We start from the raw sequence: 115,343 nt of genomic DNA, 5'->3' as shown, positions 1-115,343 counted from the left end.
TCTTCGCCAGGCGTCGCATGGACAGGGCTTCCAGGCCCTCCCCGTCGGCCAGCGCAAGAGCGGCGTCGAGAACCTTCTCCCTGTTCAACGGCTCGCGCCGTGCCATCCAGCCCTCCCTTCCTCGTTGGTCGTTTGACAAAGCTTACAGTGTATGTGTTCTACTTACGATGTACACATACGCCGTAAGTAAGGAGTCGGGATGACCGACGTGATCATCGTGGGCGGCGGGCCCGTGGGCCTGCTACTGGCCTGCGAGCTGACGCTGTCCGGGGCCGACGTGCTGGTCCTGGAGGCTGCCTCGGGCGCAGAACGCAGAACGCGCAGCCTCGGCCTTCGCTCGCTCAACGCGCGCACCGTGCAATCGCTGGCCCTGCGCGGCCTGACCGGCCCGTTGGCCGAGGCGCAGCAGGCGATGTTCGACGAGCTGAGCGAGGGTCGCGAGCACGGCGACGACATGACAGCCCCTCCGCCCGCCCAGGTCGACGTCGTCGCCCTCATGGTCGAGGTGGTCCAGAAGGGCATGATCAAGGGGCATTTCAGCGGGCTGCCGCTGCTGGAGCCCGGCGGGGGCGCCGAATACCTCATGCTCAAGCAGCACCAGCTCGAAAGTGTGCTGGCCGCGCGGGCCGCCGAGCTGGGGGTCACGGTCCGCCAGGGCTGCCAGGTGACGGACGTGACGCAAGACGAGACGGGCGTCGCCGCCACGCTTGCCGACGGGCGGGTGGTTCGCGGGGCATACCTGGTCGGGTGTGATGGCGGGCGGAGCGTGGTGCGCAAGCGGTCCGGGTTCGCCTTCTCCGGCACGCCCGCGACCATGACCGGGCGGACCGCAGTGGCCGAGCTGGCCGACGTCGGCGCGATCACTTCGTCGTTGCGCGGCCCCGGCGGGTTGGTGAACCTGTCGATGGTGCCGGGTGAGATCGCCACCATCGAGTTCGACGGCGGGCCGGGCGAGCGAGACGCGCCGATGACGGCCGAGGAGCTGCAGGAGAGCCTGCGGCGCGTGACCGGCAGGGACGTGGTCGTCACCCGGCTGGAGACCGGGATCCGCTACAGCGACAACACCCGGCACACCGACACCTACCGGAAGGGGAGGATCCTGCTGGCGGGAGACGCGGCGCACGTCCACTCGCCCATCGGTGGGCAAGGGCTCAATCTCGGCCTGCAGGACGCGGTCAACCTGGGATGGAAACTCGGGCTGGTGACGCGGGGGCTGGCTCCCGAGAGCTTCCTCGACACCTACACCGCCGAGCGGCACCCAGTGGCCGCCCGGGTGCTGCGCAATACACGGGCACAGGTGGCGCTCATGCGGCCGGGGGCACAGGTGGACGCTCTGCGGGAGGTGCTGACGGAGGTGCTGGAGCTGCCGGACGCCAGGCGGTACTTCTCGGCGATGGTCGAGGGCACGGGCGTGGACTACGCCCCCGAAGCCGCCGATTCCCTGGTCGGCCGCTTCTTTCCGCCGCTGGGGGAAGTCATGCCGGTGGAGCCGCCGGGAGGGCGGGCGGTCGTCGCCGCGTGTCCGGCGGGCGGGCTTTTGGCGGACGGCCGAGGGCTGGTCGTCGGGCCGTCCGGTGAGGGCCGGCCCGGCGAGATCGCAGCGGGGCATCGGGACCGAGTGAGGGTGGCCTCCGAGGCGGCGCCGGGCGCGGACATCCTGCTGGTGCGACCCGACGGGTACGTGGCCTGGGAGGGCGGGCGCGACGGCCTCAGCGAGGCGCTGGCCACCTGGTTCGGCCCCGCGAGGTGATGCCGGGGGCCGGGTGTCAGCGTGTCGGCGGTTCGTCGCGGTTGCGGAGCAGGTTCTGCGCCTTCCTGGCCGCCCGGCGCAGGATGGTCAGATCCCGCTCGCGCCGTAGCCGTACCGCCTCGACCCGCCACTGCTCCGCCTTGGCCCGCCAGCGCGCGGTGTCCCCCTTGCCCTTCGCGGCTTCCTTCCGCAGCTTGGCGACCTCCTTTTCGAGGGCCGTCAGACGCGACTTCAACCGCCCGCCGTCGATCTTGCGCTGGACGGCCAGGGCCTTCCAGTAGGCGGCCTCGGTGTTGCGGCTACTCCGGGGAAGCCGGGCCGCCGGGTCGAGCCGGGTGAAGCCCCAGGTCTCCCCGTCGAGCCATTCGGACCCGAAGGTCTCGTGGATGAGGTCGTCGAGGTTCTCGCCGTCCTTGACCAGGCGCATCGCCCGCGCGACGGACGCCGTCCGCTCCAGGCGGGCGCACAGTACGCCGTCGGCGTCCTCGTCCAGCGCCACGTACAGCAGCCCGAGGTCACCTTCCTCGGCGTGCTTGACCAGGCGGTCCAGGGTGTCGGCCGCGACGCCCCAGCCGGGCGGGCAGATCAGCCGGAAGGGCGCGGGGGCCGCCGTGGACGGCGCGGACACCGCGAAGCGGACCCGCCCATCGTTCGCGTACCGGCCCTGGACGAGCCGGAGGTCGAGCCGCGGGTCGTCCAGCGGCGCCCGACGTTCGTTCTCCAGGGTGTCCCACGGGCCGGTCAGGGTCACCTGGACGTCGGGGAGGGTGCTGACGAGCGCCGTGTCGACGGTCCCCGACACGCTCTCGTAGCCCGCCGCCGACGCGTCCACGAGCACCTCGACGTACGGCACGAGCCACTGCCGCCCGCCCTCGACGCGGAGGAACCGCCGATAGGGGATGCGGTCCGCGATGAACGGCGAGTTGTACCGCCGGACCTCGTCGCCGCGCAGCATGGCGGTCGGCTTGCCGAGATGCCAGCTCCGGGCGGCCCGGTCGGGCACGAACACGGCCCCGGTCTGGGTGAGCCGGTATCCCAGGTCGGTGTCCTCGGCGAGGACCAGCGACGTGTCCAGCCCGCCCGCCGTACGCAGCAGGTCCGCAGGGAGCGACACCGTCGCCCCGACGTGGATGCGGTGCAGGACCGCGCTGGGGGCCTTCCTGAAGCCGTCGTGCTCGTCGACGAGCTCCTCCCACCAGTCGTGCGCCGCGCTGGACGGCAGGTCGAACAGCGCGTCCTCGTCCCGCGTGTCCACCGCGGCCCGTACGTCCGCGGGGGAGGGCAGCCCGCCGGTCACGTCGGCGAACCGCAGCGTCCCGAGGACGACCAGGTAATCGGCCAGGTGGTGCCACCGCATGTGCGACTCGACATGATCGCGGTAAGGGAGGATGTCCGCGTCGACACGATGGACGACGTCGCCCTCGGCGAGAGCCGTCCCTGTCTGGAGGGCCCAGGCGATGCCCCAGCCACCGGGACGGGCCGGCACGATGCGGGTACGGCTCGGCGCGATCCGCGGCAGCCGCAGCGGGGGGCCGCTGCCGTCGTCGACGGCGATCACTTCGAGAAGGTGGTCCGGGTAGCTCTGCGCCGCCAGCGCCGCCAGCGTGAGATCCAGCTCCTCCTGGCAGTTCCGCGCCGGGATGACCACGCTGACCGACAGGCGGGGCTCCCACGCGCCCGGAGAGGGAACGTCGAGGACCGCGTAGTCGTTGCGCCGGATCCGCGGAGCGGCGGAACCGGTGAACGGGGCCGACGGGGTCATGACGTGCCCTCCGGCGACTCCATGAGGGCGCTCGGCCGGAACCCGCGCCACTGCCGCCTGTTCTTCTGCAGGAAGGTGCCGATCGGCTCGCGCCAGGTGTGCTGGGACGCGGGGCCGCGCCGCAGGACGTAGCCCAGGCCGTGGGTGCGGTAGACCTGCCCGCCCGCGCTCTGCACGGCGTGCTGGAACTGGGTGTCCACCGCGCGGGGGAGCGGGCGGAAGCCGCCGACCGCGTCGAACGCCGTACGTTCGGTGAAGATCGTTCCGCCCGCGATGAAGTTGGTGATCTGCTCGGTGACCTGCTCGCGGTGCACGGTGACGTCGATCGACGACAGGTAGACGAACTCCAGGGCCGTGCCCAGCACGTTCGCGCCGGAGTAGGAGTGCGCGAGCAGCAGATCGGCCAGGAAGTCCGGGCCGTACCAGTCGTCGTCGTCCATCTTGAGCAGGAACGAGCCCGACGCGTGCGCCGCCGCCCGGTTGAGCAGCGCGCCGAACGCGAGCGACGCCTCGCCCTCCACGACCGTGATCGGCCGCTCGAACGCGGCGACGGCCGGGGCCACGTCCGGATGGTCACGCGGGATCCCGTGCAGGGCGAGGATCACCTCCAGGTCCGCGTCCCGCTGGCGGGCCGCCTGGCCGAGCGCGAAGGGCACCATCTCCGGACGGCGGGTGGTCAGCAGCACGGACGTGAGCGGGCGAGGCCGGGCGGGCGTGCCGAGCTGCGCCCATCTGGCCTCGACGCCGTGGTCGCGGAGCGCTCTCCTGCGGAGCCGGATGCTGTGCTCCTCGCGCCGCAGGTCGTCGTCCAGGTCGTCCGGCGTCGCCGCGCGGAGCAGGCCGATGAGCCCGTCACCGAGCGCGCCGGCCCACGGAGGCAGCTCATCGGTGATCATGGGGACGCCCGCGGCGGCCAGCGACGCGACCACGCGTACGGCGGCCAGCGGCCCCGTGTGGCCGTTCCGCCAGTCGAGCCGCAGGCCGCGCAGCTGCCTGAGCCGCGCGACGTCCGTGACGGTGACGCATCCCGAGTCCGCGAAGCGGGTCAGGACCTTCCCGGCGTGCACGACGCTCCACCGGCCGTCGGTCAACTCCAGATGGCCGAGGCCGAGCGTGGGGGTCGTGACGAAACCCATCGGGTTCACCGAACGGTCGTCCACCGGGGGCACCAGCCGCATGTCGTTCACGTCCACGGCCGAGCCCATGGTCAGGCTCACCGCTCCTCCCGGCTCCCCGAGGCGTTCCCAGCTCAGCTCGCCAGGCGCGGGGAGGTCCACGGGGATCTCGTCCCCTGACCAGTCGGGAAGGCCGTCCGCGAGGGACGTGCGCAGCACGAGATCCCCTCCCGGCGCGCCGACGCGGATGGGCAGCGGGCCGCCCGGCGCCACCAGGGACGCGTTCGGGTCCCCGGGCCGCCAGTGCGCGGCGCCCGGCCCGGTCAGCGCCGCCACGGGCGCCGCGATGCCGTCGACGCGGTTGCCCGCGAACGCGCGGGCGGCCGCGGCGACGGTACGGCCGGCGGGCGTCGCGGCGGAGAACCGGACGTCGACCGCCCAGGCGCCGCTCGCCGGCCGGTACACGCGCAACTCCGCGAGCGTGCGCCAGCGGTGGGCCGGAGTGAGTGACGGCGCGGGCGCCGGATACCAGTGCGGGGTCTCGGCCGTGACCACGACGACCCGCTCGGCGCGGGGCAGCAGCGCGTGCATGGTGGCCGCGCGGCGCAGGTCCGTGGGGGTGCGCGCCAACACGAGCACCTCCGTCACCTGGTCGTCCGGTGACGGCGCGCCGCCGATGACGCCGGTGTCATCGCTGCCCATGTCGCCGTCGAGGTCGACGAGGTGACGTACGCCGTCGGCGGCGAGCTTCTCCGGCGACTCGACGCCCGCGCAGTACACGGCGATCCGCTTGCCGGGGCCGCGCCCAAGGGCCTCCCCGATGATCCGCTCGAACATCACCGCCGCCTGAACTCGCGAAGAAGCCTGCCCCTGCGCGGCGGATCGCCCGCGGCACCGGCCGTGCCGGCGGTGCGGTCGCGCCGGAGTTCGGCCTCCAGCCTGGCCACCTCCGCCCGCAGTTTCGTGGCCTCGGACCGCCACTTGTTCGCGCTCGCCCGCCACTTCGCCGGGTCGCCGCCCACCGGTTCCGCCTGGTCGTCGGGGACGACGCCGTATTCGGCCGCCGCCACCCAGATGGACCCGTACATCTCGTCCACCAGCGTGTCCAGGGACGCGGCGCCATCCGGCCCGCCCTCGGCCACCAGCGTGTTCAGAGACGCGGCGCCACCCGGCTCGCCCTCGGCCACCAGCGCGGCCCGCGCGAACGCGGCGGTCCGTTCCAGCCTGAGCGCCGTGACGCCCGCCGGGGTCTCCTCCAGGGCCACCGACACCAGCCCGTACCCGTCGCGCTGGGCCAGCTCGACGAGCCGGGCGAGGGAGTCGGGGCCGAGAACCCACCCGGCGGGGAAGATCACCCGGAACGGCGTCGGCGCGCAGCTCCGCGCCGCCGCCTCGGCGAAGCGCACCCTCGGCTCGTGCGCGTACAGGTTGTACGCCAGCCGCGTGTCGAGCATCGGCTCGTCGAGCGACGCGCGCCGCCCGGAGGGCAACCGGTTCCACGGCCCGAGGAGCACCACCGAGGTGTCCGCCACGGTCCCCGCCAGCGCGGCGTCCACGCTCGCCCGGACCCGCTCGTACGACGCGCCGTACGCGTCGATCACCATCTCGGCGTACGGCACCGCCCACTGGCGGCGGGGGTGGCGGCGCAGCCACCGCAGGTCGGGGATCAGATCGCCGAGGAACGACCAGTTGTGCCGGTGGACGTCCTCCTCGCGCCGCATGACGGTGGACGTGCCGAGATGCCAGGCCCGCGCCTCGGAGTCGGGGACGAACACGGCGCCGGACTGCGCGAGCCGGTACCCGAGGTCGGTGTCCTCGGCCATGTTCAGCGACGTGTCGACACCGCCCGCCGCCTTCAGCAGCCGGGCCGGGACCGACGTGGTCGCCCCCGAATGCAGTCGGTACGCCCCGCTGACCTCGTCGCGCAACTCCCGGGTCTTCTGGAGCACCTCGGTGGTCCAGTGGTGCTCTCTCGCCTCCTCGAAGGCCGCCGTCCCTTCGTACTCCGCGGCGAAGACGGCCTCGGGCGAGGGAGCGGGCACGTCGTCGGCGACGAAACGGACCCTGCCATGGACCACGACGTAGCTCGCCAGGTGGTGCCATCGCATGTGCGCCTCGACGTGGTCGCGCGCCAGGATCATGTCGGAGTCGACCCAGTGGACGACGTCGCCGGTCGCGGCCGCCGCGCCGATCTGCCTGGCCCAGCCGCGCCCCCAGCACCCGTCGGGTACGCGGACGATCCGGGTGGCCTCCGGGGCGATGGAGGGGACGCGGAGCGCGGGACTGCTGCCGTCGTCGGCGATCACGACGTCCATCAGGTGACGCGGGTAGGTCTGCGCGGCCAGCCCGGCGAGCGTCCGGTCCAGCGCCTCCTGGCACTCGTACGCGGGGATGACGACGCTGACCGACAGCCGGGGCTCCCAGCGGCCCGGCGCGGGCGGTCGCAGTCGGCCGTAGTCGTTGTGCCGGATACGCGGAACGGTCATGGCGCGGCGAGCGTGAGGGTCACGAGACCCTTCTCGGCCCTGTGGTCGGCGGCGTGGTCGGCGGCTTCCAGCGGGAACTCCTCCAGCCACCGCCTGATCACCGCCCGTTCGTCGGACCGCGCGGCGTCGTCGACGAGGATGTGGACGTCCTTGGCGCACCGCTCCAGCAGCGCGGGGACCGCCGGATAGCGTGCCTGTGGCCCGGTCGCCGTGGGAGGCCCGTCGACCAGGAGCAGCCCGATCCCGTCGAGGTCCCGAGTGGCCTCCTCGTCGTACCAGTCCCAGGACTCGTCCCCGCGGCGCCAGGGGCGGAGCGGGGCGTGCCGTACCTCGACGATGTGGCTCAGCCCGTGCGCCCGCACGAGGTCGCGGGAGAGGGCCAGATAGCGCTCGTCATGCTCCAGCGAGACGACCCTGCCCCGTCCGAAACGTTCCACGGCGTACCCGAGCCAGACGCTCGACGAGCCGCTGCCGCACTCGACGATGAGCCCGGGCCGGTGCTCGCAGACGTGCGTCACGAGCCGTCGCATGATGTCGGGAGAGGCCGCCCACCCTCTCAGCTCGGGCATGGGCGCCCTGGGCTCGATCAGCGACCGGAGATCGACGAACGCCTCGATCTGGCGGTAGTCCTGCTTGAGCTCCCTGGTCAGAGCCGACTGGACACCGTCGAGGCGGGTGTCCACCAGCGCCCCGAGGTCCCTGATGGCCCCCTCGATCTCCTGGCGGACCAGCATCGTGTTGACGCGGTCCTCCCCGAGCGAGGCGAGGATCGCGCGCAGGTCCTCCTCACGCCGCGAGCCGTGCGCCTCGGTCGCCTCCGCGACCTGGTCCAGCCTCCCGGCGACGCGGGTCAGCGCGTCCGTGACCTTGGTGAGGACGACCTCCTGGCGCTTGACCCGGCCGTCGATCCGGAGGGCCTTGCCGTCGAGCCGCCGTACGGCGACGGTGACGAGGAGTATCAGGCCGAGCGCGCAGGTGAGGAGGCCGAGCGTCAGCCCGGCCAGCAGTTCGAGGACCTCCAACAGGATCAGCGCGGTCAACGCCGTCAGCGTCAACGCACCGACCGCCGCGGCGGCCACGACGAGCCGACGGGTGGTGGGCATGCGGGTGTCTACCTCCGTGGTACGCCGCCATAGCTCGTCTGCGAGCGCCGGACCATGCCCCTCGGATCCGCTTCCCCCTCGCGGCGAATCCAGCGGGATCGCCGCCCCGTGAGGCAGATCCGCGGAACAGTGCCCGATTGATCTACGGGACTGTTGTGGTCACAACTTTAGTGGAATTCTTTGATGCCGAGCGTACGGAATCATCCGATCTTCGGCGAATACGTATGTTCTAGCGGTGCTTTGTAGGTAAATCATGGGTGATACCTGAAAGTTTGCTGATAGGACGGTCCATGACGAGCCCTCAGGGGTTCCTGAGCTGCGCAGACGCCGAATTGGCGGCCGCCACCTGGGACGGGAGTCGGTGGCTCATCGCCGGAACTCCCTTTCCCGACGGCCCGATCGGAGAGGCCGTGACGCGGCTGCGCGGGTTCAGGGGCGTCCGCGTCTCCTGGCCGGAACGCGCCCCGCACGGCGGCGAGGCCGACCTCTCCGGCGCCGCCCGCGCCGAGCCGTATGACATCGGATCCCTTGACGCCGTGACGCGGCTCGCGGCGGCGGGCGTGCCGCTGCACGCGGAGGCGGTGCCGGGGTGGCTCGCCGCCGAGGACCCCGCGCTGGCCGGACTGCTCACCTCGTCCGGCTGGCTGGAACCGGAAACCGACACCGCCGGTGTCTCCGTCGCCGACCTCCGCCGGGAGGAGCACAGCGTACGGCTCCGCCGCCACGCCCTCGCCGCGAACCGTAGGACGGGGACGGTCAGCGTGATCCTGGCCAGCAGGAGGCCGTCGATGGCGGCGTGGGCCCTGGCCCAGATCGCCGGGCAGCGGCACGTGGACGTCGAGGTCGTCTTCGCCGCCCACGGCTACCCCGCCGATGTCGTACGGCGGGCGGCCCAGGGTCTGTCCTTCCCCGTCGAGGTGATCGAGGCGGACGGAGGGGTCGTGTTCGGAGACGTGCTCAACGAGGCGGCCCGCCGCGCGAGCGGAGACTTCCTCGCCAAATGGGACGACGACGACTGGTACGGCCCCGAGCATCTCGCCGACCTGCTGCTCGCCCGGTCCTATTCGGGCGCGGACATCGTCGGTACGACGGCCGAATTCTTCTACCTCGAACCGTTGAACCTCACTGTCAGGCGCACCGACTACAAGAGCGAGGTCTGGCACCGGCACGTCGCGGGCGGCACCATCCTGCTCGACCGCGCCGCCTTCACCGGGTTCCCGCCCGTGCCGCGCGCGGTCGACGAGGGGATGCTCAAGGCAGCCGAGGCCGCGGGCGCCCGCATCTACCGGACGCACGGCCTCGGCTACATGCTCAGGCGGTCGACGGCGGCCCAGCACACCTGGCGGCTGCCGCTCGCGCACTTCCTGAAGGTCGCGACCAACCAATGGCGGGGCCGCACGCCCAGCCGCATCCTGGAGCGGGCCCATTGATCGACGAGAGTGCCGGTACGGGGGCCCGCCCCCGGATCAGAGGGAACGACTACTCGATCCTCACGCCCCCCGAGCTGGGGTCCTGGACGCCGCGGCTGCGGGTGAGCGTCGTCATCCCCGCCTACGGCGGGCAGGACAAGCTCGACCTCGTGCTGGCCGGGCTCGCCGTCCAGACCTATCCCGCGGAGCTCACCGAGGTCGTGGTCGTGGACAACGGCAGCACCCCGGCGCTGCGCCTTCCCGAGCTGAGACCCGCAGGCACCCGCCTGATCAGGTGCGAGACGCCCGGCCGGGCGGACGCCAGGAACGCGGGACTGGCCGCGTCCGGCGGCGACGTCGTCCACTGGCTGGACTCCGACGTCGTGCTGGAGCGGGACGCCGTCGAGGCGCAGATGCGCTGGCACCACCTCGCCCCCTACCTCTCCGTGACGGGATACCTGCGGTTCACCACGGTGCCGCCGCCCCGCCCCGCCGACATCGCGGCCGCCGACGGGCTGGCCGCGATCTTCGAACCCGCCGATCCGCACGGCTGGATCGTCGACCTCGTGGAGCGCACGGGTGGACTGCGTGACGCGCGCCGCGCGTACAGCCTGCATGTCGGGGGATCGACCTCCGTCAGCCGGCGGCTGATCGAGATGGCCGGCCCGATGGACACCGACCTGATGCTCGGCCAGGACACCGAGATGGGATACCGGCTGGCCCAGGCGGGCGCGGTGTTCATCCCGGAACCGCGGTCCCGGGCCTACCACCTCGGCCCGACGATGCGGATGCGGAACATGGACCCGGTCACCCGGGTCAGCCACGCCTTCGTCGCCGACCGTGTCGCGCAGTACCGCTGGCTCCGTTCCCACCCGTCACGGCAGTGGCTCGTGCCGTACGTCGAGGTGGTGGTGGACGGCGGGAACGCCACCTACGAGGACGTTCGGGCCACGGTGGACACCGCGCTCGCGGGCACCGTCCCCGACGTGGCGGTGGTCGTGACCGGAGTGCCCGAGCCGGAGGTGCGGGAACGGCGGGCGCCGTTGACCGATCCGTGCCTCGACCGCACGCTCGTCCGCGGCCACTACGCCCACGAGGCGCGCGTACGGTTCACCGAGTCGGGGGCTCCGGCGCCGTTCCGGTTGCGCGTCCCCGCCGGGTGGGCACTCGGAGAGGACTCCCTGGCGCGGCTACTCGACGTCATGGAGGAGCGGGCGCTCGGCCTGGTCAGCGTCCTCCTGGCAGAGGAAGGCGCCGGTCCGGAGCCTGACCGAGAGGAAGAGGGCGGCACGGCCGAGCCCGGCACAACGGTTCCCCGCGCGAGAAACTCAGACGACGGCGTTTCAGGGGCGCGGGTTCCAGCTGCCCAGGTCGCCGGTGCGGACGTTGTCGGTGCGCAGGTTGTGAGTTCGCGTGGCTCCGGCGCGGTGACGGTGGCGCGGTTGGAGCGCACGGCGGCGTTCAGCCGGGCGGCCTTCCTCGTGGACCCCGCCCAGAACGTCGCCCACGCTGCCGCGCGGGACGTCATGCACGACGATGCCCACGGTGCCCACGGTGCCCACGGTGCCCACGGTGCCCACGATGCCCACGATGCCCATGGTGCCCACGGTGCCCACGGTGCCGCCCACCGCATCCCGGACGTCTCCGCTGTCGCCGTGTCGGCGGAGGCGACGTCGCAGGAGGCGCTGGACGACGCCGTGGCGGACACGTTCGGCGCGGTGTGGCTCGACGGACGCCCTCTCGGCATCCTCCCGGCGGAGGAGGCGCCCGCTCCCGTCGGCAGGCGCAGCGCCTACCGGGCCCGGGTGGAGGCGGAGGCCGAGGTGGCCAAGCTCACCAAGGAGGTCGAGCGGTTACGCGGCCAGGTCGGGAAATGGCGCGACGAAGCGGCCAAATGGCGGAAATCCGCAGTGGAACTGCGCCGCGAGGTCGGCTCCCTGCGCAAGGAGATCGGCTCGCTTCGCCGGAAACGGAGCATCAAGGCCATCGTCCGCCGCGTGATCTATCGATAGCTCCTGTGAGAGCCCGCGTGGCGAGGTGAGAGCCCGCGCGGCAAGGCGGCGAGAACCCATGAGGCAGGGGAGAGCCTCTCCCGGCGCTTTCCGGCGGCCGTCATGCGCGGTCGCCGGTGTTCTGTACGGCCTTGACGGGTGAAAACGGCGGCGGCCGAACCCGGAAAGCGGCCGGGGCGGTGGAGAAGGGAAGTCCGTCGATGTGAAGCACAACTTTTCGCGTCCGCGTCGTATCTGATCGGATAGCGAGAGGAATATCCGATGAGTCGCAACTGCTCTGTGCGCGGTATCGCCGCGCTGTTTCTGACCGTCACCACCGTCACCACCGCCTCCGGCGCGATCACTCCCCAGGCGCAGGCGTACACGGGAGTCCCGTCGGCCCCGGACACCGTCCGGTATGCCCGGCTCACGGAATGCCCCGAGAAGCCCGGCACGGGCACAGCCTCCTGCGACACATGGATGCTGGTCATGCGCAGCGGCAAGGCCATCAAACTGATCAAGGGAAATACGGGCGAGACGACGTTGCTCGGGATCAGCGCCGACGGCCGTGTCGCGCACTACGTCAAGGACGGCAGGCTTGTGGTCCACGACGTCGGCAGTGGCCGGATCCGTCCGTTGCCGGGCACGGCCGCCACCGCGCCCAGGGGCCTGACCCTGGACGACGTCGGCACCACGCTGTCTCCCGACGGTTCGATCGTCGAGGTCACCTACCTTGATGGCGGCGACGAGGACAAGGCCGTCATGCTCCCGAGCGTGGTCGCCAACGTCGAGACCGGCAAGGTGTTCCCGGTCTCCGAAAGCGACTCGGTGCTGAGCTTCAGCCCTGGTGGCGAACACGTACTCGTCGATCGGAGCATCGGTACCGACACCGGTCCCACGACGTTCGCCGTCCTCGATGCCGACGGCCGCACGACAGCGAGCCGGATCGTGCCGAAGGCGGTGTCCGACGCCTATCCGGTCGCCCTGGCCGCCGACGGCAGGACGGTGGTACTGATCGCCACCGTCGGGTCGGACGTGTGGCGTCTGCGCACCTATGACCTGGCGTCCGGCACCCTCGCCAAGGGAATCCGCCTCGGAGTCTTCCCGAAGGAGAAAGCGCAGAGCCTGTTCTGGGATTCCACCGGCGCACTCACGTTCTGGAGCGTCCGCGCGGACAAGGGAGGTCGGCTGGGTGCGGTGAAGCGGACCGTCGACATCCGGACCGGCGCCATGCGCGCAGTGGACTCCTTCGGGTTCACGAAGGGCTCGTGGTGGGAGCTCCCGGGCGGGGCGTCGATGCCGGTGGGTCACTGATCGTTCAAGCCGCGTATCCGCACGATCATGGCGCCCCGTACGCCGGAGAGGGCGGCGTCAGAGGTAGCGGCTTCGGAGAGCCGTGCGCACCCGCTGGATCCAGGAACGCTCCCGACGGGCTCCTCCAGGTGTCCACGCCTGGGTGAGCCCGGTCATCGCGGACCGCGTCTCCGCCGACAACGCCGTGCCCGCCCGCGGCTCGGACCCTGATCCAGGCCGTGACTCAGGCTGTGAGCCAGGCCGTGACTCTGCGGGCTGTGATCCTCCGGTCTCGGAGGGAGACGCCGCCGACGATCGGCCGTCGAGCGGACGGCCCTCACCGGATGGAGCCTGCGAAGGGGCAGGTGTGACGGCGGGTCGTCCCGCGGGCGAGGGCCAGAAGTCCCCGGCCGGGCTGTGCCGTACGCCGTGGGTCTGGTGGATGACGTCCGCGAGCGGCTCGCCGGGTGCGGCCAGCAGGCGGGCCCGGCCGACGGCTTCGGTACGTTCCAGAGTCGCGGTGCGACCGTCGGGGAAATCGACCACGAGCAGGCCGAGCCGTTCGTCGAGCAGCGCCTTGACCATCCGCTCCAGCGTCGCCGGTGCCGGTGGCACGTCCACGGGACCCGAGTAGCGGAACGGCACGGGCGCCGCGCTCGGCGTCACGTCCTCGGCCAGCCGTACGCGCGGGTCGTCGTGGAATCCCTCCCGAATCATGCGCAACTCGAAGCCCGGGGCCTCCAGCACGGAATGGCGTCCGGTGGGCAGCGCGGACCACGGCGCGACCAGCGTGACCGCGACGTCGGGCAGCGTCCCGTCCAGCGCCGCGTTCACCGCCGCGCGTGTCTTCCGCTCGCCGGCCTCGGCCACGCGCAGGACCACCTCGACGTACGGCACCCGCCAGCGCCGGCCCCGCTCCTTGCGCAGGTCACGGCGCAGCGGCACGCGATGGGCCAGGTAGGGCTCGACGGCCCGGACGGTCGCTCCGCGGTCGCGCCGCTGCGCGGGCAGGCCGAGATGGACGGCCCGCGCCTCGAGGTCCGGCACGAAGACCGCCCCCGCCTGGGCCAGCCGGTATCCCAGCTCCGTGTCCTCGCCCCGCTGGACCTCCTGATCGAATCCACCTATCTCGCGAAAAAGCGTGCGATAGAGGGAAAGGGTGGGGCCGGTGCAGACGTGGTAGGGATTCTTGCTGCTCCGTAGGCCGTCCAGGCGGAGGATGGTCATCTCCGTCGTGCTGGGAATCGCCTTGTCGGGGTCGAAGAGCCGCTTCAGCGTGCCCCCGGCGACGGCCTGGTGGACCTCCGCGGCGGTGACGGGAGGCTCCTCGATGAACCGCTTGGCGCCGATCGTGACCAGATAGTCGGTCAGGTGGTGCCAGCGCAGCAGCGCCTCCAGGTGCTCGCGATGGACGACCATGTCGGCGTCCAGGCGCTGCACGACCGTCCCTTCCGTCGCGGCGACGCCGGTGTTGAAGGCGCGCCCCGGGCCCCAGCCGTCCGTGGTGGCGATCATCCGGGTGTTCTCCGGGCGGATCTCCGGTAATCGCAGGGGCGGCGAGCTGCCGTCGTCGACGATGACGACCTCTGTCAGATGGGCCGGATAGGTCTGCGCCGCGAGGGAGGCGAGGGCGAGGTCGAGCCGGTGCTGGCCACCGTGCGCCGGGATGATCACGCTGACCGGCAGCTCGGGACGCCACCGGCCGATCGGCGCGGGGGTCAGGGGAGAATAGTCGTTGTGCCGAATCCTCGGCCGGGTCTCGTCGCCCGTCACGACCCCCTCCTCGCTTGTCACTGGTCGAGTCAAGTTAGGGATCGACCCTAGCGAAGCTGACTTGTAGTTCGCTGATAGCTGGAACATTCACTAATCCCGGTATCTCGTCAGCATGTCCATAAATCTGTCCATAAGCTGGACAGCGGATCCCGCAGGTAGAGCGGTTGGCCGTAAACTCGATGGCTGATACCGCAGGTGGGCCCGTGTGACGGAGCCCGCGTAGAAGGAGCGATCATGACCAGGGCTTGGCGTGGCCTCATCGAGGAGTACCGTGACCGGCTTCCGGTGACCACTACGACGCCCGTGGTCACCCTGCTCGAAGGCGGCACGCCGCTCGTGCCCGCCAGGCGCGTCTCCGAGCTGACCGGCTGCGACGTCTATCTCAAGGTCGAGGGACTCAACCCGACCGGCAGCTTCAAGGACCGTGGCATGACCATGGCCATCAGCAAGGCCGTGGAGGACGGCGCCCAGGCGGTGATCTGCGCCTCCACGGGAAACACCAGCGCCTCCGCCGCCGCCTACGCCGTACGCGCCGGGCTGACCTGCGCGGTGCTCGTCCCGCGCGGCAAGATCGCCATGGGCAAGCTGGCCCAGGCGCTCGTCCACGGGGCCCGGCTGCTCCAGGTCGAGGGCTCGTTCGACGACTGCCTCGAGATGACCAGGAAGCTCGCCGAGAACTACCCCATCGCGCTGGTCAACTCGGTCAACCCGTACCGCCTGCAGGGCCAGAAGACGGCCGCGTTCGAGATCGTCGACACTCTCGGCGACGCGCCCGACGTCCACTGCATCCCCGTCGGCAACGCCGGCAACATCTCGGCGTACTGGATGGGCTACAAGGAGTACGCCGCGGACGGCATCGCGACCAGGACGCCGCGGATGCTCGGCTTCCAGGCGAGCGGCGCCGCGCCCATCGTCGGCGGCGCGCCGGTGACCCACCCGCACACCATCGCGACCGCGATCAGGATCGGCAACCCCGCCTCCTGGAAGCTCGCCGAGGCCGCGCGGGACGAGTCCGGCGGCGACATCCAGGCGGTGACCGACCGCCAGATCGCCTCGGCGTACAAGCTGCTCGCGCAGAGCGAGGGCGTCTTCGTCGAACTCGCGTCGGCGGCGAGCGTCGCGGGCCTGCTGCAGGCCCACGAGCAGGGGCTGCTCACCCCGGGCCAGCGCGTCGTCTGCACGGTGACCGGCAACGGCCTCAAGGACCCCGACTGGGCGATCTCCGGCGCTCCCGCTCCGGTGACGATCCCCGTCGACGCCTACGCCGCGGCCACCGCGCTCGAACTCGCCTGACTCCGCGCGACCACCGGAACGGCGCCGGCTCTCCGGCCCGCGCCGTTCCCCGTCGCGCACCCGGTGCCGGTACGGCCGCCCGGCCGGCGCCGATCCCGTCCTGATCATGTAGTGGATTCTGGTGATGAATGACCGCTAGCAACAGCGTCCTCGTCCGGGTTCCGGCGACGAGCGCCAACCTCGGGCCCGGATTCGACACCCTCGGCATCGCGCTCGACCTGTACGACGAGGTCGAGGCCGCGCTCACCGGCGACGGCGTGACCATCGAGGTCGAGGGCCAGGGCGAGGGAGAGCTGGACGCGGGCGAGGGCCATCTGATCATCAGGACCATGCGGGCCACGTTCGACCGCATCGGCGTCCCGCAGCCCGCCGGCATCGCGCTCCGCTGCCGCAACCGCATCCCGCACGCGCGCGGGCTCGGCTCGTCCTCCGCCGCCATCTGCGCCGGCATCCTCGCCGCGCGTGCGCTCGCACCCGCCGTCGCCGGTACGGCCGGAGCCCCGGCGGAGCCGCCGACCATGTCGGACGACGAGGCGTTCGAGCTGGCCACGGAGCTGGAAGGCCATCCGGACAACGTGGCGCCGTGCCTCGCGGGCGGGCTGACCATCGCGTGGACCGAGCAGTCCGGCACAGCACATATGGTGAAGCTCGCCCCGCACGGCGACATCCGGCCGGTCGTGTTGATCCCGGCCTTCCGGTTGTCGACGGAGGAGGCGCGCGGACTCCTGCCGAAGGACGTCCCGCACGCCGACGCCGCCGTCAACGCGGGGCGGGCGGCGCTGCTCATCGCGGCGCTGACCCGGATGCCGGAATCCGGCCTGCTTCTCGCCGCCACCGAAGACCGCCTCCACCAGGACTATCGCGCGCCCGCCATGCCGCGGACCGCCGACCTGGTACGACGGCTGCGCGCCGCGGGAGTTCCCGCGGTCGTCTCGGGAGCGGGTCCGACGGTCCTTGCGTTTTCCACATCGGACACCGAGGATTTGATCGCACCAGAAGTGGGTACGGACTGGCTCATCCAGCCGTTGAACGTCGACCTGAATGGTGCGGGCGTTCAGTTTCCCGAGACACGCTGATGCCTCTTCGACCTCCAGGGAATAGCTGTGTGCGCTGGTGATGTTAGGCTGATAGCCGCACCAGGTGCCCCCGTGTTGGGTGCGTGCTTGTCATTCGCACATCGCTGCACTTCGCTCCGCGTCCTTCGACGCGGGCAGGGCGATTTTCCCGAAACCGTTTCCTCCCGTTGCCCCGTTCGGCGTGACGAGAGGTGGGGTTCTCGGAGGCATGCGCGTTCGAACCACTTCGACATCTGGCAGCTCGCGAGTCCGGAGCGTCATCAACACCTGAGATTCGCGAAGCCCGACCCGGTCTGTCCCGCCGGGTCGCACCACCGGGACACCAGGACGCACGAGTCCGGTGCCCGACCCCTGGGAAGGACCCTTAGTTGAGCGACACCACCGAACTCCTCTCCGACGGCCAGGCCGCCGGCGACACCCCCACCACTGCTCCGGCTCGACCGCGTCGTCGCTCCGGCACCGGCCTGGCCGGCATGGTGCTGCCCGAGCTGCAGGCCATGGCCACCGGTCTCGGCATCAGCGGGATCGGGCGGATGCGCAAGAGCCAGCTCATCGCGGCCATCCAGGAGAAGCAGGGAGTGACGGGAGAGGCGCAGGCGGAGCCGAAGCCGGCCGCCGAGGCGCCGGTCGCCGTCGCGGAACGCCCCGCTCGTGGCCGCAGGGAACGTTCCCGCGCCGCCGCCGCGCCCGCCGAGCCCGTCGCACCCGCCGCTCCCGTTGTGGAGACCCGCGAGGAGCAGCCCGCCGTCGAGCGCGTGGACAGCGCTCCCGCCGCCGCTCCCGCCACCAACTCGACCGGCGCCTCCGCCGGAGCCGACGTCCTCGCCACCACCGAGCCCCAGGGCGACGCCCAGGGTGAGACCCGTGGCGACGCCCGTGGCGAGCGGTCCGACCGCCGTGAGCGGCGCGGCCGCGGTGACCGGCGCGAGCGCTCCGGCGACCGCGACCGCTCGGGCGAGCGTTCCGGCGACCGCGACAGCCGTACGGACCAGCGGGCCGCGGACGCGGGCGATGGTCAGTCGCGTGGCCGCGACCAGCAGGGCCGCGACGGACGTGATGGCCGCGACGGCCGGGGCGACAGCCGCGACAGCCGCGACAGCCGTGGTGACCGTGGTGAGAGCCGTGGTGACCGTGGTGAGAGCCGTGGTGACCGTGGTGAGAGCCGTGGCGACCGTGGTGACCGTGGTGACAGCCGCGGTGACCGTGGTGACAGCCGTGGCGACCGTGGTGACAGCCGCGGCGGCGACCAGGGCGACGACGCTCGTGGGCGTCGCGGCCGGTTCCGCGAGCGCAACCGCCGTGGCCGCGACCGCTTCGACAGCAACGAGCCCGTGATCAGCGAGGACGACGTCCTCATCCCGATCGCCGGCATCCTGGACATCCTCGACAACTACGCGTTCGTGCGCACCAGCGGCTACCTGCCCGGCTCGAACGACGTGTACGTGTCGCTGGCGCAGATCCGCCGCAACGGCCTGCGCAAGGGCGACGTCGTCACCGGCGCCGTCCGGCAGCCGCGCGAGGGCGAGCGGCGCGAGAAGTTCAACGCGCTCGTCCGCCTCGACACGGTCAACGGCATGGAGCCGGAGCAGGCCCGTCAGCGGCCCGACTTCAACAAGCTCACGCCGCTCTACCCGCAGGAGCGCCTGCGTCTGGAGACCGAGCCGAACGTCCTCACCACGCGGATCATCGACCTGGTCTCGCCGATCGGCAAGGGCCAGCGTGGTCTGATCGTCTCACCGCCGAAGGCCGGTAAGACGATGGTGCTGCAGTCGATCGCCAACGCGATCACGCGCAACAACCCCGAGTGCCACCTGATGGTCGTCCTCGTCGACGAGCGTCCGGAAGAGGTCACCGACATGCAGCGGTCGGTCAAGGGCGAGGTCATCCACTCGACCTTCGACCGTCCCGCCGAGGACCACACCACGGTCGCCGAGCTCGCCATCGAGCGGGCCAAGCGTCTGGTGGAGCTCGGCCACGACGTCGTCGTGCTGCTGGACTCGATCACCCGTCTGGGCCGCGCCTACAACCTGGCCGCGCCCGCGTCGGGCCGCATCCTGTCCGGTGGTGTGGACTCCACCGCGCTGTACCCGCCGAAGCGCTTCTTCGGCGCCGCCCGCAACATCGAGAACGGCGGCTCCCTGACGATCCTCGCCACGGCGCTGGTCGAGACCGGCTCCAAGATGGACGAGGTCATCTTCGAGGAGTTCAAGGGCACCGGAAACATGGAGCTCAAGCTCAACCGGTCCCTCGCCGACAAGCGGATCTTCCCCGCGGTGGACGTCGACGCGTCCGGCACCCGCAAGGAGGAGATCCTCATGTCGAAGGACGAGCTCCAGATCGTCTGGAAGCTGCGGCGCGTGCTCCACGCCCTCGACATGCAGCAGGCTCTCGAACTCCTCCTGGAGAAGATGCGGGAGACCAAGTCCAACGCCGAGTTCCTGCTCCAGGTGCAGAAGACGACGGTCAGCAACGACCGCGACTGAGTTCCTGTACGGCGAAACGCCCCGGGTGGTTCACCACCCGGGGCGTTTCCCTGCGCGCGCCCGGTACGGACGGCGCCGCGCCCGACGTCTCGCGTACGGGCGGGGCATGCGGGTCTGTCGCGGTTGTGGGGACGCGTCAGGACACGCGCGGACATCCCGGCCGCCGGACATGAAAAAGGCCCGCACGGTGCGTTCCGTGCGGGCCCTTCCTGGTGCTGTACGAATTGCGCCAGGGGTTGGTGACGCGAGACGTGCAGGAACCCCTGGGTGTTACTTGACCGTCACCAGCTTGTAGTTGGAGTAGGAGCCGTAGGTCTTGCTGGTACCCGTGGCCGCCAGACGCCAGTAGCCGGTGTACTTCGGCTTGACGGTCTTGGAGAACTTACCGGTCGAGGTGGAGCCGACGTAGCCGACGAACGACCACTTCGAGGAGCCCTTCTTCTTGAAGTAGAGCTTCATGATCTTCTTGCCCCAGCCGGCGGAGCCGCGGTAGGCCTTGCCGTACAGCTTGACGGTCTTGCCCTTCTTCACCTTGGACGGCGAGACGGACAGCTTGACCTTCGACTTGGCCTTCGACGAGCCGCTCTTCGAGACCTCGAAGCCCTTGACGAAGCTGTAGGTCTTCGAACCACGGGTGACCGTGATCTTCAGCTGCCAGGCGCCGGACGAGGTGCTGTAGTCGAAGGCGGCCGAGTCGTGGTACGACTTGCCGTCCGACTCCATGCCGGTGCCGAGCGAGTAGTAGTCGTCGTAGCTCTTGCTCTCGAGCCGGACGTCGGTGACCTTCTCGTCACCGGCCTTCTCCAGCTCGAACGCCACGAAGACGTCGACTTCCGAACCCGACTTCAGCTTGACGGGGTTCGGAGAGACGCTCGCCCCGTTGACACGGGTCGCGGCCTTGACGTCGAGGGCGATCGAGTCCTTCCACGCCGCATTGTCAGTCGGAGCAGACGTCACGCTGTCGTCCGTCTGAGCAACCTGGAGTTGCCATTTGTCCCCTGGCTTGTCGCTGGAAGAGACGGAGATCGAGCCCGTCATCTTGACAGCACCGGTGGGAATCGGGTTGGCGGTGGACTTGGTCAGCTGGGTGACGTCGCCCGTCTTCCATACCACCGGGTTGGCCGAGGAATCAGTGGTGTACCTGGCCCAGACCTTGTACTTCACCTCGCCCTTTTTGGCGTCTGTGGTGTCGTAAGGGTCGTCGATGGTGAAGCTGAAGCCGATCTTGTCGCTACCGGTCGGCGGGATGAACAGGTCGCCGGTGGATGCGAGTGCCTTGATGTCGCCGGCCGCTCGAAGGGCAACAGCGGACACGGCGTTTGCGGGGGAGGCTACGGTGATGGCCGCACCGGTAGCGAAGAGTGCTGCCCCCGTTGCGGCCGCTACTGCAAGCCGCAGGCTCTTCCTCATGGATACCCCTTACATTGGTAAAATTGAGGGAAAAGTCGGGTTTGAACACCGGAGCCTAGTGGGGCCTGTGTGACTCGTCCACCCGGATGGAGAAGTAGCTCCCCATTTACCGGACGCTTTCCGCGATGTTCCGGATTGTTGTGTTATGTGCTGTGAGCTGGGAAGTCGGTCGTTGATCCACATCCCCGGACGGCCTGTCGCGGCATTCCGGGAAGGGCATGAGAAACCGATCTTCAGTCGCCAAGAGTGGCATAGGACACATCCGTCCCCTCGGGGTACGGGCCCGGCATTCCGGCGACAGCCGAGGCCGTGTGACGAGACGAGAAGGGTGGCCCGCGCAGTGCGCCGAGGCGCTTCGGGCCGGCACGCGGATACGCCGGGAATAGGCGGCGGCCTTGAGGGGTTTCTCGATCTGGCACACTGGTAGCCGAACCGCAGCGGTACCGGTTCCCGCGCGCGCGTCCCGAGTGTGCCCGACGCGCGTAAGCCTGCACGGGCGATCCTGCACGGTGAACAAGCGACCCGGCGACCGCGCCTAGCGTTAGGACTGAACAATGAAGGCCGAGATTCACCCGGACTACGTCGTCACCCAGGTGACCTGCACCTGCGGGAACAGCTTCACCACCCGCAGCACCGCCAAGAACGGTGTCATCCACGCCGACGTCTGCTCCGCCTGCCACCCGTTCTACACGGGCAAGCAGAAGATCCTCGACACGGGCGGCCGGGTGGCGCGCTTCGAGGCGCGCTTCGGGAAGAAGGCCCAGAAGAGCCAGTAGCTCTGCACGGACGCCGGCTCGGACGCGCCTCTGTCGAATTCGACCGAGGCGTGCCCGGGTCGGCGTTCTTCGTGATGGAGGCCATGTCCCGATAGCCGCCCCAAGGAAAGGAGCGCGCGGTGAATCTCGACGAGATCATCAGTGAGTACGCGGATCTGGAGTTGAAGCTCGCCGATCCCTCCGTGCACGCCGACCAGGCGAAGGCGCGGACGTACGGCAAGCGCTACGCGACGCTCACCCCCATCGTCACGACGTACCGCGAGCTTGAGGGCGTCCGTGAGGACCTCGCGGCGGCGCGGGAACTGGCGGCCGAAGACGCGGCGTTCGCCGATGAGGCGTCGGAGCTGGAAGGCCGCATCCCGGGCCTGGAGGAGCGGCTGACGCACCTCCTCGTCCCGCGCGACCCGAACGACGACAAGGACATCATCATGGAGATCAAGGCGGGTGAGGGCGGCCAGGAGTCGGCCCTGTTCGCCGGCGACCTCCTCCGGATGTACCTGCGATACGCCGAGCGCGCCGGATACAAGACCGAGATCATCGACTCCCAGCACTCCGATCTCGGCGGCTACAAGGACGTCACGGTCGCGATCAAGGGCAAGGAGGGCGTCTGGGCCCGCCTCAAGTTCGAGGGCGGCGTCCACCGCGTCCAGCGCGTCCCGGTGACCGAGTCCCAGGGCCGCATCCACACCTCGGCGGCCGGCGTGCTCGTCTATCCCGAGGCCGAGGACGTGGACGTCCAGATCGACCCGAACGACCTGCGGATCGACGTGTTCCGGTCGAGCGGTCCCGGAGGGCAGAGCGTCAACACGACCGACTCCGCCGTCCGGATCACCCACCTCCCGACGGGTGTGGTCGTCTCCTGCCAGAACGAGAAGAGCCAGCTCCAGAACAAGGAGTCGGCGATGCGCATCCTGCGGGCCCGGCTGCTCGCGATGGCCCAGGAAGAGGCCGAGGCGGCGGCCATGGCCGAGCGGAAATCCCAGGTGCGTACGGTCGACCGTTCCGAGCGGGTCCGCACGTACAACTTCCCTGAGAATCGCATTTCCGACCATCGGGTGGGCTTCAAGGCCTATAACCTCGACCAAGTCCTGGACGGGGATCTGGACGCGGTGATACAGGCATTGCTCGACGCCGAACTGGCGGAAAAGCTCGCTGCCCATTCGTAAGTGGACCCATGACCTTCCTGCTTGACGAGATCGCACTCGCCACCGCCCGGCTCGCCGAGGCGGGCGTGCCGTCACCGCGTACCGACGCCGAGGAGATCGCGGCCTTTGTGCACGGCGTGTCGCGCGGCAAGCTGCACACCGTCAAGGACGCGGACTTCGACGCCCTCTTCTGGGAGGGCATCGCGCGCAGGGAGGCCCGTGAGCCGCTGCAGCACATCACCGGCCGGGCCTACTTCCGCTATCTCTCCCTCGAAGTGGGTCCGGGAGTGTTCGTGCCGCGCCCGGAGACCGAGGTCGTGGCCGGTTGGGCGATCGACAGGCTGCGCGAGATGGACGTCGCGTCCCCCGTCGTGGTCGACCTCGGCACCGGATCCGGCGCCATCGCGCTGTCGATCGCCCAGGAGGTGGCCCTCGCCCAGGTGCACGCCGTCGAGATCGACCCCGTGGCGTACGGCTGGGCCAGGCGGAACATCCTGGAGCACGGCCAGGGCAGGACCATGCTCCATCCGGAGGACCTCACCGACTGCCTGCGGGAGCTGAACGGCAAGGTCGATCTGGTGATCTCCAATCCGCCGTACATCCCGCCGGGGGCCATCCCGCGCGACCCCGAGGTCCGTGACTACGACCCCTCCCGCGCCCTGTACGGTTCGGGAGAGGACGGCCTGGACGAGGTCAGAGCGGTCGAGCGCACGGCACGGCGGCTGCTGCGGCCGGGCGGGTTCGTCGCCGTGGAGCACGCCGACCAGCAGGGAAACCCGGTGTACTGGCTGTTCTCCGAGGACAACGGCTGGCGTGACGTGCGGCTGCGGCAGGACCTCACGGGACGGGACCGCTTCGTCACCGCGCGCCTCGGGCAGGACTGAGAGCCGTGCCGTACGTGGAAGGATGGGACGCATGAGCAGGCGCTATGACTGCGCGAACCAGGGTGAGCGCACCTCTGGGCTGATCGACGCCGCGTCGGTCGTACGGCGAGGCGAACTGGTGGTCCTGCCGACGGACACGGTCTACGGCATCGGCGCCGACGCCTTCACCCCCTCGGCGGTGGCCGCGCTGCTTGAGGCCAAGGGACGCGGCCGTGACATGCCGGTCCCCGTGCTCGTCGGCACCGTACGCGCGGCGACCGCGCTGGTGGAGGACCTCGGCCCCTACGGTCAGGACCTGGTGGACGCCTTCTGGCCCGGTCCGCTGACGCTGATCTGCCGGGCCAACCGCTCGTTGTCGTGGGATCTCGGCGACACCAAGGGAACCGTCGCCGTCCGGATGCCGCTGCACGCGGTGGCGCTGGACCTGCTCAAGGACACGGGTCCCATGGCGGTGTCGAGCGCCAACCGCTCCGGCGCCGCGCCCGCGACGACCGCGGAGGAGGCCGAGGCGCAGCTCGGCGAGTCCGTCGCCGTCTACCTCGACGGTGGCAAGTGCGCCGACGACGTGCCCTCCACGATCGTGGACCTGACCAGCGCGGTGCCCCGGGTGCTGCGCAAGGGCGCGATCCCCGCTGACAAATTGCGGGGCGTCGTCAGTTACATCGCCACCGGCGACTGACTCAAGGCCAGCAAACCGGGTCAATCATGCCGTCTGGCTATCAAGGCCATGTCGGACTAACGTCACGGTTACGGTAAGTGCGCCGATGTCTTCGTGGAGGCGTGCCCATGGCCAAGCTGGACGGGATGGATCCGAAGCTGGTACGCGAACTGCTCGCCCACGTCGGGCAGGCCGCGAAGCAGATGGACGCCATCGATGCCCAGGTCACCCGGCTCACCCGCGCGGCAGGCGTCGCCGTACAGACGACGCACCGGCCCGCCCAGGTTGCGGACGCCTGCGGGACCATGGTGAAGGACGTGACCTCCCGCCTCGTCCTCCTGGAGAAGAAGGAGAAGCAGTCGGCCGGGGCGAGTAAGCCCCCGTCGTCGTCGCCCTCCGGTGGTGAGCGCGACACCACGAAGCCGGCCGACGACCCGGCGAAGGACGACAAGCCCAAGGAATCGCATTCGGGCAAGGGCGCGCACGGCACGACCGACGACGCGGACCAGAAAGCGGACCAGAAGAAGGCCAAGTCCTCGGACCAGGGCGGAGCCAAGGGCTCCGGCGATGAGCGCGACACCACGAGACCGGCCGACGACCCGGCGAAGGACGACAAGCCCAAGGCGTCCGGTGGCAAGGCGTCCGGTGACGGAACGAACGTCAAGGAGACGGACGGCAGGGGCGGCGCGGACAACCCCGGCAAGGACGGCGAGAAGTCCAAGGACCACACGCCGAAGACCAGCGGTTCCTCCGGCGACGACAAGGGGTCCGGAGGCAAGCCCGTCGACGAGCCCGTCCGGGTGGACGTGGCGTCCAATGATCTCCACCGGGACACCTCCGCGGGGACGACGCCGAAGTCGGCGGTCGACAACCCGCATCCGGACGCGGTCTACGACACATGGAACGGCGCCGAGGGAAGCCAGATCTCCACCGACACCTCAACCGGCACATCCGGCAGCACGCCTGGCGGCTCAGATGGCACATCCGGCAGCACGCCCGGCGGCGTGTCCGGTGGTGCTTCTGGTGGTGCTTCCGGTGGTGCCGTCAACGGAACGACCACCGTTTCAACGGGGACGGCGTCCACCGGCACGACCGATGGTGCGTCTACGGTCGCGTCCACCGGTACGACCGGCGGAGCCACAGGTGGTGTGAGCACGGCCTCCTACGGTGGGACGGCGGCGGCCACGGGTCCGGTGCCTTCCGGTGACCTGTCCGGTGCGGCAAGCGGCTCGGCCTCTGTCGCGCCAGGTGACGCGTGGGGGAGTTCGATCGTCGGCACGACCGGCGACGCCACGTCGGGTGCTGCGACGGGTGCCGTATCGACTGGTGACGCCACGTCGGGTGCTGGTGGTGGTGGGGGGCATGTGTCGGCAGGTGGTGTGTCGGGCGGTTCGGTTGCTGGGGTGGCTGGAGACGTTACGGGTGGTGCCTCCACCGGGTCGACTGCGGCCGGTGCTGCGGCGGGTGTCGCAACGACTGGTGACGCCACGTCAGGTACTGCGACGGGTCCCGTAACGACTGGTGACGCCACGACCGGCGCTGGTGCGACGGGCGCTGGTGGCGGTCAGGTGACCTCGGGGGCGGGCAACCCGGGCCTTCCGACGGACGATTCCCAGATCATCGACACCCCTCGGAAGGATCATCCCGACGACATAGACCAGACGGTCGGGCGTCAGGTGATCGTGGTGGACGGTGTGAAGGTCGTCTCCACTCCGATGAACCACGTCGGCGACGTGTCCCTCACTTCGGTGGACGGAAGCGCGGTGCAGGTGCAGCCCACCACCGGGCATGCCGCAACGGGTACCACGGGCGCCGGTACCGCGGGAACGTCCGGGGCATCGGCGGGCATCGGAGGAACGGGTGGGACCGCGGCTCAAGGCGCGTCCAGTACGGCGCCCGGACCGCATCCTGACGGACCGCCGGGATTCGTCGAACCGTTGGAGCCGATCAAGCAGACCGTACGCCAGGAAGGGCTCGCTCCCGGAGATCCTCTCGGCGACTACGTGGGAACGGCGGAGGACAACGTCACGGAGGATCCGTTCGCCACGGGTGGCGGAGACGCCGTACCCGGCACGCCGGAGTCCGTGCGCGCGGCGAGTGCCGACACCAGTGGAGGCAAGACGTGATCTATGGGGATCCGCCCGCGCCGGTTCCGCTCCAGCCGGGCGAGACGCCGCCGGCACCGTCGAGCACCGACCTGCTGACACCGGGCGGGCAGCAGACGACGTGGGTGTTCAACCCCGAGTACCAGCGGCTCGTCGATCTCTGGCTCCAGGTCCTGCCGATGATGGAGCAGCTCACCCGGTCCCTCGACAAGCCGTACGAGATGGCGCGGAGCAACGACGTCTGGGACGCTCCGGTGGCGAAACGCTACGTGGACGATGTGGGGGAGTGGCGCAACCGCCTGGCGATGTACCGCCAGGCCGTGCTGACCGCGATCAGCGACCAGGCGGCCGACACGCCACGGTGGATACCGGGCGGTGTCAAAACGCCGCGCGCGTTCTCCTGATACGGCCCCAGGTCAGAACCGCCCTGGACGCACCCATCGCACATCCGCGGATCGGATTCGGGGGATCGTTCCGGAAACTCCGCGGGCCGCTTTGAGGTGCGGACCGTACTGCGCGTGCCCGCGCGTGGCCGCCGTCCCGACCGTGGGTCACTTCGCTGACACGAGGTGCGCGTAAACGATCACGTTGTCGAGATAGTGGCCGCTTCCGCGGTCGAACGTCCCACCGCAGGTGATCAGTCGCAGCGCCGGGAAGTCGGTCATTCCGTACACCCGGGATGTCGGGAAGTGATCCTTTGGCACACTTTCCAGGGAATCCACCTGGAATGTCGCGAGAGTCCCGTCCTGTCGTGACACTTTCACCCTGTCGCCCGGCCGTAGGTCACCGAGCCGGAAGAAGACCCCCGGGCCCTGCTTCGAGTCGACGTGTCCCACGATCACGGCCGGACCGGTCGCTCCCGGAGAAGGGCCGAGCCGATACCAGCCCGCCTCGTCCACACGGGAGAGCGGCGGAACCTCCAGGGTGCCGTCCGGATTCTTCCCGAGCGTCATGAGACCCGTACGCACGCCGATCCTGGGAATCTCCAGCAGCACAGGGGACGCGGGCGCCATCGCGCGGGCGGTCGAGGGCGTGGGTTCCGCGTCCGGTATGGCCGCGCTCGCGGGTGGAGCAGGAGGCACCGGCGCGGCGCCGGAGGACCGGTCGAGCGCGAACACGGTGACGGTGGCGACCGTGAGCAGGCCCAGGACGGCGACGACCACGGCGAGCGGCCGACCCACCCCACTTCGTCGGTTTTGATCATTTTTCATTGGCTTCACGCCAGATTCACCACCCGTCCCATATACCCCAAATCTACCTTTGATACCGTATGGACCGATCTAAATCGTTTGTTCAGGACGGTCAGTGATGGTTCGGGCGGGAATCCGGCGTGCGCCCCATGAGATGCGACGCCTGCGGAGCCGCGAGGCCGGGCCGCGCGCGCATGCCCGCCCGGGTGGACGTCATCGGTCCTCCGACGGGACGGACGGACGACGGGACCTTCCCTCGCTGGCGCCCTCGTCGATACGGGTCACCGTGCTCGTCCCCGCGCACAACGAGGAGGGGCAGATCGGCGAGACGATCCAGTCGCTCCACCGCCAGCGGCGCAGGCCCGACAGGATCATCGTGATCGCCGACAACTGCACCGACGCGACGGAGGAGATCGCGAGGTCGCACGGCGCCGAGGTGATCAGGACGGTGGGCAACCGCCACAAGAAGGCCGGCGCGCTCAACCAGGTTCTGGAGGTGCTGCTGCCGCGTCTCGGCGGCGCGCACGCGGTACTGGTCATGGACGCGGACTCGGCGCTGCACCCCGGATTCATCCACCACGCGGTGGCGAGGCTGGCGACGGGGAAGCTGGCCGCGATCGGCGGTACGTTCACCGGCAAGCCCGGCGGTGGCGTCGTGGGGATGTTCCAGCGGAACGAGTACGCGCGCTACGCCAGAGACGTCAGGAGGCTCCAGGGCAAGGCCCTCGTACTGACCGGAACGGCGACGCTGTTCCGCGCCCTCGCGCTCAAGGAGGTCGTCAGGGCCCGGCGCACCGGCCGCCTCCCCGGCCGCGACCAGGTGTACGACGTGCGCGTCCTCACCGAGGACAACGAGTTGACCCTGGCCCTGTTGCATCTGAGGTTCCGGATCCTCTGCCCGGCGGAGTGCACGCTCACCACCGAGGTCATGGAGACCTGGCAGGACCTCTTCAAGCAGCGCCTCAGGTGGAAGCGCGGCGCGCTGGAGAACCTCACGGACTACGGCTGGACGCGGGTGACCCTGCCCTACTGGGGGCGGCAGTTGCTGTCGCTCGTCGGCCTCATCGTGATCTTCGCGTATCTCGGTGCGACGGCCTGGTCGATCGCCGTCGCCGGTGGGCTGGTGATTCATCCCCTGTGGCTGGGAATCACCGTCATCTTCATGATCGAGCGGATCGTGACGGTGAAGAGCAGGGGCGTCGCGCAGATGGCGATCGCGAGCCTCCTGCTCGTGGAGATGGTTTTCGACGTGTTTCTTCAGGTCGCCCAGGCGAAAGCCTTCTGGGACGCCGCATGGCGTAGAGAAAGGAAATGGTAAATGTACAACAATCCCCCCATCGGCGGTGTCGCGGCGGGTTTCGGGGGCGCCGCGCTGTCCGCTCCGTTCCTCGGATGGAACGCTTTCTGGGTCGCTCTGGGCGCGTTCACGCTGGTCTCCGCGGCGGTCGCCGTCAAGCGGATCATCCCGAAGCGGCAGGCATGATCGGCATTCGGTAATACGCGTTCGCGTGCCGCGAATCGGTCTCCTCGCGGGAATCCTCGATACTCCGCCGAACATTTCGGTGATATTTGGTACAGCTTGCGTAAAGCCCGATGGAGACACTGGTGGCGCGCATTGCCGGGCTTACATTGGGAGAACGGTCACCCCTGGGATGTGAGCCCGGTTTATGAATGAGACACAACCGTTCTACGGCCCCGACTTCTCCCGGCTGGAGCGGCAGGATCCGGAGGTCGCCCAACTGCTTCTGGACGAGGTCGCCCGGCTGCGCGGCGGGCTCCAGCTCATCGCGGGCGAGAACTTCACCTCGCCCGCCGTGATGGCGGCCCTCGGCTCGACGCTCACCAACAAATACGCCGAGGGCTACCCCGGCCACCGGTACTACGGCGGCTGCGAGGTGGTCGACCAGGCCGAACGGCTCGCGATCGACCGGGCGAAGAAGCTGTTCCGCGCCGACCACGCCAACGTCCAGCCGCACACCGGGGCGTCGGCGAACTTCGCGGCCTACGCGGCCCTGCTGCGGCCGGGGGACACCGTGCTCGCGATGGCGCTCCCGCACGGCGGCCACCTGACCCACGGGTCCAAGGTCAACTTCTCCGGCAGGTGGTTCGACGTCGTCGCGTACGGCGTGCGCAGGGACAACGAGCTCATCGACTACGACGAGGTGCGCGACCTCGCGCTCATGCACCGGCCGAAAATGATCATCTGTGGCGCGGCGACCTACTCCAGGCTGATCGACTACGCGGCGTTCCGCGGGATCGCCGACGAGACCGGCGCCTGGCTGCTCGTGGACGCCGCGCACACGATCGGGCTGATGGCGGGGGAGGCCGTTCCGTCCGCCGTGCCGTACGCCGACGTGGTGACGTTCACGACGCACAAGACGCTGCGCGGGCCGCGCGGCGGCGCGATCCTCTGCACCGCCGAGCTGGCGGCCAGGATCGACCGCGCGGTGTTCCCGTTCTCGCAGAGCGGCCCGCTGATGCACTCCGTGGCGGCGAAGGCGGTCGCGTTCGGCGAGGCGCTGCGGCCGGAGTTCCGCACGTACGCCGCGGCGGTGGTGGAGAACGCCGCGGCCTTCGCCGAGGCGGTCGCCACCGAGGGGTTGCGCCCGGTGTCGGGCGGCACGGACACCCACCTGGTGCTGCTCGACGTGCGCGGGGCCGGCGTCACCGGCGCGGAGGCGGAGGGCCGCTGTGAGGAGGCGGCGATCACGCTCAACCGCAACGCCATCCCTTACGACCCGGAACCGCCCACGATCACCTCCGGCATCAGAGTGGGCACCGCATGCGTGACGACCCAGGGGATGGGGCCGGGGGAGATGAAAGAGATCGCTTCCGCTGTCGTGCAAGCCGTGTGCAACCCTGGTGCTATAACGTCAGTGATCGAACGGGTAAGGGCGCTGACCGCCACGCATCCGGCTTATCCCGGCGAATGAGGCGTTTCGCGACGTTTTCCCGTCACAACTGGTCCGCCCAAGCGAGAAACTAGGTCCGTGCGCGAATATCTGCTCCTGGCGCTCGTCACGGCCGCGGTCACCTACCTGCTGGTGCCTCCGGTCCGGGTGTTCGCACTGCGCATCGGCGCGGCCCCGGAGGTGCGGGAGCGGGACGTGCACAAGGTGCCGATCCCGAGACTGGGCGGCCTGGCGATGTTCGGCGGGATGGCCGCCGGACTGTTACTCGCGACACATCTGCCCTACGTCGGGGGCGCGCTCGCCACCGAACAGGCGGGGCAGACGGTGACGGCCCTGCTCGTCGCGGGCGGGGTGATCGTGCTGACCGGGTTCCTGGACGACTGGCTCGGCATGGACGCCCTGGTCAAGCTCGGTGGGCAGGTCGCGGCGGGTGGCCTGCTCGTCTACTTCGGGATGTACCTGCCCTGGCTGCCGCTGCCCAAGGACATGGGCGGTTCGACCGGGCTCGACCCCAACCTGCGCACGATCATCACGATCATGATCGTGGTGGTCGTGATCAACGCGGTCAACTTCGTGGACGGCCTGGACGGCCTCGCCGCGGGCATCGTGGGGATCGCCGCGCTCGCGACCTTCGCCTACTCCATCGCGCTCTCCCAGGACAGCAGCGGATCCCGCATCAACGTGACGGCGGCCATCGCGGCGATCCTGATCGGGATGTGCCTGGGCTTCCTGCCCCACAACTTCAACCCGGCCAAGATCTTCATGGGTGACACCGGGGCGATGCTGATCGGGATGCTCCTCGCCACCTCGCTGATCACCATCATCTCGTCGGTCGACTCCGGCGCCATCGACCGGATGAACAAGTTCCCGGTCGTGCTGCCGCTCCTGCTGCCGATCGCGGTCATGATCCTTCCGCTGCTCGATCTGGTCATGGCGGTGGTCCGCAGGACGTCCGCCGGCCTGTCGCCGTTCGCGCCCGACCGCGGCCATCTGCACCATCGCCTGCTCGACATCGGCCACTCGCAGCGCCGCAGCGTTCTGATCATGTACGGCTGGACGTTCCTGTTCTCGTTCACACTGGTAGGACTGTCGATCGGCGGCGTTCCGCTGATCGTGTTCCCGCTGACCGTGGTGCTGGCGATCGCCGTACTGATCATGATGGCCTCGCCGCGATGGAGGTCGCGCAAGGGCGGGCGGCGTGACAAGCGCGCACGTGACAAGGGCGAACCGGGGCAGGGGGGCGCGCACCTTCCGGGCGGTCACGCCTCCGGGATCGGAACCACGGATCCGTCCGACCCGGGTACGGCGGCCGCGAGCGCCACGACACGCGCGCGGGCGACGACACTGTGAACACCTGCCGACGAACAGGCAGGTAAAGGCAGCCCCCGCCGAGCTTGTGATAGCTTTCACTAGCAGGGGTTTCATATGCTGGAATCCCCTAGGAAGCAATCGCTCGCTTGATAACCGGTTGATGGAGTTCCGATGCAGGCCAACGACGTGCGCGTGCTCAAGGGCGCCGCCATCCCCACCCTCGCGGTGGGCCTGGTCGCCGTGGTCGTCGCGGTGATCTTCGCCGGACTTCAGGGCGCGTTCGGCGCGCTCATCGGCATCGCGCTGGTCGGTGTCTTCTTCACCGTCGGCCTGGCCGCGGTCTCCTGGGCGGGGCGGATCTCGCCCGCGATGATGATGATGGCCGCGGTCGCGACCTATGCCGTGAAGGTCCTGCTCATCATCGCCCTGCTGAAGGCATTCGAGAGCGCCACCGCTTTCCACCCGCGCGCGTTCGCGCTGACCGTCGTCGCCTGCACCGTCGCGTGGACCGTGGGTGAGATGCGCGGCTTCATGAAGCTGAAACTGCTCTACGTCGAGCCCGAGGCCCGGATCTCCGGGCAGGGACACCCGTGACCATGCTCCCCGTGACCATGCTCATGGAGCAGTCCGATATGACTAGTCCGCTCCTCGCCTGCTATCGTCGTGCCCGCGATGAGCGAAATGGAGCGCAGCCCCGAACAGGACGGCCGCGACTTCGCCAACGCCGCCTGGTCGATTCCCAGCTATCTGATCTCGGGAATGATTATCTGGGGCGGCTCCGGCTGGTTGCTGAGCCGCTGGACTGGCGTGCATGCCTTCATTCCCATAGGCATCCTCACCGGGGTAGTGCTCGCGATCTACCTCGTCTACGTGAAGTACGGTCGCTGAACTCAGCTGACGGTCACCCCTCTGGGCAAGCCATTCTGATCCATCACCACGTTGAAGGGAACGCCGCGTGAGCGCGCTGACGGTTCTCGCCGCCGACGAGTTCAAGGCCCCGGGGCTTGAACTGTTCGAATTCCCCCCGCTCTGGGACGGGGCTCCCTTCTGGCTGACGAAGCCGGTGCTGCTCGCTCTCCTGAGCTCGGTGGTCGTCATCGGTTTCTGCTGGTCGGCCTTCGCCAACCCCAAGCTGGTGCCGCGGGGCGTGCAGAACATCGGCGAGTACGGCTACATGTTCGTGCGGGACCAGGTGGCACGCCCGTTCCTGGGCAAGGACGCCGATCGCTACATGGGCCTGCTGCTCAGCCTTTTCTTCCTGGTCTGGATCTGGAACCTGATGGGCGTCGTCCCCGTCATGCAGTTCCCGGTCGCCTCGCACATCGCGTTCCCCATCGTGCTGGCGCTGGTGGTCTACGGCATGAAGATCTTCCTGGGCATGAAGCACCAGGGTGCGCTCGGCTACTTCAAGAACATGATGTTCCCGCCCGGGCTGCCCAAGCCGATCTACTTCCTGCTGGCTCCGATCGAGTTCCTCTCGAACATGATCGTCGCCCCCTTCACGCACGCGGTGCGACTGTTCGCGAACATGTTCGCCGGTCACATCATCCTCGCGTTCTTCAGCATGGTCGGCTTCTGGTTCCTCTTCGAGAAGCTGACCCCGCTCGGAGCGCCGGTGGGAGTGCTGGGTGTTCTCTTCACGATCGCCATGACCGGCTTCGAGTTGTTCATCCAGTTCCTGCAGGCCTTCCTGTTCGCGCTGCTCGCCGCCATGTACATCGGCGGCTCCCTGCACGCCGAGCACTAAGACCCCTTCCCGCCTAGTCCAGACCGGTGACACCCTGCACCGGCCGTCCAGTAAAGGAAAAGCAATGAGCGTTCTCGCTGAGGTCACTGGCCACATCGGTTCCATCGGTTACGGGCTTGCCACCCTCGGCCCCGGCATCGGCGTCGGTCTCATCTTCGGCAACGGCCTTCAGGCCATCGCGCGCCAGCCCGAGGCGTACGGCCTGATCCGGCAGAACATGCTCCTCGGCTTCGTTCTCGTCGAGGCCCTCGCACTGATCGGCCTCGTTGCGCCGTTCATCTACTGACGGAAGACCCCTGACGGAAGGCTGCATCCATGAAAGCGGCAGCTACGCTTCTCGCGGCTGAGGGCAACAGCCCGATCATGCCGCACCTGTACGAGCTCGTCGTCGGCGTCTTCTCGTTCCTTCTCGTCCTCGTCGTCGTCGGGAAGATCCTGACGCCGCGCATCCAGAAGACGCTGAACGAGCGTACGGAGGCGATCGAGGGCGGCATCAAGAAGGCCGAGGACGCCCAGGCCGAGGCCCAGCGCACGCTGGAGCAGTACCGCGCCCAGCTTGCCGAGGCCCGTCAGGAGGCGGCCCGGCTGCGGGAAGAGGCGCGCGAGCAGGGCGCCCAGATCAAGGCCGAGCTGCGCGAGGAGGCCCAGGAGGAGGCTCGCCGCCTCATCCAGGCCGCCCACGCCCAGATCGAGGCCGACCGGCAGCAGGCATTCGCCCAGCTGCGCGGCGAGATCGGCCGCCTCTCCACCGACCTCGCCGGTCGCATCGTGGGCGAGTCCCTTGAGGACGAGGCCCGCCAGCGGCGCGTCGTCGACAGGTTCCTTGAGGAGCTCGAGGGAACGTCGCAGGCGGTCCGCTGATGCGCGGCCTGAGCAGGGCCTCGCTGGCAGAGGTCGAAGAGCGGTTCAACAGCGTGGCCGGGTCAGCCGACCTGGGCACGCTGGCCGATGAGCTCAGCGCGGTGGCCGACCTGTTCGACCGCGAGCACGGGCTGCGCCGCGGCTTCTCCGACGCTTCGCGACCCGCCGAGCAGAAGGCCCAGGCCGTACGGGCGCTGCTGGCCGGCAAGGTGAGCGAGCCCGCGCTGGAGACGACGGTCGCGGCCGTCGAGGCCAAGTGGTCGCGGAGCGGTGACCTCGCCGACGCCCTGGAGCGGCTGTCGGTGGTGGCCAGCGCGGCCGAGGCCGAGAGCCAGAGTCGGCTCGACGACGTCGAGGACGAGCTGTTCCGGTTCGGCCGCATCCTCGCGGCGAACCCGGATCTGCGGCGCGTGCTGAGCGACGCCGCCGTTCCGGGGGAGCGTAAGCGGGAGCTGCTCGCCGGCCTGCTGGCGGACAAGGTCGCGCCCTCCACCCTGCGCCTGGTCACGCAGCTTTCCGCACACCCGCGAGGACGTAGCCTGGAGGCAGGCCTCGACGAGTACGGCTGGATCGTCGCCCAGCAGCGGCAGCGTCTGGTCGGGCTGGTGCGTTGTGCCGTACCGCTCGGCGATGGCCAGAAGCAGCGCCTCGCCGCCTGGCTGAGCAACACGTACGGCCGTGACGTCCACCTGAACGTCGAGGTGGATCCCAAGGTGCTCGGTGGGTTCTCGGTCCAGATCGGTGACGATCTGATCGACAGCACCATCGCTGGACGTATCGAAGAAGTCCGCCGCCGGTTGGCCGGCTAGGCGAATAGGGAGACAGAAGAGAGATGGCGGAGCTTACGATCCGGCCGGACGAGATCCGGGACGCGCTTGAGCGCTTCGTCCAGGCGTACGAGCCGGAAGGTGCCGCGCGCGAGGAGATCGGGACCGTCGTCGACTGTGGCGACGGCATCGCCCATGTTTCCGGCCTGCCCTCGACGATGGCGAACGAGCTGCTCGAGTTCGAGGACGGCACGCGTGGCCTGGCACTGAACCTGGACGTCCGGGAGATCGGTGTCGTTATCCTGGGCGACTTCAGCAAGATCGAGGAAGGGCAGCAGGTTCGCCGCACCGGCGAGGTCCTTTCCGTTCCCGTCGGTGACAACTTCCTCGGCCGCGTCGTCGACCCGCTGGGCAACCCGCTGGACGGCAAGGGCGCGATCGAGTCCGAGGGCGTCCGCGCCCTGGAGCTGCAGGCCCCGTCGGTCGTGCAGCGCCAGCCGGTCAAGGAGTCCCTCGCCACCGGCATCAAGGCGATCGACGCCATGACCGCGATCGGCCGTGGCCAGCGCCAGCTGATCATCGGTGACCGTGGCACCGGCAAGACCGCGATCGCCGTGGACACCATCCTGAACCAGAAGGAGAACTGGCTCTCCGGCGACCCGACCCGGCAGGTCCGCTGCGTCTACGTCGCCGTCGGCCAGAAGGGCTCCACGATCGCCCAGGTGAAGGGCCGCCTCGAGGAGGCGGGCGCGATGGAGTACACCACCATCGTCGCCGCTCCGGCGTCCGACCCCGCGGGTTACAAGTACCTCGCCCCCTACACCGGCTCGGCCATCGGCCAGCACTGGATGTACCAGGGCAAGCACGTCCTGATCGTCTTCGACGACCTGACCAAGCAGGCCGACGCCTACCGCGCCGTGTCGCTGCTGCTGCGTCGTCCGCCGGGCCGTGAGGCGTACCCCGGTGACGTCTTCTACCTGCACTCGCGTCTGCTGGAGCGCTGCGCCAAGCTCTCCGATGCCATGGGCGCCGGGTCGATGACCGGTCTCCCGGTCATCGAGACCAAGGGCAACGACGTCTCGGCGTTCATCCCGACCAACGTCATCTCCATCACCGACGGCCAGGTCTTCCTCGAGACCGACCTGTTCAACGCCGGTGTCCGCCCCGCCATCAACGTCGGCGTGTCGGTCTCCCGAGTCGGTGGCTCGGCGCAGAGCAAGGCGATGAGGAAGGTCGCCGGCACGCTCCGTCTGGCGCTCTCCCAGTACCGCGACCTGGAGGCCTTCGCCGCCTTCGCGTCCGACCTCGACGCCGCGTCCAAGGCGCAGCTCGAGCGCGGCCAGCGCCTGGTCGAGCTGCTCAAGCAGGCGCAGTACAGCCCCTTCCCGGTCGAGAAGGAGGTCGTCTCCATCTGGGCCGGCACCACCGGTGAGCTGGACGACGTCCCGGTCGAGGACATCCGCCGCTTCGAGGGCGAGTTCCTGGACTACCTGTCCAGCCAGGCCAAGGGTGTGTTCGACAGCATCCGCGAGACCAAGGACCTCTCGGACGACACGATCACCGTCCTCAAGGACGCGATCACGGAGTTCAAGAAGGGCTTCACCACCTCGTCGGGTGAGCTGCTGGTCAGGGACGTCCCGGTCGAGGCCCTGGAGGCCGAAGAGGTCGGCCAGGAGAAGATCGTCAAGCACGTCCGCAAGACCGAGAAGAAGTAGCCCATGGGTGCCCAGCTGAGATTGCTGCGGCGGCGGATCAAGTCGGTCAAGTCCACGGCGAAGATCACCCGCGCGCAGGAGCTGATCGCGTCGTCGCGCATCGTCAAGGCGCAGCAGCGCATGCAGGCGGCGGTGCCGTACGAGCAGGAGATCACGCGGGCGGTGTCCGGCGTCGTCAGCAACACGGCGAGCGTCGATCACCCGCTGACCGTCGAGAAGGAGAAGCCGTCCAGCGCGGGCGTGCTGATCGTCACCAGCGACAGCGGGTTCTGCGGCGGCTTCAACGCCAACATCCTCCGTGAGGCGGAGGCCCTGCGCGGCCTCCTGGAGGAGCGCGGCATCCGCGCCGTGCCGTTCGTCGTCGGCCGCAAGGGTGTCACCTGGCACACCTTCCGCAGTCGCAAGATGGGCGGCCGCTGGGAGGGCTTCTCGCGCAGGCCGTCGTACGCCGACGCCAAGGCGATCGCCGACACGCTGATCGAGTCGTTCAAGGAGGAGAACGGGATCGACGAGATCCACATCGTCTCCACCGAGTTCGTCTCGATGCTCACGCAGAACGTCGTGGTCAGGCGCATCCTGCCGCTGGAGGTCGTCGAGTCGGAGGCCGAGTCCACCGACACGATCCCGCCGTACTTCGAGTTCGAGCCGAACGCCGCAGAGGTGCTCGACTCGCTGCTGCCGCGGTACGTGGAGTCGCGCATCTTCAACGCGCTGCTCCAGTCCGCGGCGTCGGAAGAGGCCTCGCGTCGCCGGGCCATGAAGTCGGCGACCGACAACGCCAACGAGCTCATCCGCGTGTTCACCATGCAGATGAACCAGGCGAGGCAGGCCGAGATCACCCAGGAAATCAGCGAGATCGTCGGTGGCGCCAACGCGCTCGCTGACGCCGCAGCGGGGAAAGAGTGAGTAACCACAATGACTGTTGAGACCGCCGTGGCCACCGTTGGTCGCGTGGCGCGCGTCACGGGTCCCGTCGTCGACGTGGAGTTCCCCGTCGAGGCGATGCCGGACATCTACAACGCTCTGAACGTCGACGTCACCGTCGGCGACGAGACCAAGACCCTGACCATGGAGGTCGCCCAGCACCTGGGTGACAACCTGGTCCGGGCCATCTCCATGCAGCCCACCGACGGCCTCGTGCGCGGCGCCGCGGTGACCGACTCTGGTAAGCCGATCTCGGTGCCGGTCGGCGACGTCGTCAAGGGCCACGTCTGGAACGCCCTCGGCGAGGCGCTGGACGTGCCGACCGCGTCGCTCCAGGTCACCGAGAAGTGGGGCATCCACCGTCCGTCCCCGGCGTTCGACCAGCTCGAGTCGCGCACCGAGATGCTGCCCACCGGCATCAAGGTCATCGACCTGCTCACGCCGTACGTCAAGGGCGGCAAGATCGGTCTGTTCGGCGGCGCGGGCGTCGGCAAGACCGTTCTGATCCAGGAGATGATCCGCCGCGTCGCGCTGAAGTTCTCGGGCACCTCGGTGTTCGCGGGCGTCGGCGAGCGCACTCGTGAGGGCAACGACCTCTGGCTGGAGATGGAGGAGGCCAACGTCCTCAAGGACACGGCGCTCGTCTTCGGCCAGATGGACGAGCCGCCGGGCACCCGTCTCCGGGTCGCCCTGTCCGCTCTGACCATGGCGGAGTACTTCCGCGACGTGCAGAAGCAGGACGTGCTGCTCTTCATCGACAACATCTTCCGGTTCACCCAGGCCGGCTCCGAGGTGTCTACCCTGCTCGGCCGTATGCCGTCCGCGGTGGGTTACCAGCCGACCCTGGCCGACGAGATGGGTGTGCTCCAGGAGCGCATCACCTCGACCCGCGGTCACTCGATCACCTCCATGCAGGCGATCTACGTCCCCGCGGACGACATCACCGACCCGGCGCCGCACAACGCGTTCGCGCACCTCGACGCCCAGACGGTGCTCTCGCGTCCGATCTCGGAGAAGGGCATCTACCCCGCGGTGGACCCGCTCGACTCCTCCTCGCGGATCCTCGACCCGCAGGTCGTCGGCGACGAGCACTACGCGGTGGCCCAGGAGACCAAGCGGATCCTGCAGAAGTACAAGGAACTGCAGGACATCATCGCCATCCTGGGCATCGACGAGCTCTCCGAGGAGGACCGGGTCACGGTCAACCGGGCCCGCCGTATCGAGCGGTTCCTCTCGCACCCGATGTACGCCGCCGAGGCGTTCACCGGCCAGCCGGGCGAGTTCGTGCCGCTGGACGAGACCATCGCCTCCTTCAAGGGCCTCTGCGCCGGTGAGTACGACCACCTGCCCGAGCAGGCGTTCTTCATGGTGGGCGGCATCGACCAGGCCATCGCGAAGGCGAAGGAACTCGAGCGCTAAGACGCCTCCGACGCCTGTACGGCTCCGCGTGAGCCGTACAGGCGTCTATCGAAAGGGAGCCAGAAGTGGCAAAGCTTCGCGTTGGCGTCGTGTCGCCGGAACGTGAGATCTGGTCGGGCGAAGCCGACATGGTGATTGCGAAGACCGTGGACGGCGAGATCGGTATTATGCCGGAACACGCTCCTGTGCTCGGCGTTCTCGTCGAGGGCGGTGTGCTGCGCGTCAAGCGCGGCGGCGAGAGTGACCTGGTGGCCGCCGTCCACGGCGGGTTCATCTCGGTCGCGAACAACGATGTGTCGATCCTGGCCGAGGCCGCCGAACTCGGCTCCGAGGTCGACGTCGCCGCCGCCCGGGACGCGCTGCAGCGGGCGCAGGCCTCGATCGAGGCCGGCCAGGAGGACGCGGACATCCGTCTCGCGGCCAAGCGTGCCAGGGCCCGGCTGCGCGCAGCCGGGGAAGAGGTTTGATTCTTTTGTGAAGGAGGGCGGCGATGACGGCGCTCGACGTTCTCGCAGGCGTATCTCTTGTCGCTGCCCTCCTCGTCGTACGCGGTATCGCCCTGGCCCGGAGCCGGGGCACTGTCGTCTGTCGGGTACGCACGGGCAACCAGGGCTGGAAAGCCGGCGTAGCCCGCTACGCCGGGGGAGAGCTGCACTGGATCCCGTTCTTCGGACTCCGCCTGAGGCCGCGCCACGCAATCGCGAGGCGCGGCCTCACGGTTTCCCGGCGCAGGAGGCTCGGCACCGGTGAGGGGCCCGAGGGCTACTGGACCGTCGAGTGCTCGGCCGAGCGCGGCGCGCTCGCCCTCGCCATGAGCGAGGACGCCCTCACCGGTTTCCTCGCCTGGCTCGAATCCGCCCCACCCAGCGCCCACCTCGACGCCGCGTAGCCGCGTTTACGGCGCTCGCTTCGCTCGCGCGGGCTCGGGGCGCCCGAAGTCGGCTCGTGCCCTCCTCGCTCGGGACTCGTTCCTCGCCCACTCGCTCGTCGGTTACTTCCCCGCCGCGCCCCGAGCGTGATGGTTGCGCACCGTAAGCGTTCATGGCAGCGGAGCGAGCGCTGTTCAACGCCGAGTCGATCCCGGGACCCAGAGGATCTCGTCGCCGGCGGCCGCGACACGGCACAGGATGAACATCAGGTCCGACAACCGGTTGAGGTATTTCGCCGTCAGCGGGTTCATGTCCTCGTGGACCTCCAGCGCGGCCCAGGTGGACCGCTCGGCCCGGCGTACCGTCGTGCGGGCGAGGTGCAGGAGCGCGACCCCGGGGGTTCCACCGGGCAGGATGAAGCTGCGCAGCGGCTTCAACTCCTCGTTGAACCGGTCGCACTGCTCTTCCAGCCAGGTGATGTAGGACGCCTCCACCCGCAGCGGGGGATACTCGGGGTTCTCCGTGACCGGGGTGCACAGGTCCGCCCCCAGATCGAAGAGCTCGTTCTGCACCCGGGTCAGCGTGGTGGTGATGTCCTCGGGGAGCGGACCGAGCGCCAGCGCGGCTCCGATGGCGGCGTTGGCCTCCTCCACGTCGGCGTAGGCGGCCAGCCTGGGGTCGGTCTTGGTCGTACGGCTCATGTCCCCGAGAGCGGTGGTGCCGTCGTCGCCTGTCTTGGTATAGATCTTCGACAGGACGACCGGCTTGTCGTTGTCAGCACGCGTCATACGGATCAGCGTAGCGACACGGCCGGTGCCGTCCTGATCGCTGACATCGACCGTTGCCGGGTGGCGACCCCCGACCCGGCTCCGGACGTTTCCTGCGCTAGCGGGCCCGCGGCTCGGGGCCGGAGCAGCGATCGCGTGTGACCAGCGTCGTCGAATTATCGGTATCGCTTACCGATGGCGATACGGATGTCCACGCGGTGGAGCGGGGCTTAGCGTCTGGCGGCAGTGAACGAAAGCCTTCGTTCACTGACATGTCATGTTCTTTCACCCCCCCAATTCCCCGTCTCGTCGCCTGATGGTCCTCAACGCGCCGGTCGTGCGCGCCCACCGGCGGTCGGGTCCGGGAAACCGCCGAAAGGAGCACGACAGCGTGAAGCGCCTACTCGCGGCCGCTGTCGGCGTGGCCACCGCCGCGTCGATGGTCATGCTGGCCGCACCGGCCAGCGCCGCCCCACCGGGCCCCTCGAAAGACCGGTACAAGGCCCCCGTGCGCATCACCGCGGACCCCGCGTCGATCGCCAAGGCGGACCCAGCGTCCGCCGCTGCGGCAGTAGCGGACAAGGCCGTCGCCGATGGCCTCGACAAGCTGCGCAAGGGACCCGACGAGGCATACCGCCGTACGGCGGTGACGCCGGGCGCGGGCGACATGCACTTCGTCGCCTACGAGCGCACGTACAAGGGGCTGCCGACGGTCGGCGGCGACGCGGTCGTCGTCACCGACGCCGCCGGACACGTCCGCGACACCGTGGCGGCGACGGGAACCATCACGGCCGACGTCCCGACCACCCCCAAGATCGGCGTCGCGCGGGCCGGCGCGGTGGCGAAGTCCCGGCTGTCCCGCGTGGACGACTCCACCGAGCCCCGCCTGGTCGTGCTGGCCTGGGGCGAGATGCCGCGGCTCGCGTGGGAGGCGACCGTCTCAGGCCTGGCCAACGGCAAGCCCAGCGTCCAGCGCGTCTACGTGGACGCCCAGACCGGCAAGGTCGCCGACGCCGTCGACCTGGTCCGCGAGGGTACGGGCAACGGCTACTACTACGGCCAGGTCACCGTCGGCACGAGCGGCTCGGGCAACTCGTACTCGATGACCGACACGAGCAGGCCCGGCATCAAGTGCGGCGGTCAGAACGGTTCGGCCTACACCGGTACGGACGACTCCTGGGGTAACGGCTCGGGCACCAACCTGGAGACGGCCTGTGTGGACGCCCTCTACAGCGTCCAGCGCGAGTGGGACATGCTGCGCGACTGGCTCGGCCGCAACGGCATCGACGGCTCGGGCAACGGCTTCCCCGTCAGGGTGGGGCTGAGTGACGTCAACGCGTACTGGGACGGCAGCACCACCAACTTCGGCCACAGCCAGGACAACGCCCGACAGGCCACGAACATCGACGTCGTGGCGCACGAGTTCGGTCACGCGATCTTCCAGACGACCTCGGGCGGCGCGGGATCGAGCAACGAGAACGGCGGGCTCAACGAGGCCACCGGCGACATCTTCGGTGTGCTGACCGAGCACTATGCCAACAACCCGAACGATCCGCCGGACTATCTGGTCGGCGAGGAGGTCGATCTCGTCGGCGACGGACCGATCCGCAACATGTACAACCCGAGCGCGCTCGGCGACCCGAACTGCTACTCGTCCTCGATCCCGAACACCGAGGTCCACTCGGCGGCCGGGCCGCTGAACCACTGGTTCTACCTGCTCGCCGAGGGCAGCAACCCCGGCGGCGGCAAGCCGTCCAGCCCGGTCTGCTCCGGCGGGCCGTCGTCGGTGACCGGCGTCGGCATCCAGAACGCCGGCAAGATCTACATGGGGGCGCTGGGCCGTAAGACATCGACGTGGCGCTACACCAACGTCCGCGCCGCGTCCGTGGCGGCGGCCATCGAGCTGTTCGGCGCCAACAGTGCCGAGTGCAACACCACCAAGGCGGCGTGGAACGCGGTCAGCGTGGCGGCGGAGTCGAACGAGCCCGCCTGCGGCACCGCGAGCAACGACTTCTCGCTATCGCTCAACCCGTCCTCCGGCAGCGGGCAGCCGGGCGGGCAGGCGACGGTCACGGTCAACACGCAGACGACCTCGGGCTCCGCCCAGACGGTCGCCCTCACCGCGACGAACCTGCCCAGCGGCGTCACGGCCTCCTTCAACCCGTCATCGGTGACCTCGGGCAGCTCCTCGACGCTGACGCTGTCCGTCGCCTCCTCCACCGCGACGGGCTCGTACTCGATCACGGTGACGGGAACCGGCTCGACCTCGCACAGCGCCACCTACACCCTGCAGGTGGGGTCGGTCAGCGGCAGCGAGCCGCCTGACGTCAGCCTCACCAACGTCAAGAGCCACCTGACGCAGTTCCAGAGCATCGCCACGAGCAACGGCGGCACCCGCAGGTCCACCGGCAACGGCTACCTGCAGTCGGTGACGTACATCGAGGACAGGCTGAAGGCCGCGGGTTACACCGTGACCAGGCAGAGCTGCACCTCGGGATGCACCAGCGGAGCCGGTCCGAACCTGATCGCGGACTGGCCCGGCGGTGACGAGAACCAGGTCATCATGTCCGGCGCGCACCTCGACAGCGTCTCGGCCGGCCCTGGCATCAACGACAACGGCTCGGGCTCGGCCGCCCTCCTCGAGGTCGCGCTGACCATGGCGAGCAAGAACCCCACCCTGGCCAAGCACGTGCGGTTCGGCTGGTGGACCGACGAGGAGCAGGGTCTGAACGGCTCGGCCTTCTACGTCAACTCACTAAACTCCACCGACCGGTCGAAGATCAAGGTCTACTACAACTACGACATGGTGGGCTCGACCAACGGCGGCTACTTCATCAACAACATCTCCACCACCGCCGCGCAGTACCTGAAGGAGTTCTACGACGCGCTGAGCCTGCAGCCCGAGGAGGACACTGAGGGCGTGGGCCGCTCCGACGACGCCTCCTTCAGCAACGCGGGCATTGCCAGCTCCGGCGTGGCGGCCGGCGCGAGCTACACCAAGACGTCGGCCCAGGCGACCAAGTGGGGCGGCACCGCGGGCCGGGCGTACGACTCCTGCTACCACTCCTCGTGCGACACAACGAGCAACATCAACGACACCATCCTCGACCGGGCGGCCGACGCGGCCATGTACGCGGTCTGGAAGCAGTCGGTCGGCACCACCACGCCGAGCCGCGACTTCTCGATGAGCGCCAACCCGGTGTCCGGGACGGTCCAGGCGGGCGCGCAGGCCACGACCACGATCGGCACCACCACCACGGCGGGCACCGCGCAGACGGTGAACCTGTCCGCGAGCGGCCTGCCGACCGGGGCCTCGGCCTCCTTCACCCCGCAGTCCGTGACGTCGGGCGCCTCGTCCACCCTGACGATCTCGACCTCGGCCACCACACCGGCCGACACGTACACCGTGACGGTGACGGGCACCGGTGAGACCGGTACCCACACCGCCACGTACACACTGACCGTCCAGGGCACCTCGGGCGGCAGGACGTTCACCAACAACACGGACGTCCAGATCTACGACTGGGACAACGCCCAGAGCACGATCACCTCGACGGCGTCGGGCTCGGCGGTGTCGCCGGTCAAGCTGTCCATCACCATCAGTCACCAGTGTGGTGAGGACCTGGACATCTGGCTCAGGGGCCCGAATGGCACCTGGTACATAGTGGACGCGTACGGTGGCACGACCTGCGTCCCCTACGGCACCAAGACCTTCTCGATCCCCGTGAACCAGCAGGCGTCCGGCAAATGGGTGCTCGACATCGAGGACGTCTACCTCGGTGCGGAGGGCTACCTCGACTCCTGGAGCATCACCGTCTGATTCCGGCTAGTAGTCGGGCCCCGGCCGGTCGTCCGGCCGGGGCTCGCGCACGTCGTTGCGGGTGCGCACGCCGAGCTTCTGCAGCACCCGGGCGACGTGGGTGTCCACGGTGCGGCGGGACAGGAACAGCACCTCGGCGATCTCCCTGTTGGTGCGGCCCTGCGCCACCAGCCTGGCCACCTCGGCCTCTCGGGGGGACAGGACGCCGCCCGTCTTCCTCGGTCTGCGCGCCGGTCCGGCCGCGCCGATCTCCCGCAGCAGGCGGCGGCAGCGGGCCGCGTCGCGGGTGGCGCCGAGGGCCGTGTACCGCTCGACGGCCTTGGCGATGAGCCTGCCGGTCTCCTCACGCTCGCCGAAGCCGAGGCGGGCACCCGCCTCCATTTCCGCCGCCCGCGCGGCCGCGTGCGGGCGGGGCATCCCCTCATAGGCCGTGTTCGCCCGCGCGTAGTGTCCCGCAGCCTCCTCGCCCCGGCCCTCGTGCTCGGCCAGCGCGCCGCGCGCCAGGTCGAGCGCCGCGAACGCGGACGGCGCGCTCGTGCCTTCGATGCCCGCTCCGAACTCCGCCACCAGGTCGGCCGCCTCGCCCCCACGTCCGGCCCTGAGCAGCGCCGCCACCGCCGGTGGGACGACCTGGTCGCCCCACACCCACACGCCCTTGCGCCGCAGCCGGCCCAGCGCCCATTCGGTCTCGGACAGCGCGGTGTCCAGCGCGTCGCGGGCCAGATGCAGCTCGATCAGGCCGGCGGACGCCGGCGCGGTCGCGGGCATGAACTCCCCGTCCCGGTCACGCAGGCCCGTCGCTTCGAGCTGCTCTCCGGCCTCCTGCCACTCGCCCCTGGCCAGCGCGAGCATACCCAGCACCAGCCGCGCCTCCACGGCGAGCAGCGGCGCCTCCACCGCTACCTCCACCGCCGCGGCCGCGCGCTCCCGCAGCCCCCTCCACCGTCCGGTGAGCCAGTCGAACCTGATCGCCGACATATCCAGCATGTACATCGTGTAGAACGCGCCGCTCTCGTCGGAGATCCTCCTGCTGTCGGCCGCGAACTTCTCGGCCGCGCGATAGTGGCCGAGCGCCATCGCCGCGTCGCACAGGTTCGAGTACGCCCGCGCCGCCTGCCTGCGCACCGCCGCCGACGGATGGCTCTCCGGCAGCGCGGAGGCGAGCGTGAACGCGGCGGGCGAGCCCACCAGCATGGCCATGCTGACCTTGTTGGCCTGGACGGCGGCCGCCAGCTCGGGGTCCTGGTTCTCGACGGACGCGAGCAGCCTCTCCGCCTCGTCCATCCACGCCTCGTGGGCGGCCAGCGGCTCGCCGCCGAACGCGGGCAGCCCCAGCAGGGCCAGGCCGCGGGCGGCCAGATCGGGCCGGTCGCGCAGGTCGGGCAGCGCGGCGAGGATCTCCTGCCGTCCCGCCGCGTTCGCGCCCGCCTGGTTCGCCAGCAGCACGCCCAGGTTGAGCCGCGCCTCACCGCGGACGTGGCGGGACAGGAAGTCGTCCGACAGCAGGTGCCGCAGCAGCCGCACGACACGCCGGTACGACAGGCCGATCACGGCGACCCTGCTCAGCCGCAGCGCGAGCGGACCGCGGGCGTCGCGCGGCAGCTTCGGGTCGGCCAGCATCCCTTCGAGCACCTCGACCGCGAGCGGCGCGTCCCCGACGGCGGCGGCGTGGTCGGCGGCCGCCTCACCGTGGCGCCGCCAGGCGTCCAGGTCGCCCGCCCGCCTGGCGTGGTAGGCGAGCTGGACCAGTGGTGGCGGGTCGAGCGCGGCGAGCGCGGCCATCGCCCGCCGGTGGATGAGCCGCCGATCCGGCCCCCGGATCGCGTCGTAGGCGGCCTGCTGGGCGAGGGTGTGCCGGAAGCCGTACTGGCCGTCGGGGTGTTCAAGCAGGACGCCCGCTTTCAGCGCCTCCGACAGGCCGCTTTCGTGCGCGCCCGCGTCCGGTGTGTCGGAGTCGGGGCGACCGCCGAAGTGGGCGCCGTCCTGGGCGCCGGACACCGCGGCGAGCAGCGGTTCGTCGGCGGGCATCCGGAGTACGGCCGCCGCGTGGACGACGCGCAGGGCGGCGGGGGACAACCCGTCGAGCCGCTCGGTCATCGCCTCGCGCAGCAGCAGTGGCACGGGGGTGCGGTCGAGGACCCCGGGTGCTTCCTCGCCGCCGGGTAGCCGGCCCTCGCCGTCGAGCAAGGAGCGCACCACCTCCTCGATCACGAACGGCACTCCGGCGGTGCGCTCGTGCAGTCTGGTGGCGAAGGCTTGCGGCACCGGGGCGCCGCCGAGGAGCGCGCTGGTCAGGCTTCGTACGGCGTGGACGTCGAGCGGGGCCAGCGAGATCACCTCGCTGCGCACACCGGGCTGGCGGCGGTAGGCGTGGCCGAACGGCAGGTCGGGCACGGGCAGGTCCTCCCTGCGGAACGTCACCACGAGCGTCAGGTCCTCCGGCGGTTGGTCGGTGAGGAAGCGCAGCAGGTCGCGGGTGCCGTCGTCGGCCCAGTGGAGGTCCTCGACGACGAGCGTGGCGGGCGCGGCGGCGGTGAGCAGCGTGTGCACGGCGCGGAACAGGCGGTGCCGCTCGGCACGTACGTCGTTGAGCGGCGGCGAGGGGACGGGCGGCAGGTGCTCGACCAACTCGGGCAGGTAGCCGCGCAGTGCCCCGGTCACAGGATTGAGCCGGCCGCCGGAGGGGAGCACGGCGGCCGCGTGGCGCAGCGCGTCGAACACCGGGCCGTACGGGAACGGCTCCCTGAGCTGGTGGCAATGACCGAGCAGCACCATACGGCGGTCGGCGCGCAGCCGCTCGATCGCCGCCCGCACCAGGCGCGTCTTGCCGATGCCCGTCTCGCCCTGCACCAGGATCACCGCGGGTGGGCTGTCGATGGCGTCGAGGAGGGCGCGCAACTGAGCGTCGCGGCCCACCAGGGCCGGAGAGGCAGGGCCGGTCATGGGCGGCTCCGTGAAAGTACGGGTAGATTATGGGTTCTCCTGATCGGAACTCAGTTTTCGTGGACCGGTTAAGCCGGTCAACCCTCTCGTAATCCCCCTCCCGCGGTTTCTCGCCTGACCACTGTCCCGGCATCGTCCTGAGATGACAGATGTCATCCGTAAGCGCTGATATCGACGTCTTCTGGTCAGCGGGCCGGGCGGGACATCATCGATCACATGGTGGAGACAGAAGAACTGCGCAAGACGTTCGGGACGGGCAAGGTGGCCCTCGACCGGGTGAGCTTCGCCGTACGGCCGGGCGAGATGTTCGGGTTCGTCGGCGCGAACGGCGCGGGGAAGACCACGACGATGCGCATCGTGATGGGGGTTCTCCAGGCCGACGCCGGCGAGGTCCGCTGGAGGGGCGGCCCGCTGGGGTTCGCCGAACGGCGGCGGTTCGGGTACATGCCGGAGGAGCGCGGCCTGTACCAGAAGATGAGGGTCGCCGAGCAGATCGACTACTTCGGGCGGCTGCACGGGCTGTCGCCCGCGGCCTCCCGGAAGGCGACCGCCGAGCTGGTCGAGCGGCTGGGGCTCACCGAGCGGGCGAAGGACGCGGTCGAGTCGCTGTCCCTGGGCAACCAGCAGCGGGTGCAGCTGGCCGTCGCACTGGTCCACGATCCTGACGTCCTCATCCTGGACGAGCCGTTCTCCGGGCTCGACCCGATCGCGGTGGACGCCCTGGCGGAGGCGCTGCGTGAGCGCGCCAGGGGCGGCGTACCGGTGATCTTCTCCAGCCACCAGCTCGATCTGGTGGAGCGGCTGTGCGACTCGGTCGGCATCATCTCCGCCGGGCGGATGGTGGCGAGCGGCACGGTGGACGAGCTGCGGGCGGCCGAGGGGCGCAAGCTGCGGGTGGTCGTCGCCGACCCCACGCCGGGATGGGCGGACGGCTTGCCCGGCGAGCTCACCGTCGAAGGCGGCCGTGACGTGCTGGTCACGGCGGAGGACGACGACCAGCGGGTCCTGCGCGCCGCGATGAGCGGGGGGCGGGTCGAACACTTCGGGGTCGAGCGGTCGACGCTCACCGAGATCTTCAAGGAGGCCGTGGCGTGAACGGGCTGTTGTTGGTGGCCGGGCGCGAGATCCGGACCCAGGTGCGGTCGAAGGGATTCGTCGTCGGCCTCGTCATCATGGTGCTGCTGGTGGGGGCGATCTCGTTCGCGCCCAAGCTCCTGGGCGGCCCGGACTCGTACCGGGTGGGTGTCGTCTCCTCCCAGAAGTTGCCGGTCTGGGGTGACACGCCGATCGAGTGGAAGGACTACGCCGACGAGGCCGGGGCCCGCCGGGCGGTGCTCGACGGCGACGTGGACGCCGCCCTCGTCGGCGGTACCAGGGTGCTGACCGACGGCGAGATCGACGACCAGCTCGGTCTGCTGCTGCAGAGCGCCAACCGTGAGGCCCAGATCGGCTCGGCCGGAGTGAAGATCACCCCGCTCGCCATGGAGTCGGTCGGCGCGGACACGCGGTACCAGAAGACCCGGTCCGGTATCGCGGTCGTGCTGGTGATCGTGCTCTTCATGCTGATCATCGGTACGCCCATGATGGTCGCGATGGGCGTGGTCGAGGAGAAGGGCAGCCGGATCGTCGAGATCCTGCTCACCTCGGTACGGCCCTGGCAGCTCCTCGGCGGCAAGATTCTCGGCCTGGGCGCGGTGGGCCTGATCAACCTGGTCGCGGTGCTGGTGGCGGGCCTGGGCGGCGCGCTGGCCTCCGGGCTGGCGGTCGACTTCCCGCCGGGGATGGCCGGGATCGTGGCCGGCGTGGTCGTGTGGTTCGTGCTCGGCTACACGTTCTTCGCCGCGTTCGCCGCCGCGCTGGGGTCGCTCGTCTCCCGGCAGGAGGAGGTCGGCAACGTCCTGACCCCGATGACCATGACGATGATGGCGTCCTACGGTGTGGCCTTCTATTCCGTCACGGAGCCCACGAGCGTGGTGGCCACGATCGCCTCGTACGTCCCGCCGTTCTCGTCGATGGTGATGCCGGTGCGGTCGGCCGCCGCGGAGATCCCCTTCTGGCAGGTGCTGGTCTCCGCCGGGCTGATGGTCCTGGCCGTCGTGGGCGTCGTGCTGCTGGCCGCCCGGATCTACGAGCGGGCTGTGCTCCGTACGGGGGCGCGGGTCCGGCTCCGCGATGTGGTCACGTCTCGATAAAGTGGAGTAAATGGTGGCTGATGGGCTCGGACGCGCACGCAAGATCGTCCGATGGACGCTGAACGTGACGTTGGTCGCCGTCTGGTTCGTCGTGGGCGTCGCCGTGCTCGCCGGGTTCGCCACCGACACGACCGGCTGGCACCGCGTCCTGCCCGCCGTCGTCGGCTTGGCCGTGTTCAGCTGGCTCTTCTTCCGGATCACGGGCGCGGTCCTGGACCACCGCTACGCGCGACGCGAGATCGTGGCGTCCGGTCCCCTCTCCCTGTTCGTCATGGTCGTGGGCGGATCCCAGATGCTGGGCTGGGGGTTCGTGCCGCTGGCGTGGCTGTCGATCGCCGCGGTCGGGCTGTCCAAGAAGGCCGCGGTGGCACTCGGGGCGGGTACGGCCGTGGTGGTGATCCCTCTGGCCGTGATCTCGACGCTGGCCGGGGGAGACCCCACCTTCCCGACGGACGAGGCGAGCGTCGCCGGTGTGATCGCCGGCGTGGCTTTCTACTACGTGGTGATGTGCGCCCTCTTCCCCTGGACCAACCGGCTCTGGGTGTGGATCTGGCGGCTCGCCGAGGAGGCGCACGCGGGTCGCGAGGCGCAGGCCCGGCTGGCCGTGGCCGAGGAGCGGCTGCGGTTCGCCCGCGACCTGCACGACCTGGTCGGCCACCAGCTCTCCGCCATAGCGGTCAAGAGCGAGCTCGCCGTACGGCTGTCCGCCGCCGAGGACGCGGCAGCGGCCAGGGACGAGATGGCCGAGGTACGCGGCCTGGCCCGTACGGCGTTGCGCGAGCTGCGGGAGACGGTACGCGGCTACCGGACGCTCGACCTGGGCGCCGAACTGGCGGCGATACGCGGAGTGCTGGAGGCGGCGGGGGTGAGCTGCCACCTCCACCTGCCCTACCGTGGGGTGCCGGACGACGTGGCCGCGGTGTTCGCGTGGGTGGTCCGTGAGGCGGCGACCAACATCCTGCGGCACAGTTCGGCGTCTCGGTGTGACATCACCGTGCGTCACTCGGAGGAGGAGGCGGTGCTCGAGGTGCGCAACGACGGGGTCGCGCGGCGGGCGGTCGAGGATGTCGGGAGCGGACTGGCTGGCCTGGGTGAGCGCCTGGCGGCGGTCGGCGGCACGCTGAACGCCCGGCCCACGGGGTCGGGCGAGTTCGTCCTTCGGGCCGTCGCCCCGGTTCCCGCGAAGGTCGGCGCGTGATCCGCGTCCTGCTCGCCGACGACGAGCGGCTCATCCGGCAGGCGGTCGCGATGCTGCTCGGCCTGGAGCCCGACATCGAGGTCGTCGCCCAGGTGGGCCGGGGCGACGCGGTGGCCCAAGCCGTACGCGAGCACGAGCCGGATGTGCTCGTGCTGGACGTCGAGATGCCGGGCATGGACGGGTTGTCCGTCGCGGAGAGCCTCCCCGGCAGGGCGATGCTGATCCTTACCAGCTTCGGGCGGCCCGGATATCTGCGCCGGGCGCTCGCGGCCGGGGTGCGCGGGTTCGTGCCCAAGGACGCGTCGGCCGACGAGCTGGCGGGCGCCATCCGTAAGGTGCACGCGGGCGGCCGCTACCTGGATCCGGAGATGGCGGCCGCCGCGATGACCGCGGGGGAGAGCCCGCTGACGGAGCGGGAGCGCGACGCCCTCGCCCTGGCGGCGAAGGGCGCGTCGGTGGCGCAGATCGCCGCCTCGCTGCACCTCACCGAGGGGACCGTACGGAACTACCTGTCCAACGCCATCAGCAAGTTGGGGGCCGGTAACCGCATCACCGCGATCCGCGCCGCCCAGGACATGGGGTGGATCTGATCCCGGTCCCGCCGTCCCGAGGTCACGTCTCGAACGAGCTGCGGAAGATGTGGATGGCCGTGGCGACGAGCCGGTCCACGGGCGGTGCGGGGTCGGTCAGCACCCATTCGATGAGCAGCTCCGTGATGGCCCCGATCAGGCCGAGCGAGAGCAGGTGCGGCTCCAGCGTCGGCCGGTGCCGTACGTCGTGGACGGCTCGCTCGATCACACCGGTGAACTTGTGCACCGAGCGCTGCCGTGCGACGCTCAGGACGTCCCCCGCGCGGCGGACCTCCAGGTGCATCACGCGCGCCCGCCGGACGTCCTTGGTCACGAACCGGACGTACTCCCCGATGCCCGCCACGATGCGGTCGTCCAGCGTGGGCGGTGCCTGCTCGATGGCCGCCGAGACGGACGCGAGCGTCTCGTCGACGCAGCGGTCGTAGACCGCGCGCATGAGATCGTCCCGGCCCGAGAAGCACTCGTAGAACGCCCGGTTCGAGATGCGGGCGGTCGCGCAGAGCCGCTCGATCGTCGTGCCGTGAAAGCCTGGATTGGCGAACAACGTATATGCGGCAGTGATCAACCGCTCTCTTCGGTCGGCCAGCCGTTGCTCGGCTGACATCCCCCGGTATTCCCGTCCCACCACTACTTCACCTCGCGCCGTCATGGCCCCCCAGGAGCAACCATTATGGACGCAAGATCCTTTATGCGAAAGTATCTATAAATTAGCGCTTTCGGGCGCCCGAAAGGAAGATCTTTTCCTTGACAAAGCGGTCAAGTCGGCCCTCTATTCGATCTTGATTGGCCGTTTTCACGGGCCTCCGGACGGCTCACAGAAAACCGCGGCCGAGCGCGGTCGTGACCGCCGCCGTGCGGTCGGAGACGCCGAGCTTGGCGAAGACCCGGAGCAGATGGGTCTTCACGGTGGCCTCGCTGATGAAGAGCACCGTCCCGATCTCCGCGTTCGTGAGTCCCCGGGCGACGAGCGAGAGCACCTCGGTCTCGCGCTTGGACAGGGACTCGGCGACGGGCGCGCGCATCCGCGTGACGAGCCTGGTGGCGACGGAAGGGGCCAGCACGGTCTCGCCCCGCAGCGCCGACGCGACGGCGGCGAGCAGGTCGGCCCGGGAGATGTCCTTGAGCAGGTACCCCGCCGCCCCGGCCTCGACCGCGCGCACGATGTCCTGGTCCGTCTCGTACGTGGTCAGGACGATCACCCGGCTCTCCGGGCGGTCCGCCAGGATCCGGCTGGTCGCGCTGACGCCGTCGCCCGACGGCATGCGCAGGTCCATCAGGATGACGTCCGGCCGCAGCTCGCGGGCGCGGGCGACCGCCTCGTCGCCCGATCCGGCCTCGCCGACGACGTCGACGCCGGGGTCGGACTCCAACATGCCGCGCAGCCCTTCGCGCACGACGGGATGATCGTCCACGATCATCAGGCGAATCACGGGAGGATCACTCTCCATCTCGGGTACCTGGCGCCGACGGGGCCGCGGGCAGGGTGACGGTCAGGGTCGTGCCGGGTGCGGACACGGCGTCGGCCGCGGACACGGCCCCGGTGATGGACACGGCCCCGGTGATGGACACGGCCCCGGGGGTAGACGCGGCGTCGGCTACGACCGACGCGGCTCCGGGTGGGGACGGGGTGTCGGTTACGGACATGGCGTCGGTTACGGACACGGAGCCGCCCTCCTGCTCGACGCGGGTGCGCATGGCGCGCAGGCCGTACCCCGGGCGCGGGTTCTCGCCCAGCCCCCGCCCGTCGTCGCGGACGACCAGTGCCACGGCGGTCGCGCCGTACTCGACGCGGACCCGGACGGACGACGCGGCGGCGTGCTTGCGCACGTTGGCCAGCGCCTCCTGCGCCGCCCTGACCAGCACCACCTCGGTGTTGGCCGGCAGCGCGCGCGAGACGCCCTTGACCGCGAAGGACGCGTGGAGTCCGAGATCCTCGCCCAGCCGGGCGGTGAGCCGCCGCAGCGCCTCATCCAGGGTGGAGCCGTCCAACGGGGCCGGGCTGAGCGCCGCGACGAGGGCGCGCGCCTCCGCCAGGTTCTCCCTGGCGGTCTGTACGGCAAGCGCCAGATGCCGTGATCCCGGCGCCGTCCCCGGCTGCGCCTCAGCGGCCTGGATGAGCATGATGATGCTGGTGAACCCTTGGGCGAGGGTGTCGTGGATCTCATGGGCCAGCCGCTCGCGCTCGGCCAGCGCGCCACGCTCGGCGGACAGGCGGGCGACCTCGGCGCGGCTGGCGGACAGCTCCTCGATGAGCCGCGCGCGTTCGGTGCTTTGGGTGATGATGCGGCTGATCCACGACCCGAGGACGGCGGCGAACGCGACGCCGATCAAGACGATGGAGACGAACCCGAGCTGCCCGGTCGCGCCGTACGCCGCCAGGAACATGGTCACGGGGCCGACGTTCAGCGCCAGCAGTACCGCGACGGCGTATCGGTCACGCAGGAGCATGAACACCTGCGGGCAGAGCGCGAACAGCCCGATGGCCGCCGAAGTCGTGATGATGGTGGCCGGGACGAAGGTCGCGATCATCACGCCCACATAGAGCAGGCCGCGGCGGTCGCGGGCGCCGCCATCCCCGAGCGCTGGGCGGCCGAGGAGCAGATACCCGGCCGCGCAGCAGCCGAGCAGCGCGAGCGCGATCGTCCTGGTGGCCGGGGTCAGGTCGTCGTCCGCGAACACGAGCGCGATCGTGACGGCCAAGACCACGGAGTACAGCGTCTCCCAGCCGCGGAACGCCTTCCACGCGTGGCCGGCGCCGGGCTCGCCGTCCTCGCCGGGAGCGGCGACGCCCTCGGCGAGGGAGCGCCGGTTCCGGCGCCAGGCCGTGCTCATCCGTCCCGGCGGCCCTTCCAGCGGAAGGTCGTCAGGCACAACACGAGGCCCCCGACCACCCATGCGGCCAGGACCAGGGCCACCCGGTCCAGCTCGTACGACTTCGTCAGCTCCAGCGTGACGCCGCCGTCACCGAGGAACACGGCCCGGAACCCCTGGCACATCCACTTCAACGGGAACACCGAGGCGATGTTGGTCAGCCACTCGGGCATCTGGGTGAACGGGATGAAGACCCCCGAGATGAACTGCAGCACCACGAAGGGCATGCTGATGACCGCAGCCGCGCTCTTGGCCGAGCGGGGCAGGCTGCTCGCGGCGGTGCCCAGCAACGCCGCGGCCGTGACGCCGAGCACGAACACCCAGGCGAACGTCACCCAGCTCGACACCTGCGAGGGCAGGTCGAGGTCGTACAGCAGGACGCCGATGGCGAGCAGGATCACCACTTCGAGAAACGCGATCACCAGCACGTTGACGATCTTGCCGATGAAGTAGGCGCTGCGCGGCATCGGCGTACCGGCCAGCCGCTTGAGCGTGCCGTCGTCTCTGTCGGCCGCGATGCCGATGCCCAGGTTCTGGAAACCGGCGCCCATCACACCGGCGCCGATCAGCCCGGCGGTGTAGAGCTGGGAGACGGTGACCCCGGTCCCCTCCAGGCTGCCGGCGAAGATCGAGCCGAACAGTACGAGCATGATGATCGGGAAGGCGAAGGTGAAGATGACGGCGTCCTTCTCGCGGAAGAACATCTTCGTCTCCACCGCGCCGCGGGACAGGCCCAGCTTCAGCGTGGAGGGCAGCGCGCGTGCGGTAACCGTACGGGGGGCGGAGCCGGTGGCGGTCTCAGTCACGGGGGGCCTCGATCAGCGTGAGGTAGATGTCTTCGAGCGTGGGACGGGCGACGATGAGGCCGGGGACCTCTCCGTCGAATCGGCGGCTGAGCTCCAGGACGGTCTTGGTCGGGGTGTCGGTCTCGACGGAGCCGTCCGCCCAGCTCACCGTGGCCTTCGCGGTGGCCCGGCCGCCGAGCGTTCCCGGCTCGCCCTCGGCGACGATCGTGCCGCCCGCGATGACCGCGACCCGGTCGGCGAGCGCCTCGGCCTCGTCCAGGTAGTGCGTGGTCAGCACGATCGTGCTGCCGTCGTGCGCCAGCCCTTCGATCAGCTCCCAGAACTGCCGCCGGGCTTCGGGGTCGAAACCGGTGGTGGGCTCGTCCAGGAAGACCAGCTCCGGCCGGCCCAGGACGCCGAGGGCGACGTCGACCCGCCGCCGCTGCCCGCCGGAGAGCTGGCGGACCCGCTTGTTCGCGCTCTCCGTGAGTCCGACGGCGGCGATCACCTCGTCGGGGTCCCTGGGGTTCGGGTAGTAGCCCGCGAAATGACGTACGGTCTCGCGCACGCTCAGCTCGGCGGCGTCGTTGGCGGTCTGCAGGACGATGCCGATGCGTGACCGCCATTCCCGGGTCGGCCGGGCCGGGTCGACGCCGAGCACGGAGACCTCGCCCGAGTCGCGCTTGCGGTACCCCTCGAGGATCTCCACCGTCGTGGACTTGCCCGCCCCGTTCGGGCCGAGGATGGCGAACACCTCGCCCTGCCGGATGTCGAGGTCGATGCCCTTGACCGCCTGTACGTCCCCGTACCGCTTCGTCAGTCCACGGACCTGAATGGCGTTTGTCATGCCATAAGGATCTACCTGGACTTTGTCCTGGGACACCCCCACCCGGATGAATCCGTGTGTCCATCGATCGGTGGACACACGACCCGGCGGGCTCCTCAGAAGAGCGTCGGGTTCTCCGGCTCGATGCCGCGCAGCGCGTCGTAGTCGAGGGTGACACAGTCGATGCCGCGGTCGGTGGCCAGCACCCGGGCCTGGGGCTTGATCTCCTGGGCCGCGAAGACACCCTTGACCGGGGCGAGCAGCGGATCGCGGTTGAGCAGCTCCAGGTAGCGGGTGAGCTGCTCGACGCCGTCGATCTCACCGCGGCGCTTGATCTCCACGGCGACCGTGCCGCCGCGCTGGTCGCGGCAGAGGATGTCCACCGGGCCGATGGCCGTCATGTACTCGCGGCGGACCAGCGTCCAGCCGTCGCCGAGCGTGGTGATGTGCTCGGCGAGCAGTTCCTGGAGATGCGCCTCGACGCCGTCCTTCTGGAGCCCGGGATCGATGCCCAGCTCATGGCTGGTGTCGTGCAGCACGTCCTCGATCGTGAGGATGAGCTTCTCGCCGGTCTTGCCGTGGGTCACGGTCCAGGTGCCCTCGTCCTCGCGCAGCTTGCACGGAGGGTTCATCCAGTTGAGCGGTTTGAACGCCCGGTCGTCGGCGTGGATCGAGACGCTGCCGTCCGCCTTGATCAAGATGAGGCGGGGCGCCATGGGCAGATGGGCCGTCAGCCTCCCCACGTAATCCACGCTGCACCGCGCGATGACCAGCCGCATAGCCGCCAACCCTACCGGTCGGGCCGCCTGCTCTCTGCCGGATCGGGCACCTCTGCGAGACTGACCCCATGGCGCAGACGTTTGAGACTGTCGGTGTGGTGGGACTGGGCACGATGGGAGCGGGGATCGCCGAGGTCTTCGCCCGCGCGGGCCTCCAGGTGATCGGGGTCGAGGCCGACGACGCGGCCCTGGACCGGGGGCGCGGGCACCTGGACCGTTCGACCGGCAGGGCCGTGACGAAGGGCAAGCTCACCGAGGACGACCGGAGCGTGATCCTCGGCCGGATCACCCTCACCACGTCGCGGGAGGACCTGGCGGACGCCGACCTGGTGATCGAGGCGATTCCCGAGATCATGGAGTTCAAGCGCGGCCTGTTCGCGGACCTGGACCGCATCTGCAAGCCGTCGGCGGTGCTCGCCACCAACACCTCGTCGCTCTCCGTAACCGCGATCGCCGCGAGCACGTCGCGGCCCGGACGGGTCATCGGCATGCACTTCTTCAACCCCGCCCCGGTGATGAAGCTCGTCGAGGTCGTGCACACGGTCGTCACCGACGACGGTCTGGCCGGCGACATCGCCGCGCTCGCCCGGCGGCTGGGCAAGACGCCGATCACGGCCGGTGACCGGGCCGGGTTCGTGGTCAACCGGCTGCTGCTCGGCTATCTCAACCACGCCTGCGCCCTGCTGGAGTCCGGCCTGGCCGGCCGGGACGACATCGACGCCGCCATGAAGCTGGGCGTCGGCCTGCCGATGGGGCCGTTCACGCTGCTCGACCTGATCGGCCTGGACACCTCCTACGAGGTGTGCGAGGTGCTGTTCCGCGAGACCCGGGACCGGCGGCACGCGCCCGCGCCCGTACTGCGCGAGCTGGTCACCGCCGGGCTGCTCGGCCGCAAGACCGGCCGCGGGTTCTACTCCGACGCGGAAGGCGCCCCCGCTGCCGAGGGAGACAGGCGGGCGGCGTCCGTCTCCACCGTCGGGATCGTCGGCGCCGGGCCGGAGGCGGCCGCGCTCGTCGCGGCCCTCGACGGCGCGGGGTTCAAGGCCGTGGTCGCGGAGAACTCCGACCTGGCGCCGGTGGGGGACGCCGACGTGATCGTCGCGCTGTCCGACCGCCCCATCGTCGAGCTCGCCGTACGGATCCCGCACCCCGACCGGCTGGCCGGGCTGCACCTCGTGGGCGACGACGTGGCCGAGGTCGCCTCCACCGTGCTGACCTCCGAGGAGACCGCCGGCGCCGTACGCGACCTGATGAGGATCCTCGGACGGACGCCGGTGATGTGCGGGGACCGGGCGGAGTTCGTCGTCAACGCCCTGCTGTACGCGTATCTCAACGACGCCGTCCGCATGCTGGAGTCGGGGTACGCCTCGGCGGGCGACATCGACACCGGGATGAGGCTCGGCTGCGGATACCCCGCCGGGCCGCTGGAGATGCTCGACGCCATCGGCCTGGAGACGGTCAGGGACGGGCTCCGCGCCCTCTACGCGGAGTACCGTGAGCCGTCCTTCGCGCCCGTGCCGCTGCTCGACCAGCTCGTCACGGCCGGAGTGCCGAGCATCCGGGAATACGCCGGCTGACCGTCCGTTCTGTCTGACATGACCCCCGTCTCGCCGTCCATGCCCCCTGTCACGCCGTCCATGCCCCCTGTCACGCCGGCCGCGTTCCCTGCCACGCCCCCTGCGACGCCCACCGTCAGACCGGTCCGTCGTACGCGTGACGAGGCCGCGACGCGCTCGCGCCGTACGCGCGAGGAGGTCCGGTGAGCCCGCGACGCGCCCGCCGCTCGGACGGGGCCTCGCGCCGCTCGCGGCGTCCGGCCTCCGGCGGAGGCGACGACGAGGGGCTCGGTTTCGCCGGGCGGTTCGGCATCGGCCAGGTCGAGGAGTGGCCGGACGGCGAGTGGCAGGTACGGCGCATCGTGGGCGGAGCGGCGGACAAGGTCTACCGCTGTCCCGGTTGCGACCAGGAGATCCGGGTCGGCCTCGCGCACGTCGTGTCCTGGCCGAACTGGACCGGCGGCGAGAACGAGCGGCGCCACTGGCACACCGCCTGCTGGCGCAACCGGGTCAACCGCGGGCCCGGCCGCACCCGCTACTGACGGCGCTGTCGAACCGTGCCGCTGAACCGTGCCGCTGAACCGTGCCGCCGAATGGCGCAGCTGAACGGCGTTGCTGAACGGGCGGCACGGACAGTGGTGCTGAATGGTGGTGCTGTACGGGATGCCGTACCCGGCGGTGCCGTACGGGCGGTCCGCACGGCGGGCGGGGCAGTCGAGCCCGCGCGGAATACTGGGGCGAGCTTCACATAACGGGCATTCATCTGATCGTGCAGGAGGTTTCGGGATGGTGGCGGAGATCCGGGCGTCGACGGTGTTGCCCGCGCGGCGCGAGAACATCGAGCTGCACACGGCCGACGGGCTGACGCTGGTCGGGGAGCTCGCGCTGCCCGAGAACCGGCCGCCGGTCGCCACACTGGTCTGCCTGCACCCGCTGCCCACGCACGGCGGCATGATGGACAGCCACGTGATGCGCAAGGCGTCCTACCGCCTGCCGGCGCTCGCCGACCTCGCGGTGCTGCGTTTCAACACCCGTGGCACGACCTCCGAGCGTGGGACGTCCCAGGGCGCCTTCGGCGACGGCGAGGACGAGCGGTTCGACGTGGCGGCGGCCCTGGAGTACGCCGAGTTCCACGACCTGCCGCAGCCGTGGCTCGTCGGCTGGTCGTTCGGCACCGAGCTCGCCCTCAAGTGGGGCCGCGATCCCCTCGTCGCGGGCGCGATCCTGCTCTCGCCGCCGCTGCGCCGCGCGTCGGACGCCGATCTCGACGCCTGGGCGGAGTTCGGCAGGCCGCTGGTCGCGCTCGTACCCGAGCTGGACGACTACCTGCGGCCGGAGGAGGCGCGTACGCGGTTCGCCCGCGTGCCGCAGGCCGAGGTCGTCGGGGTGGACGGCGCCAAGCACCTGTGGGTCGGCGAGCCGTCCGTGCGCATCGTGCTCGACGAGATCGTCAAGCGGGTGAACCCTGCGGCGGGCCCGCTGCCCACGCAGGTCTGAGCTTCCGGGGGACCGGGTGCGGTGCTTCCAGGGGAGCGGGTGCGGTGCTTCCGGGGGACCGGGTGCGGTGCGGGATGCCGAAGCGGTATAAAACAGGAACAGTAGAGCTATGTTCTGTTCCAGGGAGGCACCGTGCAGGCGTTCGATCTCTCCGGTAAGAAGGCGTTCGTCACGGGGGCGTCCCGAGGCATCGGCAGGGCCATCGCCCTCACGTACGCGGAGGCGGGAGCCGACGTCGCTCTGGTGTCCCGGTCCGCGGAGAGCCTCGCCCAGGTGGCCAAGGAGGTCGAGGACTTCGGCCGCCGGGCCCACGTCATCCCCTGCGACGTGACCGATCGTGATGCCGTCGCGACGGCCGTCCAGGCCGCGATCGAGGCGCTGGGTCACGTGGACATCGTCGTCAACAACGCCGGGGGTTCGAGCTTCCTGGTCGAGTTCAAGGACCTGCGGCTCCCCGGCTGGGACAAGCTCATGCGGCTCAACCTGGACTCGGCGATGGCCGTCCTGCACGCGCTCGCCCCTCACCTGCTCGAACGCGGCGGCGGGTCGGTCATCAACGTCGCGTCCGTCGCCGCCAAGGGCGCCCCGTTCCTCGCCCCGTACGCGGCGGCCAAGGCCGGTCTGGTGGCCCTGACCAAGACCCTCGCGCTGGAGTGGGCGTCCCGCGGCGTACGGGTGAACGCGCTGTGCCCGGGATGGACCGCGACCGAGCTCAACCGCAACCTGTGGGAGGACGAGAACGCCAGCAGGGCCACCATCAGCGGGGTCCCGATGGGACGCTGGGGAACCCCCGACGAGATGGCCTATCCCGCGCTCTTCCTCGCCAGCCCCGCCTCCGCGTACATGACCGGGCAGGTCATGTACGTCGACGGAGGCCAGACCGCCACGGCCTGAGGCCACCCCGCCATGCCTGAGGCCGCCCCGTCACGACCCGTCGCGACCCCGCCACCGATCGGGGCCGGACCGGGCGGGGCCGGGCCGGACGGAGCGGGTGAGCGGATCCGGGGCCGAGGGGGATGGCAGGGGGACGATCGCGGGTTACGGTGACCTGATGCAGCTGTACTCGCGATCGGCCGGCTCCGGGACGCCCCTGGTCCTGCTCCATGCCTTCCCGCTCTCCTCGGCGATGTGGCTGGCGCAGCGTGAGGGGCTGGCACCGGCCTGCCAGGTGATCACCCCGGACATGCGCGGCTTCGGCGGCTCGCCGCTGGGAGACGACGCGCCCTCGCTCGACGTCATGGCCGACGACGTGGCGCGGCTCCTCGACCGCGAAGGCGTCGAGCGGGCGGTGGTCGGCGGTCAGTCGATGGGCGGTTACGTCACGTTGGCCTTCTGCCGGCGCCACCCCGACCGCCTGCTCGGCGTGGTCCTCGCCGACACGAAGGCGGCGGCCGACCCGGAGCCCGCCAGGCACAACCGGGAGCGGATCGCGGAGGCCGTGCTCCGTGACGGGTCGGCGATCCTCGTGGAGGAGGTCCTGCCGCCGCAGCTCGGCGCGACCACGAAGCGCAGCAGACCCATGGTGACCGGACGGGTCCGCGGCCTCGTCCAGAGCGCGCCGCCCGCGGCCGTGGCGTGGGCACAGCGCGCGATGGCGGCCCGCCCGGACTCCTTCGACACGCTCCGCGGTCTGAAGGTGCCCGCTCTGGTCATCGTGGGGGACGAGGACGAGCTGTCGCCGCCTTCCGAGGCCGAGGCGATGGCCGGGGCGGTGCCCGACAGCAGACTCGTCGTCATCGAGGCGGCGGGCCATCTGTCCGCCATGGAACAGCCCGAGGCGTTCAACCGCGCCGTGGCGGACTTCGTCCGGTCCGTCGCCTGACATCCAGCCCCGGTCGGCGCGCAGGATCCGGAGAAGCGGAGCGCAGGATCCGGAGACCGCGAACGCGAGACGGGGATGACGAGCGAAGTGCGGAGATGACGAGCGAGGTGCCGGAGACGAGCGGCGGAGCCGATGAGCGAGGGGCGGACGCGGCAGACGGGGTCACCGTCCAGGCCTGCGTCCCCTCCCTCTGCTTCCTCCCTCGGGAGCGCACGAAGCCCGGCTCCGTGTGCGCCCCATGCCGCTACCTTTGCGGAGCGACACCCCGATTGTGGTACAAACTGGTGACCTGATCCGGCCATTGACCGGAACATGCCACGGAGGTGCACGTGTGGGACGCCATCGGTCTTGACGTCCTCGAGGAACGGATCTACCGCCTGCTGCTCCGTGACCCCCGCTGTTCGGTGGAAGAGTGCGCACGGCGGCTGGAGGCGTCGCCGGACGCCGTGCAGGCCTCGGTCGACCGGCTCACGGAGCTCGGGCTGCTGGAGTCGTCCGGTGACAGGTACGGCCTGCGCGCCGCCGACCCGAGGATCGGCCTCGGCGGGGCGATCCGCCGCCGCAGGGCCGAGCTCGACCGGCTGACGCTTGAGGCCGACGAACTGGCGGCCTCCTTCCAGGAGGGGTTGCTGCGCGCCGATCCGGAACGCGTCATCGAGGTCGTCGAGGGCTCGGCCGCGGCGGGCAGGCGGGTGGGCGAGCTCCTGGCAGGCGCGTCCAAGGAGGTGCTCGCGCTGGACGCCCCGCCGTACGCCGCCTCGGGGACGTCGATCAGCGCCGAGGGGTCGGCTCTGGCGCGCGGGGTGCGCTGCCGGGCGATCTACTCGTCGGCCGTGCTCGACCTGCCCGCCAAGCTCGACGAGATCCGGCAGATGATGAGCCTGGGCGAGCAGTCACGGGTGCACGCCAACCTGCCGATCAAGCTGGTGCTCGTCGACGGCACGACCGCCCTGCTGCCGCTCACCGGCAACGAGGAGGGCATCCGCTTCACGTCCGTGGTGGTACGGCACAGCGCGCTCACGGATGCCCTGGTGGCGCTGTTCGAGACGCTGTGGCGCGAGGCGGCCCCCCTCGCGGGGACGCCGTCCGTACCGACTCTGGACGCGGTCGACCGGCAGATCCTTGAGCTGCTCGCGGTCGGGATGAAGGACGAGGCGATCCTGCGGCACCTCGGCATCTCCGAGCGGACCCTGCGGCGCAGGATCGCTTCTCTTCTCGGCCGTCTGGGTGCGACCGGCCGGTTCCAGGCCGGGGTCCAGGCCGCTCGTCGCGGCTGGATCTGACGCACCATCACCCCTTACGGTGCCGGCCGTCACGCTCGGGGCACGAGCCGACTTCGGGCGCCCCGAGCCCGCGTGAGCGCAGCAAGCACAGCGGGGCCCGGCGGATATGATCCGCCGGGCCCCGCCCGGTGTACCGGTGCAGCCGTCGCCAACTCCCAGAAAGCGCCGGTCGTTACTCCTGCCACCACTCGGCGTCGTCGTCGGCCTTGCTGCTGGTCTCGACGGGCTTGGCGACCGAGACGGGCTTGTCGACGCTGCTCGGCGCGGCCGAAAGCGCGGGCTTGGCCGGAGCGGCCGCGACCGGCGCGGGCTCGGGGTCCATGCCGGGCAGCGGGGCGCCACCGAGCAGCTGACGCAGCTGCGCGAGGTGGCTGGTGATGCTGTCGCGCTGGCGGGTCAGCTCGTCGACCTGGCGCTGCATGGAGGTGCGGGTGCGCTCGGCCTCGTTCTTGGCGTCGGTCACGATCGAATCGGCGCTGGACTTGGCCTCGGCCACGAGCTGGTCGGCGTTCTTCCTCGCGTTGGCGAGCAGCTGCTTGGCGTGGGTGTCGGCCTCGCGCCGGGTCTGCTCGGCCTGCTGGGTCGCCTTGCTGGCCCGCTGCTCGGCGGTGGCGGCGCGCTGCTCCGCCTCGGCGACGAGCTTCTGGGTGTTGGACTGGGCGGTGGCGTGGCGCTCGGCCTCCTGCCGCTCCGCCTCCTCGCGGCGGGACGCGAGCTGGATCTCGAACTCCGCCTCGTCCTGCGCCCGCTTGGCCTCGGACTCCTCCAGCACACGCTGTGCCTGGGCGCGCATCTCGTCCGCCTGGCGCTTGGCGGTGGTGAGCACCTCGTCACGCTCGCGCTTGGTGGACGCGCGAAGCTGGGCCACCTCGCGCTCGGTGGTGGTGCGAAGCTTGGCGATCTCACGCTCGGCGTCCGCGCGCTTCTCCGCGACCTCGTGGTCGGCGGTGGCGCGCACCTTGGCGACCTCCCGCTCGGTGGTCGAGGTGAGCTCGTCCGCCTCCCGCTTGGCGGTCGAGCGGATCTCCTCGGCGTCCCGCTCGGCCGTGCTGCGCATGTCCTCGGCCTCACGCGAGGCGAGGGCGCGCTTCTCGGCGGCCTCGTTCTCGGCGGCGGCGCGCAAGTCGGCGGCGTCGACCTTGGCCGCGGCCTTGATCTCGTTCGCCTCAGACCTGGCGGCCTGGACCAGTTCGGTGGCCTGCTCCTCCGCAAGACGAAGCAACTGCTCAATGCGGGCGCCGAGTCCCGAATAGGTCGGACGCTCCTGCTCCTGCAACTGGCGCTGCGAGTCCGAAAGGTCCCGCTGGAGCGCTCCGACCTGCTCACGGGCCTGACGCAGTTCGGTGTCGAGCGTCTTCAAGTGGTCGTGGACCTGGTGCCGGTCATAGCCCCGGAGCACCACGTCGAATTCCCGAGAAGGGGCGTCTTCAAAGAAATTGTTGAGTTGGGCGTCGATGTCGGACTGCATGAGGCTCGATCCTGGGTTGTCGAGACGGCTACAGGGGCCGGACGGGGGGTTCGGACAGCCGAGGCGGGGAGCCCATCACGGGATCCACGTCCGGTGATAGGCCAGCGTACTCCGGTACTGCCGCCTTGGCGGCCCCCTCCGACTTTATGCGCGACTTGTTACGTATGAACCTTTCTTACGTCCAGGAGTCAATGCCGCGCTGTCTCGACCAGCTCCGTCAGGACTCCTCCCACGTCTTTCGGGTGGAGAAACGCGATTGACGCGCCCATTGAACCGTGCCTCGGACGCTCATCGATGAGTTTTATGCCCTTTGCGGCGATATCCTGCAAGGCTTGCGTGACATCGGCCACGCCATAGCCAATGTGATGCACGCCCTCGCCGCGCTTGGCCAGGAACTTCCCCACGGCGGTGTCCGGGTGAAGGGGCTCAAGCAGCTGCACGTACGAGGCGCCGCTGGGGCCGTCGGTCACGTGCAGCATCGCCTCCTTCACGCCCTGCTCCTCGTTGACCTCCCGGCTCACCACCGTGAGCCCGAACGTCGACTCGTAGAACTCGATCTTCTCTTCGAGGTTGTGGCAGGCGATGCCCACATGATCGATCCTGAGCAGCATGTCTCACTCCGTCCGCGTCACAGTCCGCGCTCCCGCCAGTGCCACCGGCCCGGATTCCGGGCACGGAACATGTGGCCGACCACCATGGCGGTCGCTCGGACACTCCTGGGTATCGTGACATCGTCGCCCCGATCCCGTGATGGAGGCCCCTCCAATGTCCGGTTCCGTGATCGTCGCAGGAGCTCGTACGCCCATCGGGCGGTTGCTCGGCTCGCTCGCCGGCCTGTCCGCAGTCGACCTCGGCGGCCTCGCCATCAAGGCCGCGCTGGAGCGTGCCGGCGTCGCCCCCTCCGAAGTGCAATATGTGATCATGGGGCAGGTGCTCCAAGCGGGCGCCGGCCAGATCCCGTCGCGGCAGGCCGCCGTCAGGGCTGGCGTCCCCATGACCGTCCCGTCCCTGACGATCAACAAGGTGTGCCTCTCGGGGCTGGACGCCATCGCCCTGGCCGACCAGCTCATCCGGGCGGGTGAGTTCGACATCGTGGTCGCGGGCGGCATGGAGTCCATGACCAATGCGCCGCACCTGCTGCCCGGCCTGCGCAAGGGCGTCAAGTACGGCCCGGCCGGCATCGTCGACTCCATGGCCTTCGACGGGCTCACCGACGCCTTCGACCAGATCGCCATGGGCGAGTCGACCGAGCAGCACAACGCCAGGTTCGGCATCACCCGCGAGGCGCAGGACGGGTTCTCCGCCCGCTCCCACCAGCTCGCGGCCCAGGCGACCAAGACCGGCGTCTTCGACGACGAGATCGTGCCCGTCACCCTGCCCTCGCGTAAGGGCAGCGAGCCGATCGTGTTCTCCGCCGACGAGGGCATCCGCGGCGACACCACGGCCGAGACGCTCGCCGGGCTGCGTCCCGCCTTCGTCAAGGACGGGACGATTACGGCGGCATCCGCCTCCCAGATCTCCGACGGAGCCGTCGCCGTCGTCGTCATGTCGCGGGCGAAGGCCGAGGAGCTCGGCCTTGAGTGGCTGGCCGAGATCGGCGCGCACGGAAACGTCGCCGGTCCGGACAACTCCCTCCAGTCCCAGCCGGCCAACGCGATCAAGCACGCCCTGGGCAAGCAGGGACTCACCCCGGACGATCTCGATCTGCTGGAGATCAACGAGGCGTTCGCCCAGGTGGTGCTCCAGTCCGTGAAGGAGCTCGGGGTTCCGCTCGACAAGGTCAACGTCAACGGCGGCGGCATCGCGCTCGGCCACCCGATCGGCGCCTCCGGCGCGCGCATCGTGCTGACGCTGGCCCACGAGCTCAGGCGGCGCGGCGGCGGCGTCGGCGCGGCGGGCCTGTGCGGCGGCGGCGGCCAGGGCGACGCCCTGATCATCCGCGTCCCCTCCCGCGACTGATCAGCCGACCGCTCAGCTGATTACTCGGGTGATTACTCGGCTGATCGCCAGCCGACTGATCGGACCGCGGGGGCACCCGGTCCGCGCGGGCGTCATCGCCCGCGCGGCGGGACCGTACGCGATCAAGCGTCTAGGCTGGACTCCGGGCGACCGAAACGGGAGGTTTCCATGGACGTCGGCGCGCTCGTGGCGGACGCGCGGCGGGGACGGCCCCGCGCGGTCGCCCGGCTGATCACCCTGGTCGAGAACGCGACCGCGGTGCCGGGCGGCGACGATCCGCTGCGCGAGGTGATGGCGGCGTTCGCGACGGAGACGGGCCCCGGTGCCGGGCGCGGGCCGTACGGCGCGCGGGTGATCGGACTGACCGGATCCCCCGGCGTGGGGAAGTCGACCTCGACCGGCATGCTCATCCAGGCGTTCCGCAAGCGGGGCCATCGGGTCGGCGTGCTGGCCGTGGACCCGTCCAGCCCGTTCACGGGCGGCGCGTTGCTCGGCGACCGGGTGCGCATGCAGGAGCACGCGACCGATCCCGAGGTCTTCATCCGGAGCATGGCGAGCCGGGGCCACCTCGGGGGGCTGGCGTGGGCCACCCCCCAGGCCCTCCGCGTGCTGGACGCGGCCGGGTGCGACGTGATCCTGATCGAGACCGTGGGGGTCGGCCAGGCCGAGGTCGACGTGGCGCGGCTCGCCGACACCACGATCGTCCTGCTCGCGCCGGGCATGGGCGACGGCATCCAGGCGGCCAAGGCGGGCATCCTGGAGGTCGCGGACGTGTTCGTGGTCAACAAGGCCGATCGCGACGGCGCCCAGGCGGTGGTCCGCGAGCTGCGGAACATGGTCGGGCTGATCCACGCGCCATGGAAGCCGCCGATCGTCTCCACGGTGGCGTCGAGAGGCGAGGGTGCCGACGAGTTGCTCGCCGCGCTCGACAAGCACGCCGCCTACCTCGACGAGTCGGGGGAGCTCCGCCGCCGCAGGCTGGCCCGCGCGCGGGACGAGATCGAGTCCATCGCGCTCGCCCAGCTGAGGGCGCGGTTCGCGCTGGCGGGCCGCGAGCGGCAGCTCGACCTCCTCGCCGAACGCCTGCTGGCGGCCGAGACCGACCCCTACACCGCCGCAGACGACCTGCTCGCCGCGATCGGCTGACCCCGACGGGGCGTACGAGGGCGTCAGGGCTCGGACGAGTACTGGATCACCACTTTGGTGAAGCCGAGCGACGTCAGCATGCCCTCCAGCATGGCCCGGGTGTTCTGGTCGGCCCGGGCGCGCAGGTCGCTGGAGACGGCCGCGTCGGCGATCTTCTTCTCGGCCAGTACGTAGAGCTCCTGCTGGTTCTGCGGCGAGGACGAGAGGAAGTCCGACACCCGGTCGAGCAGCCCGCGCTGCTGGGCGAACACGTACGACCGCTTGTTGTCCAGGTTGGGCTTCTCCAACTGCGCGCGCGGGAGCCGTACGGTGACGGTCGTGCGGTCGGGCGAGACGGTGATCGCGTCCTTGGTGAGAGAGCCGAAGTCGACGTAGGCGTCGACGTTCCCCGCTCCCACGAACAGGGTCCTGGTCCCCTTGATGGCGTCGGGGAGGAACGCGGCGTCCTTCTCCAGATCGACGACGACCTGGAAGTTGCCGGTGGCGGCCTCGAAACGGCTCAGGTTGTGGATCGACTGCAGCAGCACCGGACCGCTGCGGTCCACGGTCCGCTCGCCGAACGGGTCGAGCCAGGAGAGGGCGAGCCGCGCGCCGACGACGAAGAGCAGTGCGACGAAGAGGAGGCCGGCGAGCCACCGCCAGCCGCGTCGGGAGCGCCGGTTCGCCGGCTCTGCGGGGGGCGGCGACCCCTGGGGGGCTCCGGTCTGGCGGTTCACGGAAGGAATCTTCCCGAGATCGGCCCGATCTCACCTTGGCGGGGCATGTAGTGATTCGCCCGGCGAAGTTTCGTGGTCCGCCGGAGCGTCCGCCGGCGTGGGGGTCTCGTGGCCGTACGGCGGGTTCATGGGATAGCTGGGGGTGGCGGGGGTGTCCCGCCGGACGTCTCCGCCGAAGTACCTGCTCTGCAACCGGCAGGTGGCGAAGTCCGTGTAGAACATCCTCAGCCAGTCCCGGCGCTGGGTCTCGGTCAGGTGGGCGAACCAGGTCGCGGCGCGCCGCTGCTCGGGCAGGGGGCCGGAGGGCAGCGGCTCGTCGCGCAGCCAGGCGATGACGATCGCCCGATACCCGTCGGCGGGGGAGCCGGGGCACGGCCGGGCGAGCCGCTCGACGAACTCGGAGGCCGCGCGGTCCGCGTATCCGGCGTCGAGATCGTCCACGTAGATGGGCACCACGCCCTTGCCGACCTTGTCGGTGTCCGAGCGCGAGCGCTGCTCGACCCGGTTGAACGCCGCGGGGGTGCCGGCCAGGCGGGCCGCGATCGTGGTGAAGGTGCCGCCCAGCTCGCCGAGGCCGCTGCGCATCCCCGGATGCACGCAGACGACGATCGGCCACTCCTGGCAGCTGTAGGCGAGGCTCTCGCTCGCCGCGACCTCCTGCGGCTCGCTCAGCAGCCGCGCCACGCCGGTCCCGGCGGCGAGCAGCGCGACCATGGCCGCGGCCAGCGCGAGCGCCTGCCTGGTGATGAACGCGGCCCAGCCGAGGAGAAGCGCGGCGCTGATGCCCACCAGCCACAGCGCCTGGTCGGTGAACGCGCCCAGAGGCATCAGCCGGAAGGCGTCGTACGGCTCCCGCGCGGCGGGGGCGAGCCGGTCGGCCCACGGCGCGCCCGAGGCGACCCAGGTGAACAGCGCGTACGTACCGAAACCGGCGACCAGCGGCGCGACGGCCACCGGTGCGAGCCAGCCGACGACCCATCCCGCGACCACGTAAAGAGCGAGTCCGGCGGCGCTCATGGCCACCCCGCCGGGGAGCAGGCCGTTGCCCTCCCCGGTCAGCAGGGCGCGCACGGTGAGCACCGTCATGGTGGCGGCGAAGGAGCCCACGACGACCACGAGGATCGCGAGCGGCGGTCGTATCGCCTGCCACGTGGTGAGCGCTCGGCGGCGGCCCGCGCGGCGTCTGCGCGCCGCGACCCACGCGGCGAAGGCCGCGGCGACCGGACCGGTCAGCCGGAGCGACCCGATGACCGCGACCACGATGTTGTCCCAGTCCATGACGCCAGGAATCAGGACGCTCCACGCACAGACGAGCCCGAGCACGAGCAGCACGGCCAGAAGCACGACCGCGCCCTGCTTGAGTTCCTCGCGTGAAACGCCTTCGCGGCTATCCACGACCGGGCGTGGCATGCGGCCACGCCCACGGTCGTGCGCGGCGCTGCTCCAGCGCCGTCGTCTGCTTGTTGCCCATCGACCAAACCCCCCGTGCGGGTGGGCGGTGGCGTCGGACCGCGCCGGTCCCCGTGGCGCTGTCCGCAGGACGTGCGCGCCGTGCCTGCCGACTAGCAGACTTGGCTCGCGTTGCCCTCCGGGTTTGCCGCCGCCTCACCTTTTGACGTGGCAACCATAACGGAGCGTGATGTTTGACGCCGGAGTTCTGGGGTCAAGGAATCAATTTGGTTACACAGCGTACGCAGCGCAATTGGGACTATCGTCGCGCTACCGTATCGCTGTGTTCATCTCGAAGCCGCTCAATCTCCCGTTCGACCCCATCGACAGGGCTGCCGAGAGCTGGCGAGCGAACTTCGGGCCGTCCTCCGCGATGGCCGCCGTCACTTCGATCATGAGAGCTCACCAGATACTCCTGGCGCAACTGGACGCGCTGCTCAAGCCGTACGATTTGACCTTCGCCCGGTACGAAGCGCTGGTTCTGCTCACGTTCAGCAAGGCGGGCTCGCTGCCTCTTTCCAAGATCGGCGAGCGTCTCATGGTGCATCCGACCAGCGTGACCAACACGGTCGACCGGCTGGAGCGCGCCGGGCTGGTGCGCCGCATGCGCAACCCCCGGGACGGGCGCGGCGTGCTCGCCGAGATCACCGACCGTGGCCGCGAGGTCGTACGGCTCGCCACCGCCGACCTGATGGCCGCCGACTTCGGCCTGGCCATGTACGGCGAGGAGGACCTGGGCGAGATGTTCGACCTCCTGCGGACCCTCAGGGTCGCCGCCGGCGATTTCGCCTCCTGAACCGGCGACACCCCGCCGACGGTGTGCCGTCAGCGGGGTGCCGTTCGGTACGTCCGGAGCGTCGGCCGCCGGTTCCGGCCGCCGGTGTCCGGCTAGCGGCCCACGGCGCGCAGGGCGTCGACGATGCCCCTGCCGTAGAAGCCGTTGCCGGCGCCGCCGCCCTCACACGTGTGCGTCGCGGTCACGGTGGAACCGGCCGGCAGGTGCCGCGTGTAGGTGAACGCCGCCGGAGTGGGGCACGGGGTGGGGGTGGCCGTCCCCTTGAGGATCCGCTCCACGGCCGCGGGGTCCATGGTCAGCCCGCCCGGGTGCCGGTGGTCGGGCCTGCCGTACTTGCTGACGATCAGGGCGGCGACGCCCACCGCACGCGGCGAGGCCATCGAGGTGCCCTGAAGGTACTGGTAGTACCCGCAGACGCTGCCGTTGCAGTCCTTCACCACGTAGGGGACCGTCGGCTCGCCGTTCTCGTCGATCTCGCCGTTGGCGACGGCGAGCGACTTCGGGTACGCCGAGAGAGTCGCCTTGGTGATGTCCCGCGTGTTGTCGGACGTGTCGTACACGTCGCCGCCGGGGGAGGCGACGTCGACGAAGCCGTCGCCGTAGTTGGAGTAGTACGCCTTGCGCTTGCTGATGCCGGTCGACGAGACCGAGATCACATGGTCGCCCTCGCCGGGCATCGACTTGCAGCTCGGCGGGATCGTGCGGGAGTAGGGGGCCTGACCGGGCACGCTCACGAAGTCCGGGCTGCTCGTGTCGGTGTTGGTCTTGGTGTAGTCCATCGCCTCGTTGCCCGCGGCGCTGATCAGGGTCACACCCCTGTTGTGCGCGTAGTCGAGGGCCCGCTGGGTGGCGCGGATGATCGTGGCCTGCTCGAGCTGGCTCTCGGGGGAGTCGGCGGGGTTGTCCACGCAGTTGAAGAGCCACGGGTCGACGTAGTAGCTCATGTTGACCACGTCGATGCCGATGTCGCCCGCGTAGGTGAGCGCGTCCACGGTCGGCTGCAGGAAGAAGTAGCCCGAGTCCTGACCCGCCCGGATGTTCACGATCGAGACGTTGGGGGCCACGCCGGAGACGCCCAGCCGGTTGACCGGGGACGCGATCGACGAGGCGACGTGTGTGCCGTGGCCGTCGTCGTCCACGTCCGCCGGGTCGACGCACGAGGCCACCTCGCAGGGACCGTCCACCGTGTCGCCGTTGGCGTCCGTGGGGATGTCGACCGTGAAGTTACGGCTCAGAGCCCTGTTGAAGTTGGGTGCGATGTCCGGGTGGGATCCGTCGACCCCGGTGTCGAGAACGCCGACGAGCACGCGCTTGTCGCCCGTCTCGTACTTGTGCGCCTCGTTGGCGTGGATCTGCTGCATGTCCCACTGCAGATCGCTGAGCGGCTCGGCCTTGGGGTTCTTGCCCCTCTTGACCGGAGTGGCTCCGGCCCTGCCCTCCTTCTCGACGGCCTTGGCCTGGATGGCCTTGGCGGCGCCCGCCTGGACTCTGGCCGCCTTCGGCGCGGTGCCGATGACGCGATTGCGTGCGACACCCTCGATCGCGGAGTTGTCCTTGACGGCGGCGAAGAACCCGCTGTTGGTCGTGGTGACCGTCGCCAGTCCCACCGCGGTGTTGACCTTCACGATGGAACCGCCCGCGGCCTCGATCGCCTTCTGGGCATCGGCCGCGTTGGCGCCCTCCTTGTAAAGGACGACGTACTCGGTCTCCGCGGCCGGTTCGGCCGCGGTGCGCACCGCCTGCGCCGGCGACGCCAGCGTGGCCGCGGCGAGTGCCGCGGCTGCGGCGACGACAATGACGCGCTTCACATCCACCTCCCTGTGGACATCAACCATGCGCGTCTCATATTTCGGTATTGACGTCGTCTGTCATAGATCCGTGGAGTATTGCGACCAAGGTGTGACATTCGCTGACGCGAGTGACCGCAGAGGCGACCCTCTGGCGCGATTTACTAGGACGTCCTAGTATTTTCGCGAGGAGGGGACCATGAACGCGGACGAGATCGAGGCCGGACGGGCCCGCTGGCAGGCGCGGTACGACGCGGCGGTGACACGCGCCCCGTGGCGGGAGCACCGGACGCTGTCCGGGATGGAAGTGGCGCCGGTCTACGGGCCGGACGGCGACGACCCGAGGCTCGAGCGCATCGGCTGGCCGGGGGAGTACCCCTTCACGCGGGGCCTGCACCCGACCGGATATCGCGGGCGGCCCTGGACGATCCGGCAGTTCGCCGGATTCGGCAACGCGCGACAGACCAACGAGCGCTACAAGATGATCCTCGGCGCGGGCGGCGGTGGCCTCTCGGTGGCCTTCGACATGCCGACGCTCATGGGCCGCGACTCCGACGACCCCCGCGCCCTCGGCGAGGTCGGCCACTGCGGCGTGGCCGTCGACTCCGCCCTCGACATGGACGTGCTCTTCGAGGGCATCCCGCTGGGCGACGTGACCACCTCGATGACGATCAGTGGCCCCGCCGTCCCGATCTTCTGCATGTACGTCGTCGCGGCCGAGCGCCAGGGCGTGCCGGCCGGGCGGCTCAACGGGACGCTGCAGACCGACATCTTCAAGGAGTACATCGCCCAGAAGGAGTGGCTGTTCGCCCCGGAGCCGCACCTGCGCCTGATCGGCGACCTGATGGAGTACTGCGCCGCCGAGATCCCCGCGTACAAGCCGCTGTCGGTGTCCGGCTACCACATCAGGGAGGCCGGATCCACGGCCGCGCAGGAGCTGGCCTTCACGCTCGCCGACGGCTTCGGCTACGTCGAGCTCGGCCTCTCGCGTGGCCTCGACGTGGACGTGTTCGCCCCGGGCCTGTCCTTCTTCTTCGACGCGCACATCGACTTCTTCGAGGAGATCGCGAAGTTCCGCGCCGCGCGCCGCATCTGGGCCCGCTGGATGCGCGACGTGTACGGCGCCCGCACGGAGAAGGCCCAGTGGCTGCGGTTCCACACCCAGACGGCAGGGGTCTCGCTGACCGCGCAACAGCCGGACAACAACATCGTCCGCACCGCGGTCGAGGCGCTCGCCGCGGTCCTGGGCGGCACCAACTCGCTGCACACCAACGCGCTCGACGAGGTGCTCGCGCTGCCCTCGGAGAAGGCCGCCGAGATCGCGCTGCGCACCCAGCAGGTGATCATGGAGGAGACCGAGGTCGTCAACGTCGTCGATCCGCTGGGCGGCTCCTGGTACGTGGAGGCGCTCACCGACCGGCTGGAGGCCGAGGCCGAGGCGACATTCACGAAAATTCGCAACATGGGCACCGACGGCACGATGACCTCCGGCATCCTCCGCGGCATCGAGGACGGCTGGTTCATGTCGGAGATCGCCGAGGCCGCCTTCGACTACCAGCGCAAGCTGGAGAAGGGCGACAAGAAGATCGTCGGCGTCAACTGCCACACCTCGACCGTCGAACAGCCGCTGGAGATCCTCCGGATCAGTCACGAGGTCGAGCTGGAGCAGCGCCGCGTCCTCGCCGACCGCCGTGCCGTACGCGACCAGAAGGCCGTGGACGACGCGATCGCCGGTCTCGTCGCCGCCGCCAGGTCGGACCGCAACATGATTCCGCCCATGCTGGACGCCGTACGGGCCGAGGCCACACTGGGCGAGATCTGCGACGCGCTCCGGGCGGAGTGGGGGACCTACTCCGAGCCCGCGCGCTTCTGACCCGCCCGCGTTCCGCGCCCGTTCTGCCCGCGTTCCGCCCGCGTTCCTCAGATGTTCGGCACGCGGGCGGGCCGCCGGACGTGAAGAGGAGGCGCGGTTGGCACGGAACAGCCGCGCGCGTACGGCAGGATTGGAGTATGGCAGCGGACTTCACTCGACCTGGATCGCTCTACGGCGCCGTGGACCTCGGCGCGCGCAAGCAGGCTCTGGAAGCGCAGGCGCGGCGTGAGGCCGCCGCGCAGAACCCGGACGCGGCGGGCGCGAACGTCATCGAGGTCAGCGCGGCGACCTTCACCGCCGACGTCGTCGAGCGCTCGATGAGCGTTCCCGTGATCGTCGAGGCCACCGTGCCGCGGGCCGAGCAGGTCCAGCAGTTCAGCCAGGCCATGGAGAAACTCGCCGCCGAGGCGGGCGGCGCGTGGATCCTGGCCCGGGCGGACGTCGAGGCCAACCCCGAGCTCGCCCAGGCCCTGCGCATGCGGGCCGTGCCGACGGTCTACCTGGCCGTCCAGGGGCAGCTCATGCCCCTGTTCGAGGGGCCGCTGCCCGAGTCGCAGCTGCGCCAGGCGCTCACCCAGGTGTTCGAGCAGCTCGGCGTCGAGCTGGCCGCCGCCGCGCCGGGCGCGGAGGAGCCGGCGGAGCCGCCGATCGACCCCGACCTGGCCGCCGCGGACGAGGCCGTCGAGAAGGGCGACCTGGACGCGGCCGCGGCCGCGTTCGAGCGGCTCCTCGCCCGGCAGCCCGGGAACGAGGAGGCCAGGATCGGACTCGCCGGAGTCGGGCTGGTCCGGCGCACCCAGGGCCTGGACCCGGCCGACGTGCTGGCCCGCGCGGCCGAGCAGTCCGGCGACGTCGGGCTCCAGACCCAGGCGGCCGACCTGGAGATGCTGGCGGGCGACGTGGACGCCGCCTTCGACCGGCTCGTCGGCGTCGTACGGCGCTCCGCCGGGGACGACCGCGACCGGGCCAGGGTCCACCTGCTCGGCCTGTTCGAGGCGCTGCCCTCCGACGATCCCGCCGTGTCGAAGGGCCGCCGCGGCCTGGCGAGCGCGCTGTTCTGATCACGGGTCGCTCCGGAGGAGCAGACCCATCCCGGCGAGCGCTGTAGTGTGTGGACACTGGTGCGTCCCCGGCGCCGTCACAGATCAGAACGGCACGGCCTCCGGAGGCGTGCACGCGCAGACAGCCATGACAACAGGAGCGAATTGACGTGGCCACCGTGCCGAGCGTTTCGTACTCGATCACCGTTCGTCTCGAGGTGCCCGCGGGCGGCAAGGCCGTCAGCCTCCTCACCCACGCGGTGGAGAGCGCCGGTGGTGTGATCACCGCGCTCGACGTGAGCACGGCGGGTCACGAGAAGCTCCGCATCGACGTCACCTGCGCCGCCAGGGACACCGACCACGCGCAGGCGCTCGTCGACGCGCTCGGCTCCGTCGAGGACGTCGCCATCCACAAGGTGTCCGACCGGACCTTCCTCATGCACCTCGGCGGCAAGATCGAGATGCAGTCGAAGGTCCCGCTGCGCAACCGTGACGAGCTCTCCATGGCGTACACGCCGGGTGTGGCGCGGGTCAGCATGGCCATCGCGCGCAACCCCGAGGACGCGCGCCGCCTCACCATCAAGCGCAACTCGGTGGCCGTGGTCACGGACGGGTCGGCCGTCCTCGGCCTCGGCAACATCGGCCCGGCCGCCGCGCTGCCGGTGATGGAGGGCAAGGCGGCGCTGTTCAAACGGTTCGCGGGCATCGACGCCTGGCCGATCTGCCTCGACACCCAGGACGTCGACGAGATCGTGCGCACCGTCCAGGTGATCGCGCCCGGCTTCGGCGGCATCAACCTGGAGGACATCTCCGCGCCGCGCTGCTTCGAGGTCGAGCGGCGGCTGCGCGAACTCCTGGACATCCCGGTCTTCCACGACGATCAGCACGGCACCGCGATCTGCGTGCTCGCCGCGCTGACGAACGCGCTCAAGGTGGTCGGCAAGGACATCTCCGACGTCCGCATCACGCTCGCCGGAGCGGGTGCGGCCGGAACGGCGGTCCTGCGCCTGCTGCTCGCCGGTGGCGCGCGGCACGTGGTGGTCTGCGACTACCTCGGCGCCGTCCACCTGGGCCGGGACGACCTCGACGACTCGCTGCGCTGGATCGCCGAGCACACCAACGCCGAGGGTTACAGCGGCGACCTGCGCGGCGCCGTCAAGGGCGCGGACGTCTTCATCGGCGTGTCCGCCCCCGGCATCCTCGACGGCGACGACATCGCCGCGATGGCGGAGAACGCCGTCGTGTTCGCGCTGGCCAACCCCGAGCCCGAGGTTTCGCCCGACGACGCCAGGGAGCACGCGGCGGTCGTGGCGACCGGCCGCTCCGACTATCCGAACCAGATCAACAACGTGCTGGCCTTCCCCGGCGTGTTCCGCGGTCTGCTCGACGCCCAGGCCAACGTGGTCACCCCGGAGATGCTGCTGGCCGCGGCCAGGGCGCTCGCCGCGGTCGTGACCGACGAGGAGCTCGGCCCCAACTACATCATCCCCAGCGTCTTCCACCCCGACGTCGCGGGCGCGGTCGCGGCCGCCGTACGGGAATCGGCCGGTGGGCGGGCCCGCGGATTCACCGAGGCCTGATCACGTCGCGCGTCGGGTGACCGGGGCGCGAAGTCGATGTCGGGGCGGCGTGCGAGATTCCCGCCTTCTCCCTCATGATGGAGGGTATGGCGGAAGGGATCTACGTCGGTCGGCTGCTCGTCGCGACGCCACTGCTGGAGGACCCCAACTTCCGGCGCAGCGTCGTCCTCGTTCTCGAGCACGACGAGGGCGGCGGCTCGCTCGGCGTCGTGCTCAACCGTCCCAGCGAGATCTCGGTGACGCAGGTGCTGCCCTCGTGGGACGCGCTGGTGACCGGTCCCTCCGTGCTCTTCGAGGGCGGTCCGGTGCAGACCGACAGCGCGCTGGCGCTGGCCGCCGTGCAGAGCGGCGGCGAGCCCCTGGGCTGGCGGCGGCTGCAGTCGGGGCGGTCCGCCGCGTACCGCCTGGGCACGGTCGACCTCGACGCGCCGCCCGAGATCCTCGCGGGGGAGATCTCGCAGATGCGCATCTTCGCGGGCTACGCCGGATGGACCGCCGGCCAGCTCCGGGGCGAGGTCGAGGAAGGCGCCTGGTACGTCGTGGACTCCGAGCCGGAGGACACCTTCCACTCCGACCCGACGACGCTATGGCGCTCGGTGCTGCGCCGTCAGCAGGGCGAGCTGTCCTTCGTGGCGACCTATCCCGACGATCCCGAGCTCAACTGACGGCGGGCGACGCGACGGCGGGGAGCGCGAGAGCGCGCCCGGCCGTCGCGTCGCCGCTTGTCAGGCCGGCCCGGTCAGGCGGCCGTGCAGGTGAGGGACGGCACTCCGTTCGTGCCGTTCCAGGATCCGAGGAACCCGAACGACGTGGCGGCTCCGGCGCCGAGGCCGCCGTTGTAGCTCACGTTATTCGCGGTGACGGCCGACCCGCTCGACGTGATCGTGGCGTTCCAGGACTGCGTCACGGTCTGGCCGTCCGCGTACGTCCACTTCACGGTCCATGCGCTGATCGCGGCGCCGCCCGCGGTCACCTTGACCTCGGCCTGGAAGCCTCCCTGCCACTGCCCGATGACGGAGTACGTCGCGGAGCACGTCTTGGTGCCTCCGGTCGGCGAGGTCGACGGGCTCGGGGAGGACGACGGGCTGGACGAGGGTGACGGGCTGGACGAGGGTGACGGGCTGGGCGAGCTCGACGGGCTGGACGAAGGCGACGGGCTGGGCGAGGCGCCGCTGTAGACGGTGGCCTCCTTCGACGTAGACGCGATGCCGTTGGCGCCGTTGAACAGCCGCTGGCCCCAGGTGGTGAGCTGACCGACGTTGAAGTTCGTCACCTGGTCGAGGTACTCGACGCCGCCGCCGTTGCCGCTCCACGACCAGCCGAGGTAGCCGATGCCGCGGGACTGCGCCTGCGACATGATCGTGTCCTCGTCGGGGTCGCCGTCGGAGTGCATGTTGCCGAACTCGCCGATCACCAGAGGCAGTCCGGCCGTCTGGAACGCCTGGAGGTAGGCGGTGATCTCCGCCGCCGTGTCGAAGACGCCGTACATGTGGATCGAGAAGACCGTGTTCTTCTGCGGGTCGCCGCTGAACACGGTCGCCGCGGTGTCGCGCATGACGAAGCCCCAGTCCTGGCCCCAGTTCGGCGCGTCGACCATGAGCATGTGCTGGAAGCCCGCGGCGCGCATCCTGCTGATCGCGTTGGACGTGGCGCTGGTCCAGCCGGAGGTGTTGTTGTTGCCGTACGGCTCGTTGCCGATGTTGATGACGATGTGGTTCTCCTGGCCGGTCAGGACGCTCTTGAGACCGATCCAGTAGTCGACGGCCTGGTCCAGGGTGTAGGCGCCGCCCTGCTCGCCGTACCCGGTGGTGTCGTGGTTCTCCAGGACGCAGATCAGGCGGTTCTGCTTGCAGAGGGCGATGACGTTGGCCACGTCGCTCGCGGTGTTGGCGGTCCACCGGCCGCCGCTCAGCACCACCCGGACGGTGTTCGCGCCGAGCGACTTGATGTTGGCGAAGGAACTCGTCTGGCTGGAGTACCACGTATGGGCGTGGCTGGTCCCGCGCATGATGAACTGGCTGCCGTTGGCCTCGTAGATCTTGCCGCCGCTCACCCGGAGGCCCACCGCGGCCTGCGCGGGCGCGGTGAAGGAGAGCAGCGAGATCAGCAGGGCGGCCAGCGCGGTGGCCGCGACGGCGAATCGTTTCCTCATGACCCACCTTCGGTCGTGTCCTATGGGAGCGCTCCCAGGACGATAGGCGGGGCTCCTCACGCCGTACAGGAGACCGTGGGGGCGAGAGCCGGTCGGAGCGGCTGACCAGGGAGATCGGGGCGGCCGGGGGATGAACGGTACATTGATCGAATTTCCGGCCGGCCCGCCTCGGAGGAAGTCTCAGCGGTCCCATCCGGGACGCAGGCACCGTTCGGCGATCGCGAGAGTCTGCTCCAGGCGCTCGGCCAGGAGTGAGAGATCGTCCGGGCCGTGTTCGAAGCAGATCCGGCCGAGGGCGGTGAAGACCGAGACCACGAACTGGGTGTGCAGGTCGTCCGGATCGGTGCCGCGACGGCGGGCGACCTCCTCGGCCAGTCGTCGTTCGCTCGTCGCCATGAGGCACATCTGTCCGGCCAGCAGTGTGGGAGTGCTCCCGATGAGCTGCCTGGCCTGGAGGAAGCGCCTCGCCTCCGCGGCGTCGCCCTCGCGCAGGGTGTCCAACATCACACGCATGGCGTTGGAGAGCGCCTGGTGGGGCGACTCGGCGGCGGGCCGGGCGGCGAATTCGGCCAGTAAAATCTCCAGCCCATCCTGGGGGAGGGAGAGTGCGGCCTCTTCCTTGGAGGAGAAGTACCGGAAGAAGGTCCGCGGCGAGACGTCCACCACGGCGGCGACCTGGTCGATCGTCGTTATGTCGTACCCCTGTGTTAGGAACAGGTCGAGGGCCGCGTCGATCAGTGCGATCCGGGTCTTCTGCTTCTTGCGCTCTCGTAGACCCATGGTTGTCATCTTCACGAAACCCTCGCTTCATAAGCTGTCATTTGTCACGCTATGCCGGAAAAAAGTGTTTGTCATCTGTCATGGGGTGACATAAGTTACTCCGGTTGACTTCTACTAGGGGGGACTCCCGATCATGGCTCAGGCGTTAGCCGTACCAACCGACGCGTCCGCGGGGCGCGGCAAAGGCCACCCGTGGATGACGCTGCTGGCGGTCTCGCTGGGCGTCATCATGGTGATGCTCGACGGCACCGTGGTGTCGATCGCCAACCCCGTGATCGCTACAGAGCTGAACGCCTCCCTGGAAAGTCTTCAGTGGGTGACCAGCGGCTACCTGCTCGCGCTGGCGGTGTTCCTCATCACCGCGGGCAAGCTCGGTGACCTCTTCGGCCACAAGCGGATCTTCCTGATCGGCGTGGCCGGCTTCGCGTTGACGTCGCTCGCGATCGGCCTCAGTGACACGGTGGGCGCGCTGATCGCGTTCCGCGTGCTGCAGGGATTGTTCGGCGCGATGCTGCAGCCCGCGGCCCTGGCGTTGCTGCGATCCGCCTTCCCCGGCGAGAAGCTGAACATGGCGATGGGTGCGTGGGGTGCGATCATCGGTCTGTCCAGCGCGGGTGGCCCCATCATCGGCGGCCTGCTGGTGGAGAACGTGAGCTGGCAGTCCGTCTTCTTCATCAACGTGCCCGTCGGTGTGATCGCCCTCGCGGTCGGCCTGTGGGTCCTCACGGAGAGCAAGGCCCAGACCCTCTCGAAGGTCGACTGGCTCGGCGTCGTGCTGCTCTCCGGCACGATGTTCTCCCTGGTGTGGGCGATCATCAAGGCTCCGGAGTGGGGCTGGACCGACCCCTGGACGATCCTGTTCCTCGGCGCCACCGTGGTCCTCGGTGCGATCTTCCTGTTCTGGCAGTCCCGGGTGCGTGAGCCTTTGCTGCCGCTCAGCCTGTTCCGCAACCTCTCGGTCTCCATCGGCACCGGCCTGATGATCATGGTCGCGTTCTCGATGTTCGGCGCCATGTTCTTCCTCACGTTCTTCTTCCAGGGCGTGCACGGGTTGTCTCCGATGGACTCCGGGCTCCGGATGCTGCCCATGAGCGCGGGCATGATCGTCGCATCCCCGCTGGCCGGCATCCTGATCGGCAAGCTGGGGCCGAAGGTCACCATCGCGGGCGGCATGCTGGTCACCGCGGTCGCCATGTTCCTGATGTCCCGGCTGGGTGTGGACGCCGCGTTCATCGATACGGCGATCCCGTTCGTCCTGCTCGCCTTCGGCCTCTCGCCGGTCTTCGTCGGCGCCACCGAGATCATCGTCGGCAACGCACCCGAGGATCTCAGCGGTGTCGCGGGCGGCGTGCAGCAGTCCGCCATGCAGGTCGGCGGCGCGCTGGGCACCGCCATCCTGGGCGCCGTCGTGTCGGGCAAGGTCGCGGACGTGTTCGCGGGGCACCTTGGCCCGGCCGCGGCCGCCATTCCGGCGGATCAGTTGGAGGGGCTCAAGGGAGCCGCCGCCGTCGGCATGGCCCCGACCGGGCTTCCCGAGCCGGTGGGCAGCCTGATCGTCAAGGCGTCGCACCTGTCCTTCATGGACGGTCTGCACCTCGGCTTCACCGTGAGCACGGGCGTCGCCGTCCTCGCCGCGATCCTCGCCCTGTTCGTCAAGGCGGGGCGCAAGACCGAGGGCGGCCCGGTCCACATGGGCTGACCGTCACTCCGTACGGCCCTCCGCCCCGTACGGCTTCCATCCTCATGGGTGTGAGCCGACGGGGCGGTTCCCTTTCGCGCGTAAAATCGGTACCCGTGAGCGGTACGAAGATTCTTCCTGAGAGCGACGTCACTCCGAGGCTCTCGCACGGAGACGGCGACCATGAGCGGTTCTCGCACTACGCCGACAAGAACAAGATCACCGAGAGCATGGTGACCGGCACGCCGGTCCGAGCCCTCTGCGGCAAGATCTGGGTGCCCAGCCGGGATCCGAAGAAGTACCCCGTCTGCCCGGAATGCAAGGAAATCTACGAGGGCCTGCCCAAGGGAGAGCCCTCCGGCGAGTGAGTGTCGATCCGGGATGACCGCTCCCGGTGCGGCTAGCGTCAGCTGTCTGTCTGACCAGTCGTATCGGGGGAGCGAATGGCCCGGCGCACGATCGCCGTCTTTTTGGCATGTCTGTTCACGGTGTGCGGGGTTCCCGCCGAAAGCCGCGCCGGTGTCGCCGGGACCAGGAGTGAGTGCCGCACCAGGCCGCACCCTCCGGCGCCGGCGCGGCTGGCGGAACCACGTGCCCCGAAAGCACTCCAGATCAGCCGCATGTCCGCCGATCTCCGTCGCCGCCTCGCGGGGGCCCGGGACCGGCGCGGCAGCAGGACCGTCCAGTCGGTCACCGTGCCGCTGTGGGTGCACGTCATCAAGGACGGCGCGCTCGGCGCGCCCGACGCCGCCGTCAAGCAGCAGGTCGCCGCGCTCAACGCGGCCTACGGCGGCAAGGTCGGCGGTGCGGACACCGGCTTCCGCTTCGATCTCAAGGGCATCACCCACACCGCGAACGCCCAGTGGTTCCGCGATCCCGTGGCGTACGAGGAGCCGATGAAGCGGAAGCTCCGGACCGGCGGGCCGGAGACGCTGAACCTCTATCTGGCCCAGCTCAGCCAGCTCGTCCTCGGTTACGCGACCTACCCGTACTGGTACAAGGAAGAGCCGCAGCTGGACGGGGTGGTGATCGACTGGCGCAGCATGCCCGGAGGCCCGCTGGCCAACTTCAACCGGGGATACACGGCGGTGCACGAGATCGGTCACTGGTTCGGGCTGCTGCACACCTTCGAGAACGGCTGCAACGAGCCGGGCGACTTCGTGGCCGACACGCCCGCCGAGGGGTCGCCGGGCTCCGGCTGCCCCCAGCGCAGGGACTCGTGCCCGGCGCCGGGAGACGACCCGATCCACAACTTCATGGACTACGGCTACGACCGGTGCATGTCCGAGTTCACCGCCGGTCAGGCGGCTCGGATGTACGAGATGTGGACGACCTACCGCCAGTCGCGTCTGTGAGCTTTCGGCGGCGAATGTCGGCATTTCCGTTGACGGGCGGCCGGAGCCGTGAGTAACTCCTGATCAGCGCTCGTGCCGCCGGGCGCCGTTTCAGGAGGCGCCGTGGACGATGAGTGGACGCGCCGGGTGTGGCCGCCCGCCACCCGCGACGATGCCGCCCGAAGCGACGCCGCCCGAGGTGGCGTGATCAGAGGCGACGCGGTGCGGGACGGGCCCGATGAGGACCTGCCCCCGTCCGCCCGTTGGTACGGCACGCCGGCCCCGCCCCCGCGTCGTATGCCGCGCTGGGTGGTGCGTCTGATCGTCGGCACCCTCGCCTCGGCCGCGGCCGGCACGGTGATCGGCGTGCTGGTCGTCACCGTCATGAGCCGCGCGGAGGGCCGGCCCTCCGGTACGGTCACGGACCCGCTCGCCGGGGTCGCGTACGACCTGCCGTCCGGCTGGCAGGAGGCCGTCGTCGCTCCGGTGACCGGATTCACGTCCGCGGCCGTCAACGACGGCAGGGTGGCGGTGATGGCCCGGCGAGGGGAGCGGGCCGACCCGGCGGACCCCCGCCCGGCGGTGGTAGGGCTGACCGACGTGTACGCGCGACTGCTGCTCCACGGGGACAAGATCGATGTGGTGGACGACCGGGCGGTGACCGCGGGGTCCCGTCGCGGCTACACCAGGGCCCTGCGCGCGGAGTACCGGGACACCGTGAACGAGCCGGCCTTCCTCCGGGTGACGCTGCTGCTGGACGCCGAGGGCGCGAGCACGGTGCTCCTGGGCATGGCCCATCCTGACGAGCCCGCCTCTCGGGCGGACATCGACGCCCTCATGGCGGGTGTGCGCTGACCACCGCCGAGCAGGCGGGAGCACCTGTGAGGCATGTCTCATCGGCGGCCCGGTCGTGCGGAAGGCCGTAGCACAACGGGCTGATCCTCACCAGGATCTCGGTTGGTCGGCACGTCTTGTCGGTCGATCCGACTACTCTGAGGTCACTGTGAGGGAGCGAACCGATAGATACAGCATTGTTCCTACGGGATCGGGGAGGCGTCGTTGAGCGTATCCGCCGCATCGCATCTCTCGCCTTCCTATCCCGACAGAGCCGCCTGGGGCACCGCGCCCAAGTTGCGCGCGTGGCAGCAGGAGGCGTTCGACCTCTACTTCCAGCGTGACCGGAGGGATTTCCTCACCGTCGCGACACCGGGTGCGGGAAAGACCACCTACGCGCTGCGCATCGCCAGCGAGCTGCTCTCCAAGGGCGTCATCCGGGCCGTGACCATCGTCACCCCGACCGAGCACCTCAAGCGGCAGTGGGCCGACGCGGCCGGCCGGGTCGGCATCGGCATCGACCCCGAGTTCAAGAACAGCCAGGGCGCGACCTCCCGTGACTACACCGGCGTCGCGATCACCTACGCCCAGGTGTCGATGCATCCGGCGTTGCACCGGGCGCGTACGGAGGCCCGCAAGACGCTGGTCATCTTCGACGAGGTCCACCACGCGGGCGACGCCAAGTCGTGGGGTGACGGCGTCCGTGAGGCGTTCGAGCCTGCCACCAGACGGCTGGCGCTGACCGGCACGCCGTTCCGCTCCGACGACAGCCCCATCCCGTTCGTCACGTACGTCGAGGACGGCGACGGCGCCCTGCGCAGCGCCTCCGACTACTCCTACGGGTACGGCCCGGCGCTGGCCGACGGGGTCGTCCGTCCGGTCATCTTCCTGGCGTACTCCGGCGAGATGAAGTGGCGCACGCGGGCGGGCGACGAGATCGCCGCCACGCTCGGCACCCCGTTGACCAAGGACCAGCTCTCCCAGGCGTGGCGGGCCGCGCTCGATCCCAAGGGCGACTGGATCCGCCAGGTCATCCACGCGGCCGACCGGCGGCTCACCGAGGTGCGCCGCGGGGTGCCCGACGCCGGGGGCCTGGTCATCGCCTCCGATCACGAGTCGGCCCGCGCGTACGCCCGGCACATCAGGACCGTGTCCGGTGAGGGGGCCGTCGTCGTCCTCTCCGACGATCCGGGCGCGTCCAAGAAGATCAAGGATTTCTCCGCCTCCGAGGCGCGGTGGCTGGTCGCGGTCCGGATGGTGTCCGAGGGCGTCGACATCCCTCGGCTCGCCGTCGGCGTCTACGCCACCAGCATCTCGACGCCGCTGTTCTTCGCCCAGGCCGTCGGGCGCTTCGTCCGGGCGCGCAAGCGGGGCGAGATGGCATCGGTCTTCGTGCCGTCCGTGCCGGTCCTGATGGGGCTCGCCGCCGAGATGGAGGAGGAGCGCGACCACGTCCTCGGCCGTTCGCAGCCCGAGGACGGGCTGGACGACTCCCTGCTCGAACGGGCGCAGCAGGATCGTAAGCAGCCCGACGCGCTCGGGGACGAGTTGCCGTTCCAGACGCTGGAGGCGTCCGCGACCTTCGACCGGGTGCTGTTCGACGGTGGCGAGTTCGGCACCTCCGCCGCCCCCGGGTCGCCGGAGGAGGAGGACTTCATCGGCCTCCCCGGGCTGCTCGAACCCGACCAGGTTGCCTCCCTCCTGCGCAGGCGGCAGGCCGACCAGCAGGCGGCGAAGCGGCGGAAGAGCACCACGGAGGAGGCGCCCGCGCTCGCCCCGCACGAGCAGATCCACGAGCTGCGCAAGGAGCTCAACGGGCTCGTCGGCGCGTGGAACCATCGCACCGGCCAGCCGCACGGCGTCATCCACGCCGAGTTGCGCCGGTCCTGCGGCGGTCCCGCCATCGCGCAGGCGTCGGCCGACCAGATCAAGGAGCGGATCGCCATGATCCGCAAGTGGGCCACCCAGCGGAGGTGACGCCCGCCCCGGCGGCGCGGCGCGGATCCGGATCGCGCGCCGCGTCCCGCCGGGTCCTGATCGTCCGCCAGGGTCCGATCATCCCGCCAGATCCCGCCGAATCCCGATCGTCCCGCCAGGTCCACATCGAGCCGGGTCCCGATCAGCCGGCCGAGCGCCTTTCCGGGATGTGGTGACCGGTGCGGCCGTCCACGGCCACGTACCGCTGGCCCGGCCGCAGCGGAGGCATGAGCGCGAGGTCGAGCGCCGCGCGCCCTTCGGAGACGCGCACGGGCAGCGTCCGGGACTCCCTGCCCTGGACGTCGCCGCCGCCCGCCGCGCCCTCGTCCAGCCAGATCCGCACCCGCCTCCCGGCGCGCTGGAACGTCACGGTCGCCGTCTCGCACTGCTGGGGCGACGCCGTCCAGTAGATCGTCAGGCCGCGCACGCCCTGGTGCCGACGTTGCGACAGCCGTACGGACTCGGGGGCGGGGGTGCGGGTCGCGCAGGCGGGAGACCTGGGAGAAGCCGCGGGGGCGGGAGCGGCCGCGACGGGAGCCGTCCCCGGCAGGTCGGGCGGAGGCTGCTCCATCCAGCCGACCGTCAGCGTGGTCGCCTCCAGCGCCGCCAGCGTCAGCACGCCGGTGACGCGCGCGAGCCTGGACTGCTCGCGGCCGAACAGCCGCCAGATGCAGACAGGGGTGAGGACGAGCCAGGACAGCCCGAGCAGAAACGCGAACATCGACGCCGCCAATCGCGAGGAGTTGTCACTCTACGTAGCACACCTCTCGCACGGCGTGTCGGTCGAATCGAACATTTACCGGCCGCCCGGCACACGTGACACCCGGCGGGGGAGTGTGTCAGCCGCGCACCACGGGCGTTCCGGTGAGCCGGACTCCGGCCCGCTCCAGCTCGGCGAGCGCCGCCTCGGTGGTCTCCGGCGCCACGCCCGCGGTGAGGTCCAGCAACACCTGTACGGCGAAGCCGTCGCGGACCCCGTCCACGGCCGTCGCGCGTACGCAGTGGTCGGTCGCGATGCCCACGACGTCAAGGGATTCCACGCCCCGGTCGCGGAGCCAGCCCGCCAGGCCGGTGCCGTCGTCTGCGACGCCCTCGAAACCGCTGTACGCCGCCGCGTGGGCGCCCTTGCTGAACACCTCCTCGATCGGGGCGACGTCGAGCGCCGGATGGAAACCGGCGCCCGCCGTGCCCGCGACGCAGTGCGCGGGCCAGGTGTCCACGTAGTCGGGCCGCTCGGCGAAGTGCGCCCCGGGATCGATGTGGTAGTCGCGGGTCGCCACCACATGGTCGTAGCCGTGCCGTCGCGCGTGCCGTCCGATCGCGGCGGCCACCTCGGCGCCGCCTCCCACCGCGAGGCTGCCGCCCTCGCAGAAGTCGTTCTGCACGTCCACGATGATGAGCGCGGATTTCATGCGAAACAGCCTAAAGCGATCGCGAGGAGACCGGCGTCGTCCTCATGCGCCGGTCCCTCGCGATCAACTGAAGATAGTAGGGATCGCGGCGTCTCCGGGGGAGAGGCTGTGCGCCATCGTCGGCAATTCGGCCACGGTCGCGCGGTGGCGGACCCTCGCGTCCCCCAGCGGCTCGCGGCCGACGATCTCGCCGTCCCTGACGAGTTCCGCGAGCAGCGGCCGGTGCCGTCCCCCGGCGGGTTCGAGGGTCACGACCTCGGTGACGGCCGTGCCGCCCTCGACCGCGCGGTAGGCCCATTTCCGGCCGCCCCTGCTCGGCTTGCCCACCGACTGCTTGGCCACCGGCCGCAGCACCCCTCCGGCGTCCTCGCGGGCGACCAGCTTGTAGACGAAGTTCGCCGTGGGATGGCCGGATCCGGTGACGACGGAGGTGCCGACGCCGTACCCGTCGACCGGGGCGGCGGCGAGCGCGGCGATGGCGAACTCGTCGAGGTCGCCGGTCACGACGATCCGCGTCCGGTTGGCGCCGAACGCGTCGAGGATCCGCCGCACTTCCAGTGCGACCTCGCCCAGGTCGCCTGAGTCGATCCGCACGGCGCCGAGGTCCGGCCCGGCCAGTTCGACCGCCGTGCGCACCGCCTTCGCGACGTCGTACGTGTCGACGAGCAGGGTCGTGCCGACGCCGAGCGAGTCGAGCTGGGCGCGGAAGGCGTCCTCCTCGGAGTCGTGCAGCAGCGTGAACGCGTGCGCGGCGGTGCCCGCCGTGGGCACGCCGTACACGTGCCCGGCCATCAGGTTGGAGGTGGAACCGAAGCCGCAGAGATAGGCGGCGCGCGCCGCGGCGACGGCCGCGAACTCGTGGGTGCGGCGGGAGCCCATCTCGATGATCGGGCGCTTGCCCGCGGCCTGGACCATGCGCGAGGCCGCCGAGGCGACCGCGCAGTCGTGGTTGAGGATCGACAGGACCAGGGTCTCCAGCAGGACCGCCTCGGCGAACGTGCCCTCCACCACCATGACAGGGGAGCCGGGGAAATAGGACTCGCCTTCGCGGTAGCCGTACACCTGACCGGAGAAGCGGTAGCCGGCGAGGAACTCCAGGGTGGGCTCGTCGACGACGCGGGCGGCACGCAGGAAGTCCAGCTCCTCCGGGCCGAACCGGAAGTTCTCCAGGGCGTCGAGCACGCGGGCCGTCCCCGCGACCACTCCGTAACGCCGCCCGCCGGGCAGGCGGCGGGCGAAGACCTCGAAGACGGCCCGGCGGTGCGCGGCTCCTCCGGCGAGGGCCGCCTGCAACATGGTCAGTTCGTAGTGATCGGTGAGCAAGGCGCTGCTCATGGGGATCTGCACGTGTCGAGACTACGGCGGGCGTGGTGCAGGATGGTTACGTGGGTGGTACCGCTCCGATGGAGGTCGAACGTCCGGCGATGGACGTGCGGCCCGAGCTTCCGTGGCTGACGATCGTCTGGAACGACCCGGTCAATCTCATGTCGTACGTCACCTATGTCTTCCAGACCGTGTTCGGCTACCCGCGCGAGAAGGCGGAGAAGCTGATGATGGACGTGCACCACAAGGGCAAGGCGGTGGTCGCCAGCGGCAGCCGCGAGGAGATGGAGCGGGACGTCCAGATCCTGCACTCCTACGGCCTGTGGGCCACCGTCCAGCGGGACTCCTGAGAGGCGTGCCCCACATTGAGCGACCAGATGAGCACGGAACGGGGTGACCTGTGAGCGCCGGCTTCACGGCCGCGGGTGAGGGCGTGTCGATCACGCTGGACGCCGGAGAGGCGTCCGTGCTCAGCTCGCTGGTCTCGCAGATCCTCGGCCTCGTCGAGCCGGGGGTGACGGGGGACGACCCGCTGGAGCGGGCGCTCGGCATCGGATCGGGCAGCGCACCGTCGGATCCCGTGCTGGCCCGCCTGTTCCCCTCGGCGTACGCCGAGGACGAGAAGGCGTCCGAGGAGTTCCGCCGCTACACCGAGGCGACGCTGCGCGAGGGCAAGCGCGCCGACGCGCAGACGCTGCTGGACACGGCGGAGCCGGGGGTGCTCAAGCTCACTCCCGAGCAGGGGCAGGCGTGGCTGCGTGCCCTCAACGACGTGCGGCTCGCGCTCGGTGTCAGGCTCGGAGTGACGGAGCAGATCCACGACGAGATGGCGGAGATGTCGGAGGAGGATCCGCGCTATCCGGCTCTGGCGATCTACGAGTGGCTGACCTACCTCCAGGACACTCTCGTACGTGCCCTATGGTGAGGCCATGCTGACGATCTCACGGGAGCTGGCGGACGCGATCGTGGCCCACGCGCGGGCGGATCACCCGGATGAGGCGTGCGGCGTGGTCGCCGGGCCCGCCGGCTCCGACCGGCCCGAGCGGTTCGTCCCGATGGAGAACGCCGAGCGTTCTCCGACGTTCTACCGGTTCGACTCGATGGAGCAGTTCCGGGTGTGGCGGGAGATGGACGACAGGGACGAGGAGCCCGTCGTCATCTATCACTCGCACACCGCGACGGAGGCGTACCCCTCCCGGACGGACGTGTCCTACGCGTCCGAGCCGAACGCCCACTACGTACTCGTCTCGACGGCCACCGACGACGTGGAGTTCCGGTCCTACCGGATCGTGGACGGCGTCATAACGGAGGAGCAGGTCAAGATCGTGGAGGCGTACGGCTAGACTGGCCGCATGCCTTTTGATGACGTCCGCCCCGGGCTGTCGTCGGCTGTCCTCCCGGGTCGAATGTGTCCCGGATCTCCCGTGCAGAAGTTCCTCTTCGCGCACACCCCTTCTGTCGTCGTCTACGACTGTCGCTGAGTTCCCCTCCGGAATCGCCGCGCGCCCACCCCTGTTCCAATGAGGTGGGCCGTTCACCATGACGACCACTGATCAAGGAGACTGACCCGCGATGGCCATCGAGGTCCGCATTCCGACCATCCTTCGCACCTACACCGGCGGCGCCAAGGCCGTGGACGCCACGGGCGCGACCCTGGAAGAGCTGATCGGCGACCTGGAGTCGCGTCACCCGGGCCTGAAGGACCGCCTGGTGGACGACGCCGGGCTGCGCCGCTTCGTCAACGTCTATCTCAACGACGAGGACGTCCGGTTCCTCGGCGGCCTGGGCACCCCGGTCGCCGACGGTGACACGGTGACGGTGCTGCCCGCCGTCGCCGGTGGCGCCCGCTAGGCGAGAGCCGTACATCATGCGTTTCGACTCACTGATCGACTCGGTCGGTCGCACACCCCTGGTGGGCCTGCCGCGTCTGTCCCCTTCGGACGACGTGCGGATCTGGGCCAAGCTGGAGGATCGCAACCCGACCGGGTCGATCAAGGACCGGCCCGCGCTGTGGATGGTCGAGCAGGCGGAGAAGGACGGCCTCCTCACCCCGGGCTGCACCATCCTGGAGCCGACCTCGGGCAACACCGGCATCTCGCTGGCGATGTCCGCCCGGCTCAAGGGATACAAGCTGATCTGCGTCATGCCGGAGAACACCTCCGAGGAGCGCCGCCAGCTGCTGCGGATGTGGGGCGCGGAGATCATCTCCTCACCCGCGGCGGGCGGGTCCAACGAGGCGGTCCGGGTCGCCAAGGGGCTCGCCGCCGAGCATCCCGACTGGGTGATGCTCTACCAGTACGGCAACCCGGCCAACTGGCGGTCCCATTACGAGTCGACCGGTCCGGAGATCTTCGAGGATCTGCCGACAGTGACCCACTTCGTGGCGGGGCTCGGCACCACGGGCACGCTCATGGGCGTCGGGCGCTACCTCCGGGAGAAGGTCCCCGATGTCAAGATCGTCGCGGCCGAGCCGAGGTACGGCGAGCTCGTCTACGGCCTGCGCAACGTCGACGAGGGATTCGTCCCCGAGCTGTATGACGCCTCGGTGCTGACCACGCGGTTCTCCGTGACGTCGGCCGACGCCCTGCGCCGTACGCGGGAGCTGCTCGCGACCGAGGGCATCTTCGCCGGCATCTCCACCGGCTGCGCCCTGCACGCCGCCCTGGGTATGGCGCGCAAGGCCGTGGAGGCGGGGGAGCGGGCCGACATCGTGTTCGTCGTCGCCGACGGCGGCTGGAAGTACCTGTCCACCGGGGCGTACGAGGGCACTCTCGACGAGGCGGAGGACCGCCTCGAAGGCCAGCTCTGGGCCTGATCCGTCGCGCCGCCGCGACCGCGGCGTCCAGATGTGCCGAGGGCCGGTCCCGATCATCGGGACCGGCCCTCCGGGTCGCGTCGGACAGGCGTCAGTTGAACAGGACGCGGAGCGTGAATCCGGCGTTGTCGGCGGAGGCCCGGCCGCTCAGGCCCACCGCGCGCAGCACCTCGGCGTTGGCCCTCTCCTCACCTCGCAGGCCGTCGAGATAGAGGCTCTCGATCTTGTCGAGGTCGGCGTACAAGCCGAAGGTCGCGTTCTCGGCGCCGGGCATCGCCAGCTGGAACGTCTCGCTGTCGGCGAGTGTGCCCTGCCCGGAGAGCTTGTTCGCGTAGTCCTGCGACGTCGCCACGACCAGCTTGCCGTCCCCTTCGACCTTGACGAGCTGCGGTGCCACTCCGCCGCCGGCGGCGGACGCCTCCAGCTTGGCCAGGACCTCCCGCGCCTTGGCCGGGTCGGTCCGCAGCACCACGCCCCCGTTCGGCTGGTCGCTGTTCAGGCCCTCCCCGTCCACGGCCACGGTGATGCTCTTGCCGAGCAGCGTGACCAGGTCGTCGGGCAGCGTGAGGCCGTACTCCGCGCCGGACTCGGTGAGCGACCGGCCGCCTGAGCCGGCGGCGTCCGCCGCCTTCTGGAGCTTCGCCCACTGGTCGCGCACGATGTCGCCCAGCCCGGAGATCCCCGCCGCGCCCGCGGTCGTGGCGGGCAGTTCGCCCAGCTTGACGGGCTCGGTCTCCGGCGTCTTCACGTCCATGCCGCGGGCGAACCCGGTCAGCTCGGCGTAGTCGTCGCCGAACCGGAGGGCTCCGGTGAATCGGGCATTGCGGACGAGATCCATGGTGTCCGGGTCCTGCTCCGTGCCCGCGACCTTGGCGATCGCGCCGAGGTCGGCCCAGAAGGACAGCACGCCCGGCTCGCCGAGCGCGTCGAGATCGCCGGTGAACCGCTCGTTCTCCGACAGCGGCGTCGCCTTGGCGTACCGGTCGGCCTCTTCCTGGGTGTCCGCGATGATCGCGTATCCCTCGCGGAACGCGACGCCGGTCTTCGTCCGCTCCGGTGTCGAGTCCAGCTTGGCGATGCCCGCCAGGGCCGCTTCCTCGTCCTTGACCTGGATGGCCACGACCATGCCCGGCTCCGCGCCATCCTGGGCCGGAGGAAGGACGGCGGCGCCGATCCGGTCGCCGAGCCAGGGCTCGACGTCCTTGGCGTAGTCGAGCTCGGTGAACTCGCCGGCGTCCTTGCGCATCGTCTCGAACAGGGCCTTGCGCGGGTCGTCCCCGGCGAAGCTCTCCTTGGTGGCGGAGAACTTGCGGGCGATGTTGAACAGCGCGATCTTCTGGTTGGCCGCGGGGTCGAGGTCGAGCCGCACGTACGCCACCGCGTTGCCGGGCAGCACCTCGTCGGGCTGGGTGCCACCGCCGCTGAGCATGCTCGCCGCCCACACGCCGCCCCCGCCGACGACGCCCACGAGGACCGCCGCGACCAGCGCGATGATCCAGCCGCGACCGCGCTTCGCGGGGGCGGCCGGGGGTGTGACTGTGGGCCCGAGCTCCTCCGGGTACGGCCACTGCCGGGTATGCGCGTCATTCGAAGGCTGCGGCCGCGGCGTCCGGTACGAGATCGTCTGATCAGGGTCCTGTCCCGGAGGGAATGGGGGGATATCGGCAGGCATGTCTCTCTCACATATCCGGTGACAGCTTGGCAATCTTGACCGTAAGCCCCAACGGTAGCGAAATGCTTGCACTTCGCTTGACCCGAAGCATGGCCGATTCGGATGGGCCGTTAAGGTACTCACTAGAACAACATTCGGGAGGCGGGGCGCGGTGACCAAATTCGACGAGGCGACGCAGGCGATCAGGGTGGACGAATCGACCTATGACGTCTGCCTCGACGACGGATACGCGATCGGCGGTCCCCTGAACGGCGGCTACCTGATGGCGGTGATGCTGCGCGCGGTGGCGGACGCCTCCCCGCACGCCCACCCCGTCTCGACCTCCGCCCAGTTCCTCCGCGCCCCCGCCCCCGGACCGGCCAGGGTCAGGCTGGAGCGGCTCAAGACGGGCCGGACCGCGACCATGACACGGGCCACGCTCGTCCGCGACGGCGAGCGGTACATCGACATGCAGGTCACGTCGGCCGACCTCGACGGGGACGCCGCGCCGCACTGGTCGGCCACCCCGGAGATCTCCATGCCCGACCGGGCCGACTGCGTACGGTTCCCGAGCCCCAAGCCCGAGTCGAACATGACGCTGAGCGCGCAGATCGAGCTGCTGTTCGACCCGAGCTCGATCGGGTGGCTACGCGGGGCGCCCAGTGGCCGTCCGGAGTCGCGCGCGTACTTCCGGATGGCCGAACCGCAGGACCCCGACCCGTACGTGCTCGCACTGGCCGTGGACGCGCTCCCGCCCGTCGTCTTCTCGGCCGGGGCCAGGGGATGGGCGCCGACGGTCGAGCTGACCTGGCACCTGCGGGCGCTGCCCGCCCCCGGCTGGTTGACCCTCCTCGGCAGCGGCAGGCTGATCAGCGACGGCTGGTTCGACGAGGAGGTCGAGGTCTGGGACTCGGCCGGCCGTCTGGTCGCCCAGTCACGCCAGCTCGCCCGCGTCGGCCGCGGCTGATCCGCAGCTCATGTGGGCGAGCGGGGAGAAGCACGGGAACGACCGGCGGAGCCGGGCGCGAATCGCCCGGCAGTGTGAGCATTCTTACCGTGAGTGAATGGGGGCCGGTCCCCTAATCTTGGGACTCATGCCGGAGAACAGCAGGGCGATCGGGATCTTCGACAGCGGCGTGGGCGGCCTCACGGTCGCCCGCGCGATCATCGATCAGCTGCCGCACGAACCGATCGTTTACGTGGCCGACACCGCGCGCCAGCCGTACGGGCCGAAGGCGATCGCCGAGGTCCGCAGGTACGCCCTTGAGGTCATGGACCACCTGGTCGAGCACGACGTGAAGATGCTCGTGATCGCCTGCAACAGCGCCAGCGCCGCCGTGCTGCGGGACGCACGGGAGCGGTACGACGTCCCGGTCGTCGAGGTCATCCAGCCGGCGACCCGCCGGGCCGTGCGCGCGACGCGGAACGGCAAGGTCGGCGTGATCGGCACGCGGGCCACGATCGCGTCGATGGCCTACCACGACGCGTTCGCCGCCGCCCCCGACGTCGAGCTGATCGGAGTGCCCGCGCCCCTGCTCGTGGACTTCGTCGAGCGTGGCGAGACGATGAGTGACGAGCTCATCGAGGTGATCCGCGGATACCTCAAACCGATCCAGGACGCGGGCTGCGACACGCTGATCCTCGGCTGCACCCACTATCCCCTGCTCACCGGCGCGGTCTCGTACGTCGCCGGTGACGGCGTCACGCTGGTGTCCAGCGCCGAGGAGACGGCCAAGGACGTCTACCGAATCCTGCACGATCGGGGCCTGCCCCGGCCGCCGGGGGAGCCGCCGCGGCACATCTTCCGCGCCACGGGGGAGACAGCCCTGTTCGAGCAGCTCGGCAGGCGCTTCCTCGGCCCGGAGATCCAGGCGGTGGAGCTCGCGCCGATGGGCGACGGCTCCGATGACGGTCGGGGCGACGGCTCCGGTGACGGGAGGCTCCGGTGAAGCTGACGATCATCGGCTGCTCGGGCAGCTTTCCCGGGCCCGACAGCCCCGCCTCCTGCTACCTCCTGGAGGCCGACGGCTTCCGCATGTTGCTGGACTTCGGCAACGGGGCGCTCGGCGCGCTGCAGCGGCACATCGGCCTCTACGACGTGGACGCCGTCTGCCTGTCCCACCTGCACGCCGACCACTGCCTCGACCTGTGTTCCTACCACGTCGTACGGACGTACTCGCCGGACGGGCCGCTGCCGAAGGTGCCGGTGTACGCCCCGGCCGACGCCTCGCGCCGGCTCAACTCGGCCTACGCGATGCCGGACGAGCCGGTGATGGAGAGCTCCTTCGAGTTCGTACGGCTCCAGCCCGGCGTGCGGCGGATCGGCCCGTTCGAGGTGGCGACGGCGCTGATGAACCATCCGGTCGAGACATACGGCTTCCGCGTCTCCCATGGGGGACGTTCCGTGGCGTACTCCGCGGACACGGGCGAGTCGGCCGACCTGGTCACGCTGGCCCGCGACGCGGACCTGCTGCTGTGCGAGGCGTCGTTCCTCGAAGGGCCGGGCGTCCGGCCCGACATCCACCTCACCGGGCGGCAGGCGGCCGAGCACGCGGCCAGGGCGGAGGCGGGAACGCTCGTGCTGACCCACCTCGTGCCGTGGTACGACCCGGAGCGGATCCTCGGTGACGCGGCCGCCGGGGGCTTCCGCGGCAGGACGGAGTTGGCCCGAAGCGGTGCGGTATATGACCTAGGGTGAGCGTCATGGCTCGTGCAGACGGACGTCGACCCGATCAGCTTCGCCCCGTGACGATCACCCGGAACTGGCTCGCCCACGCCGAGGGTTCCGTGCTCGTCGAGTTCGGCGGCACCAAGGTGCTCTGCGCCGCGACGGTGGAGGCCGGTGTGCCCCGCTGGCGCAAGGGCAGCGGCCTGGGCTGGGTCACCGCCGAGTACGCCATGCTGCCCCGCTCGACGAACACCCGCAGCGATCGTGAGTCGGTCCGGGGCAGAATCGGCGGGCGGACGCACGAGATCTCCCGCCTGATCGGCCGCTCGCTGCGCGCCTGCGTGGACTACAAGGCGCTCGGGGAGAACTCCGTCCTCCTGGACTGTGACGTGCTGCAGGCGGACGGCGGCACCCGAACCGCCGCCATCACCGGCGCCTACGTCGCCCTCGCCGACGCGGTCGCCTGGATGCGCGGCAAGAAGATGTGCCCCGGCAACCCGCTGGTCGACTCGGTGGCCGCCGTATCGGTCGGCGTCGTCGGGGCCGTGCCGATGCTCGACCTGTGCTACGTCGAGGACGTCAAGGCCGAGACCGACATGAACGTGGTGATGACCGGCAAGGGCGACTTCGTGGAGGTCCAGGGCACCGCCGAGGGTGTGCCCTTCGACCGCGCCGCGCTGGACGGCCTGCTCGACCTGGCCGCCGCCGGCTGCGCGGAGCTCACCCGCATCCAGGCCGAATCGCTCGCCTGACCCGCTGGAACGGCCCGGCTGCGACCAGCCGGTAGCAAGGGAGAAACGATGCACAAGGTGGTCCTGGCCACGCGGAACGCCGGGAAGGTCGCCGAGCTCCGCCGGATTCTGGCCGAGTCCGGCGCGCCGGTCGAGCTCCTGGGGATGGACTCCTTCCCCCAGATCGCGGACGTCGCCGAGACCGGCCTCACGTTCGCCGAGAACGCCCTGCTGAAGGCACACGCCGTGGCCTCCGAGAGCGGCCTGCCCGCGATCGCGGATGACAGCGGGCTCTGCGTGGACGCGCTGAACGGCATGCCGGGTATCTTCTCGGCCAGGTGGTCCGGGTTCCACGGGGACGACAAGGCCAACCTCGACCTCCTGCTCGCCCAGGTCTCCGACGTGCCCGACGGGCGCCGCCAGGCGCACTTCGCCTGCACGGCGGCGCTCGCGCTGCCCTCGGGGGAGGAGCATGTCGTCGAGGGCATGATTGAGGGGTTCCTGATCCGCGAGCCGCGCGGCACCAACGGCTTCGGCTACGACCCGATCTTCGTGCCGGAGGGCGAGACCCGGACGACCGCCGAGCTGTCGCCCGAGGAGAAGGACGCGATCAGCCACCGCGGCCGGGCCTTCCGCGTGCTCGCGGCCGACCTGCCCGGTCTGCTGCTGGCGTCTTCCTGACCGTGTTCCGGCGCGCTGCTGCGGTCGTCTTCCTGACCGTGTTCCGGCGTGCCGCCGCTGCCGTCCCCCTCACCGATCCCGGCGCGCTACCGCTTCCCTCGTGGCCGGGTCCGGCGCGGATTCCCGCCCGGTCTCCCGGTCCCGGACGCGGAGGCATAGCGTCGGACATGTGAACACGAACGCGAGCGGCGCGCGCGTGCCCGCGTGGGCCGCCGGTCTCGCCGGGGTGACGGCCGGCGCGGTCGCGCTCGGCGTGGCCGAGCTGGTGGCGGGCCTGACCACCGCGGGTGCGTCGCCGGTGGTCGCCGTCGGCGGCGCCATGGTGGACCGGACGCCCGCCGCGGTCAAGGAATGGGCGATCCGGACGTTCGGGGAGAGCGACAAGACGATCCTGGTCATCGGCATCGTCGTCGTGGCGGCCCTGATCGCGGCCGGTCTCGGTCTGGTCGCCCGGTGGCGCGTCGGGTACGGCATGGCGGGCCTGGCCGTGTTCGGCGTGGTGGGGATCATCGCGGCGGTGAGCCGCCCCGACTCCGGGCCGCTCGACTTCCTGCCCTCGATGATCGGTGCCGCGGCGGGCGCCTGGGCACTGGTCCTGCTCTTCCGCCGGGCCGAACCGAGCACCGGGGCCGAACCGCATCCACAGGCAGAACCGAGTACCCGGACCGAACCGAGCACCGGGGCCGAGCCGCATCCACGGGCCGAGCCGCATCCACGGGCCGAGCCGCATCCACGGGCCGAGCCGACCATCAGGCGGGCCGGGGCCGATCTCTACACCTTCGACCGGCGGAAGCTGCTGACCGGCGTCGCGGTCGGCGCGGGCGTCGCGGGGGCCGGTGCGGTGACCGGGCGGCTGCTCGGCCGGCGCGGGGACGTGACGATGGCCAGGAGGGACGTGGCGAGGATGCTGCCGCGCCCCACCGTCGCGGCGAAGCCGCTCCCCGCCGGGGCCGATCTCCACATCGGGGGGCTGTCGCCGTTCGTCACCCCCAACTACGAGTTCTACCGGGTGGACACCGCGCTGGTCGTCCCCGGCGTCGATCCCCGGTCCTGGACGCTGAAGATCCACGGCATGGTCGACCGGCCGGTCGAGCTCACCTTCGCCGACCTGCTCAGACGGCCGCTGGTCGAGGCGGACGTCACGCTGACCTGCGTCTCCAACGACGTCGGCGGGCCGTATGTGGGCAACGCCCGCTGGCTCGGCGCCCGGCTGGCCGACGTGCTCCGCGAGGCCGGGATCCGGCGTGGCGCGGACATGCTGCTCAGCGTCTCGCGGGACGGATGGACCAGCGGCACGCCGGTGGACGTCGTCATGGACGGCAGGGAGGCCCTGCTCGCGGTGGCCATGAACGGCGAGGTGCTGCCCGCCGCCCACGGGTTCCCCGTGCGCCAGGTCGTGCCCGGCCTGTACGGCTATGTCTCCGCCACCAAATGGGTCACCGAGATCAAGGTCACCCGGTTCGACGAGGACACCGCCTACTGGACGACCCGCGGGTGGTCCGCCCGGGCTCCGATCAAGACGGAGTCCAGGATCGACGTCCCGCGTGAGGGGGACAGGGTACCCGCCGGCCGTACGACCGTCGCGGGCGTCGCCTGGGCGCAGCACCGCGGAGTGGACGCGGTGGAGGTCCAGGTGGACGGCGGGGAGTGGCGGCGGGCGAGGCTGGCCGAGGTTCCCGGGCCGGACACCTGGAGGCAGTGGTCGATCGACTGGGATCTCGCCCCGGGCGGTCACACGATCGCGGTCCGGGCGACGGACGCCGCCGGATACACCCAGACCCCGAACATCGCCCCGCCCGCGCCGGACGGCGCCACCGGTTACCACTCCATCAGGGTTCGGGCCGGCTGACCGACCCGGATGTAACAGGGCGAACCGGTGCGACGCGCCCGGGCGACTTCGGGAATGGAGCCTGCCCGCGGCCGTCCCCCTCTAGCATCGGCATCCTGATATGCGCGTGAGTGGAGGGGAGCCGCGGCACGTGTCCCAGGAGATGACCCATCGGCAGTCCCACTGGCAGACTCGCGGCCTGTCCCGGTGGCGGCTGCCGACCGGTGTGTACAACCCCGTCGTCACTCCGGACGGCCGCCGATGGCGGGACTACGAGAAGGCCGCGGAGGTTCCCGCGCCCTCGCTCGACGACCGTCCGCTGCGGATCCGGGTGCCGGTGGCGGCCGCCGGAGGTCCGGACTGGTTCGACCGGCCCGGCCGCCCGCCCCGCCTCGACCTGGCCAGGCCGTACGGCATGCCGGGCGGGCTGGCCGAACCTGACCCGCGCACACAGCGGGACCTGGACCAGGCGGTGCACGGGCGCTTTCCCGACCCGCGCGGAACCTGGATCCGGCTCATCAACGCCGAAGGGCCGTCAGAGGATCCGTTCCGGTCCACCAACGCCGTGGACTGCGCCCTCTCCGTGCTGTCCACCTGGCACGGCGAGCCCGTGGTGGCGGCTCCCCGGCTGCCGGAGTTCGACGAGAGCGGCACGCCCGTCCTGACCGGCGAGACCAAGGGCGTGTCCCGCGCGGAGCGGTGGATCGGCCATCGCTTCGAGTACGTGGGACACGGCCGCCGGGCGTACACCGTCATCGGCGGGCGGCTTCTCAGCGGAGGGCACGGTGCCGCCGCGATCCTCATCACCCGCTGGCCGAGCGGTGGCAGCCACGCGTGGAACGCCGTCAACTGCCACGGCGAGATCCTCTGGATCGACGCCCAGCGCGGGCACATGGCGGTCGAGCCGCCGTACGCCGACGTGACGGGCGTCTTCTGCGTGATCATCGACCATGAGGGACAGCGCCTTTGAAGGTCTCGCCCCAGAGGGCGCGTGAGCTGGCGGAGGGATACTTCGCCGGCCGGTCCGCCAAAGTGGAGATCTTCACGTTCGGTCGCATCTACGTGGCCTGGGTGCGGGGCGGTGAGCCGGACGACCCCAGGGCGCTGCCGGAGACGGTCGGGGGCGGTTGCCTCGTCATCGACAAGGACACCGGCGAGATCGCCGTCCGCCCCCTGCTCGCTCCGCAGGCCGTCGCCGACCAGTTCCCCCGCTGATCGCGCGACGGTTTCCGGCCCGCCGTCAGCTGCTCGCCAGCGAGCCGACGATCGACGCCCTCGCCGCGCGCCGTGCAGGGAGGACGGCCGCGACCACGCCCGCCAGCCCGGAGAGGGCGACGAAGCTGAGGATCTGACCGACCGGCGCCCGGAAGGTGATGTCGTCCATCATGGTCTGCGTCGCCGCCCATCCGAACGAGACGCCGAGCGCCACTCCGACCAGCGCGCCGATCAGACCGAGCACCAACGCCTCGATCGAGAGCATCCGGCGGAGCTGCGGCCGGGTGAGGCCGAGGGCACGCAGCAGCGCCGACTCGCGGGTCCGCTCGTGGACCGAGAGCGACAGCGTGTTGGCGATGCCCAGCAGGGAGATGAGGATCGCCAGCCCGAGCAGGCCGGTGATGATCATCAGGATCTGGTCCAGCGCGTCGTCGAACGCGCCGCGCACCTCTCGTGAGCTCGCCACCAGCACGGTCGGGTACGGCTGCGCCGCCGCCTCCACGATCTGGCGCGACCGGTCCGCGGTCACGCCGTCCTTGGCGTTGACGAGAAGCTGCTTGTCGGCGACCTTCGGGAAGGCGCTGTCGAAGTCCCGCTCCGGGATGGTCACCCCGTACACCGGGGCGGTGTCGTCGGAGAGCAGCGCGACGACCCGGAAGTCCCGGCCGGCCATCTTCACGGTGTCGCCGACCTTGATGTTCTCGTTCTTGGCGAACCCGTCCGAGACTCCGGCGGTGCCCGGCCCGAGGTCCTTCACGGATCCCTTGGTCGCGGTGAGCGTGAAGGCGGGATCGGCGGTGAACGTGCCGACCTCGGCCCGCCTGCCGTTGACCTTGGCCTCGGCCTCCCGGATCGCGACCACGGACGCCAGCTCGGGCCTGGCCCGCAGGTCGCTCGCCAGCGTGCGCGGAATCGTCGAGTCCCGCTGCTGTGTCGCGATCATGTAGTCCACGGGGAACTGCTTGTCGAGCCGCTCCCCGGCGGTCTCGCGCGTCGTCGCGGTGATCACGGAGATCAGCGTCATCAACGTCACACCGATGGTCAGCGCGACCGTGGTCGTCGCCGCGCGCTTCGGATTGCGCCGCGAGTTGGTCACGGCCAGCCTGCCCGGCACCCCGAAGATCTTGGCCGGCACCCAGCCGACGAACGCGCCGAGCGGCCTGATGATCAGCGGGCCGAGGACCAGCACGCCGAGGAAGAAGATCGCTCCACCCGCCATGACCATCACCAGGGCACTCTGGCCGGCCTCCATGGAGACTCCGGCCACCGTGGCGCCCGTACCGGCGAGCAGGAAGAGCGCGCCGAAGACCGCGCGGACCACGCCGGTGCGTACGGTGGACTCCTCCACCTGCGAACGCAGCGCGGCGATCGGCGCCACCCTGGTCGCCGCGCGGGCGGGCAGCAGGGCCGCCGCGACCGTCACGACGATGCCGGTGACCAGGCCCACGAGGATCGTGCGGGTCGTGAGGGACACGCCGACCCCGACGGGAACGGGAGCGTCCAGCGCGCCCAGGACGGCCATCGCCCCCGCGCCCAGCCCGAGCCCGATGAGCAGCCCGAGCACAGAGGAGATCACGCCGACCACGCCGGACTCCAGCACGATCGACCCGAAGATCTGCTTCTTCGTCGCGCCGATGCAGCGCAGCAGCGCCATCTCCCGGGCGCGCTGCGCCACCAGGATGTTGAACGTGTTGTAGATGACGAGCGCCGCCACGAACATCGCGATCATGCCGAACATGAGCAGGCCCATGGTCAGGAACTGGGTGTCCATGTTGTTGGCCGCGGCCAGGTCGTGCGCGAGCTTCTCGCCCGTCTTGACCTCGTACGCGGAGCCGAGCGCCGCGGCGACCGAGGCGCGCAGGTCCGTGGGGGAGACACCGTCCGCCGCGAGGACGTCGATCTCCTTGAAGTCCTTCTCTCCGGTCATCCGCCGTGCGGTGTCCGTCGTGAAGCCGACCGCCCCCGTGTAGGCCAGCTCCTGGTTCACGCCGACGTCGAACAACCCGACGAGGGTGAACTGCTGCTTGGCGCTCGCGGAATCGAGCACCGTGATGGTGTCGCCGACCGTGAAACCGCGGGTCTTCGCCGTGTTCTCGTCGAGTACGGCCTCCGCGGCGCTCTTGGGCGCGGCGCCCTTGGTGATCAGCGTCCGGTTGAGCGCGCCCTCGGGGATGGAGATTCCGGCGGTCGGGAAGTCGCCGGCCACCTTGCCGTTCTTCCCGATGAGGGCGGCGGTGCCGGACACGATGCCCTGGGCGTCGGCCACGCCCTTCACCGCGCGTACCTTCTCGAGCTCGGCGGCGGCGACCTTGTGGTCCTCGCCCTTGGACAGCACGGCTACGGAGATCTTGGCCGCGTCCGCGGTGAACTTCTGCGCGAAGCCGGCGTTGATGGTGTCCGTCAGTACGAAGGTGCCCGCGATGAACCCCACACCCAGCGTGATCGCGAGCGAGGTGAGCAGCAGGCGCAGCTTGTGCGCCAGCAGCCCGGCCAGAGTCGTCTTGAGCACGGCTCAGGCCTCCAGCTTCAGCAGCGTGTCGAGGACGGTCTGCGCGGTCGGGTGGTGCAGTTCGTTCACCAGCAGCCCGTCGCGCAGGAAGATGACCCGGTCGGCGTAGGACGCGGCGACCGGGTCGTGGGTCACCATCACGATCGTCTGACCGAGCTCCCGCACCGACCGGCGCAGGAAGGACAGCACCTCCGCGCCGCTGCGCGAGTCGAGGTTGCCCGTCGGCTCGTCCGCGAAGATCACCTGCGGCTTGCTGATCAGCGCCCGCGCCACCGCGACCCGCTGCTGCTGGCCGCCGGAAAGCTGGGTCGGCCGATGTCCCAGCCGGTCGCCGAGCCCGACCGTGTCGATCACGCGGTCGAAGAGGACCTGGTCCGCCTGCCGTCCGGCGATCTCCAGGGGAAGCCTGATGTTCTGCTCCGCCGTGAGCGTCGGCAGCAGGTTGAACGCCTGGAACACGAATCCGATGCGCTCGCGGCGCAGCAGCGTCAGCTGCTTGTCGGTCAACTTCGTGATCTCGACGTCGCCGATGTGGATCTCGCCGCCGGAGACCGTGTCCAGTCCGGCCAGGCAGTGCATCAACGTCGACTTGCCGGAGCCCGAGGGCCCCATGATCGCGGTGAACGCCCCCGTGGCGAACCCGACCTCGATCCCGCGCAGAGCGTGCACCGCGGCGTCGCCCTGGCCGTACACCTTCGTGAGTCCCCGTGCCGTCACGGCCTGCCGGACGTCCGTAGTCATCGTCATGAGACCAACGCTATGGGCGTGATCTTGCGGTTCTCTCGGCTTGCGGAAGGGACCTGATCTGCGCTCTTCGGCCACCCCGACCGGCCGGTGTGCGACTTCTGGCGTAGTTTCGCTCCTACCTGGGTCCACCATGGGGCACGACCAGCCCGGTCTCGTACGCGTAGACGACGGCCTGGGCCCGGTCACGGAGCCGCAGCTTGGCGAGCACCCGGCCGAGATGGGTCTTCACCGTCGCCTCGGCGAGGTGCAGCCGCGCGGCGATCTCCGTGTTCGACAAGCCCTGCGCCACGTGGAAGAGGACCTCACGCTCCCGGGCGGTCAGCCCGTCCAGGTCGTGCGGCGCGCGGTCCTCCTCCGGAAGGTGTACGGCGAAGCGTTCGAGCAGCCGGCGGGTCGTGCTCGGCGCCACCACCGCGTCTCCCGCGTGGACGGAACGGATGGCGCTCAGCAGGTCGGTGGGAAGGACGTCCTTCAGCATGAAGCCGGAGGCCCCTGCCTTGATCGCGGCGAAGGCGTACTCGTCCAGGTCGAACGTCGTGAGGATGAGGACCCGTGCCTCCGGCGACGCCGCGCAGATCTGGCGGGTGGCCTCGACGCCGTCCATGCGCGGCATGCGCACGTCCATCAGGACCACGTCGGCCTCGACCGTGCGCAGCGCCTCCAGCGCCGCCACGCCGTCCGCCGCCTCGCCGACGACCTCGATGTCCGGCTGGGCGCCGAGCACCATACGGAAGCCCGTCCGCACCAGTTCCTGGTCGTCGACCAGCATCACGCGTATCACAGTGCCTCGTTTCGTTCGGCGACGGCCGGCTCGTGGTCGGTGCGTCCGGCCGGGGTGGTGGTCACAGGTCCGTCATACATGTGGGCCATACGGGTTATAAGGCTCATACGGGCATACGGGCATACGCGCACACGGGTCATGCCGTCTGGCCGACAGGAAGCCGGGCGGTCACCTGGAAGCCCCCTCCGAGATGCGGTGCGGCCCGGACCGTGCCGCCGTACATCGAGACCCGCTCCCGCATGCCGATCAGGCCGTGGCCGTCCTCGGCCCGCACCGCGGAGGCGCCCCGGCCGTCGTCGGTCACGGTGAGCGTCACATCGCTGGAGCCGTACTCCATCAGGACGCGGGCGCGGACACCGGGCCCGCCGTGCTTGAGCGTGTTCGTCAGCGCCTCCTGGATGATCCGGTAGATCACCAGCTGTTCCCCCTCGGGAACGGCCTGCGGGCTCCCCGACACGGTGAACTCCACGGGAAGCCCGGACGCGCGGACCTGCTCGACGAGATCGGTGAGCTGTCGCAGGCCCGGCTGGGGAGCGTACTCCCCGGCCGACGTCCGGTCGTCACGCAGCACCCCGACCAGCCGCCGCATCTCCGCCAGCGCCTGCCGTCCGGTCGACGACACCGCCTGTACGGCACGGCGCGCCTGCTCGGGATCGGTGTCGATGGCGTACCCGGCGCCGTCCGCCTGGACCACCATCACGCTGACGTTGTGCGCGACCACGTCGTGCAGTTCGCGGGCGATGCGGGTGCGCTCGGCGGCGGCCGCGATGCGGGCCTGCTGGTCCCTCTCATGTTCGGCGCGCTCCGCCCGCTCCAGGAGGCTCTCGACGTACCTCTGCCGCATGTTGACGTAGATGCCGGTGACCCAGATCGCCATGACGAAGACGGACGACGTGGGCCAGGCGGTGACGATGTCCCCGCTGTTGCGGACCATGGCGAGGAACAGGCCGAACTCGGTGACCACGGCCGCCGCTATCGCCCATTTCAGGGGACGGCGGGCGGCCACGCCGTACATCGCGACGAGGACCACGATGTTGATCGGCAGTGTGATGGTGTGCGTCGTCCACTGGACGAAGCTCACCAGCGCCACGATCGCGAACACGGCGACGGGGTATTTTCGCCGCCAGACCAGCGGGATCATGAGGGCGGCGGAGAGCAGGAGCACCCCGCCGGCACTGATTTCGCTCGCCCCCCGCTCTGCCGGGAGGCCGGAGGCGAGCACGGAGAACAGGGCGATCGGCGCGAGCGGCACGAGGGCGAGCGTGTCAACGAGGAGGGAGTGGCGTCGCTTCCAGGCGCGCAGTCTGCCGAACACGACATCCACGATAAGTAATGCCCAGGTAGGCGGGGTTCCCCCCTTCGGTGGATCCCTGTCTACGACCGTGGTCGCATGGCGGTTCGCCCCGATTTACACCACTCTTACGGGTCGTCGGGCATTCTTTTCTCGTGAGCCCTTGGGGGGCGAGTAAAGGGAGATCTGTGTGATGGCGGATCGCGACGCCGGGTCGCGCGGCGCAGAGGACGAGCCGCGCGGCCCAGAGGACACGGCACCCGAAGGGCATCAGGAGCCCGAGCCGGTCACGGCCGAGTCCGCCAAGCCCGAGCCGGCCAATGGGGAGGCGGGAACCGGTACGCCCGTCGCGGGTGGAGCCGACGAGGGTCGGCAGCCGCCGACAAGGATCAACCCGATGTTCGGGCCCTCGGCCGCGCCCCCGACGAGGCCGTTCGCGTCGCCCGCCGGAGCGCCCGGCCCGCGCCCAGGGGGCTACGGCCCCGCCACGCCACCCGCTTTCGGCTCCGCCGCACCACCCGCCTTCGGCCCCCCGGCGTCCCATTTCCGGGGCGCACCATTCGCTTCCGGCGGCGCGTCGTCCGCCTTCGGGCCCGTACTGACCGTTTCCGGGGCCGCGTCGGCTTCCGGCGCTTACGCCTACGGTTCCGGCGGTCCCGGCTGGGCCGCCCCGGGCTGGGGGACCGCGCCCGGCGCGGGTGTCCCGGGACCGGGGAGCCTGCGGGCGTCGCGTGCCGACCGGTTCGGCGCGTTCGCGCGCGGACGGGGCGGGCAACTGATCGTCGCCGGTCTGATCGGCGCGATCGTCGGAGGCGGCGCCGTCGCCGCGGGCACCGCGCTCTGGAGCCGCGGGCACCAGTACGGTGCGACCCTGGAGCAGGACTATCGGGACGGTCGCGGGCTGTGGGACCGGTCGTCCGGCCAGGAACGGAGCATGGACGACCTGCGCGGGCAGCTGTCACAGCTGTGCCAGCGCACCGAGACCGGCTTCCGCTGCGAGGTCCCCCGCTCAGGCGGCTCCCAGTAGCTCGATCGTGCCCGGCTCACGCCGTGGGTGAGGATCGGGCGACGGCGCCGCCGGTCGATGATCACGACGTGCCCGAGGCCGTTGACGTGCGGGCCGTACGCCCAGGCCGCAGGGCCGTCCGGCGGGGTGTCGAGGATCCAGATCATGGAGTCTGATCGGCGGGGCGAGACCGCTCGTTCCGCTGTGCCCGCCTGTACGGCGGTGCCGCACTAAGATCGCGTCCCGTGCCTTCGGATAGTTTCTGGCGGATTATCAGGATTGGATTAGTAGGTCTGGTTCTTGCGGCGGCGGTCGCGGGCCTGGTGCTCGGCGACACCTGGCTCTGGGTTGCCGTCGAATGGTCGCCGTCGGCCTATGCGGGGTTCTACGCGCGCGGTGGGTTTGACACCCCGACGGTTGTGGCGCTGCTCGTGGCCGCCCTGGTGAAGGCCGCGCTCCTGTGGCTGATCCTGCGTACCCCCGCGCCGGGACCGTTGGACCGCCGGGAGAAGGCGCTGCGCCGGCTGCTGTATCTGGCGGTGGCGTACACCCTCGTGCTGTGGTACCCGATCGCGCTGCTCCCCGACGCGGTCGATGCGGCATCCCAGCTCGTGCTGTGGACCGCGATCGACGTCCTCTACCTGCTCGTCATCCGCTGGCGGTCCCGCATGCTGCGCGCGGCGGCCGGAGTGATGTTCGCGGTCGAGCTGGTCGGGATGGCCAACGAACTGCTCGACGAACTCGACCTCCCAGAGCTTGGATCGGGCGACATCCTCGAACTGGGCTTGATACTGGGCGGAGTGGCGGCGACCATCATCACGGTCGTCGGGCAGCGGCGCGACGGCCGGTGGAGCCGCGGCACGCAGGCCGCCGGGTGGTTGTGGGTGGGCGTCTACGCGCTGGTGATTCCGCTTGACGTTCTCTCCGGAAGGATCTTCAGCGGCAATCTGGCGATGCTGGTCGCGTTGGACGCGGCGGGGCTCGTCGGCATCGTGTGGATCGCGGCGACCGCCCGTGAACTGCCCGCTGAGGGCGGCCCGGCGGACCTTCCGCCCGCGCGGCGGCGCGTGATCCGCGTCGCGGTGGCGGCCGTGGCCGTACTGCCGATCATCGCACTGACCCACCCGGAGCAGACCCCGCATCTCACCTACACCGGCTGGTCGATGGACTGCTATGACCGGCCCAGCTTCGGCGACCTGGAACCCGCGGAACGCGACGCCGCGTTCCTGTGCCGGGCGCGGAGCACAGACGGCGGAGTCTCGCCCATGTTCCCGGACAACCTGTCGGACCAGGAGATCCTCGCGTATGGGCGGGCGCTGTGCCGTACAAAGGACCGCGACGAGCAGGAGGCGATTCTGACGCGGGCCGGGAGCACGCGGCCCGCCTGGGGCGCGGACCCGTGGGACCTCGTCTACGTCTGCCCGGAGATCGTCGGCGCGACCCGTCCCGAGCTGCTGCGGTCGACCGCGGAGACGGAGGCGGCGAACGCCGCCTACATCGCCGAGAAGAACGCGAAGTGCCGCGACCCGTGGCCCCGGACGAAGGGTGTCGTCCAGGCCACGGCCAACTACTTCCTGTTCGCCGACGGCGATCCCGGCTATCTGGTCCACGACCCCGAAGACGAAGCGGCCGACGAGGTGGCGGAACAGGCGATGGACAAGGCCTACGACGACAGCGCCCTCATCGGGGTGGCCGGCGGCGCGGTGCTCATCGGGCATGTCGAAGACGTCATTGATCTGTGCCTTACAGTGAAGGCCTTCCGCACCCCGCCGCCACAGCGAACGGCCGGGTGGGATCAGGTCAACGAGGTGTCGATCATCAGCCGCAGCGGCCAGCTCACCGTGCCGGAGATGGGCGAGGGCGGAGACGTGGGCGCGGGTGCCCCGATGCCGAACCTGGCGATCGCGGGGAAGGGCCGCTACCGGCTCCGTGTCTACGTGCGGGTCGGCGATGCAGGAGAGGAGCACCTGGTCGTCGTGTTCCCGGGTGCGTCGAGGAAGAGGCTCGAGCTGAAGCCGTGAGCGGTGGCGGGGCGCACACACTGCCTCGGGCCTGCCCGAACTGGAGCGGCCGGCCACGACGGCGCAGACCTGGTGGCCGGAGATCTGCGCGTTCATCCGCACCGGGATCACCAACGCAGGCTCCGAGGGCACCAACCGGGTGATCAAGACGGTCGTTCAGCCGCTTCGACAGGAACGTGGTCCGGAACGGGCTCCGACCGCACGGTCCCGGCGGCGGCACCGGCGCCTTCGCACGCAGCGCGTCGGACATGCCGCGCTTGGTCGTCATGTAGTCGACGAACCGATCCATCCAGGCGCGTATCGCCCGGTCCGGCGGCAGGGTGCCCAGCCGGTCCGCGGCCGCGTCGCAGAGCCGTTCGAGCTCGTTGCGGTACGTCGCCTCGACGAGCGCCTCGCGGGTGGGGAAGTGGCGGTAGAGCGCGCCGATGCCGACGCCCGCGTCCTTGGCGATCGCGGTCGAGGCGTCGAGGCGCTGGGCGGACGACGGCATCACCGTGAACGCGCTGATGCCGGGCGGGATCCGGACCAGGTTGCAGCGCTACATCACAGAAGAGGATCTCGACCGGATGCGCGTCCTGAGCGGCGGACCGACGGCCGTCACATGGAAGACGCCGGAGCAGGGCGCCGCCACGTCCGTGCTGGTCGCGACGTCTCCGCTGCTCGACGGCGTCGGTGGCAGGTACTTCGAGGACTGCGACGAGGCGGCGCCGCATCAGCCGGGCACCCGCCGTGGCGTCGCGGCGTACGCGCTCGATCCCGAGGCCGCCACGCTGCTCTGGCAGATCTCCATCGACACGCCGGCCGCGTGACCGCGCCGAGCCACGAGCGCCTTTTTCGGGCTCTTCGAGCGTGACGGGGGCCCTTTTCCGGCGGTCTCACCGAAATCACGAAAGCCGCCCCTCGTTCGGGAGAGGCGGCTTTCGTGTGAGAATTGTGGGGTCGGCGGGATTCGAACCCGCACTGAAATGGACCTAAACCATTTGCCTCCTGCCGTTGGGCTACGACCCCTTGTTCTTGCCGGCGTAGGTATCCGTTTGGGAATGGCAATTCGGACAAAGAAAGCGCAGGTTCTCTTTCCTGTTGTCCAGCCAATCTCCATTTATGTGATCGACGTGCAATGTGATCGGGCGTCCTTGCCAGGCTGCCTCGATCTTACAGCCATCGCAGCGGTAGGGCACACCGACAGCGAGAAGGGCGCGCTTGAGTTGTACCCGCTTAGGCCGAGGTGATCCAGCGGGAAGAACGACCAGGATCTGGTCGGGGTGGAGCCTCCGTGGCGACGGTTGCCCTCGGTGGCGGGCTTGGCCGAGAAAGTGTGAGGTGTCGATGTCGAAGTGCTTCAGGCGGCGGCTGATGTGGGCATGGGATCCGCCGGTCCACTTGATGTTGAGGTGGCGCAGCACGTCGGCGATGCTGAGGGAGTTCGCGGCCGCTTCGGCGAGGAGTTCGGGGGTGTATTCGTATTTCGGAGTCGCCATGACCTGAGCTTATTTACCGGCACTGACAATTTTGGAAGTGTGTCAAATGGGGCACATGCTGAAATGTCGGCCACTGTTGGAATCGCATGTGGGGAACGCGACGGCGAGGCCGGAAAGGCCCTCCGAGCCGGGGTGGTCATCCGAATTTCTCGGAACACCCGTGCGTGGATGATCCCGGAGTGAGAGGCCGTCGTTCTCTTCCGTACGGGAGACCCGGAAAAGAACGACGGCTCCGTCACTTCGCGGATCCGCGCAGGCGGGTGGCGAGGCTGGCCAGACCGCCGGGAAGGAAGTACACCATCACGATGAACAGCACACCGAGCACGAACAGTGGCTCGGACAACGGCGCGCGCAGCACCTCGGGCAGGCCCGCGACGGCGTCCGAGGTGCCGAGCGCGGCGAGCCGGTGGTCGAGGTAGGTGTACAGCACGCCGCCGAGCATGGCGCCCCACCGGCTTCCCGTACCGCCGAGCACCACCATGACCAGGAAGGCGAGGGTGAAGTTCGACGTGGTGATCTGCGGGCTGGAGCCGCCGACCAGGAAGAGGTGGACGACCCCGCCGAGCGTCGCCAGGAAGGACGCCACGACGAAGGACAGCAGGCGGAAACGGTACGACGGGAGGCCGAGCACCGACACCCTGCGCTCGTTCTCGCGGATCGCCTGCCAGACACGGCCGGGTTCCGACTCCACCACCCACGCGATCACGGCGAGCACGACGACCACGTAGCCCAGGGCGAGCCAGTACAGGTTCGCGGTGTTGGCCACGCCGGAGAGGAAACCGGGGATCGCGCCCGGCGCGAGCGGCAGGCCCTCCTCGCCGCCGGTGAGCCTGCCCGGGTCGCTCATCACCAGGATGGAGCCGACCTGCGCGGTGGCCAGCGTCACCATGGCGAAGGCGATGCCGTTCACCCGCAGCGCCACGGCGCCGAGCAGCGTGGGCACAACCAGGCCCACGAGTACGGCGAGCAGCAGCGCGGCGGGCAGCGCGAGGTCGAGCTTCGTCACGGCGATGTTGACGGTGTAGCTGCCCAGCGCCACGTAGAGCGCGTGCCCGAAGGACAGCAGCCCCGTACGGCCGAAGAGCAGGTCGTAGGTGGCCGCGAGCCCGGCGAAGACCAGGCAGATCGCGAGCAGCTGCAACGACCCCGGGCTGTTGACGGGACCGGGCAGCAGCGCGGGCAGGTTCACCGTCGAGAACGGCAGCACGGCCAGTACGGCGACGGCCGCGAGCGGCACGCCCCGGCGCAGCCACCGCGTGCGGGGCGAGGCCGGACGCGGCCGGATGTCGTCCACGGTCACGGTTCCCGGGACATCGGCTGTCGTGGTCACGCGGACCTCCCTGCCAGACCGCCCGGCCGGGCCAGCAGGACCACGGCGAGCAGGAGCACGACCGAGGCCTCCCCGACACCGGCGGCGGCGTAGAAGCTGGTGAACTGCTGGACGAGGCCGACCAGGACGGCGGCGACCGCCGAGCCGGTGACCGAGCCCATGCCGCCGATGACGACGACGATGAAGGCGAAGATGAGCAAGGAGGTGCCCTGCCCGGGGGACACGTTGCCGAAGTAGACCCCGGCCAGCGCTCCGGCCAGCGCCGCCGCCGCGCCGCCGATGGCGAACACCAGGGTGAAGGCGGTGCGCACGTTGATACCGAGCGCGGTGACCATGGTCCGGTCCTCGACGCCGGCCCGGACGATCAGGCCGAACCGGGTCCGGCGCAGGAACACCTGGATCGCGACCAGCACCACCACGGCCGCGCCGATCAGCAGGAACCGGTCGTTGGGGACGATCGCGCCGAGCACGCGGGTGGTCCCGGTGGCCCATTCCGGCCGGGGGAACGTCAGCGGGTCGGCTCCGAACCCGGCCTGCAGCAGCGCCACCCCGGCGAGGCTGAGACCGACGGTGACCAGCACCTGCTCGATCGTCCTGCGGTAGAGCGGCCGGATCAGCAGCATCTCGACGAGTACGGCGGTCGCCGTACCGGCCGCCACGCCGAACACGACGGCGGGGACGAAGCCGAGACCCAGATGGGCCGACGACCACCAGGTGCCGTACGCGCCGACGGCGAGGAACAGGCCGTGGGCGAAGTTCAGCACGTCGGCCAGGCCGAAGATGAGCGACAGCCCGGACGCGATGAGGAAGTAGAGCGCGCCCAGGCCGAGGCCGGTGAGCGCGAGGAGCACGACGTTGCTCACGCCACCCCCAGGAGTTCGCGGGGGGAGTCGCGCCTGTCGGCTCGCGTGCTTCGGTTGGTCATGCCACCCCCAGGAGTTCGCGGGTGAGGTCGGGGTCGGAGAGCAGGGAATCCGCCTCCCCGGTGTGCACCACGGTCCCCTGCTCGATGACGACGACGTGGTCGGCGATCCGGCGCACCAGCGCGAGGTTCTGCTCCACGAGCAGGATGGGCACCTCGCGCGCGGCGCGCTCCAGCACGTCGGCGACCTCTGTGACGATCTTCGGCGCGAGGCCCTTGGTGGGTTCGTCCACCAGGAGCATCCGGTTGTCGTTGAGCAGCGTGCGGCCGATCGCGACCATCTGCTGCTGGCCTCCGGACAAGGTGCCCGCGCGCTGCGCGCCCCGCTGCCTCAACTCGGGGAACATCTCGTAGACCAGGTCGTACCGGTGGGGGCCGCGCCCGCGCTCGGCGAGCCGGAGGTTCTCGGTCACGGTCAGCCCGGCGAAGACGTTGCGGTCCTCGGGCGCGTAGCCGAGGCCGCGCCGGACGATCGCGTGGGTCGGCAGGCCGCCGATCTCCTCGCCGTCCAGCCGTACGGTGCCGGTCTTGGGCACGATGCCGAGCACGGCCTTCAGTGTGGTGGTCTTGCCCGCGCCGTTACGTCCGAGCACGGCGGTGACCCCCTGGGGCGCGACGGCGAAGCCGATGCCCTGGAGGATGTGCGAACTGCCGATCCGCACGTGGAGGTCGGCGATCTCCAGCAGCGGCGTCACAGCGCCTCCCCGAGATAGGCCTCCTGCACGACGGGGTTGGCCATGACCTCGTCCGGCACGTCCAGGGCCAGCAGGCTGCCGTGGTGCATGACGGCGACCCGGTCGGCGAGGCCGAGCAGGACGTCCATGTGGTGCTCCACCATCAGGACCGTGCGCCCCTGCTCGCGGTGTACGGCCCGGATGACCTCGGTGAGCGCGGGCACGTCCGCCACGCCGACCCCGGCCATGGGCTCGTCCAGCAGGATGATGCGAGGGTCGGTGGCCAGCAGGATGGCGATCTCCAGCTTGCGCTTGTCGCCGTGGGACAACGAACCGGCGATCTCGGCGGCCCGGTGCGCGAGCCCCACGCGTTCGAGTGCCTCCGCGGTGGCGTGCCACGCCGCCTGGTCGGACTCGGCCCGGCGCCAGATCCGCAGGCAGGCGCCGCGGTGGGCCGCGGCGGCCAGCCGTACGTTCTCCGCGACGGTGAGCGCGGGGAAGACGCTGGAGGACTGGAAGGTACGGCCGAGCCCGCGCCGGGCCCGCCGGTGCGGCGCCACGCGGGTGATGTCGAGCGTGTCCAGCTCGATCGTCCCCGCGGTCGGCCGGGTCAGCCCGGAGATCAGGTTGAACAGCGAGGTCTTGCCCGCTCCGTTGGGGCCGATGACGGCGACGAACTCGCCCTCTGCCACGTCGAAGCCGACGTCGGAGACGATCTGGGCGCCGCCGACCGCCCAGCTCAGCCCGCGTACACGCAGGACCGGCCGGGCGGGGGCGGCCACGGTACTCGTCACTTCGTCGCGACCGCGGGCGCGACGGCGTCGGCCTCGAGCTTCTTGACCAGTTCGGCCGTGGGCGTCGCGCCGCCGGTCAGCTTGGCCTGGAACATCGGCTGGAGGAGGGCGTGGTCCTCGGCCCGGACGGTCATCTTGCCCTTGACGCCGTCGAAGCTCCAGCCGGAGAGGCTCTGGACCATCGCGTCCGGGTCGCCGCCCTTCTCGGCGGCGTGCACGATCATCTGGGCGGCGGTGAAGCCGTCACCGGTGAACAGGTCGACGGTGCCGCCCGCCTTGGTGACGCGTTCGGTCATGGCCTTCTCCTGCTCGGTTCCCGCCGCGCCGGCGAAGTAGTGGGACAGGAAGTTGACCTTGTCCGCGACCGGGCCGTACGCGGGCCAGGTGGCGGTGATGTCCAGGCCGGTCACGACCGTGGTCGCCTCGAAGACGCCCTGCTGGCCGAGCGCGGTCCACATGGCCTGCGCGGTCGTGCCCGCCCAGGCGACGAACAGCAGGTCGCCCTTGGCCTCCTTGGCCTGGGTGGCGAACGGGGTGAAGTCGGTGGCGCTGGCGGGGACGAGCAGCGGCTCGACCTTCGCGCCCTTGGCGCCGAGCACGGCCTGCACACCCGCCACGTTGGCCTGGCCGAACGCGCTGTCCTGCGCGAAGACGAGGACCTTCTTGCCCTGCACGTCGCCGATGAAGGCGGCGGCGGTGTTGATGTCCTGGGACGTCTGGCGGCCGGACCTGAAGGTGTACGTGCCGGCGCCGGTCACCGCGTCGGTGGCGGCCGGGCCGGAGATGAACAGCACCTTGTTCTGCTCGGCGATGGGCGCGACCTGCGTGGCGACGCCGGACGAGGTGGAACCGGCGAGGATCTTGTAACCCTTGCCGATCAGGTCCTTCGCCGCCGACACCGCCTTGGCGGGATCGCCGGCGTCGTCGACCTCCGTCACCTCCACGGCGCGGTCGCCGATCTTCTTGCTGCCGTTCGTGGCGTAGTCGAGCCCTGCCTGGAAGCCCTCCATGTACTGCTTGCCGTACGAGGCCAGCGGGCCGGACTTGGAGTAGACGAGACCGACCTTGATCGGCTCCGTCGAGCCGGTGCCGCCGCTCCCCGATTCGGCGGTACCGGGGCTGCCGCACGCCGCGGCCAGGAGCAGGGCCGTCGCGGCGGTCAGAACCGCGGGCAACCGGACCTGGTGACGCTTTCGACCCATGGTCAACTCTTTTCTGCTGGCATCGAGGAGATAGGGGGTAGTGCAGGCGAATGACCTGACCGGATTGGCGCAAAGGCTAGGCAAAGTCCTGTGGGCGTTCCATGTGCCGTGTCCCCACAACGGGTGGGAACGTGGTGTTAGGTCTCGCCATCTCGTGGTCGCGTTCCGCGCCGTGAAACCGCTCCGTGGCGGCCCGTACGTGCGGGTCCGCCCGCCGGTACGGGAATCGGCGTGACGGCGTGCCCGGCCCATACCCGACCCTGCGGCCATGTGTCGGTTCACCACGTGGCGGTCCGGGGGAGGAGAGATCAGCAGGCGCCGTCGGCGAGCACCCAGTGGTTCGGCCCGGTCTGCCGGAGCGTGTGGGTGACGAAGAGGTTCCACAGGCCCATGGCGTCGTTGGAGCCGTTGGCGAAGGTGTATCCGCCGGACTGGTGGGCCCGGCCGGCGGTGGTGTGCGCGTAGTTGCTGGCGGTCACGCAGACGGAGCCTGGTGTCGGTGTCGGGCTGGCCGAGGGTGTGGGGGTCGGCGTCTGGGT

Annotated in this window: 104 protein-coding genes, 1 tRNA gene and 2 pseudogenes (1 of these 107 running past the window's edge); 68 read left to right on the top strand and 39 right to left on the bottom strand. The window is 70.3% G+C overall.

Features of this window, described 5'->3' with window-relative positions; translation table 11 throughout:
- On the bottom strand, positions 1-106 hold the 5' portion of the coding sequence (locus tag IMZ11_RS00545; protein ID WP_228636730.1) for a TetR/AcrR family transcriptional regulator. The gene continues 557 nt to the left of window position 1, outside the view; 106 of the gene's 663 nt are visible here — the first part of the coding sequence; it begins with the start codon at positions 104-106; the stop codon falls past the left edge of the window.
- A gap of 93 nt (positions 107-199) precedes the next feature.
- On the opposite strand from IMZ11_RS00545, the gene IMZ11_RS00540 reads away from it, so the two are divergent.
- Entirely contained in the window at positions 200-1,750 is a 1,551-nt protein-coding gene (locus tag IMZ11_RS00540; protein ID WP_305075839.1) for an FAD-dependent monooxygenase, read from the top strand.
- A 16-nt stretch (positions 1,751-1,766) separates the two neighbouring features.
- Here the strand turns inward: IMZ11_RS00540 and IMZ11_RS00530 are convergent, their stop codons facing one another.
- The 4 genes from IMZ11_RS00530 to IMZ11_RS00515 are packed head-to-tail and all read right to left on the bottom strand — an operon-like array spanning position 1,767 to position 8,216.
- Positions 1,767-3,512, bottom strand: a complete 1,746-nt coding sequence (locus IMZ11_RS00530) for a glycosyltransferase family 2 protein (protein WP_228636729.1) — start codon at positions 3,510-3,512, stop codon at positions 1,767-1,769.
- Positions 3,509-5,464, bottom strand: a complete 1,956-nt coding sequence (locus IMZ11_RS00525) for a glycosyltransferase family 2 protein (protein WP_228636728.1) — start codon at positions 5,462-5,464, stop codon at positions 3,509-3,511. The genes IMZ11_RS00530 and IMZ11_RS00525 overlap by 4 nt, the downstream gene beginning before the upstream one ends.
- Positions 5,464-7,113, bottom strand: a complete 1,650-nt coding sequence (locus IMZ11_RS00520; protein ID WP_228636727.1) for a glycosyltransferase family 2 protein — start codon at positions 7,111-7,113, stop codon at positions 5,464-5,466. Before IMZ11_RS00520 ends, IMZ11_RS00525 begins: the two co-directional genes overlap by 1 nt.
- Complete coding sequence (locus IMZ11_RS00515; RefSeq protein WP_228636726.1) at positions 7,110-8,216, bottom strand: class I SAM-dependent methyltransferase; 1,107 nt, start codon at positions 8,214-8,216, stop codon at positions 7,110-7,112. The genes IMZ11_RS00520 and IMZ11_RS00515 overlap by 4 nt, the downstream gene beginning before the upstream one ends.
- Before the next feature lie 290 nt (positions 8,217-8,506).
- Here IMZ11_RS00515 and IMZ11_RS00510 point away from each other — a divergent pair, with 290 nt between their 5' ends.
- The 3 genes from IMZ11_RS00510 (at position 8,507) to IMZ11_RS00500 (ending at position 12,930) form a co-directional block, all read left to right on the top strand.
- A complete protein-coding gene (locus IMZ11_RS00510) occupies positions 8,507-9,646 on the top strand; it encodes a glycosyltransferase family A protein (protein WP_228636725.1) in 1,140 nt (379 codons plus the stop codon).
- A complete protein-coding gene (locus IMZ11_RS00505) occupies positions 9,643-11,637 on the top strand; it encodes a glycosyltransferase family 2 protein (protein WP_228636724.1) in 1,995 nt (664 codons plus the stop codon). Before IMZ11_RS00510 ends, IMZ11_RS00505 begins: the two co-directional genes overlap by 4 nt.
- A gap of 261 nt (positions 11,638-11,898) precedes the next feature.
- Positions 11,899-12,930, top strand: a complete 1,032-nt coding sequence (locus IMZ11_RS00500) for a hypothetical protein (protein ID WP_228636723.1) — start codon at positions 11,899-11,901, stop codon at positions 12,928-12,930.
- A 57-nt stretch (positions 12,931-12,987) separates the two neighbouring features.
- On the opposite strand, the gene IMZ11_RS00495 is transcribed toward IMZ11_RS00500, so the two are convergent.
- Positions 12,988-14,682, bottom strand: coding sequence for a glycosyltransferase (locus tag IMZ11_RS00495; RefSeq protein ID WP_228636722.1), 1,695 nt, complete (start codon positions 14,680-14,682; stop codon positions 12,988-12,990).
- Between the two features lie 234 nt (positions 14,683-14,916).
- On the opposite strand from IMZ11_RS00495, the gene thrC reads away from it, so the two are divergent.
- The 3 genes from thrC (at position 14,917) to rho (ending at position 19,534) form a co-directional block, all read left to right on the top strand.
- Positions 14,917-15,975: a threonine synthase gene (gene thrC, locus IMZ11_RS00490; RefSeq protein WP_061254903.1), complete on the top strand. Its 1,059-nt coding sequence runs from the start codon at positions 14,917-14,919 to the stop codon at positions 15,973-15,975.
- Between the two features lie 128 nt (positions 15,976-16,103).
- Positions 16,104-17,051 carry a homoserine kinase gene (gene thrB / locus IMZ11_RS00485; RefSeq protein WP_228636721.1) on the top strand — a complete coding sequence of 316 codons (948 nt, stop codon included), beginning with the start codon at positions 16,104-16,106 and terminating at the stop codon, positions 17,049-17,051.
- A 368-nt stretch (positions 17,052-17,419) separates the two neighbouring features.
- Positions 17,420-19,534: a transcription termination factor Rho gene (rho, locus tag IMZ11_RS00480; RefSeq protein ID WP_228636720.1), complete on the top strand. Its 2,115-nt coding sequence runs from the start codon at positions 17,420-17,422 to the stop codon at positions 19,532-19,534.
- 270 nt (positions 19,535-19,804) lie between these two features.
- Here rho and IMZ11_RS00475 read toward each other — a convergent pair whose 3' ends face one another.
- Entirely contained in the window at positions 19,805-20,848 is a 1,044-nt protein-coding gene (locus tag IMZ11_RS00475) for a hypothetical protein (RefSeq protein ID WP_228636719.1), read from the bottom strand.
- A 650-nt stretch (positions 20,849-21,498) separates the two neighbouring features.
- Between IMZ11_RS00475 and rpmE the strand changes: the two genes are divergently transcribed.
- The 6 genes from rpmE to IMZ11_RS00445 all read left to right on the top strand — a co-directional run bounded on the left by rpmE (position 21,499) and on the right by IMZ11_RS00445 (position 26,916).
- Positions 21,499-21,720 carry a 50S ribosomal protein L31 gene (rpmE, locus tag IMZ11_RS00470; RefSeq protein WP_061254899.1) on the top strand — a complete coding sequence of 74 codons (222 nt, stop codon included), beginning with the start codon at positions 21,499-21,501 and terminating at the stop codon, positions 21,718-21,720.
- Between the two features lie 119 nt (positions 21,721-21,839).
- Complete coding sequence (gene prfA, locus IMZ11_RS00465) at positions 21,840-22,886, top strand: peptide chain release factor 1 (protein WP_061254898.1); 1,047 nt, start codon at positions 21,840-21,842, stop codon at positions 22,884-22,886.
- 8 nt (positions 22,887-22,894) lie between these two features.
- Positions 22,895-23,749, top strand: coding sequence for a peptide chain release factor N(5)-glutamine methyltransferase (gene prmC, locus IMZ11_RS00460; protein ID WP_228636718.1), 855 nt, complete (start codon positions 22,895-22,897; stop codon positions 23,747-23,749).
- A gap of 31 nt (positions 23,750-23,780) precedes the next feature.
- The gene (locus IMZ11_RS00455; protein ID WP_228636717.1) at positions 23,781-24,428 is read left to right on the top strand and encodes an L-threonylcarbamoyladenylate synthase; all 648 of its coding nucleotides are present in this window, start codon (positions 23,781-23,783) and stop codon (positions 24,426-24,428) included.
- 107 nt (positions 24,429-24,535) lie between these two features.
- The gene (locus IMZ11_RS00450) at positions 24,536-26,533 is read left to right on the top strand and encodes a hypothetical protein (protein WP_228636716.1); all 1,998 of its coding nucleotides are present in this window, start codon (positions 24,536-24,538) and stop codon (positions 26,531-26,533) included.
- The gene (locus IMZ11_RS00445) at positions 26,530-26,916 is read left to right on the top strand and encodes a hypothetical protein (RefSeq protein ID WP_228636715.1); all 387 of its coding nucleotides are present in this window, start codon (positions 26,530-26,532) and stop codon (positions 26,914-26,916) included. Before IMZ11_RS00450 ends, IMZ11_RS00445 begins: the two co-directional genes overlap by 4 nt.
- A 147-nt stretch (positions 26,917-27,063) precedes the next feature.
- Here the strand turns inward: IMZ11_RS00445 and IMZ11_RS00440 are convergent, their stop codons facing one another.
- The gene (locus tag IMZ11_RS00440; RefSeq protein WP_228636714.1) at positions 27,064-27,693 is read right to left on the bottom strand and encodes a class F sortase; all 630 of its coding nucleotides are present in this window, start codon (positions 27,691-27,693) and stop codon (positions 27,064-27,066) included.
- 295 nt (positions 27,694-27,988) lie between these two features.
- Here IMZ11_RS00440 and IMZ11_RS00435 point away from each other — a divergent pair, with 295 nt between their 5' ends.
- The 15 genes from IMZ11_RS00435 to IMZ11_RS00365 all read left to right on the top strand — a co-directional run bounded on the left by IMZ11_RS00435 (position 27,989) and on the right by IMZ11_RS00365 (position 40,247).
- On the top strand, positions 27,989-29,020 hold the full coding sequence (locus tag IMZ11_RS00435) for a glycosyltransferase family 2 protein (RefSeq protein WP_308066714.1): 1,032 nt from the start codon (positions 27,989-27,991) through the stop codon (positions 29,018-29,020).
- The gene (locus IMZ11_RS00430) at positions 29,021-29,185 is read left to right on the top strand and encodes a hypothetical protein (protein WP_228636712.1); all 165 of its coding nucleotides are present in this window, start codon (positions 29,021-29,023) and stop codon (positions 29,183-29,185) included. It abuts the gene before it with no gap.
- 184 nt (positions 29,186-29,369) lie between these two features.
- On the top strand, positions 29,370-30,635 hold the full coding sequence (glyA, locus tag IMZ11_RS00425) for a serine hydroxymethyltransferase (RefSeq protein ID WP_228636711.1): 1,266 nt from the start codon (positions 29,370-29,372) through the stop codon (positions 30,633-30,635).
- A gap of 57 nt (positions 30,636-30,692) precedes the next feature.
- Positions 30,693-31,964 carry a glycosyltransferase family 4 protein gene (locus IMZ11_RS00420; RefSeq protein WP_228636710.1) on the top strand — a complete coding sequence of 424 codons (1,272 nt, stop codon included), beginning with the start codon at positions 30,693-30,695 and terminating at the stop codon, positions 31,962-31,964.
- A 132-nt stretch (positions 31,965-32,096) separates the two neighbouring features.
- Positions 32,097-32,519, top strand: a complete 423-nt coding sequence (locus IMZ11_RS00415; protein ID WP_061254891.1) for a hypothetical protein — start codon at positions 32,097-32,099, stop codon at positions 32,517-32,519.
- Positions 32,520-32,597: 78 nt separating this feature from the next.
- Positions 32,598-32,813, top strand: coding sequence for a hypothetical protein (locus IMZ11_RS00410; RefSeq protein ID WP_061255217.1), 216 nt, complete (start codon positions 32,598-32,600; stop codon positions 32,811-32,813).
- A gap of 67 nt (positions 32,814-32,880) precedes the next feature.
- Positions 32,881-33,672, top strand: coding sequence for a F0F1 ATP synthase subunit A (gene atpB / locus IMZ11_RS00405; protein WP_228636709.1), 792 nt, complete (start codon positions 32,881-32,883; stop codon positions 33,670-33,672).
- A gap of 64 nt (positions 33,673-33,736) precedes the next feature.
- A complete protein-coding gene (gene atpE / locus IMZ11_RS00400; protein ID WP_228636708.1) occupies positions 33,737-33,958 on the top strand; it encodes an ATP synthase F0 subunit C in 222 nt (73 codons plus the stop codon).
- A 29-nt stretch (positions 33,959-33,987) separates the two neighbouring features.
- Complete coding sequence (locus IMZ11_RS00395) at positions 33,988-34,533, top strand: F0F1 ATP synthase subunit B (protein WP_228636707.1); 546 nt, start codon at positions 33,988-33,990, stop codon at positions 34,531-34,533.
- The gene (locus IMZ11_RS00390; RefSeq protein WP_228636706.1) at positions 34,533-35,342 is read left to right on the top strand and encodes a F0F1 ATP synthase subunit delta; all 810 of its coding nucleotides are present in this window, start codon (positions 34,533-34,535) and stop codon (positions 35,340-35,342) included. Before IMZ11_RS00395 ends, IMZ11_RS00390 begins: the two co-directional genes overlap by 1 nt.
- Positions 35,343-35,365: 23 nt before the next feature.
- Positions 35,366-37,015, top strand: a complete 1,650-nt coding sequence (gene atpA, locus IMZ11_RS00385; protein ID WP_228636705.1) for a F0F1 ATP synthase subunit alpha — start codon at positions 35,366-35,368, stop codon at positions 37,013-37,015.
- Positions 37,016-37,018: 3 nt separating this feature from the next.
- A complete protein-coding gene (locus tag IMZ11_RS00380) occupies positions 37,019-37,921 on the top strand; it encodes a F0F1 ATP synthase subunit gamma (RefSeq protein ID WP_061254885.1) in 903 nt (300 codons plus the stop codon).
- 9 nt (positions 37,922-37,930) lie between these two features.
- Entirely contained in the window at positions 37,931-39,358 is a 1,428-nt protein-coding gene (gene atpD, locus IMZ11_RS00375) for a F0F1 ATP synthase subunit beta (protein WP_228636704.1), read from the top strand.
- 65 nt (positions 39,359-39,423) lie between these two features.
- Positions 39,424-39,825 (top strand): F0F1 ATP synthase subunit epsilon, encoded by a 402-nt coding sequence (locus IMZ11_RS00370; RefSeq protein ID WP_061254883.1) that lies wholly within the window; start codon positions 39,424-39,426, stop codon positions 39,823-39,825.
- A 23-nt stretch (positions 39,826-39,848) separates the two neighbouring features.
- Positions 39,849-40,247 carry a DUF2550 domain-containing protein gene (locus IMZ11_RS00365; protein ID WP_061254882.1) on the top strand — a complete coding sequence of 133 codons (399 nt, stop codon included), beginning with the start codon at positions 39,849-39,851 and terminating at the stop codon, positions 40,245-40,247.
- 174 nt (positions 40,248-40,421) lie between these two features.
- Here the strand turns inward: IMZ11_RS00365 and IMZ11_RS00360 are convergent, their stop codons facing one another.
- Complete coding sequence (locus IMZ11_RS00360) at positions 40,422-41,015, bottom strand: cob(I)yrinic acid a,c-diamide adenosyltransferase (protein WP_228636703.1); 594 nt, start codon at positions 41,013-41,015, stop codon at positions 40,422-40,424.
- 370 nt (positions 41,016-41,385) lie between these two features.
- Between IMZ11_RS00360 and IMZ11_RS00355 the strand changes: the two genes are divergently transcribed.
- Complete coding sequence (locus tag IMZ11_RS00355; protein WP_228636702.1) at positions 41,386-44,814, top strand: M28 family peptidase; 3,429 nt, start codon at positions 41,386-41,388, stop codon at positions 44,812-44,814.
- Positions 44,815-44,820: 6 nt separating this feature from the next.
- On the opposite strand, the gene IMZ11_RS00350 is transcribed toward IMZ11_RS00355, so the two are convergent.
- Positions 44,821-47,757: an AAA family ATPase gene (locus IMZ11_RS00350; RefSeq protein WP_228636701.1), complete on the bottom strand. Its 2,937-nt coding sequence runs from the start codon at positions 47,755-47,757 to the stop codon at positions 44,821-44,823.
- Between the two features lie 216 nt (positions 47,758-47,973).
- Between IMZ11_RS00350 and IMZ11_RS00345 the strand changes: the two genes are divergently transcribed.
- From IMZ11_RS00345 to IMZ11_RS00330, 4 genes are read left to right on the top strand one after another with little or no spacing between them, the layout of a single operon-like run.
- Complete coding sequence (locus IMZ11_RS00345) at positions 47,974-48,852, top strand: ABC transporter ATP-binding protein (RefSeq protein ID WP_228636700.1); 879 nt, start codon at positions 47,974-47,976, stop codon at positions 48,850-48,852.
- Entirely contained in the window at positions 48,849-49,949 is a 1,101-nt protein-coding gene (locus tag IMZ11_RS00340) for an ABC transporter permease (protein WP_061254872.1), read from the top strand. Before IMZ11_RS00345 ends, IMZ11_RS00340 begins: the two co-directional genes overlap by 4 nt.
- Positions 49,950-49,959: 10 nt before the next feature.
- A complete protein-coding gene (locus IMZ11_RS00335; RefSeq protein ID WP_228636699.1) occupies positions 49,960-51,147 on the top strand; it encodes a sensor histidine kinase in 1,188 nt (395 codons plus the stop codon).
- Positions 51,144-51,737, top strand: coding sequence for a response regulator transcription factor (locus IMZ11_RS00330; protein ID WP_061254870.1), 594 nt, complete (start codon positions 51,144-51,146; stop codon positions 51,735-51,737). The genes IMZ11_RS00335 and IMZ11_RS00330 overlap by 4 nt, the downstream gene beginning before the upstream one ends.
- Before the next feature lie 22 nt (positions 51,738-51,759).
- On the opposite strand, the gene IMZ11_RS00325 is transcribed toward IMZ11_RS00330, so the two are convergent.
- The 6 genes from IMZ11_RS00325 to nucS form a co-directional block, all read right to left on the bottom strand.
- Positions 51,760-52,341: a TetR/AcrR family transcriptional regulator gene (locus tag IMZ11_RS00325; RefSeq protein ID WP_228636698.1), complete on the bottom strand. Its 582-nt coding sequence runs from the start codon at positions 52,339-52,341 to the stop codon at positions 51,760-51,762.
- Between the two features lie 208 nt (positions 52,342-52,549).
- The gene (locus IMZ11_RS00320; RefSeq protein WP_228636697.1) at positions 52,550-53,167 is read right to left on the bottom strand and encodes a response regulator transcription factor; all 618 of its coding nucleotides are present in this window, start codon (positions 53,165-53,167) and stop codon (positions 52,550-52,552) included.
- A gap of 7 nt (positions 53,168-53,174) precedes the next feature.
- The gene (locus IMZ11_RS00315; protein ID WP_228636696.1) at positions 53,175-54,569 is read right to left on the bottom strand and encodes a sensor histidine kinase; all 1,395 of its coding nucleotides are present in this window, start codon (positions 54,567-54,569) and stop codon (positions 53,175-53,177) included.
- Positions 54,566-55,414 (bottom strand): ABC transporter permease, encoded by an 849-nt coding sequence (locus IMZ11_RS00310; RefSeq protein WP_228636695.1) that lies wholly within the window; start codon positions 55,412-55,414, stop codon positions 54,566-54,568. Before IMZ11_RS00310 ends, IMZ11_RS00315 begins: the two co-directional genes overlap by 4 nt.
- Complete coding sequence (locus IMZ11_RS00305) at positions 55,407-56,240, bottom strand: ABC transporter ATP-binding protein (protein WP_228636694.1); 834 nt, start codon at positions 56,238-56,240, stop codon at positions 55,407-55,409. Before IMZ11_RS00305 ends, IMZ11_RS00310 begins: the two co-directional genes overlap by 8 nt.
- 95 nt (positions 56,241-56,335) lie before the next feature.
- Positions 56,336-56,998, bottom strand: a complete 663-nt coding sequence (gene nucS / locus IMZ11_RS00300; protein ID WP_228636693.1) for an endonuclease NucS — start codon at positions 56,996-56,998, stop codon at positions 56,336-56,338.
- A 68-nt stretch (positions 56,999-57,066) separates the two neighbouring features.
- Here nucS and IMZ11_RS46045 point away from each other — a divergent pair, with 68 nt between their 5' ends.
- The 6 genes from IMZ11_RS46045 (at position 57,067) to IMZ11_RS46040 (ending at position 63,156) form a co-directional block, all read left to right on the top strand.
- On the top strand, positions 57,067-58,575 hold the full coding sequence (locus IMZ11_RS46045; protein WP_308066713.1) for a 3-hydroxybutyryl-CoA dehydrogenase: 1,509 nt from the start codon (positions 57,067-57,069) through the stop codon (positions 58,573-58,575).
- Between the two features lie 182 nt (positions 58,576-58,757).
- Positions 58,758-59,096 (top strand): hypothetical protein, encoded by a 339-nt coding sequence (locus IMZ11_RS00285; protein WP_061254863.1) that lies wholly within the window; start codon positions 58,758-58,760, stop codon positions 59,094-59,096.
- A gap of 244 nt (positions 59,097-59,340) precedes the next feature.
- Positions 59,341-60,051: an alpha/beta hydrolase gene (locus IMZ11_RS00280; protein WP_228636692.1), complete on the top strand. Its 711-nt coding sequence runs from the start codon at positions 59,341-59,343 to the stop codon at positions 60,049-60,051.
- A 132-nt stretch (positions 60,052-60,183) separates the two neighbouring features.
- Positions 60,184-60,945, top strand: coding sequence for an SDR family NAD(P)-dependent oxidoreductase (locus IMZ11_RS00275; RefSeq protein ID WP_228636691.1), 762 nt, complete (start codon positions 60,184-60,186; stop codon positions 60,943-60,945).
- Positions 60,946-61,102: 157 nt separating this feature from the next.
- Complete coding sequence (locus IMZ11_RS00270) at positions 61,103-61,873, top strand: alpha/beta fold hydrolase (protein WP_228636690.1); 771 nt, start codon at positions 61,103-61,105, stop codon at positions 61,871-61,873.
- Positions 61,874-62,202: 329 nt separating this feature from the next.
- Positions 62,203-63,156, top strand: coding sequence for a winged helix-turn-helix transcriptional regulator (locus IMZ11_RS46040; protein ID WP_228636689.1), 954 nt, complete (start codon positions 62,203-62,205; stop codon positions 63,154-63,156).
- Between the two features lie 172 nt (positions 63,157-63,328).
- Here the strand turns inward: IMZ11_RS46040 and IMZ11_RS00260 are convergent, their stop codons facing one another.
- Positions 63,329-64,624, bottom strand: a complete 1,296-nt coding sequence (locus IMZ11_RS00260) for a DivIVA domain-containing protein (protein ID WP_061254859.1) — start codon at positions 64,622-64,624, stop codon at positions 63,329-63,331.
- A 188-nt stretch (positions 64,625-64,812) separates the two neighbouring features.
- Positions 64,813-65,235, bottom strand: a complete 423-nt coding sequence (mce, locus tag IMZ11_RS00255) for a methylmalonyl-CoA epimerase (protein WP_228636688.1) — start codon at positions 65,233-65,235, stop codon at positions 64,813-64,815.
- A 154-nt stretch (positions 65,236-65,389) separates the two neighbouring features.
- On the opposite strand from mce, the gene IMZ11_RS00250 reads away from it, so the two are divergent.
- Positions 65,390-66,583, top strand: a complete 1,194-nt coding sequence (locus tag IMZ11_RS00250) for an acetyl-CoA C-acetyltransferase (RefSeq protein ID WP_228636687.1) — start codon at positions 65,390-65,392, stop codon at positions 66,581-66,583.
- Between the two features lie 168 nt (positions 66,584-66,751).
- On the top strand, positions 66,752-67,729 hold the full coding sequence (meaB, locus tag IMZ11_RS00245) for a methylmalonyl Co-A mutase-associated GTPase MeaB (protein WP_061254856.1): 978 nt from the start codon (positions 66,752-66,754) through the stop codon (positions 67,727-67,729).
- A 23-nt stretch (positions 67,730-67,752) separates the two neighbouring features.
- Here meaB and IMZ11_RS00240 read toward each other — a convergent pair whose 3' ends face one another.
- Together IMZ11_RS00240 and IMZ11_RS00235 are read right to left on the bottom strand one after the other, a co-directional pair.
- A complete protein-coding gene (locus IMZ11_RS00240; RefSeq protein WP_228636686.1) occupies positions 67,753-68,445 on the bottom strand; it encodes a DUF4230 domain-containing protein in 693 nt (230 codons plus the stop codon).
- Positions 68,446-68,475: 30 nt separating this feature from the next.
- Positions 68,476-69,840, bottom strand: coding sequence for a hypothetical protein (locus IMZ11_RS00235; protein WP_228636685.1), 1,365 nt, complete (start codon positions 69,838-69,840; stop codon positions 68,476-68,478).
- Between the two features lie 343 nt (positions 69,841-70,183).
- Between IMZ11_RS00235 and IMZ11_RS00230 the strand changes: the two genes are divergently transcribed.
- The gene (locus IMZ11_RS00230; RefSeq protein WP_061255213.1) at positions 70,184-70,690 is read left to right on the top strand and encodes a MarR family winged helix-turn-helix transcriptional regulator; all 507 of its coding nucleotides are present in this window, start codon (positions 70,184-70,186) and stop codon (positions 70,688-70,690) included.
- Positions 70,691-70,782: 92 nt separating this feature from the next.
- Here IMZ11_RS00230 and IMZ11_RS00225 read toward each other — a convergent pair whose 3' ends face one another.
- The gene (locus IMZ11_RS00225) at positions 70,783-72,498 is read right to left on the bottom strand and encodes a S8 family serine peptidase (protein WP_228636684.1); all 1,716 of its coding nucleotides are present in this window, start codon (positions 72,496-72,498) and stop codon (positions 70,783-70,785) included.
- A gap of 178 nt (positions 72,499-72,676) precedes the next feature.
- Here IMZ11_RS00225 and IMZ11_RS00220 point away from each other — a divergent pair, with 178 nt between their 5' ends.
- The 4 genes from IMZ11_RS00220 to IMZ11_RS00205 all read left to right on the top strand — a co-directional run bounded on the left by IMZ11_RS00220 (position 72,677) and on the right by IMZ11_RS00205 (position 77,635).
- Positions 72,677-74,350: a methylmalonyl-CoA mutase gene (locus tag IMZ11_RS00220; RefSeq protein WP_228636683.1), complete on the top strand. Its 1,674-nt coding sequence runs from the start codon at positions 72,677-72,679 to the stop codon at positions 74,348-74,350.
- A gap of 137 nt (positions 74,351-74,487) precedes the next feature.
- The gene (locus tag IMZ11_RS00215) at positions 74,488-75,411 is read left to right on the top strand and encodes a tetratricopeptide repeat protein (protein WP_228636682.1); all 924 of its coding nucleotides are present in this window, start codon (positions 74,488-74,490) and stop codon (positions 75,409-75,411) included.
- Between the two features lie 149 nt (positions 75,412-75,560).
- Positions 75,561-76,970: an NAD-dependent malic enzyme gene (locus IMZ11_RS00210; protein ID WP_061254851.1), complete on the top strand. Its 1,410-nt coding sequence runs from the start codon at positions 75,561-75,563 to the stop codon at positions 76,968-76,970.
- Between the two features lie 86 nt (positions 76,971-77,056).
- Positions 77,057-77,635, top strand: a complete 579-nt coding sequence (locus IMZ11_RS00205; RefSeq protein ID WP_061254850.1) for a YqgE/AlgH family protein — start codon at positions 77,057-77,059, stop codon at positions 77,633-77,635.
- A gap of 74 nt (positions 77,636-77,709) precedes the next feature.
- On the opposite strand, the gene IMZ11_RS00200 is transcribed toward IMZ11_RS00205, so the two are convergent.
- Positions 77,710-79,122, bottom strand: a complete 1,413-nt coding sequence (locus tag IMZ11_RS00200; RefSeq protein ID WP_228636681.1) for a cellulase family glycosylhydrolase — start codon at positions 79,120-79,122, stop codon at positions 77,710-77,712.
- A gap of 180 nt (positions 79,123-79,302) precedes the next feature.
- On the bottom strand, positions 79,303-79,902 hold the full coding sequence (locus IMZ11_RS00195; RefSeq protein WP_228636680.1) for a TetR family transcriptional regulator: 600 nt from the start codon (positions 79,900-79,902) through the stop codon (positions 79,303-79,305).
- A gap of 133 nt (positions 79,903-80,035) precedes the next feature.
- Here IMZ11_RS00195 and IMZ11_RS00190 point away from each other — a divergent pair, with 133 nt between their 5' ends.
- The 5 genes from IMZ11_RS00190 to IMZ11_RS00170 all read left to right on the top strand — a co-directional run bounded on the left by IMZ11_RS00190 (position 80,036) and on the right by IMZ11_RS00170 (position 85,725).
- Positions 80,036-81,601 (top strand): DHA2 family efflux MFS transporter permease subunit, encoded by a 1,566-nt coding sequence (locus IMZ11_RS00190; protein WP_228636679.1) that lies wholly within the window; start codon positions 80,036-80,038, stop codon positions 81,599-81,601.
- A 44-nt stretch (positions 81,602-81,645) separates the two neighbouring features.
- Positions 81,646-81,948 (top strand): DUF3039 domain-containing protein, encoded by a 303-nt coding sequence (locus IMZ11_RS00185; protein ID WP_228636678.1) that lies wholly within the window; start codon positions 81,646-81,648, stop codon positions 81,946-81,948.
- 252 nt (positions 81,949-82,200) lie between these two features.
- Positions 82,201-82,935, top strand: a complete 735-nt coding sequence (locus IMZ11_RS00180) for a zinc metalloprotease (protein ID WP_228636677.1) — start codon at positions 82,201-82,203, stop codon at positions 82,933-82,935.
- A 102-nt stretch (positions 82,936-83,037) separates the two neighbouring features.
- Positions 83,038-83,769, top strand: a complete 732-nt coding sequence (locus IMZ11_RS00175) for a hypothetical protein (RefSeq protein ID WP_228636676.1) — start codon at positions 83,038-83,040, stop codon at positions 83,767-83,769.
- Between the two features lie 204 nt (positions 83,770-83,973).
- Entirely contained in the window at positions 83,974-85,725 is a 1,752-nt protein-coding gene (locus IMZ11_RS00170) for a DEAD/DEAH box helicase (RefSeq protein ID WP_228636675.1), read from the top strand.
- A 142-nt stretch (positions 85,726-85,867) separates the two neighbouring features.
- On the opposite strand, the gene IMZ11_RS00165 is transcribed toward IMZ11_RS00170, so the two are convergent.
- From IMZ11_RS00165 to IMZ11_RS00155, 3 genes are all read right to left on the bottom strand, one after another.
- A complete protein-coding gene (locus IMZ11_RS00165) occupies positions 85,868-86,446 on the bottom strand; it encodes a hypothetical protein (protein ID WP_228636674.1) in 579 nt (192 codons plus the stop codon).
- Positions 86,447-86,564: 118 nt separating this feature from the next.
- Complete coding sequence (locus tag IMZ11_RS00160) at positions 86,565-87,137, bottom strand: nicotinamidase (protein ID WP_228636673.1); 573 nt, start codon at positions 87,135-87,137, stop codon at positions 86,565-86,567.
- 63 nt (positions 87,138-87,200) lie between these two features.
- Positions 87,201-88,472, bottom strand: coding sequence for a nicotinate phosphoribosyltransferase (locus tag IMZ11_RS00155; RefSeq protein WP_228636803.1), 1,272 nt, complete (start codon positions 88,470-88,472; stop codon positions 87,201-87,203).
- A gap of 68 nt (positions 88,473-88,540) precedes the next feature.
- Here IMZ11_RS00155 and clpS point away from each other — a divergent pair, with 68 nt between their 5' ends.
- The 5 genes from clpS to IMZ11_RS00130 all read left to right on the top strand — a co-directional run bounded on the left by clpS (position 88,541) and on the right by IMZ11_RS00130 (position 91,275).
- Entirely contained in the window at positions 88,541-88,810 is a 270-nt protein-coding gene (clpS, locus tag IMZ11_RS00150) for an ATP-dependent Clp protease adapter ClpS (protein ID WP_061254841.1), read from the top strand.
- A gap of 50 nt (positions 88,811-88,860) precedes the next feature.
- On the top strand, positions 88,861-89,385 hold the full coding sequence (locus IMZ11_RS00145) for a DUF2017 domain-containing protein (RefSeq protein ID WP_228636672.1): 525 nt from the start codon (positions 88,861-88,863) through the stop codon (positions 89,383-89,385).
- Between the two features lie 4 nt (positions 89,386-89,389).
- Entirely contained in the window at positions 89,390-89,803 is a 414-nt protein-coding gene (locus IMZ11_RS00140; protein WP_228636671.1) for a Mov34/MPN/PAD-1 family protein, read from the top strand.
- Positions 89,804-90,032: 229 nt separating this feature from the next.
- Positions 90,033-90,311, top strand: coding sequence for a MoaD/ThiS family protein (locus IMZ11_RS00135; RefSeq protein ID WP_061254838.1), 279 nt, complete (start codon positions 90,033-90,035; stop codon positions 90,309-90,311).
- 16 nt (positions 90,312-90,327) lie between these two features.
- Positions 90,328-91,275 carry a PLP-dependent cysteine synthase family protein gene (locus tag IMZ11_RS00130; RefSeq protein WP_061254837.1) on the top strand — a complete coding sequence of 316 codons (948 nt, stop codon included), beginning with the start codon at positions 90,328-90,330 and terminating at the stop codon, positions 91,273-91,275.
- A 91-nt stretch (positions 91,276-91,366) separates the two neighbouring features.
- Here IMZ11_RS00130 and IMZ11_RS00125 read toward each other — a convergent pair whose 3' ends face one another.
- On the bottom strand, positions 91,367-92,947 hold the full coding sequence (locus IMZ11_RS00125; RefSeq protein ID WP_228636670.1) for a DUF3352 domain-containing protein: 1,581 nt from the start codon (positions 92,945-92,947) through the stop codon (positions 91,367-91,369).
- Positions 92,948-93,098: 151 nt separating this feature from the next.
- On the opposite strand from IMZ11_RS00125, the gene IMZ11_RS00120 reads away from it, so the two are divergent.
- The 8 genes from IMZ11_RS00120 (at position 93,099) to IMZ11_RS00085 (ending at position 100,049) form a co-directional block, all read left to right on the top strand.
- Positions 93,099-93,893 carry a thioesterase family protein gene (locus IMZ11_RS00120; RefSeq protein WP_228636669.1) on the top strand — a complete coding sequence of 265 codons (795 nt, stop codon included), beginning with the start codon at positions 93,099-93,101 and terminating at the stop codon, positions 93,891-93,893.
- Between the two features lie 127 nt (positions 93,894-94,020).
- Complete coding sequence (murI, locus tag IMZ11_RS00115) at positions 94,021-94,875, top strand: glutamate racemase (RefSeq protein ID WP_228636668.1); 855 nt, start codon at positions 94,021-94,023, stop codon at positions 94,873-94,875.
- Positions 94,872-95,624 carry an MBL fold metallo-hydrolase gene (locus IMZ11_RS00110; protein ID WP_228636667.1) on the top strand — a complete coding sequence of 251 codons (753 nt, stop codon included), beginning with the start codon at positions 94,872-94,874 and terminating at the stop codon, positions 95,622-95,624. The genes murI and IMZ11_RS00110 overlap by 4 nt, the downstream gene beginning before the upstream one ends.
- A 5-nt stretch (positions 95,625-95,629) precedes the next feature.
- Positions 95,630-96,346: a ribonuclease PH gene (rph, locus tag IMZ11_RS00105; protein WP_061255210.1), complete on the top strand. Its 717-nt coding sequence runs from the start codon at positions 95,630-95,632 to the stop codon at positions 96,344-96,346.
- 48 nt (positions 96,347-96,394) lie between these two features.
- On the top strand, positions 96,395-97,006 hold the full coding sequence (locus tag IMZ11_RS00100) for an XTP/dITP diphosphatase (RefSeq protein ID WP_228636666.1): 612 nt from the start codon (positions 96,395-96,397) through the stop codon (positions 97,004-97,006).
- 169 nt (positions 97,007-97,175) lie between these two features.
- Entirely contained in the window at positions 97,176-98,855 is a 1,680-nt protein-coding gene (locus IMZ11_RS00095; protein ID WP_228636665.1) for a sulfite oxidase, read from the top strand.
- 130 nt (positions 98,856-98,985) lie between these two features.
- Entirely contained in the window at positions 98,986-99,804 is an 819-nt protein-coding gene (locus IMZ11_RS00090) for a toxin glutamine deamidase domain-containing protein (RefSeq protein ID WP_228636664.1), read from the top strand.
- Positions 99,801-100,049: a hypothetical protein gene (locus tag IMZ11_RS00085; protein WP_061254830.1), complete on the top strand. Its 249-nt coding sequence runs from the start codon at positions 99,801-99,803 to the stop codon at positions 100,047-100,049. Before IMZ11_RS00090 ends, IMZ11_RS00085 begins: the two co-directional genes overlap by 4 nt.
- 25 nt (positions 100,050-100,074) lie before the next feature.
- Here the strand turns inward: IMZ11_RS00085 and IMZ11_RS00080 are convergent, their stop codons facing one another.
- From IMZ11_RS00080 to IMZ11_RS00065, 4 genes are all read right to left on the bottom strand, one after another.
- A complete protein-coding gene (locus IMZ11_RS00080) occupies positions 100,075-102,558 on the bottom strand; it encodes an FtsX-like permease family protein (RefSeq protein ID WP_228636663.1) in 2,484 nt (827 codons plus the stop codon).
- Between the two features lie 3 nt (positions 102,559-102,561).
- The gene (locus tag IMZ11_RS00075; RefSeq protein ID WP_228636662.1) at positions 102,562-103,305 is read right to left on the bottom strand and encodes an ABC transporter ATP-binding protein; all 744 of its coding nucleotides are present in this window, start codon (positions 103,303-103,305) and stop codon (positions 102,562-102,564) included.
- Positions 103,306-103,420: 115 nt separating this feature from the next.
- Positions 103,421-104,086: a response regulator transcription factor gene (locus IMZ11_RS00070; protein WP_228636661.1), complete on the bottom strand. Its 666-nt coding sequence runs from the start codon at positions 104,084-104,086 to the stop codon at positions 103,421-103,423.
- Between the two features lie 136 nt (positions 104,087-104,222).
- Positions 104,223-105,401 carry a sensor histidine kinase gene (locus IMZ11_RS00065; RefSeq protein ID WP_228636660.1) on the bottom strand — a complete coding sequence of 393 codons (1,179 nt, stop codon included), beginning with the start codon at positions 105,399-105,401 and terminating at the stop codon, positions 104,223-104,225.
- Positions 105,402-105,570: 169 nt separating this feature from the next.
- Between IMZ11_RS00065 and IMZ11_RS00060 the strand changes: the two genes are divergently transcribed.
- The 4 genes and pseudogenes from IMZ11_RS00060 to IMZ11_RS00045 all read left to right on the top strand — a co-directional run bounded on the left by IMZ11_RS00060 (position 105,571) and on the right by IMZ11_RS00045 (position 109,213).
- Positions 105,571-106,404 carry a hypothetical protein gene (locus IMZ11_RS00060; protein WP_228636659.1) on the top strand — a complete coding sequence of 278 codons (834 nt, stop codon included), beginning with the start codon at positions 105,571-105,573 and terminating at the stop codon, positions 106,402-106,404.
- Between the two features lie 224 nt (positions 106,405-106,628).
- Positions 106,629-108,404: a hypothetical protein gene (locus IMZ11_RS00055; protein WP_228636658.1), complete on the top strand. Its 1,776-nt coding sequence runs from the start codon at positions 106,629-106,631 to the stop codon at positions 108,402-108,404.
- A 13-nt stretch (positions 108,405-108,417) separates the two neighbouring features.
- A pseudogene (locus IMZ11_RS46575) lies at positions 108,418-108,546 on the top strand (transposase); the annotation flags it as partial.
- A gap of 283 nt (positions 108,547-108,829) precedes the next feature.
- Complete coding sequence (locus IMZ11_RS00045; RefSeq protein WP_228636657.1) at positions 108,830-109,213, top strand: hypothetical protein; 384 nt, start codon at positions 108,830-108,832, stop codon at positions 109,211-109,213.
- A 125-nt stretch (positions 109,214-109,338) separates the two neighbouring features.
- On the opposite strand, the gene IMZ11_RS00040 is transcribed toward IMZ11_RS00045, so the two are convergent.
- The 8 genes and pseudogenes from IMZ11_RS00040 to IMZ11_RS00005 all read right to left on the bottom strand — a co-directional run.
- A tRNA-Leu gene (locus IMZ11_RS00040) sits at positions 109,339-109,412 on the bottom strand.
- Complete coding sequence (locus IMZ11_RS00035; RefSeq protein WP_228636656.1) at positions 109,403-109,882, bottom strand: HNH endonuclease signature motif containing protein; 480 nt, start codon at positions 109,880-109,882, stop codon at positions 109,403-109,405. The genes IMZ11_RS00040 and IMZ11_RS00035 overlap by 10 nt, the downstream gene beginning before the upstream one ends.
- 235 nt (positions 109,883-110,117) lie before the next feature.
- Complete coding sequence (locus tag IMZ11_RS00030) at positions 110,118-111,212, bottom strand: branched-chain amino acid ABC transporter permease (protein WP_228636655.1); 1,095 nt, start codon at positions 111,210-111,212, stop codon at positions 110,118-110,120.
- A complete protein-coding gene (locus IMZ11_RS00025) occupies positions 111,209-112,075 on the bottom strand; it encodes a branched-chain amino acid ABC transporter permease (RefSeq protein WP_228636654.1) in 867 nt (288 codons plus the stop codon). The genes IMZ11_RS00030 and IMZ11_RS00025 overlap by 4 nt, the downstream gene beginning before the upstream one ends.
- Positions 112,076-112,133: 58 nt before the next feature.
- Positions 112,134-112,829, bottom strand: a complete 696-nt coding sequence (locus tag IMZ11_RS00020) for an ABC transporter ATP-binding protein (RefSeq protein ID WP_228636653.1) — start codon at positions 112,827-112,829, stop codon at positions 112,134-112,136.
- Entirely contained in the window at positions 112,826-113,602 is a 777-nt protein-coding gene (locus IMZ11_RS00015; protein ID WP_228636652.1) for an ABC transporter ATP-binding protein, read from the bottom strand. Before IMZ11_RS00015 ends, IMZ11_RS00020 begins: the two co-directional genes overlap by 4 nt.
- The gene (locus tag IMZ11_RS00010) at positions 113,599-114,804 is read right to left on the bottom strand and encodes a substrate-binding domain-containing protein (protein ID WP_228636651.1); all 1,206 of its coding nucleotides are present in this window, start codon (positions 114,802-114,804) and stop codon (positions 113,599-113,601) included. Before IMZ11_RS00010 ends, IMZ11_RS00015 begins: the two co-directional genes overlap by 4 nt.
- A 308-nt stretch (positions 114,805-115,112) precedes the next feature.
- Positions 115,113-115,343: pseudogene (locus IMZ11_RS00005) on the bottom strand (esterase); the annotation flags it as partial.

The sequence above is a fragment of the Microtetraspora sp. AC03309 genome (assembly GCF_020826795.1).
Classification (GTDB): domain Bacteria; phylum Actinomycetota; class Actinomycetes; order Streptosporangiales; family Streptosporangiaceae; genus Microtetraspora; species Microtetraspora glauca.
This window is presented reverse-complemented; position numbering and strand designations above follow the sequence as displayed.

Bases quoted from the DNA above. Each gene is read 5' to 3' on its own strand.
- thrC (WP_061254903.1), top strand. From the start codon at position 14,917: ATGACCAGGGCTTGGCGTGGCCTCATCGAGGAGTACCGTGACCGGCTT.
- IMZ11_RS00125 (WP_228636670.1), bottom strand. From the start codon at position 92,947: ATGCCTGCCGATATCCCCCCATTCCCTCCGGGACAGGACCCTGATCAG.
- IMZ11_RS00360 (WP_228636703.1), bottom strand. From the start codon at position 41,015: ATGACGCGTGCTGACAACGACAAGCCGGTCGTCCTGTCGAAGATCTAT.
- IMZ11_RS00345 (WP_228636700.1), top strand. From the start codon at position 47,974: ATGGTGGAGACAGAAGAACTGCGCAAGACGTTCGGGACGGGCAAGGTG.
- prmC (WP_228636718.1), top strand. From the start codon at position 22,895: ATGACCTTCCTGCTTGACGAGATCGCACTCGCCACCGCCCGGCTCGCC.
- atpA (WP_228636705.1), top strand. From the start codon at position 35,366: ATGGCGGAGCTTACGATCCGGCCGGACGAGATCCGGGACGCGCTTGAG.
- IMZ11_RS00195 (WP_228636680.1), bottom strand. From the start codon at position 79,902: ATGGGTCTACGAGAGCGCAAGAAGCAGAAGACCCGGATCGCACTGATC.
- IMZ11_RS00510 (WP_228636725.1), top strand. From the start codon at position 8,507: ATGACGAGCCCTCAGGGGTTCCTGAGCTGCGCAGACGCCGAATTGGCG.
- IMZ11_RS00160 (WP_228636673.1), bottom strand. From the start codon at position 87,137: ATGAAATCCGCGCTCATCATCGTGGACGTGCAGAACGACTTCTGCGAG.
- IMZ11_RS00075 (WP_228636662.1), bottom strand. From the start codon at position 103,305: ATGACGATGACTACGGACGTCCGGCAGGCCGTGACGGCACGGGGACTC.
- IMZ11_RS00380 (WP_061254885.1), top strand. From the start codon at position 37,019: ATGGGTGCCCAGCTGAGATTGCTGCGGCGGCGGATCAAGTCGGTCAAG.
- IMZ11_RS00180 (WP_228636677.1), top strand. From the start codon at position 82,201: ATGTCCGCCGATCTCCGTCGCCGCCTCGCGGGGGCCCGGGACCGGCGC.
- IMZ11_RS00390 (WP_228636706.1), top strand. From the start codon at position 34,533: ATGCGCGGCCTGAGCAGGGCCTCGCTGGCAGAGGTCGAAGAGCGGTTC.
- IMZ11_RS00220 (WP_228636683.1), top strand. From the start codon at position 72,677: ATGAACGCGGACGAGATCGAGGCCGGACGGGCCCGCTGGCAGGCGCGG.
- IMZ11_RS00250 (WP_228636687.1), top strand. From the start codon at position 65,390: ATGTCCGGTTCCGTGATCGTCGCAGGAGCTCGTACGCCCATCGGGCGG.
- atpD (WP_228636704.1), top strand. From the start codon at position 37,931: ATGACTGTTGAGACCGCCGTGGCCACCGTTGGTCGCGTGGCGCGCGTC.
- IMZ11_RS00035 (WP_228636656.1), bottom strand. From the start codon at position 109,882: ATGGCGACTCCGAAATACGAATACACCCCCGAACTCCTCGCCGAAGCG.
- IMZ11_RS00540 (WP_305075839.1), top strand. From the start codon at position 200: ATGACCGACGTGATCATCGTGGGCGGCGGGCCCGTGGGCCTGCTACTG.
- IMZ11_RS00325 (WP_228636698.1), bottom strand. From the start codon at position 52,341: ATGTCAGCCGAGCAACGGCTGGCCGACCGAAGAGAGCGGTTGATCACT.
- IMZ11_RS00200 (WP_228636681.1), bottom strand. From the start codon at position 79,122: ATGAGGAAACGATTCGCCGTCGCGGCCACCGCGCTGGCCGCCCTGCTG.
- IMZ11_RS00455 (WP_228636717.1), top strand. From the start codon at position 23,781: ATGAGCAGGCGCTATGACTGCGCGAACCAGGGTGAGCGCACCTCTGGG.
- IMZ11_RS00185 (WP_228636678.1), top strand. From the start codon at position 81,646: ATGGGTGTGAGCCGACGGGGCGGTTCCCTTTCGCGCGTAAAATCGGTA.
- IMZ11_RS00520 (WP_228636727.1), bottom strand. From the start codon at position 7,113: ATGACCGTTCCGCGTATCCGGCACAACGACTACGGCCGACTGCGACCG.
- thrB (WP_228636721.1), top strand. From the start codon at position 16,104: ATGACCGCTAGCAACAGCGTCCTCGTCCGGGTTCCGGCGACGAGCGCC.
- IMZ11_RS00430 (WP_228636712.1), top strand. From the start codon at position 29,021: ATGTACAACAATCCCCCCATCGGCGGTGTCGCGGCGGGTTTCGGGGGC.
- IMZ11_RS00140 (WP_228636671.1), top strand. From the start codon at position 89,390: ATGCTGACGATCTCACGGGAGCTGGCGGACGCGATCGTGGCCCACGCG.
- IMZ11_RS00280 (WP_228636692.1), top strand. From the start codon at position 59,341: ATGGTGGCGGAGATCCGGGCGTCGACGGTGTTGCCCGCGCGGCGCGAG.
- IMZ11_RS00500 (WP_228636723.1), top strand. From the start codon at position 11,899: ATGAGTCGCAACTGCTCTGTGCGCGGTATCGCCGCGCTGTTTCTGACC.
- mce (WP_228636688.1), bottom strand. From the start codon at position 65,235: ATGCTGCTCAGGATCGATCATGTGGGCATCGCCTGCCACAACCTCGAA.
- IMZ11_RS00165 (WP_228636674.1), bottom strand. From the start codon at position 86,446: ATGTTCGCGTTTCTGCTCGGGCTGTCCTGGCTCGTCCTCACCCCTGTC.
- glyA (WP_228636711.1), top strand. From the start codon at position 29,370: ATGAATGAGACACAACCGTTCTACGGCCCCGACTTCTCCCGGCTGGAG.
- nucS (WP_228636693.1), bottom strand. From the start codon at position 56,998: ATGCGGCTGGTCATCGCGCGGTGCAGCGTGGATTACGTGGGGAGGCTG.
- IMZ11_RS00010 (WP_228636651.1), bottom strand. From the start codon at position 114,804: ATGGGTCGAAAGCGTCACCAGGTCCGGTTGCCCGCGGTTCTGACCGCC.
- rph (WP_061255210.1), top strand. From the start codon at position 95,630: ATGGCTCGTGCAGACGGACGTCGACCCGATCAGCTTCGCCCCGTGACG.
- IMZ11_RS00260 (WP_061254859.1), bottom strand. From the start codon at position 64,624: ATGCAGTCCGACATCGACGCCCAACTCAACAATTTCTTTGAAGACGCC.
- IMZ11_RS00410 (WP_061255217.1), top strand. From the start codon at position 32,598: ATGAGCGAAATGGAGCGCAGCCCCGAACAGGACGGCCGCGACTTCGCC.
- IMZ11_RS00155 (WP_228636803.1), bottom strand. From the start codon at position 88,472: ATGAGCAGCGCCTTGCTCACCGATCACTACGAACTGACCATGTTGCAG.
- clpS (WP_061254841.1), top strand. From the start codon at position 88,541: ATGGAGGTCGAACGTCCGGCGATGGACGTGCGGCCCGAGCTTCCGTGG.
- IMZ11_RS00395 (WP_228636707.1), top strand. From the start codon at position 33,988: ATGAAAGCGGCAGCTACGCTTCTCGCGGCTGAGGGCAACAGCCCGATC.
- IMZ11_RS00100 (WP_228636666.1), top strand. From the start codon at position 96,395: ATGCACAAGGTGGTCCTGGCCACGCGGAACGCCGGGAAGGTCGCCGAG.
- IMZ11_RS00270 (WP_228636690.1), top strand. From the start codon at position 61,103: ATGCAGCTGTACTCGCGATCGGCCGGCTCCGGGACGCCCCTGGTCCTG.
- IMZ11_RS00190 (WP_228636679.1), top strand. From the start codon at position 80,036: ATGGCTCAGGCGTTAGCCGTACCAACCGACGCGTCCGCGGGGCGCGGC.
- IMZ11_RS00350 (WP_228636701.1), bottom strand. From the start codon at position 47,757: ATGACCGGCCCTGCCTCTCCGGCCCTGGTGGGCCGCGACGCTCAGTTG.
- atpE (WP_228636708.1), top strand. From the start codon at position 33,737: ATGAGCGTTCTCGCTGAGGTCACTGGCCACATCGGTTCCATCGGTTAC.
- IMZ11_RS00515 (WP_228636726.1), bottom strand. From the start codon at position 8,216: ATGCCCACCACCCGTCGGCTCGTCGTGGCCGCCGCGGCGGTCGGTGCG.
- IMZ11_RS00365 (WP_061254882.1), top strand. From the start codon at position 39,849: ATGACGGCGCTCGACGTTCTCGCAGGCGTATCTCTTGTCGCTGCCCTC.
- murI (WP_228636668.1), top strand. From the start codon at position 94,021: ATGCCGGAGAACAGCAGGGCGATCGGGATCTTCGACAGCGGCGTGGGC.
- IMZ11_RS00525 (WP_228636728.1), bottom strand. From the start codon at position 5,464: ATGTTCGAGCGGATCATCGGGGAGGCCCTTGGGCGCGGCCCCGGCAAG.
- IMZ11_RS00130 (WP_061254837.1), top strand. From the start codon at position 90,328: ATGCGTTTCGACTCACTGATCGACTCGGTCGGTCGCACACCCCTGGTG.
- IMZ11_RS00415 (WP_061254891.1), top strand. From the start codon at position 32,097: ATGCAGGCCAACGACGTGCGCGTGCTCAAGGGCGCCGCCATCCCCACC.
- IMZ11_RS00215 (WP_228636682.1), top strand. From the start codon at position 74,488: ATGGCAGCGGACTTCACTCGACCTGGATCGCTCTACGGCGCCGTGGAC.
- IMZ11_RS00530 (WP_228636729.1), bottom strand. From the start codon at position 3,512: ATGACCCCGTCGGCCCCGTTCACCGGTTCCGCCGCTCCGCGGATCCGG.
- IMZ11_RS00045 (WP_228636657.1), top strand. From the start codon at position 108,830: ATGCCGACGCCCGCGTCCTTGGCGATCGCGGTCGAGGCGTCGAGGCGC.
- IMZ11_RS00335 (WP_228636699.1), top strand. From the start codon at position 49,960: ATGGTGGCTGATGGGCTCGGACGCGCACGCAAGATCGTCCGATGGACG.
- meaB (WP_061254856.1), top strand. From the start codon at position 66,752: ATGGACGTCGGCGCGCTCGTGGCGGACGCGCGGCGGGGACGGCCCCGC.
- IMZ11_RS00205 (WP_061254850.1), top strand. From the start codon at position 77,057: ATGGCGGAAGGGATCTACGTCGGTCGGCTGCTCGTCGCGACGCCACTG.
- IMZ11_RS00135 (WP_061254838.1), top strand. From the start codon at position 90,033: ATGGCCATCGAGGTCCGCATTCCGACCATCCTTCGCACCTACACCGGC.
- IMZ11_RS00305 (WP_228636694.1), bottom strand. From the start codon at position 56,240: ATGACAAACGCCATTCAGGTCCGTGGACTGACGAAGCGGTACGGGGAC.
- IMZ11_RS00450 (WP_228636716.1), top strand. From the start codon at position 24,536: ATGGCCAAGCTGGACGGGATGGATCCGAAGCTGGTACGCGAACTGCTC.
- IMZ11_RS46045 (WP_308066713.1), top strand. From the start codon at position 57,067: ATGGCGCAGACGTTTGAGACTGTCGGTGTGGTGGGACTGGGCACGATG.
- rpmE (WP_061254899.1), top strand. From the start codon at position 21,499: ATGAAGGCCGAGATTCACCCGGACTACGTCGTCACCCAGGTGACCTGC.
- IMZ11_RS00315 (WP_228636696.1), bottom strand. From the start codon at position 54,569: ATGAGCACGGCCTGGCGCCGGAACCGGCGCTCCCTCGCCGAGGGCGTC.
- IMZ11_RS00060 (WP_228636659.1), top strand. From the start codon at position 105,571: ATGGCGGATCGCGACGCCGGGTCGCGCGGCGCAGAGGACGAGCCGCGC.